The sequence below is a fragment of the Klebsiella planticola ATCC 33531 genome, from assembly GCF_000735435.1.
Classification (GTDB): Bacteria; Pseudomonadota; Gammaproteobacteria; order Enterobacterales; family Enterobacteriaceae; genus Klebsiella; species Klebsiella planticola.
The window spans coordinates 1-113,309 of sequence record NZ_JMPP01000067.1 but is presented as its reverse complement, the minus strand read 5'-3'; the positions used below and the strand labels follow the sequence as shown (position 1 = coordinate 113,309).

113 protein-coding genes, 1 tRNA gene, 1 other RNA gene, 3 pseudogenes and 1 other annotated feature (1 of these 119 running past the window's edge) are annotated in these 113,309 nt (G+C 55.3%); of the genes and pseudogenes, 69 read left to right on the top strand and 49 right to left on the bottom strand.

Translation table 11 applies throughout. The features are described 5' to 3' along the window. A protein-coding gene (gene amtB, locus GRPL_RS01675; RefSeq protein WP_032689240.1) for an ammonium transporter AmtB crosses the window boundary here: on the top strand, positions 1-325 show its 3' end. Its footprint begins 962 nt before the window's first position; only the last 325 of its 1,287 coding nucleotides appear in the window; its start codon lies beyond the left edge, outside the window; the stop codon is at positions 323-325. 97 nt (positions 326-422) lie between these two features. Here the strand turns inward: amtB and tesB are convergent, their stop codons facing one another. After that, a complete protein-coding gene (tesB, locus tag GRPL_RS01680; protein ID WP_032696530.1) occupies positions 423-1,286 on the bottom strand; it encodes an acyl-CoA thioesterase II in 864 nt (287 codons plus the stop codon). 219 nt (positions 1,287-1,505) lie between these two features. On the opposite strand from tesB, the gene GRPL_RS01685 reads away from it, so the two are divergent. Next, the gene (locus tag GRPL_RS01685; protein ID WP_032689225.1) at positions 1,506-2,018 is read left to right on the top strand and encodes a YbaY family lipoprotein; all 513 of its coding nucleotides are present in this window, start codon (positions 1,506-1,508) and stop codon (positions 2,016-2,018) included. Positions 2,019-2,055: 37 nt separating this feature from the next. On the opposite strand, the gene GRPL_RS01690 is transcribed toward GRPL_RS01685, so the two are convergent. Then, positions 2,056-2,367, bottom strand: coding sequence for an MGMT family protein (locus GRPL_RS01690; RefSeq protein ID WP_032689224.1), 312 nt, complete (start codon positions 2,365-2,367; stop codon positions 2,056-2,058). Positions 2,368-2,635: 268 nt separating this feature from the next. Here GRPL_RS01690 and ffs point away from each other — a divergent pair. The 3 genes and pseudogenes from ffs to GRPL_RS01700 all read left to right on the top strand — a co-directional run bounded on the left by ffs (position 2,636) and on the right by GRPL_RS01700 (position 3,595). Continuing rightward, an RNA gene (ffs, locus tag GRPL_RS27300) (signal recognition particle sRNA small type) lies at positions 2,636-2,732 on the top strand. Between the two features lie 394 nt (positions 2,733-3,126). After that, a complete protein-coding gene (locus GRPL_RS01695) occupies positions 3,127-3,384 on the top strand; it encodes a hypothetical protein (RefSeq protein ID WP_032696529.1) in 258 nt (85 codons plus the stop codon). After that, a pseudogene (locus GRPL_RS01700) lies at positions 3,381-3,595 on the top strand (hypothetical protein). Before GRPL_RS01695 ends, GRPL_RS01700 begins: the two are co-directional and overlap by 4 nt. Before the next feature lie 132 nt (positions 3,596-3,727). Here the strand turns inward: GRPL_RS01700 and yczR are convergent. Next, positions 3,728-5,155, bottom strand: a complete 1,428-nt coding sequence (gene yczR, locus GRPL_RS01705) for a MocR-like transcription factor YczR (protein WP_032696527.1) — start codon at positions 5,153-5,155, stop codon at positions 3,728-3,730. A gap of 87 nt (positions 5,156-5,242) precedes the next feature. Between yczR and yczE the strand changes: the two genes are divergently transcribed. After that, positions 5,243-5,857 carry a membrane protein YczE gene (gene yczE, locus GRPL_RS01710; RefSeq protein WP_032689218.1) on the top strand — a complete coding sequence of 205 codons (615 nt, stop codon included), beginning with the start codon at positions 5,243-5,245 and terminating at the stop codon, positions 5,855-5,857. A 92-nt stretch (positions 5,858-5,949) separates the two neighbouring features. Continuing rightward, positions 5,950-6,303: a DUF1428 domain-containing protein gene (locus tag GRPL_RS01715; protein ID WP_032689238.1), complete on the top strand. Its 354-nt coding sequence runs from the start codon at positions 5,950-5,952 to the stop codon at positions 6,301-6,303. Between the two features lie 47 nt (positions 6,304-6,350). On the opposite strand, the gene GRPL_RS01720 is transcribed toward GRPL_RS01715, so the two are convergent. The 3 genes from GRPL_RS01720 to GRPL_RS01730 form a co-directional block, all read right to left on the bottom strand. After that, on the bottom strand, positions 6,351-6,896 hold the full coding sequence (locus GRPL_RS01720) for a flavin reductase family protein (RefSeq protein ID WP_032689217.1): 546 nt from the start codon (positions 6,894-6,896) through the stop codon (positions 6,351-6,353). Between the two features lie 23 nt (positions 6,897-6,919). After that, the gene (locus GRPL_RS01725) at positions 6,920-8,494 is read right to left on the bottom strand and encodes an EAL domain-containing protein (RefSeq protein ID WP_032700684.1); all 1,575 of its coding nucleotides are present in this window, start codon (positions 8,492-8,494) and stop codon (positions 6,920-6,922) included. Positions 8,495-8,756: 262 nt separating this feature from the next. After that, complete coding sequence (locus GRPL_RS01730; RefSeq protein WP_032689215.1) at positions 8,757-9,866, bottom strand: ABC transporter ATP-binding protein; 1,110 nt, start codon at positions 9,864-9,866, stop codon at positions 8,757-8,759. A 354-nt stretch (positions 9,867-10,220) separates the two neighbouring features. Between GRPL_RS01730 and GRPL_RS01735 the strand changes: the two genes are divergently transcribed. The 6 genes from GRPL_RS01735 (at position 10,221) to GRPL_RS01760 (ending at position 17,423) form a co-directional block, all read left to right on the top strand. Then, positions 10,221-11,453 (top strand): maltodextrin ABC transporter substrate-binding protein, encoded by a 1,233-nt coding sequence (locus tag GRPL_RS01735; RefSeq protein ID WP_032700683.1) that lies wholly within the window; start codon positions 10,221-10,223, stop codon positions 11,451-11,453. 120 nt (positions 11,454-11,573) lie between these two features. After that, positions 11,574-12,881 (top strand): carbohydrate ABC transporter permease, encoded by a 1,308-nt coding sequence (locus GRPL_RS01740; RefSeq protein ID WP_032689213.1) that lies wholly within the window; start codon positions 11,574-11,576, stop codon positions 12,879-12,881. A 10-nt stretch (positions 12,882-12,891) separates the two neighbouring features. Beyond that, positions 12,892-13,743, top strand: coding sequence for a sugar ABC transporter permease (locus tag GRPL_RS01745; RefSeq protein WP_004858771.1), 852 nt, complete (start codon positions 12,892-12,894; stop codon positions 13,741-13,743). 4 nt (positions 13,744-13,747) lie between these two features. Beyond that, complete coding sequence (locus GRPL_RS01750; RefSeq protein WP_032696525.1) at positions 13,748-14,950, top strand: glycoside hydrolase family 53 protein; 1,203 nt, start codon at positions 13,748-13,750, stop codon at positions 14,948-14,950. A 31-nt stretch (positions 14,951-14,981) separates the two neighbouring features. Then, positions 14,982-17,039 carry a beta-galactosidase gene (locus GRPL_RS01755; protein ID WP_032700682.1) on the top strand — a complete coding sequence of 686 codons (2,058 nt, stop codon included), beginning with the start codon at positions 14,982-14,984 and terminating at the stop codon, positions 17,037-17,039. A 69-nt stretch (positions 17,040-17,108) separates the two neighbouring features. Then, positions 17,109-17,423, top strand: coding sequence for a PTS sugar transporter subunit IIB (locus GRPL_RS01760; RefSeq protein ID WP_004858774.1), 315 nt, complete (start codon positions 17,109-17,111; stop codon positions 17,421-17,423). Between the two features lie 140 nt (positions 17,424-17,563). Here GRPL_RS01760 and GRPL_RS01765 read toward each other — a convergent pair whose 3' ends face one another. After that, positions 17,564-18,835, bottom strand: coding sequence for a maltoporin (locus GRPL_RS01765; protein ID WP_032689210.1), 1,272 nt, complete (start codon positions 18,833-18,835; stop codon positions 17,564-17,566). 269 nt (positions 18,836-19,104) lie between these two features. Between GRPL_RS01765 and GRPL_RS01770 the strand changes: the two genes are divergently transcribed. The 3 genes from GRPL_RS01770 (at position 19,105) to ykgO (ending at position 20,699) form a co-directional block, all read left to right on the top strand. Next, positions 19,105-20,178, top strand: coding sequence for a LacI family DNA-binding transcriptional regulator (locus GRPL_RS01770; protein WP_032689209.1), 1,074 nt, complete (start codon positions 19,105-19,107; stop codon positions 20,176-20,178). 117 nt (positions 20,179-20,295) lie between these two features. After that, positions 20,296-20,556, top strand: coding sequence for a type B 50S ribosomal protein L31 (locus GRPL_RS01775; RefSeq protein WP_032689208.1), 261 nt, complete (start codon positions 20,296-20,298; stop codon positions 20,554-20,556). Positions 20,557-20,558: 2 nt separating this feature from the next. Then, a complete protein-coding gene (gene ykgO / locus GRPL_RS01780) occupies positions 20,559-20,699 on the top strand; it encodes a type B 50S ribosomal protein L36 (protein WP_003859006.1) in 141 nt (46 codons plus the stop codon). Here ykgO and GRPL_RS01785 read toward each other — a convergent pair. Continuing rightward, positions 20,696-21,406 (bottom strand): GNAT family N-acetyltransferase, encoded by a 711-nt coding sequence (locus GRPL_RS01785; protein WP_032700681.1) that lies wholly within the window; start codon positions 21,404-21,406, stop codon positions 20,696-20,698. The genes ykgO and GRPL_RS01785 overlap by 4 nt on opposite strands. Before the next feature lie 101 nt (positions 21,407-21,507). Between GRPL_RS01785 and pdxR the strand changes: the two genes are divergently transcribed. Next, a complete protein-coding gene (pdxR, locus tag GRPL_RS01790) occupies positions 21,508-22,959 on the top strand; it encodes a MocR-like pyridoxine biosynthesis transcription factor PdxR (RefSeq protein ID WP_032700680.1) in 1,452 nt (483 codons plus the stop codon). Here the strand turns inward: pdxR and GRPL_RS01795 are convergent. Then, the gene (locus tag GRPL_RS01795) at positions 22,934-23,404 is read right to left on the bottom strand and encodes a YlaC family protein (RefSeq protein ID WP_004858780.1); all 471 of its coding nucleotides are present in this window, start codon (positions 23,402-23,404) and stop codon (positions 22,934-22,936) included. The two genes, pdxR and GRPL_RS01795, sit on opposite strands and share 26 nt — an antisense overlap. A gap of 29 nt (positions 23,405-23,433) precedes the next feature. Between GRPL_RS01795 and GRPL_RS28620 the strand changes: the two are divergent. Further along, positions 23,434-23,532, top strand: a pseudogene (locus GRPL_RS28620) (hypothetical protein); the annotation flags it as partial. On the opposite strand, the gene maa reads toward GRPL_RS28620, so the two are convergent. The 5 genes from maa to acrA all read right to left on the bottom strand — a co-directional run bounded on the left by maa (position 23,504) and on the right by acrA (position 29,731). Next, on the bottom strand, positions 23,504-24,070 hold the full coding sequence (maa, locus tag GRPL_RS01800; RefSeq protein ID WP_032689205.1) for a maltose O-acetyltransferase: 567 nt from the start codon (positions 24,068-24,070) through the stop codon (positions 23,504-23,506). The pseudogene GRPL_RS28620 and the gene maa sit on opposite strands and share 29 nt — an antisense overlap. 151 nt (positions 24,071-24,221) lie before the next feature. Beyond that, the gene (gene hha, locus GRPL_RS01805) at positions 24,222-24,440 is read right to left on the bottom strand and encodes a hemolysin expression-modulating protein Hha (RefSeq protein ID WP_004858783.1); all 219 of its coding nucleotides are present in this window, start codon (positions 24,438-24,440) and stop codon (positions 24,222-24,224) included. Between the two features lie 26 nt (positions 24,441-24,466). Then, a complete protein-coding gene (tomB, locus tag GRPL_RS01810; RefSeq protein WP_004858785.1) occupies positions 24,467-24,841 on the bottom strand; it encodes an Hha toxicity modulator TomB in 375 nt (124 codons plus the stop codon). Between the two features lie 527 nt (positions 24,842-25,368). Beyond that, complete coding sequence (gene acrB, locus GRPL_RS01815) at positions 25,369-28,515, bottom strand: multidrug efflux RND transporter permease subunit AcrB (RefSeq protein WP_032689204.1); 3,147 nt, start codon at positions 28,513-28,515, stop codon at positions 25,369-25,371. Positions 28,516-28,537: 22 nt separating this feature from the next. After that, the gene (gene acrA / locus GRPL_RS01820) at positions 28,538-29,731 is read right to left on the bottom strand and encodes a multidrug efflux RND transporter periplasmic adaptor subunit AcrA (RefSeq protein WP_032689203.1); all 1,194 of its coding nucleotides are present in this window, start codon (positions 29,729-29,731) and stop codon (positions 28,538-28,540) included. Positions 29,732-29,873: 142 nt separating this feature from the next. Between acrA and acrR the strand changes: the two genes are divergently transcribed. Continuing rightward, complete coding sequence (gene acrR / locus GRPL_RS01825; RefSeq protein ID WP_032689202.1) at positions 29,874-30,524, top strand: multidrug efflux transporter transcriptional repressor AcrR; 651 nt, start codon at positions 29,874-29,876, stop codon at positions 30,522-30,524. A gap of 133 nt (positions 30,525-30,657) precedes the next feature. Further along, positions 30,658-34,005, top strand: a complete 3,348-nt coding sequence (mscK, locus tag GRPL_RS01830) for a mechanosensitive channel MscK (protein ID WP_032689201.1) — start codon at positions 30,658-30,660, stop codon at positions 34,003-34,005. Positions 34,006-34,055: 50 nt separating this feature from the next. Here the strand turns inward: mscK and rsmS are convergent, their stop codons facing one another. After that, complete coding sequence (rsmS, locus tag GRPL_RS27295) at positions 34,056-34,232, bottom strand: pleiotropic regulatory protein RsmS (protein WP_049264627.1); 177 nt, start codon at positions 34,230-34,232, stop codon at positions 34,056-34,058. A 12-nt stretch (positions 34,233-34,244) separates the two neighbouring features. Further along, positions 34,245-34,772 (bottom strand): primosomal replication protein N'', encoded by a 528-nt coding sequence (gene priC, locus GRPL_RS01835; RefSeq protein ID WP_032689200.1) that lies wholly within the window; start codon positions 34,770-34,772, stop codon positions 34,245-34,247. Positions 34,773-34,841: 69 nt separating this feature from the next. Here priC and GRPL_RS01840 point away from each other — a divergent pair, with 69 nt between their 5' ends. The 9 genes from GRPL_RS01840 to GRPL_RS01880 all read left to right on the top strand — a co-directional run bounded on the left by GRPL_RS01840 (position 34,842) and on the right by GRPL_RS01880 (position 44,220). After that, positions 34,842-35,219, top strand: a complete 378-nt coding sequence (locus GRPL_RS01840) for a DUF454 family protein (protein WP_032700679.1) — start codon at positions 34,842-34,844, stop codon at positions 35,217-35,219. A gap of 150 nt (positions 35,220-35,369) precedes the next feature. Continuing rightward, positions 35,370-35,921: an adenine phosphoribosyltransferase gene (apt, locus tag GRPL_RS01845; protein WP_032689198.1), complete on the top strand. Its 552-nt coding sequence runs from the start codon at positions 35,370-35,372 to the stop codon at positions 35,919-35,921. Positions 35,922-36,013: 92 nt separating this feature from the next. Further along, positions 36,014-37,927, top strand: a complete 1,914-nt coding sequence (dnaX, locus tag GRPL_RS01850; protein ID WP_032689197.1) for a DNA polymerase III subunit gamma/tau — start codon at positions 36,014-36,016, stop codon at positions 37,925-37,927. After that, positions 37,257-37,321: a sequence feature (DnaX frameshifting element), on the top strand. (Overlaps the previous gene by 65 nt.) Before the next feature lie 57 nt (positions 37,928-37,984). After that, positions 37,985-38,317, top strand: a complete 333-nt coding sequence (locus GRPL_RS01855; RefSeq protein ID WP_004858807.1) for a YbaB/EbfC family nucleoid-associated protein — start codon at positions 37,985-37,987, stop codon at positions 38,315-38,317. Beyond that, on the top strand, positions 38,317-38,922 hold the full coding sequence (gene recR, locus GRPL_RS01860; RefSeq protein ID WP_004858810.1) for a recombination mediator RecR: 606 nt from the start codon (positions 38,317-38,319) through the stop codon (positions 38,920-38,922). The genes GRPL_RS01855 and recR overlap by 1 nt, the downstream gene beginning before the upstream one ends. A gap of 111 nt (positions 38,923-39,033) precedes the next feature. Further along, complete coding sequence (gene htpG / locus GRPL_RS01865) at positions 39,034-40,908, top strand: molecular chaperone HtpG (protein WP_032700678.1); 1,875 nt, start codon at positions 39,034-39,036, stop codon at positions 40,906-40,908. Between the two features lie 209 nt (positions 40,909-41,117). Continuing rightward, positions 41,118-41,762 (top strand): adenylate kinase, encoded by a 645-nt coding sequence (adk, locus tag GRPL_RS01870; RefSeq protein ID WP_032689196.1) that lies wholly within the window; start codon positions 41,118-41,120, stop codon positions 41,760-41,762. Between the two features lie 127 nt (positions 41,763-41,889). Continuing rightward, positions 41,890-42,852: a ferrochelatase gene (hemH, locus tag GRPL_RS01875; protein WP_032696517.1), complete on the top strand. Its 963-nt coding sequence runs from the start codon at positions 41,890-41,892 to the stop codon at positions 42,850-42,852. Between the two features lie 63 nt (positions 42,853-42,915). Then, positions 42,916-44,220 carry an inosine/guanosine kinase gene (locus GRPL_RS01880; protein ID WP_032689194.1) on the top strand — a complete coding sequence of 435 codons (1,305 nt, stop codon included), beginning with the start codon at positions 42,916-42,918 and terminating at the stop codon, positions 44,218-44,220. A 99-nt stretch (positions 44,221-44,319) separates the two neighbouring features. Here the strand turns inward: GRPL_RS01880 and ybaL are convergent, their stop codons facing one another. Both ybaL and GRPL_RS01890 read right to left on the bottom strand, forming a co-directional pair. Beyond that, the gene (gene ybaL, locus GRPL_RS01885) at positions 44,320-45,996 is read right to left on the bottom strand and encodes a YbaL family putative K(+) efflux transporter (RefSeq protein WP_032696516.1); all 1,677 of its coding nucleotides are present in this window, start codon (positions 45,994-45,996) and stop codon (positions 44,320-44,322) included. Positions 45,997-46,341: 345 nt separating this feature from the next. Further along, positions 46,342-47,562 carry an MFS transporter gene (locus GRPL_RS01890; protein ID WP_032700677.1) on the bottom strand — a complete coding sequence of 407 codons (1,221 nt, stop codon included), beginning with the start codon at positions 47,560-47,562 and terminating at the stop codon, positions 46,342-46,344. A 163-nt stretch (positions 47,563-47,725) separates the two neighbouring features. On the opposite strand from GRPL_RS01890, the gene ushA reads away from it, so the two are divergent. Then, on the top strand, positions 47,726-49,378 hold the full coding sequence (ushA, locus tag GRPL_RS01895) for a bifunctional UDP-sugar hydrolase/5'-nucleotidase UshA (RefSeq protein ID WP_032700676.1): 1,653 nt from the start codon (positions 47,726-47,728) through the stop codon (positions 49,376-49,378). A 140-nt stretch (positions 49,379-49,518) separates the two neighbouring features. Here ushA and ybaK read toward each other — a convergent pair whose 3' ends face one another. The 7 genes from ybaK to GRPL_RS01930 all read right to left on the bottom strand — a co-directional run bounded on the left by ybaK (position 49,519) and on the right by GRPL_RS01930 (position 57,942). Continuing rightward, a complete protein-coding gene (gene ybaK / locus GRPL_RS01900; RefSeq protein WP_004858826.1) occupies positions 49,519-49,998 on the bottom strand; it encodes a Cys-tRNA(Pro)/Cys-tRNA(Cys) deacylase YbaK in 480 nt (159 codons plus the stop codon). A gap of 201 nt (positions 49,999-50,199) precedes the next feature. Beyond that, a complete protein-coding gene (locus GRPL_RS01905; RefSeq protein ID WP_032689189.1) occupies positions 50,200-50,994 on the bottom strand; it encodes a TraB/GumN family protein in 795 nt (264 codons plus the stop codon). A gap of 51 nt (positions 50,995-51,045) precedes the next feature. After that, positions 51,046-53,547, bottom strand: coding sequence for a copper-exporting P-type ATPase CopA (gene copA / locus GRPL_RS01910; RefSeq protein ID WP_032700675.1), 2,502 nt, complete (start codon positions 53,545-53,547; stop codon positions 51,046-51,048). A 93-nt stretch (positions 53,548-53,640) separates the two neighbouring features. Then, positions 53,641-54,354 (bottom strand): MgtC/SapB family protein, encoded by a 714-nt coding sequence (locus tag GRPL_RS01915; protein WP_032696513.1) that lies wholly within the window; start codon positions 54,352-54,354, stop codon positions 53,641-53,643. Between the two features lie 61 nt (positions 54,355-54,415). Next, positions 54,416-55,435, bottom strand: a complete 1,020-nt coding sequence (locus tag GRPL_RS01920) for a nucleoside hydrolase (RefSeq protein ID WP_032700674.1) — start codon at positions 55,433-55,435, stop codon at positions 54,416-54,418. Then, complete coding sequence (locus GRPL_RS01925; protein ID WP_032696511.1) at positions 55,410-56,441, bottom strand: LacI family DNA-binding transcriptional regulator; 1,032 nt, start codon at positions 56,439-56,441, stop codon at positions 55,410-55,412. The genes GRPL_RS01920 and GRPL_RS01925 overlap by 26 nt, the downstream gene beginning before the upstream one ends. 106 nt (positions 56,442-56,547) lie before the next feature. Then, positions 56,548-57,942 (bottom strand): MFS transporter, encoded by a 1,395-nt coding sequence (locus GRPL_RS01930; protein ID WP_032700673.1) that lies wholly within the window; start codon positions 57,940-57,942, stop codon positions 56,548-56,550. Positions 57,943-58,235: 293 nt separating this feature from the next. Here GRPL_RS01930 and cueR point away from each other — a divergent pair, with 293 nt between their 5' ends. Continuing rightward, positions 58,236-58,646 carry a Cu(I)-responsive transcriptional regulator gene (gene cueR, locus GRPL_RS01935; protein ID WP_032689183.1) on the top strand — a complete coding sequence of 137 codons (411 nt, stop codon included), beginning with the start codon at positions 58,236-58,238 and terminating at the stop codon, positions 58,644-58,646. Here cueR and GRPL_RS01940 read toward each other — a convergent pair. Together GRPL_RS01940 and GRPL_RS01945 are read right to left on the bottom strand one after the other, a co-directional pair. After that, positions 58,643-59,107 carry an NfeD family protein gene (locus GRPL_RS01940; RefSeq protein WP_032689182.1) on the bottom strand — a complete coding sequence of 155 codons (465 nt, stop codon included), beginning with the start codon at positions 59,105-59,107 and terminating at the stop codon, positions 58,643-58,645. The genes cueR and GRPL_RS01940 overlap by 4 nt on opposite strands. Continuing rightward, positions 59,104-60,021: an SPFH domain-containing protein gene (locus GRPL_RS01945; RefSeq protein ID WP_032689181.1), complete on the bottom strand. Its 918-nt coding sequence runs from the start codon at positions 60,019-60,021 to the stop codon at positions 59,104-59,106. The genes GRPL_RS01940 and GRPL_RS01945 overlap by 4 nt, the downstream gene beginning before the upstream one ends. Before the next feature lie 139 nt (positions 60,022-60,160). On the opposite strand from GRPL_RS01945, the gene fetA reads away from it, so the two are divergent. After that, the gene (fetA, locus tag GRPL_RS01950) at positions 60,161-60,838 is read left to right on the top strand and encodes an iron efflux ABC transporter ATP-binding subunit FetA (protein ID WP_032689180.1); all 678 of its coding nucleotides are present in this window, start codon (positions 60,161-60,163) and stop codon (positions 60,836-60,838) included. After that, positions 60,825-61,607, top strand: coding sequence for an iron efflux ABC transporter permease subunit FetB (fetB, locus tag GRPL_RS01955; RefSeq protein WP_032689179.1), 783 nt, complete (start codon positions 60,825-60,827; stop codon positions 61,605-61,607). Before fetA ends, fetB begins: the two co-directional genes overlap by 14 nt. 350 nt (positions 61,608-61,957) lie before the next feature. Here the strand turns inward: fetB and GRPL_RS01960 are convergent, their stop codons facing one another. From GRPL_RS01960 to tesA, 3 genes are read right to left on the bottom strand one after another with little or no spacing between them, the layout of a single operon-like run. Continuing rightward, the gene (locus tag GRPL_RS01960; protein ID WP_032689178.1) at positions 61,958-62,812 is read right to left on the bottom strand and encodes a co-chaperone YbbN; all 855 of its coding nucleotides are present in this window, start codon (positions 62,810-62,812) and stop codon (positions 61,958-61,960) included. 58 nt (positions 62,813-62,870) lie between these two features. Further along, positions 62,871-63,680 (bottom strand): SDR family oxidoreductase, encoded by an 810-nt coding sequence (locus GRPL_RS01965; protein WP_162180125.1) that lies wholly within the window; start codon positions 63,678-63,680, stop codon positions 62,871-62,873. Then, positions 63,670-64,293, bottom strand: a complete 624-nt coding sequence (gene tesA, locus GRPL_RS01970; RefSeq protein ID WP_032689237.1) for a multifunctional acyl-CoA thioesterase I/protease I/lysophospholipase L1 — start codon at positions 64,291-64,293, stop codon at positions 63,670-63,672. The genes GRPL_RS01965 and tesA overlap by 11 nt, the downstream gene beginning before the upstream one ends. Here tesA and ybbA point away from each other — a divergent pair. Together ybbA and ybbP are read left to right on the top strand one after the other, a co-directional pair. After that, positions 64,264-64,950: a putative ABC transporter ATP-binding protein YbbA gene (gene ybbA / locus GRPL_RS01975; protein WP_032689236.1), complete on the top strand. Its 687-nt coding sequence runs from the start codon at positions 64,264-64,266 to the stop codon at positions 64,948-64,950. The two genes, tesA and ybbA, sit on opposite strands and share 30 nt — an antisense overlap. Further along, positions 64,947-67,361 carry a putative ABC transporter permease subunit YbbP gene (ybbP, locus tag GRPL_RS01980; protein ID WP_032700672.1) on the top strand — a complete coding sequence of 805 codons (2,415 nt, stop codon included), beginning with the start codon at positions 64,947-64,949 and terminating at the stop codon, positions 67,359-67,361. Before ybbA ends, ybbP begins: the two co-directional genes overlap by 4 nt. Before the next feature lie 152 nt (positions 67,362-67,513). Here ybbP and GRPL_RS01985 read toward each other — a convergent pair whose 3' ends face one another. Beyond that, complete coding sequence (locus tag GRPL_RS01985) at positions 67,514-67,822, bottom strand: monooxygenase (protein WP_004858861.1); 309 nt, start codon at positions 67,820-67,822, stop codon at positions 67,514-67,516. Positions 67,823-68,031: 209 nt separating this feature from the next. Between GRPL_RS01985 and GRPL_RS01990 the strand changes: the two genes are divergently transcribed. Continuing rightward, positions 68,032-69,177 (top strand): porin, encoded by a 1,146-nt coding sequence (locus tag GRPL_RS01990; protein WP_032689174.1) that lies wholly within the window; start codon positions 68,032-68,034, stop codon positions 69,175-69,177. A 17-nt stretch (positions 69,178-69,194) separates the two neighbouring features. Further along, positions 69,195-69,323, top strand: a complete 129-nt coding sequence (locus GRPL_RS28465; RefSeq protein ID WP_265597016.1) for a hypothetical protein — start codon at positions 69,195-69,197, stop codon at positions 69,321-69,323. A gap of 9 nt (positions 69,324-69,332) precedes the next feature. On the opposite strand, the gene mnmH is transcribed toward GRPL_RS28465, so the two are convergent. Both mnmH and allS read right to left on the bottom strand, forming a co-directional pair. Then, a complete protein-coding gene (gene mnmH, locus GRPL_RS01995) occupies positions 69,333-70,412 on the bottom strand; it encodes a tRNA 2-selenouridine(34) synthase MnmH (RefSeq protein WP_032700671.1) in 1,080 nt (359 codons plus the stop codon). An 87-nt stretch (positions 70,413-70,499) separates the two neighbouring features. Then, entirely contained in the window at positions 70,500-71,423 is a 924-nt protein-coding gene (allS, locus tag GRPL_RS02000) for an HTH-type transcriptional activator AllS (protein WP_032700670.1), read from the bottom strand. Between the two features lie 211 nt (positions 71,424-71,634). On the opposite strand from allS, the gene allA reads away from it, so the two are divergent. From allA to glxK, 10 genes are all read left to right on the top strand, one after another. Then, positions 71,635-72,117 carry an ureidoglycolate lyase gene (allA, locus tag GRPL_RS02005; protein ID WP_032700669.1) on the top strand — a complete coding sequence of 161 codons (483 nt, stop codon included), beginning with the start codon at positions 71,635-71,637 and terminating at the stop codon, positions 72,115-72,117. Between the two features lie 91 nt (positions 72,118-72,208). Next, positions 72,209-73,027: an HTH-type transcriptional repressor AllR gene (allR, locus tag GRPL_RS02010; RefSeq protein WP_032700668.1), complete on the top strand. Its 819-nt coding sequence runs from the start codon at positions 72,209-72,211 to the stop codon at positions 73,025-73,027. Positions 73,028-73,115: 88 nt separating this feature from the next. Further along, on the top strand, positions 73,116-74,897 hold the full coding sequence (gene gcl, locus GRPL_RS02015) for a glyoxylate carboligase (protein WP_032700667.1): 1,782 nt from the start codon (positions 73,116-73,118) through the stop codon (positions 74,895-74,897). Between the two features lie 13 nt (positions 74,898-74,910). Next, entirely contained in the window at positions 74,911-75,687 is a 777-nt protein-coding gene (gene hyi, locus GRPL_RS02020) for a hydroxypyruvate isomerase (RefSeq protein WP_032700666.1), read from the top strand. Between the two features lie 119 nt (positions 75,688-75,806). Further along, positions 75,807-76,685: a 2-hydroxy-3-oxopropionate reductase gene (glxR, locus tag GRPL_RS02025; RefSeq protein WP_032700665.1), complete on the top strand. Its 879-nt coding sequence runs from the start codon at positions 75,807-75,809 to the stop codon at positions 76,683-76,685. A gap of 54 nt (positions 76,686-76,739) precedes the next feature. Further along, complete coding sequence (locus GRPL_RS02030; RefSeq protein ID WP_032700663.1) at positions 76,740-77,996, top strand: MFS transporter; 1,257 nt, start codon at positions 76,740-76,742, stop codon at positions 77,994-77,996. 78 nt (positions 77,997-78,074) lie between these two features. After that, on the top strand, positions 78,075-79,529 hold the full coding sequence (locus GRPL_RS02035) for an allantoin transporter (RefSeq protein ID WP_032700662.1): 1,455 nt from the start codon (positions 78,075-78,077) through the stop codon (positions 79,527-79,529). Positions 79,530-79,660: 131 nt separating this feature from the next. Continuing rightward, positions 79,661-81,022, top strand: a complete 1,362-nt coding sequence (gene allB / locus GRPL_RS02040) for an allantoinase AllB (RefSeq protein ID WP_032700661.1) — start codon at positions 79,661-79,663, stop codon at positions 81,020-81,022. A gap of 181 nt (positions 81,023-81,203) precedes the next feature. Next, a complete protein-coding gene (locus GRPL_RS02045; protein WP_032700660.1) occupies positions 81,204-82,511 on the top strand; it encodes a uracil/xanthine transporter in 1,308 nt (435 codons plus the stop codon). Positions 82,512-82,532: 21 nt separating this feature from the next. Beyond that, positions 82,533-83,678 (top strand): glycerate 3-kinase, encoded by a 1,146-nt coding sequence (gene glxK / locus GRPL_RS02050; RefSeq protein ID WP_032700659.1) that lies wholly within the window; start codon positions 82,533-82,535, stop codon positions 83,676-83,678. Positions 83,679-83,895: 217 nt separating this feature from the next. On the opposite strand, the gene allE is transcribed toward glxK, so the two are convergent. Genes allE through allD form a run of 3 tightly spaced genes read right to left on the bottom strand, consistent with a single transcriptional unit; the run spans position 83,896 to position 86,995 of the window. Then, positions 83,896-84,678 (bottom strand): (S)-ureidoglycine aminohydrolase, encoded by a 783-nt coding sequence (allE, locus tag GRPL_RS02055; RefSeq protein WP_032700658.1) that lies wholly within the window; start codon positions 84,676-84,678, stop codon positions 83,896-83,898. 10 nt (positions 84,679-84,688) lie between these two features. Further along, positions 84,689-85,924: an allantoate deiminase gene (allC, locus tag GRPL_RS02060; protein WP_032700657.1), complete on the bottom strand. Its 1,236-nt coding sequence runs from the start codon at positions 85,922-85,924 to the stop codon at positions 84,689-84,691. Between the two features lie 21 nt (positions 85,925-85,945). After that, positions 85,946-86,995, bottom strand: a complete 1,050-nt coding sequence (gene allD, locus GRPL_RS02065) for an ureidoglycolate dehydrogenase (RefSeq protein WP_032700656.1) — start codon at positions 86,993-86,995, stop codon at positions 85,946-85,948. Positions 86,996-87,310: 315 nt separating this feature from the next. Here allD and GRPL_RS02070 point away from each other — a divergent pair, with 315 nt between their 5' ends. From GRPL_RS02070 to GRPL_RS02085, 4 genes are read left to right on the top strand one after another with little or no spacing between them, the layout of a single operon-like run. Further along, entirely contained in the window at positions 87,311-88,978 is a 1,668-nt protein-coding gene (locus tag GRPL_RS02070) for an acyl-CoA synthetase FdrA (RefSeq protein WP_032700655.1), read from the top strand. A gap of 9 nt (positions 88,979-88,987) precedes the next feature. Then, a complete protein-coding gene (locus GRPL_RS02075; protein ID WP_032700654.1) occupies positions 88,988-90,247 on the top strand; it encodes a YlbE family protein in 1,260 nt (419 codons plus the stop codon). A 9-nt stretch (positions 90,248-90,256) separates the two neighbouring features. Further along, a complete protein-coding gene (locus GRPL_RS02080) occupies positions 90,257-91,060 on the top strand; it encodes an oxamate carbamoyltransferase subunit AllH family protein (protein WP_032700653.1) in 804 nt (267 codons plus the stop codon). A 9-nt stretch (positions 91,061-91,069) separates the two neighbouring features. Next, positions 91,070-91,963, top strand: coding sequence for a carbamate kinase (locus GRPL_RS02085; protein WP_032700652.1), 894 nt, complete (start codon positions 91,070-91,072; stop codon positions 91,961-91,963). Positions 91,964-92,265: 302 nt separating this feature from the next. Here GRPL_RS02085 and purK read toward each other — a convergent pair whose 3' ends face one another. From purK to ppiB, 4 genes are all read right to left on the bottom strand, one after another. Beyond that, entirely contained in the window at positions 92,266-93,333 is a 1,068-nt protein-coding gene (gene purK, locus GRPL_RS02090) for a 5-(carboxyamino)imidazole ribonucleotide synthase (protein ID WP_032700651.1), read from the bottom strand. Continuing rightward, positions 93,330-93,839 (bottom strand): 5-(carboxyamino)imidazole ribonucleotide mutase, encoded by a 510-nt coding sequence (gene purE / locus GRPL_RS02095; protein ID WP_032700650.1) that lies wholly within the window; start codon positions 93,837-93,839, stop codon positions 93,330-93,332. The genes purK and purE overlap by 4 nt, the downstream gene beginning before the upstream one ends. Positions 93,840-93,958: 119 nt before the next feature. Continuing rightward, the gene (gene lpxH / locus GRPL_RS02100; protein ID WP_032700649.1) at positions 93,959-94,681 is read right to left on the bottom strand and encodes a UDP-2,3-diacylglucosamine diphosphatase; all 723 of its coding nucleotides are present in this window, start codon (positions 94,679-94,681) and stop codon (positions 93,959-93,961) included. Positions 94,682-94,684: 3 nt separating this feature from the next. Further along, a complete protein-coding gene (ppiB, locus tag GRPL_RS02105; RefSeq protein WP_032700648.1) occupies positions 94,685-95,179 on the bottom strand; it encodes a peptidylprolyl isomerase B in 495 nt (164 codons plus the stop codon). A 173-nt stretch (positions 95,180-95,352) separates the two neighbouring features. Here ppiB and cysS point away from each other — a divergent pair, with 173 nt between their 5' ends. After that, entirely contained in the window at positions 95,353-96,738 is a 1,386-nt protein-coding gene (gene cysS / locus GRPL_RS02110; protein WP_032689155.1) for a cysteine--tRNA ligase, read from the top strand. A gap of 89 nt (positions 96,739-96,827) precedes the next feature. Here cysS and ybcJ read toward each other — a convergent pair whose 3' ends face one another. Both ybcJ and folD read right to left on the bottom strand, forming a co-directional pair. Continuing rightward, a complete protein-coding gene (ybcJ, locus tag GRPL_RS02115; RefSeq protein ID WP_004858878.1) occupies positions 96,828-97,040 on the bottom strand; it encodes a ribosome-associated protein YbcJ in 213 nt (70 codons plus the stop codon). 1 nt (position 97,041) lies between these two features. Continuing rightward, the gene (folD, locus tag GRPL_RS02120) at positions 97,042-97,908 is read right to left on the bottom strand and encodes a bifunctional methylenetetrahydrofolate dehydrogenase/methenyltetrahydrofolate cyclohydrolase FolD (RefSeq protein ID WP_004858880.1); all 867 of its coding nucleotides are present in this window, start codon (positions 97,906-97,908) and stop codon (positions 97,042-97,044) included. A 356-nt stretch (positions 97,909-98,264) separates the two neighbouring features. Here folD and GRPL_RS02125 point away from each other — a divergent pair. Beyond that, positions 98,265-98,341: transfer RNA gene (locus GRPL_RS02125), tRNA-Arg, on the top strand. A 15-nt stretch (positions 98,342-98,356) separates the two neighbouring features. Here GRPL_RS02125 and GRPL_RS27285 read toward each other — a convergent pair. Further along, positions 98,357-98,552: pseudogene (locus GRPL_RS27285) on the bottom strand (integrase); the annotation flags it as partial. Between the two features lie 42 nt (positions 98,553-98,594). Here GRPL_RS27285 and GRPL_RS02130 point away from each other — a divergent pair. The 8 genes from GRPL_RS02130 (at position 98,595) to GRPL_RS27920 (ending at position 104,745) form a co-directional block, all read left to right on the top strand. Further along, complete coding sequence (locus GRPL_RS02130; protein ID WP_032689153.1) at positions 98,595-98,780, top strand: hypothetical protein; 186 nt, start codon at positions 98,595-98,597, stop codon at positions 98,778-98,780. A gap of 326 nt (positions 98,781-99,106) precedes the next feature. Next, a complete protein-coding gene (locus GRPL_RS0126080; protein WP_032689152.1) occupies positions 99,107-99,400 on the top strand; it encodes a hypothetical protein in 294 nt (97 codons plus the stop codon). An 812-nt stretch (positions 99,401-100,212) separates the two neighbouring features. Further along, positions 100,213-101,004: an efflux RND transporter periplasmic adaptor subunit gene (locus tag GRPL_RS02135; protein ID WP_228134586.1), complete on the top strand. Its 792-nt coding sequence runs from the start codon at positions 100,213-100,215 to the stop codon at positions 101,002-101,004. Then, entirely contained in the window at positions 101,001-101,702 is a 702-nt protein-coding gene (locus GRPL_RS02140) for a heavy metal response regulator transcription factor (protein ID WP_032689151.1), read from the top strand. Before GRPL_RS02135 ends, GRPL_RS02140 begins: the two co-directional genes overlap by 4 nt. Beyond that, on the top strand, positions 101,683-103,110 hold the full coding sequence (locus GRPL_RS02145) for a heavy metal sensor histidine kinase (protein ID WP_227699615.1): 1,428 nt from the start codon (positions 101,683-101,685) through the stop codon (positions 103,108-103,110). Before GRPL_RS02140 ends, GRPL_RS02145 begins: the two co-directional genes overlap by 20 nt. A 69-nt stretch (positions 103,111-103,179) precedes the next feature. Next, on the top strand, positions 103,180-103,749 hold the full coding sequence (locus tag GRPL_RS02150; protein ID WP_046853005.1) for a class I SAM-dependent methyltransferase: 570 nt from the start codon (positions 103,180-103,182) through the stop codon (positions 103,747-103,749). Between the two features lie 43 nt (positions 103,750-103,792). Then, positions 103,793-104,593 carry a COG4705 family protein gene (locus GRPL_RS02155; protein ID WP_032689149.1) on the top strand — a complete coding sequence of 267 codons (801 nt, stop codon included), beginning with the start codon at positions 103,793-103,795 and terminating at the stop codon, positions 104,591-104,593. Next, a complete protein-coding gene (locus tag GRPL_RS27920) occupies positions 104,590-104,745 on the top strand; it encodes a hypothetical protein (protein WP_155274647.1) in 156 nt (51 codons plus the stop codon). The genes GRPL_RS02155 and GRPL_RS27920 overlap by 4 nt, the downstream gene beginning before the upstream one ends. A 48-nt stretch (positions 104,746-104,793) precedes the next feature. On the opposite strand, the gene GRPL_RS02160 is transcribed toward GRPL_RS27920, so the two are convergent. After that, complete coding sequence (locus tag GRPL_RS02160; protein WP_032700647.1) at positions 104,794-105,144, bottom strand: DUF1304 domain-containing protein; 351 nt, start codon at positions 105,142-105,144, stop codon at positions 104,794-104,796. Between the two features lie 171 nt (positions 105,145-105,315). On the opposite strand from GRPL_RS02160, the gene GRPL_RS02165 reads away from it, so the two are divergent. Next, entirely contained in the window at positions 105,316-106,602 is a 1,287-nt protein-coding gene (locus GRPL_RS02165; RefSeq protein ID WP_032689146.1) for a citrate synthase, read from the top strand. Positions 106,603-106,791: 189 nt separating this feature from the next. Here GRPL_RS02165 and GRPL_RS28520 read toward each other — a convergent pair whose 3' ends face one another. The 3 genes from GRPL_RS28520 to GRPL_RS02175 all read right to left on the bottom strand — a co-directional run bounded on the left by GRPL_RS28520 (position 106,792) and on the right by GRPL_RS02175 (position 107,625). Then, positions 106,792-106,905 carry a YnaM/YnfT family protein gene (locus GRPL_RS28520; RefSeq protein ID WP_350340430.1) on the bottom strand — a complete coding sequence of 38 codons (114 nt, stop codon included), beginning with the start codon at positions 106,903-106,905 and terminating at the stop codon, positions 106,792-106,794. A gap of 39 nt (positions 106,906-106,944) precedes the next feature. Then, positions 106,945-107,181 (bottom strand): hypothetical protein, encoded by a 237-nt coding sequence (locus tag GRPL_RS02170; protein ID WP_032689145.1) that lies wholly within the window; start codon positions 107,179-107,181, stop codon positions 106,945-106,947. Between the two features lie 210 nt (positions 107,182-107,391). After that, positions 107,392-107,625, bottom strand: coding sequence for a hypothetical protein (locus tag GRPL_RS02175; protein ID WP_032689144.1), 234 nt, complete (start codon positions 107,623-107,625; stop codon positions 107,392-107,394). Positions 107,626-108,179: 554 nt separating this feature from the next. Here GRPL_RS02175 and ymcF point away from each other — a divergent pair. The 3 genes from ymcF to GRPL_RS02185 all read left to right on the top strand — a co-directional run bounded on the left by ymcF (position 108,180) and on the right by GRPL_RS02185 (position 109,040). Next, on the top strand, positions 108,180-108,368 hold the full coding sequence (gene ymcF, locus GRPL_RS28125; protein ID WP_072010708.1) for a cold shock small protein YmcF: 189 nt from the start codon (positions 108,180-108,182) through the stop codon (positions 108,366-108,368). Positions 108,369-108,455: 87 nt separating this feature from the next. Next, positions 108,456-108,686: a hypothetical protein gene (locus GRPL_RS02180; protein WP_032689141.1), complete on the top strand. Its 231-nt coding sequence runs from the start codon at positions 108,456-108,458 to the stop codon at positions 108,684-108,686. A 141-nt stretch (positions 108,687-108,827) separates the two neighbouring features. After that, positions 108,828-109,040, top strand: coding sequence for a hypothetical protein (locus GRPL_RS02185; protein WP_004858906.1), 213 nt, complete (start codon positions 108,828-108,830; stop codon positions 109,038-109,040). A gap of 9 nt (positions 109,041-109,049) precedes the next feature. Here GRPL_RS02185 and GRPL_RS02190 read toward each other — a convergent pair whose 3' ends face one another. Continuing rightward, entirely contained in the window at positions 109,050-109,322 is a 273-nt protein-coding gene (locus GRPL_RS02190) for a hypothetical protein (RefSeq protein WP_004858909.1), read from the bottom strand. Between the two features lie 471 nt (positions 109,323-109,793). On the opposite strand from GRPL_RS02190, the gene GRPL_RS28370 reads away from it, so the two are divergent. Further along, on the top strand, positions 109,794-109,958 hold the full coding sequence (locus GRPL_RS28370) for a YnfU family zinc-binding protein (RefSeq protein ID WP_213084089.1): 165 nt from the start codon (positions 109,794-109,796) through the stop codon (positions 109,956-109,958). 111 nt (positions 109,959-110,069) lie between these two features. Here the strand turns inward: GRPL_RS28370 and GRPL_RS02195 are convergent, their stop codons facing one another. Then, on the bottom strand, positions 110,070-110,936 hold the full coding sequence (locus GRPL_RS02195; RefSeq protein ID WP_032689137.1) for a GNAT family N-acetyltransferase: 867 nt from the start codon (positions 110,934-110,936) through the stop codon (positions 110,070-110,072). A 397-nt stretch (positions 110,937-111,333) separates the two neighbouring features. On the opposite strand from GRPL_RS02195, the gene GRPL_RS02200 reads away from it, so the two are divergent. The 3 genes from GRPL_RS02200 to GRPL_RS02210 form a co-directional block, all read left to right on the top strand. Beyond that, positions 111,334-112,137, top strand: coding sequence for an alpha/beta hydrolase (locus GRPL_RS02200; RefSeq protein WP_032700646.1), 804 nt, complete (start codon positions 111,334-111,336; stop codon positions 112,135-112,137). Further along, positions 112,125-112,496, top strand: a complete 372-nt coding sequence (locus tag GRPL_RS02205) for a RidA family protein (protein ID WP_032689134.1) — start codon at positions 112,125-112,127, stop codon at positions 112,494-112,496. The genes GRPL_RS02200 and GRPL_RS02205 overlap by 13 nt, the downstream gene beginning before the upstream one ends. A gap of 55 nt (positions 112,497-112,551) precedes the next feature. Then, the coding region (locus GRPL_RS02210) for an aminotransferase class I/II-fold pyridoxal phosphate-dependent enzyme (protein WP_032700645.1) at positions 112,552-113,309 on the top strand (758 nt) is incomplete at its 3' end.

Below are 113,309 nucleotides of genomic sequence, written 5' to 3'. Positions count from 1 at the left end.
AACGGTTCTCAAACGCTGGTTGCGTGTTGATGACCCGTGCGATGTGTTCGGCGTACACGGTGTCTGCGGTATCGTGGGCTGTATCCTGACCGGTATCTTTGCCGCAACCTCTCTGGGCGGCGTTGGCTACGCGGAAGGCGTCACCATGGGCCATCAGCTGCTGGTGCAGCTGGAAAGTATCGGCATCACTATCGTCTGGTCCGGCATTGTGGCCTTCATCGGTTATAAAGTGGCGGATATGACCGTAGGTCTGCGTGTTCCGGAAGAGCAGGAGCGCGAAGGTCTGGACGTCAACAGCCACGGCGAGAACGCCTACAACGCCTGATAAATTGAGTCACTCCAGTAGCAGCAAAGCCTCCCGACGGGAGGCTTTTTTTCGTCAGGAGGGACAACATCAGATGTTACCCGTCGCGCATAACTCCTTACGCGTTACGGTTGCGCATGACCCCTTCCTGCACCGTTGACGCCACAAGCGTGCCATCCTGAGTATAAAACTCACCGCGAACGAAGCCCCGGGCGCTGGAGGCAGAAGTGCTCTCAACGCTGTACAGCAACCAGTCATTAATGTTGAACGGGCGATGGAACCACATCGAGTGGTCGATCGTCGCCACCTGCATCCCCGGTTCCAGGAACCCGACGCCGTGTGGCTGGAGCGCTACCGGCAGGAAATTGAAATCGGAAGCGTAGCCCAGCAGGTACTGATGGATGCGAATATCCTCCGGCACCGCGCCGTTGGCGCGGATCCACACCTGACGGGTCGGTTCTGCAACGTGGCCCTTCAGCGGGTTGTGAAACTCAACCGGGCGGATTTCCAGCGGTTTGTCGCTGAGGAACTTATCTCTGGCCTGCGGCGGCAGCAGGTGCGCCAGCTTGCGCGCGATGTCGGTTTCGGAAGGCAGAGCATCCGGCGCAGGGGCGGTCGGCATCGATTTCTGGTGCTCATAGCCGGGCTCTGGCGCCTGGAAGGAGGCGGTCATATAAAAAATGGGTTTCCCGTTTTGAATGGCCGCCACCCGACGGGCGCTGAAGCTGTTGCCATCGCGCAGTACTTCGACGTCATAAATAATCGGTTTCTGGCTATCGCCAGGGCGCAGGAAATAGCTGTGGAATGAATGGATCAGACGCTCGGCAGGCACGGTTTCTTTCGCCGCGTACAGCGCCTGACCGACGACCTGGCCGCCAAAAACCTGACGTAAGCCCAGATCTTCACTCTGCCCGCGGAATAACCCTTCTTCAATTTTTTCCAGATTCAATAATGCCAGCAGATTGGTTAGTGCCTGACTCATATTTACCCTCAATCAATGATAACTGCCTTGCGCAGTGCGTATTGAGGCCAAGTATAACCTGGAATCGCAAGTGGTCCGATGGGTGTAATAATCTGAATAAAGGGTCATTTGCAGGAAGAGAACTGAGATCTGTGCCACACTTATCCACGATGCCAATGTTACTGCTCGCCAGTCGGCAGGACATACTCCTGCAAGTAAAGGGATGAAAAGGAGAACATAATGAAATTTGCCTATATGTTAAGTGCTTTAGCCGTTGCAACCGCTTTGACCGCCTGCGCGAATAATCACAGCGCCACGACAGCCAATAAGGCGGCTGCCCCCGATCCATATGGCATTGCGTCACTGACTTCTTCGCAGCAGCAGCCTAATGTATCAGGGACTATCTCGATCCGGCAGAGAGTCGCCCTACCGCCGGATGCGGTACTGACAGTCACCTTATCGGATGCGTCGCTGGCCGATGCACCGGCGCATGTCCTGGCGCAGAAAACGGTTCGCACCGAAGGCCAGCAGCCGCCGTATAACTTTGTCCTGCCGTACAACCCGGCGGATATCAAACCGAATGCCCGCATTTTGCTGAGCTCGGCCATTACGGTTAACGGTCAGATGATGTTTATCACCGATACCGTGCAGACGGTGGTGAATGGGGGAGGGAACCGGGCCGACCTGATTCTGGTGCCGGTACAGCAGACGGCCGTACCGGTCGCCAGCAGCGATGCCCCTGCCGCGCAGTAACCCATCTATGCCCCTGCCGAGGGGCATTTTTTTATCTTCAGTAAATCCAGCGATAGTGCTGCAGATCGATATGGCCGCTGCCGGACACCTGGACACCTTCAGCCAGCAGCGCCTGGCGCTGGCGCTGCAAATCCGGGCCAGTAAGGGAAATGTCGCCGTGGCGATTGACCACCCGGTGCCAGGGAAGCGTGGAGCCTTCAGGCAGGCGCTTGAGGACCCCGCCAACCTGGCGCGCCGCACGGGGTGAACCCGCCAGCCGTGCTATATCGCCATAGGTGGCGACGTAACCTTGCGGAATTGAGGCCACAATTTGCCAGACCCGCCGGGGAAAAGTGTCGTGAGAATCCATCGTGCGTCCTGTAAACCGGGAAAGGCTCAGAATAAGCGCTGACCGAGTGGCTGTACAGCGTCGGGGCTATCCAGGTTTCACGACCGTGGAAGCGAGCGTCGCAAGTGGAGGCGACGCAGCGTTGCCGGTCTTGCCAGGGTTGTACAGGAAGCTTTTCGCCCGGCGCTGCACAATAAACCAGCATCCGGTTGGGGTTAGCTTGCAATTCGTCGGTCCAGTAGGGATAATGCGGCTGCGCGTTGGATAACGACGCTCTCAATGGGGGCTCTGTTGGTTCTCCCGCAACGCTACTCTGTTTACCAGGTCAGATCCGGAAGGAAGCAGCCAGAGCAGACGACGTGTGTGCCGGGATGTAGCTGGCAGGGCCCCCACCCAATTCTGGGGATCCCTGTTTCTTTCTTTGTTTTTCTCATGCTCCTGCACACAGCAAAAAAAACCGCTTTCGCATCCTGGATGTTGGACTGCTTTTCCCTGATTATTCTGCTCCCGAATCGTGCCAGCACGAAGAATAGCGGATAGTTTAAGGATCATCGTGCCTGCCAGTATCGCCTCTAAAAATACCCCCGGTTTATGCTTTAAAAATATATGTCATAAATTTGAAATAATAGTGAAATATTAATGTCATTTTCATGTCACAAATAACTGGCAGATTATCTCTGGGCATTTATTGCCTGTTCGGCAGCTGAAAATATATGTCTGGATCAGTTTGTTAACTTCGTGTATTAATTATGATAAATTTATTGCACGGGAAGCATGACGATGACTACAGTAGTTTTGAACGTAAAAATTGATGCGGAGTTAAAAGAAAAGCTGCGTCATTATGCAGAAGTAAATAACGAGAATCTGGGTACTGCAACGGAGAAACTGCTGCTTCTGGCATTTCAAATGGCAGATTCGGCAGGTGAGGCGGGGGTTTCGGAAGAGGATATCGATAGCCAGCATACCGAAGAAGAAGCTTCTCCATTAACCCCTAAAGAAATCAAAGCATTAAGAAAAATTCTGAAGAAGAAAAAATGAAACAACAACTCTCTACAGCCAGCAACTATAGCGAAGCCTGCGACTTGTTACGTTCAGGGTATGTTAAGCATGTTCGCCTCAACTGGAATATCGGTAGTGATGAGTTCTTTCGCATTGCCTCCGACTGGTGTGATACCGGGGCGAAAATAAAAAAGATGAAGATGGTTTTATTATCTCGTTAAAAAGTTTTCCCATCCCACGCCAGCATTAATGAAATTTATTCATTGATGTCATCGGGCTGACATATAGCAATGACATCATGAAGTGCAATTTATAAAAAACATCTCATATGCGTCATGGATGATGGTTTTTGACGGGCTGAATCCAGCCCGTCGATATTTTATTATATTATTTTACGCATTCGCGTATTTTCATTCTGCTGCGTAAGACCCGCCCAGACCGGCTGCAGGGTCGTAAAGGCGTTGCGCAACTCCTCATCGTCCAGGGTGAAAGGTAAACGCAAGTAGCGGTCAAAGGCGCCAGCAAGGCCGAAGCGCGTTCCGGTACCAATATGAATCCCGATACTCTCCGCTCTTGCTGAGAAGAGCGTCGCCAGCATGCCCGGTAATTCCACCCAAAATGACAGTCCGCCTTCAGGTGATGTGAAGCGCCAGTGGGGAAAGTATTCCGTCATGAGCGCGCCACACATATCACGGCGTGCGGCCAGCATTGCTCGACGCGCCGGGAGCCAGGCCCGATCATTTTCGAACAGCCAGCTGCAGGCCAGCTGTTCAAGCAGCGGAGTGCCCAGGTCGAGTGAATCCCGGGCCTGAACTAACGAGGCGATGGTGCGTGAGGAAGCGCGGATCCAGCCGATACGTAATCCCCCCCAGAAACTTTTTCCGGCCGAGCCAATTGTTATCACCGGTGCCTCGGCGTTGAAGGCCGCCAGCGGCGGCGGCGGCGGGGCGTTGTACCATAAATCCACCATTGTCTCATCGACCACCAGCGTCGTACGCGTTTGCGCTGCCATATCGGCCACTCGCTGGCGGGTCGCGCTATCCATACAACGGCCGGTAGGGTTGTGGAAATCAGGCATCAGCCAGGCCAGCCGCGGTGCGGTTTGCGCAATGGTTGCCGCCAGTCCGTCGCAGTCCCAGCCGTGCTGCGGCAGGGCGACGCCGACCGGCCGACAGGAGGCGCCCTGAATGGCGCTGATCGCCATGGGATAGGACGGCGCGTCAATCACCACGCGGTCGCCAGGCCCGGTTAGCAGGCGAAGCACCAGCGAAAATGCGCTCAACGCGCCGTTCACAATCATCACTTCCTCGCTGCGGGTTGGAAGACCTCGTTCGCAGTAGCGGCGGGCTATCGCCTCCCGCAATACCGGCAGCCCGTGCTGGTCATAACCGGTATGGGACAGATGTTGCGGCAGCATCGTCAGGGCCTGATGATAGGCCTGGTGTATCTCTGGTCCGGCGCTCAGGGCGGCGGTGGCCAGATTGACCGATGATGGACGGAAGTCCGCTGTTGTCACCGTGTCCGCTCGTTCCGGCAGCGCGATACGCGAACCGCTTCCCTGACGACTGTAAAGATAACCCTCTTCACGCAGCTGGCCGAGCGCGCTGGCGATGGTGGTGCGGCTGACGTTCAGGGCCGCGGCCAGCTCCCGTTCGCCCGGGAGCCGCGTTTCCAGCGTCAGGCGACCATCAAGAATCAGCAGACGCAGGGCGTCCGCCAGCTGGCGCCAGAGCGGCGTTCGGGTCGAGGACTCTTGCCAGTGGCCCAGCAGGCGTACCAGCGATTGCGTACCGAAGCGACGAGAAACCATAGCGATCCACTTTTAAAAAACTGGCCATTAATTATCAATCCATTTTTGCTGATGATGGCGAGGTCCGCAATCATCCAGAGGTAAAAAATGTTACGTCGATTAGTGCAGCTCTATATCGGTCTTGTTCTGTACGGCGTGTCGACCGCGTTGTTTGTTCATGCCAATCTGGGTGCCGATCCGTGGGATGTTTTTCATCTCGGCGTCGGTAAGCAGTTTGGCCTCGATTTTGGCACGGTGATTATTCTGACCGGGGCCGCGGTGCTGCTGTTGTGGATCCCGCTGCGTCAAATGCCGGGTCTGGGAACGGTCAGCAATGTGATTGTGCTGGGGCTGGCGGCAAACGCGACGCTGGCCGTCCTGCCGCCAATGGAGTCGCTGGTGCTGCGCAGCCTGATGCTGATCGGCGCCATCGTACTGAATGCTCTGGCCACGGGGATGTATATTGGCGCCGGTTTTGGCCCCGGACCGCGTGATGGACTGATGACCGGTTTGCATGCCCGTACCGGGTGGTCTTTGCGGGGGATCCGCACCGTCATTGAACTATCGGTGCTGGCGATCGGCTGGGCGCTGGGTGGTACCGTTGGCGTCGGTACCGTGCTTTATGCGCTGACGATTGGGCCGCTTATCCAGCTGTGTTTACCCTGGTTTCGCCAGCCGACGGTGCGCAAAACGGTCACCGCTACCGGTGAGGCGGTCTCCTGATTTTATCCCGTAATAAGGGATGAGGGCTAAACTTAGCCTTACAGATGCGGTCGGGTTCGCCGGTCGCGCTGTTCACTTCGGAGATCATACTCATGAAGTACGTTGATGGTTTTGTCGTTGCCGTGCCCGCGAAAAATAAGGAGGCCTATCGCGAGCTGGCAGCAAAGGCCGCGCCGCTGTTTAAAGAGTTTGGTGCGCTACGGGTGGTGGAGTGCTGGGCGGACGATGTGCCGGACGGTAAGCTCACCGATTTTCGCATGGCGGTGAAAGCCGGGAGCGACGAAGAGGTCGTGTTCAGCTGGATAGAATATCCGTCAAAAGAGGTGCGCGATGCGGCGAATGCCACCATGATGGCCGACCCAAGGATGAAAGCGTTAGGCGATAGCATGCCGTTTGATGGTAAGCGAATGATTTTCGGCGGCTTCCTGCCGTTACTGGATGAATAATCTGTCCCGCCGTCCCTTTCCTGTGGAAGGGGGCGGCAGTGGCGTGGTCAGGATACTTTGGTAAACAGGTGGCGATAATCGCGCACGTCGCCGTCGGTACGAAACAGACCGCCGCCGCTATAGTGCAGTGTCTGTGGCCACCTGGGCTGCGGTTTTACGTTTGCCGCCACCACTTCAAAAATAAAGAAGTTATAGCTGTCCACCAGCGCATCGTCGAAGAGCCGGCATTCAAAACTGGCGTGGCATTCGGCAATTGACGGCGCGGACACCTGTTCACTGGCTTCCGCGGTGAGCCGGAAGGCAGCAAACTTGTCTACCGCGTCACCGTCACAGTTCCCGATTCTGGCGACCGTCTCCGCCATGGCGGCGTCAGGCAGGTTGATAACGCACTCCCCGCTGCGGCGAATCATGTCGAAACTGATGTTGCCGGCGGAAATCATGCACCCTACCAGCGAGGGGGAAAACTCCAGCACCGTATACCAGCCAAGGGTCATGATATTATTTCGATCCTGCCAGCGGCTGCTGATTAAGACGACCGCGCCGGGTTCCAGCCAGTGGCGCACATCGTGTAAAGGCCAGGGATGTTTTTGCATCAGGGAGCTCTCCCTTCATGGATTTACCTTAAGCGTAGCGCATGCGCTTTAAGGTTATTTTCCGCCCACAGAATAAACTGCTCTTTCGGCAATGCCGGGCTGTACAGCCAGCCCTGGGCGTAGAGCACATCGTGGCGACACAGCCAGTCGCGCTGTTCTGCTGTTTCGACGCCTTCGGCAATGGTAGCCAGGTGGAGCGCTTTTGCCATTTTGATGATATGCGGCGTCAGCGGCTTATATTCGAGGGTATCGACGAAGGATTTGTCAATTTTCAGGGTATCGACATCCAGTTTTTGCAGGTAGCTGAGGCTGGAATAACCGGTCCCGAAGTCATCGATCGAAATGCTGTGTCCCGCCTGACGATAGCGGGCGATCACCGGCAGAGTGGTTTCGGGATCGACGAAACCGCGCTCCGTCAGCTCAAGCGTAATTTGCGCAGGCGCGATCTCCCACTGCTGTAGCCGATCGGCCAGAAGGGCTGGCAGAGTAGGTGAGCGCAGATCGTCGACCGACAGATTAATCGAAATGTGGAGTTCCGGATGCGTGTGCAGCCACGGGCCGAGCTCGGCGAAAATTTTCCGCACAATATCTTCAGTTAAATGGGTAATGAGCCCGGTCTCTTCGGCAAGCGGAATAAAAATATCCGGCGATAAAAAGCTGCCGTCGGGCTGCTGCCAGCGCGCCAGGGCTTCGGCGCCGACGATTTTGCCCTCCTTCAACGAGACGATGGGCTGGTAATGGACCCGGATCGCGTCGGAGTGCAGCGCATCCAGCATCCCATAGCGTGGAGAACGTAAGGTGCGCAGTAGTCGCAGTAGCAAAAATGAGGTCAGCAGACTGATAAACAGGCCGAGGGGAAGCCACAGCACCAGCTGGTGGCGGAATTTTTCCTGCAGCGGTAGCGTGGATGACCAGGTGGCGATAGCCAGCCCCAGTTCTGGAATACGATGGAGGCGATAAACCGTGTTGTCGACGGTGAGCGTCTGGCCATCCAGGTGCTTGATTTGCTCCCAGACCACCGGGTTGAGAGGCTCGCTGCTGGTAATCACCTGCTTGTCTTTGGTGCCAAACAGAATCGCATGAATATTTTCCTGGCCGGGCGAAATGATATCGATAAATGAGGCGGGATCGATCATCACGACATGATTCTTACTGCCTAGCGCCGTCATTTTGCGCTTCAGGCCGAGATCGTTGACTGAAGTTAGCCAGGCCCGATAACCGTCGGTGGTGATGTGGTCGGGGTCAGGAAAGGAGACAGGGGGACTGCGATCTTCAAGAGAAGAACATTGCGGCACCGAACCTTTGAGCCAAAGCACCTCCTGCACATAGCGGTGGGTATAGGCGATTCGGCGCATCGCGAGCAGATGCTGTGGGCTGCAGGCGGCTGCGCTGTGGGCATCGGCTTCCTGCAGCGCTTCTCGTGCCTGGTTCGCCACCTGCTGGATGCGCATCAGCACGCGGGAAGAGTAGTTATCCAGCTCGGAATAAAACAGTATTTTTGCCTGGTTGGTCGCCAGCCAGATGCTTAAGGCTATCGGCACAATGACGGCGAGTATCAATACCCCGGTTACCAGACTCACCAGATTCCTGGTCGTCATGCGCATATCCTTATGTTATTGGGGGTTTGATCAGTATATCCGATAGCGGAGAAAGGTCGCAGACGAGCGACAATTATTATTGGATTTAAAAAATGCCCGAATCACGACATGGCGCGGATATCGGGCTAACAGTGGATGATCCGCAGCGGTCGAGGCAATGAGCGGCGCGGATTAAAACGAGGGCTGGAGCTGGCATGCCGATAGCTTGCGTTATCAGCATCCAGGTTCAGTTTACAGCGTAATCATGACAGCCAGATGTTTTTTAATGAGCATCTGGCGCAGTAATATCGGCGCTGATCCGCAGATCGTTTTCATCGAAAACCATACAGAAGCGGTCGTCAAAGGCGACGTCGATTTTCTGCCACGGGCGGAAGTGCACATCGCCGGGCAGCAGAATTTTCACGTTGTCATGGCCATAGCACTGGCCGAACAGGTAGGTGTTGTTCCCCAGGCGTTCAACCACTTCACACTGAAACTCCACTACCGTACCGCTGCGAACGTCGGTCGACAGGTGTTCCGGGCGAATCCCCAGCGTCACCGCGTCACCGGGTTGCAGCGGCGAGGTGGTGATATTCAGCGTCAGGCTATGCTGCTGCGCCATCTGTACGGTGAGCTGACCCGGCTGCCAGGCGCTGACCGTGGCGGGCAGGAAGTTCATTTTCGGAGAGCCGATAAAACCGGCGACGAACCGGTTGACCGGGTTGTAGTACAGCGACATCGGCGATCCCATCTGCTCGACTTTCCCGTAGTTCATCACCACGATTTTATCGGCCAGGGTCATCGCCTCCACCTGATCGTGGGTGACATACACCATAGTGGTTTTCAGCTCATGGTGCAGTTTGGCGATGTGCAGACGCATCTCGACGCGCAGCTCCGCATCCAGGTTCGAGAGCGGCTCATCAAACATAAACACCCGCGGGTTACGTACGATGGCGCGGCCGATTGCCACACGCTGACGCTGGCCGCCGGAGAGCTGTTTCGGTTTGCGGTCCAGCAGATGGGTCAGCTGTAGCGTTTTGGCGACCATTTCGACCTGACGACGAATTTCGTCCTTCGGCACTTTATTGACCTTCAGGCCATAGCCCATATTTTCCGCCACCGTCATGTGCGGATAGAGCGCATAGGACTGGAAAACCATGGCCACGCCGCGATGGGCGGGCACCACATCATTCATCACCTCATCGCCGATCAGCACCTCGCCATCGCTGACCTCCTCAAGTCCGGCAATCATCCGCAGCAGGGTCGATTTCCCGCAGCCGGATGGCCCGACAAAGACCGCAAATTCACCGTCTTCGATATCAAGATTGACCTGGTGCAGCGTCACGGTAGTACCAAACCGTTTGGTGACATTCCTCAGTCGTATATTGGACATCAACATTCCCCGGGGTTAGTAATCGTTATTTGCCGTTGGGATTAGGGTTGCAGCGGTTTTTTGTATTACGTGTAACAACCAGGCTCAACAATGCTCAACAGCGCTGAAATCATGGAATGACTATAACTTCCCGTATTTTTGAGCCCTACATCGATGTTTCATTTCTGCAATCACGATCACACAACTGGTAGTCTGGTGTAGTTTTATACGCCTTCAAAGCGTAGCGTATAACAAATCAGGAAAAACTGGATTTAGCGTTGTAAGTCGCCATTTATCAGTTGATTCATACACAGTGATAAATGAAGTTATCAAATAAAAACCAATAAATTGTTATACCTTCACATGAGGTTGATAATGAAAAAGAACATCCTTGCTGCACTTATCCTCACGACTCTGGCTGCCGGGCAGCTTGTCAGCCTGCAGGCCCACGCCGCCGGTCAGCTGAACGTCTGGGAAGACATCAAAAAATCCGACGGGATAAAAGCGGCGATCGGCGATTTTGAAAAACAGTACGACGTTAAGGTCAACGTGCAGGAGATGCCCTATGCACAACAGCTGGAAAAGCTGCGCCTTGATGGCCCTGCCGGCATTGGCCCGGATGTGCTGGTGATCCCCAATGACCAGCTCGGGGGAGCGGTAGTGCAGGGGCTGCTGTCGCCGCTGACGCTGGATCGGGCGAAGCAGGAGGTATTCACCCCGGCGTCAATTAATGCCTTCCGGATGGATAACGTGCTGTATGGCGTGCCGAAAGCGGTGGAAACCCTGGTGCTGATTTACAACAAAGCGCTGATCGACAAACCGCTGGATAGCCTGCAGGCGTGGTTCGACTATTCGAAAGCGCAGCGGGCGGAGAACAAATATGGCCTGCTGGCCAAGTTCGATCAGATCTATTACAGCTGGGGCGCGATTGGTCCGATGGGCGGCTATATCTTCGGCAAAAACGAGAAGGGCGGTTTTAATCCGCAGGACGTCGGTTTGAATAAACCCGGCGCGGTCGAAGCCGTTACCTTCCTGAAAAAATTCTATAGCGACAAGGTCTTCCCGGCGGGGATCCTCGGAGATAACGGGCTGAATGCCATCGATTCGTTATTCACGGAGAAGAAAGCGGCGGCGGTGATCAACGGTCCATGGGCGTTCCAGCCGTACGAAGCGGCGGGGATTAACTACGGCGTCGCGCCGCTGCCGATGCTGCCAGACGGCAAACCGATGAGCTCGTTCCTTGGCGTAAAAGGTTACGTGGTGTCGACCTGGAGCAAAGACAAAGCGCTGGCGCAGCAGTTTATTGAGTTTATCAACCAGCCCCAGTACGTGAAGGCGCGCTATGTGGCAACCGGCGAGATCCCGGCGCTGAAAGCCATGATTGACGATCCGCTTATCAAGAATGACGAGAAAGCCAGCGCGGTGGCGGTGCAATCCGCTCGCGCCACGGCGATGCCGGGGATCCCGGAAATGGGCGAAGTGTGGGGGCCGGCGAACGCGGCGCTGGAGCTCAGCCTGACCGGCAAACAGCCGCCGCAGGCGGCGCTCGATAATGCAGCGAAACAGATCAAGATGCAGATCGAGGCTATGCAGGCCAGCAACCAGTAATCACGATGTCCGTCATTTTAAGGTAACAGGCGCGTTGGCCGCTGACCTGTTACCCGGATTATCAGGGCATAGATGTAAAAAAGCGGGAGGAGGACCTCCCGTTTTCAGAAGGAGTGGTGTGTGATTATCAATCCCAGCGAAAATATTGCCGAGTCGCGCGGCGCAGGTCGTCATGCGTGGTGCGGCCTGCTGCTGGCTGTCGTGCCGGGTTTTGGCCAGTTTTATCATCGCCAGTGGCTGAAGGGGCTTGTCTTCCTGGTTCTGCTGAGCAGTTTCATGGGCGTTTTTTATGACTTCCTGCAAGAAGGACTGTGGGGGCTCTACACCCTGGGTGAGGAAGTCCCGCGGGATAACTCCATTTTCCTGTTGGCGGAAGGGATCATCAGCGTGCTGATCGTCGCTTTCGGCCTGCTCATTTACTCTCTTTCGCTGCGTGATGCCTGGGTTAACGGCAAAAAGCGCGATGAAGGCGTGGCGCTGAACAGCGTGCGCAAACAGTATCAGATGCTGTTGAACCAGGGGTTTCCCTATCTGATGATCAGCCCCGGCTTTATTCTGCTGGTGTTCGTCGTCATCTTCCCGATTCTCTTTGGCTTTGCCATCGCGTTCACCAACTACAACCTCTACCACACGCCGCCGGCGAAGCTGGTGGATTGGGTGGGTTTTAAAAACTTTATCAATATTTTCACGCTCTCTATCTGGCGCTCGACCTTCTTTGACGTGCTGCAGTGGACGGTGGTGTGGACGCTGCTGGCGACGACCCTGCAATGCACCGTCGGTGTGCTGCTGGCAATCCTGGTGAACCAGAAAGATCTGCGCTTTAAACCGATGATTCGCACCATTTTTATCCTGCCGTGGGCGGTTCCGGGTTTTGTCACTATCCTGGTGTTTGCGGGGATGTTTAACGACTCGTTTGGGGTGATCAACAACGCGATTCTGTCGTTCTTCGGCATTGGCCCGAAGGCGTGGCTGACCGATCCGTTCTGGACGAAAACTGCGCTGATCATGATGCAAACCTGGCTGGGCTTCCCGTTTGTCTTCGCCATGACCACCGGCGTGCTGCAGGCGATTCCTGACGACCTTTATGAAGCCGCGACCATGGACGGAGCCAGCGCGTTTACCCGCCTGCGGACCATTACGCTGCCGCTGGTACTGTACTCGATCGCGCCGATCATTATCACCCAGTACACCTTCAACTTTAACAACTTCAACATCATTTACCTGTTCAACAACGGCGGGCCAGCGGTCGCCGGTTCGAACGCCGGCGGGACGGATATTCTGGTGTCGTGGATCTACAAACTGACGATGTCGTCTTCGCAATATGCCATTGCGGCGACCATTACTATCCTGCTGTCGATTTTTGTCGTCGGCCTGGCACTGTGGCAGTTCCGCGCCACCAAATCCTTCAAAAACGACGACATGGCGTAAGGGAAGCAACATGGCTAAATCACCCAGTATTAAACGCGAAAAGTGGATTCGCCTGTCACTCACCTGGCTGATTGTTATCCTGGTCTCGGTGGTGATTATCTATCCGCTGGTCTGGACCGTCGGCGCGTCGCTGAATGCCGGAAACAGCCTGCTCAGCACCTCGATTATTCCGGAGAACCTGTCATTCCAGCACTATGCCGACTTGTTCAACGGCAATGTGAACTACCTGACCTGGTACTGGAACTCGATGAAAATCAGCTTCATGACCATGGTGCTGACTTTAATCAGCGTCAGTTTTACCGCCTACGCCTTTTCCCGCTTTCGCTTTAAAGGGCGGCAGAACGGGCTGATGTTGTTCCTGCTGTTGCAGATGATCCCGCAGTTTTCTGCGCTGATTGCGATCTTCGTGCTCTCGCAGCTGCTGGGGCTGATCAACAGCCATCTGGCGCTGGTGCTGATCTACGTTGGCGGCATGATCCCGATGAATACCTGGCTGATGAAGGGCTATCTCGACGCGATCCCGAAAGATCTGGATGAGTCGGCAAGAATGGACGGCGCCAGCAGCTTCCGTATCTTCTTCGAGATAATCATGCCGCTGTCAAAACCGATTCTCGCGGTGGTGGCGCTGTTTTCATTTACCGGTCCGCTGGGCGATTTTATTTTGTCGAGCACCATCCTGCGTACGCCGGACAAATACACGCTGCCGATCGGCCTGTACAACCTGGTCGCGCAAAAAATGGGCGCCAGCTACACCACCTACGCGGCAGGCGCGGTGCTGATTGCCGTTCCGGTCGCGATTCTCTACCTGGCATTACAAAAATACTTTGTTTCCGGCCTGACCTCTGGCAGTACAAAAGGATAACCCCATGAAAAGATTAACACCCGCGTTGCTTGCTGTTTGTCTGGCATGCAGTTTTTCCCCTTCTGCTCTGGCTGCCGAGGCGCTGCAAACGCGCGCATTTCGCGCGATGCCTGCGGATTTTATTAAAGGCGCAGATATCTCCACGCTGCTGGATGCGGAAAAGCACGGGGCAAAGTTTTATAACCACAACAACCAGCTGCAGGATCCGATCGCCATTTTGAAAGCCGATGGCGTGAACTATGTCCGCCTGCGCCTGTGGGTTGACCCGAAAGATGCGCAGGGTCAGGGCTACGGCGGCGGTGATAACGATCTGGCGGCAACGCTGGCGCTGGCGAAGCGGGCAAAAGCGCAGGGCATGAAGCTACTGCTGGATTTCCACTACAGCGATTTCTGGACTGATCCGGGTAAACAATTCAAGCCGAAGGCCTGGGAAAAAATGGATTATCCGCAGCTGAAAACGACTATCCACGACTACACCCGTGACACCATCGCCCGCTTTAAGCAGGAAGGCGTTCTGCCGGATATGGTGCAGATTGGCAATGAGATCAACGGGGGCATGCTGTGGCCGGAAGGCAAAAGCTGGGGGCAGGGCGGCGGCGAATTTGACCGTCTGGCGGGTCTGCTGAATGCGGCCATCGACGGCCTGAAAGAGAATCTGAAGAATGGCGAACAGGTGAAAATCATGCTTCATCTGGCTGAAGGTACGAAGAACGATACCTTCCGCTGGTGGTTTGATGAAATCAGCAAGCGCAACGTACCGTACGACATCATCGGCCTGTCGATGTACACCTACTGGAACGGCCCGATCGGTGCGCTGAAAGCGAATATGGATGATATCAGCCGGCGCTATAACAAAGATGTGATAGTCGTGGAGGCCGCCTATGCCTATACCCTGGAAAATTGCGATAGCGCAGAAAACAGTTTCCAGGCCAAAGAAGAAAAAGAGGGCGGTTATCCGGCCACGGTACAGGGACAATATAATTATATTCACGATTTAATGCAGGCCGTTGCCGATGTTCCCGACCAGCGCGGGAAAGGTATTTTTTATTGGGAACCGACCTGGATTGCCGTGCCGGGAAATACCTGGGCCACGCCAGCGGGCATGAAATATATCCACGATGAATGGAAACAGGGTAATGCCCGGGAAAATCAGGCGTTGTTTGATTGCCAGGGGAAAGTATTACCTTCAGCGAAAGTCTTTAATTAATCGTTAAGTTTTACACTTCAGGATGTTTATTATGAATAAATTTGCGCCTTTGAGTCCGAAGGTCAATGCATTATTGCATGGCGCTGACTATAACCCGGAGCAGTGGGAGAATTATCCCGGTATTATCGATCAAGATATTGCCATGATGCAGCAGGCTAAATGCAATGTCATGTCGGTGGGGATTTTCAGCTGGGCCAAACTTGAACCTCAGGAAGGCGTATTTGAATTTGGCTGGCTGGACAGCATTCTGGATAAGCTGTTTGCCGCCGGTATTCACGTGTTTCTGGCTACGCCAAGCGGCGCGCGCCCGGCCTGGCTGTCGCAGGCCTATCCGCAGGTGCTGCGGGTGGGACGCGACCGGGTACCGGCGCTGCACGGCGGACGGCATAACCACTGTATGACGTCACCGGTTTATCGGGAGAAGGTTTTTAAAATCAACAGCCTGCTTGCGGAACGTTACGCACAGCATCCGGCGGTGCTCGGCTGGCATATTTCCAATGAATATGGCGGAGATTGCCATTGTGAACGCTGTCAGGCGCGGTTTCGCGACTGGCTGAGAGCGCGCTACCAGACGCTGGAAAACCTCAATCACGCCTGGTGGAGCACCTTCTGGAGCCACACCTACAGTGACTGGTCGCAGATTGAATCACCGGCACCGCAGGGGGAAGTGTCCATTCACGGGCTGAACCTCGACTGGCGTCGCTTCAACACGGCGCAGGTCACCGACTTCTGCCGCCATGAGATTGCCCCGCTGAAGGCGGCGAATGCTGACCTGCCGGTGACAACCAACTTCATGGAGTATTTCTACGATTACGACTACTGGCAGCTGGCGCAGGCGCTGGATTTCATCTCCTGGGATAGCTATCCGATGTGGCATCGCGACAAAGATGAAACCACGCTGGCCTGCTATACCGCGATGTACCATGACATGATGCGCAGCCTGAAAGGCGGCAAGCCGTTTGTGTTGATGGAATCAACGCCGAGCGCCACCAACTGGCAGCCGACCAGTAAATTGAAAAAGCCGGGGATGCATATTCTCTCCTCAATGCAGGCTGTCGCCCACGGCGCAGACTCTGTTCAGTATTTCCAGTGGCGTAAGAGCCGTGGCTCGGTGGAGAAATTCCACGGTGCGGTTATTGACCACGTCGGTCATCTGGATACCCGCGTCGGCCGCGAAGTGAGCCGGCTGGGTGAGATGCTCAGTCGCCTGCCTGGCGTGGTTGGCTGTCGTACCGATGCCAAAGTGGCAATTATCTTTGACCAGCAAAACCGCTGGGCGCTGGATGATGCGCAGGGCCCGCGTAATCTCGGTATGGAGTATGAAAATACCGTTAATGAACACTACCGGCCATTCTGGGAGCAGGGTATTGCGGTCGATATCATCGATGCCGATGGTGACCTGAGCGCCTACCAGCTGGTTATCGCCCCGATGCTGTATATGGTTCGCGACGGCTTTGCCGGGCGCGCCGAAGCGTTTGTCGCCGGCGGAGGCCATCTGGTGACTACCTACTGGACGGGAATCGTTAATGAGTCCGATCTTTGTCATCTTGGCGGTTTCCCGGGGCCTCTGCGCAACCTGCTGGGCATTTGGGCGGAGGAGATTGATTGTCTGAATGACGGCGAGCGCAATCTGGTTCAGGGGCTGGCAGGCAATGAAGGCGGGTTACAAGGGCCGTATCAGGTACGCCATCTGTGCGAGCTGATTCATGCCGAAAGCGCCCGACCGCTGGCAACCTATCGTGATGATTTCTACGCCGGCCGCCCGGCGGTTACGGTGAATCATTTTGGCAAGGGGAAGGCATGGCATGTCGCCTCACGCAACGACCTGGCTTTCCAGCGCGATCTCTTCGCGGTCATCAGCCGGGAGCTGGCCTTACCGCGGGCGATAGAGAGTGAGCTTCCGCCGGGCGTGGTCGCCACGGCACGCACCGACGGCGAAACGACCTATGTTTTCTTGCAGAACTACAGCGCGCAGCAGCACAGCGTAAACCTGCCGCAGGGTTATCAGGACAGTCTATCCGGCGCGGCCATTAGCGCGCCGTTGACCTTAACGGCGTGGGACTGCCGTATTCTCAGTCGTAAAGCCTAATCACTGCGTTATCTGAGCCTGCTCCTGCGAGCAGGCTTTTTTTTACCTTGATATTATCAGGAGTGCATGATGGTCAGTTTAAAATCCTTTCTGCATTATTTCGCCCAGCCTCGCCAACCGGTGCCGTTAAGTGATGTTGAAAAGCAACAGCTACAGGATCTCATTCAGGCGTTTGGTGGGGAGGGGAATATTGTTAATGTCGACGCCTGTATTACGCGTTTGCGGGTCACGGTTAATAATCTGGCGATTGTCGATTCTCAGGCGCTACAGCAGCAAGGGGCGCTGGGCGTAATTATTCTCGGGCAACAGGTTCACGCTATTTTCGGCAAGCAGTCTGACACCCTGCGTCAACTATTAGATGAGCATTTTACTAGCCGGAAATAAAAGTAATAAATAAAAAGGGATAACTCCATATAGAGTTATCCCGAAAACAAGACAAAGACAACAATGGCAATAATCATTACCGGAGGGTAATTACGACCTTACAGCTGGAGATAAAACACGTTCAGATAACAAAAATACTTTTACCACCAGGCTTCGACCTGAACACCGAAGTTCCACGTATTGCTGGCGGTTTGATCTTCAAACGGTTTGCCATTCTCGGAATCATTGAGATAGGAGGCAAAAATACGTAATTCCGGGCGTGACATAAAGTCCGGGCCATCGGCCAGACCCAGCGCAATGGTGTATTTCTCGCCGGCTTGTTTGTAGTCGGTATTGTTCTTATAGCTGTCTTTCTGGTAGAAACCGCCGACTTCGCCAATCAAACGGACATACTCGGTGAACTGATACTGTCCGCGTGCGACCAGAGAGAGTAAGCGCGTTTTGTTGGTATAGTCGGTGATGTCGTCGGCGGAGCCCCAGGTCAGCACATGGTTAATCGAGAATTTGTCGGTAATCGGAATCAGACCGGTGTTGATCACGCGATAGCCGGTGGCATCGTTGACATAGTTCCACATGTCGTACCAACCGCCGCCCTGGGAGACCATGTTCTGCGCCAGCCCTTTATTTGCATACTGCAGAACCAGCTTGTTGTAGCCGCCCAGCATATCCTGGCTGATTTCACCGGTCAGCATCACGCCGTTATCGGCATCGTACAGCCCACCGTAGCTATCCTGTTTTTTGGTGGTGTTAGGCATTGCGTAGTCGATACCAAATTCGGTCCAGGCGCCGGACCACGGTTTCCAGCCCGCATAGCGCAGATCGACATAGTTGATATTGACGTTGCTGTCGCCATCGACGCGGTAATCGACGTCGTTTGCATCACCGCGGATCCAGGCAAGTGAAACGGCGCCTGGGCCTAAGCTATAGTTTTCGATCCCGGCGCCGGAACCGGAGATGTTCCAGTATTTGGTATCAATGATGTGCAGATCGTGGCGCTGGTAGTAGCGCTTGCCGCCCCAAATTACCGCGTTAGGATCGCCGGGGATCAGGCCTTTAATTTGCAGGTTCAGCTGACGCAGGCCAAACTGCGCGTCGTCATTGAGGGTGGTTTCGTTATCGTTAGAACCGTCAGAGACCATGCTGACCATGCTATCGAGATAGAAGCTGACGTCATCCTTCTTATACACCTCAGAACCCAACTCCAGCTCGCCATAGGTATCGGATTCGTTACCCAGACGACCAATTTTGTTTTTTTGCCATTCGGCCAGACTGCCATCCCCGGAGACCCCAACCCCGGCACGCATATAACCATGAAAATCAATTCCAGGAACAGAGGCGGAAGCCGCGAGCACGGATGGTGAAATCAGCGCGGCGGCCAACGCAACAGAGACTGTGCGCAGCGTAGTGTTCATGTCTATCCTCTTATTGTTTTGTATTACGTTCACATTAACGATGTCATGAAATGCCTAAACGTAACTTCAGGCAATTTAATGATCGTGATAGTGTGATTAACTGCAAATAAAATGGCGCAATTTGTTACGGTTAGTGAGTCCATTCACAATTTGATGTATTGTGAGCGTAATACTTTTATTGTCATTTTTTAGCATGGTAACGTTGCAGGGCGCGTTTTTTTAAATGGCCCCTGTTACAATCCAGGGATAACAACATAAGGAACCGGACCATGAAGTCGAAAAGCGCAACCTTAGAAGATGTCGCGCGTCATGCAGGCGTCTCCTATCAGACCGTGTCCAGGGTGCTCAATAAATCTGCTAATGTATCCGAGGCCACGCGTCGTAAGGTGGAGAAATCCATTGAGCTGTTGCGGTATGTCCCTAACCGCCTGGCTCAACAGCTGGTGGGCAAGCAAAGTCGGACCGTCGGTCTGGTGACGATTTCACTGTCGTTGCACGCGCCTTCTCAGGTCGCCGCAGCGGTAAAACGCTATGCGAATGTGGAAGGTTATCAGGTGTTAATTTCTATGATTGATGAGAGCGTCAATCAAAGTATTCAGGAATCTATCAATGAGCTGAAGTCCCAGCTGGTTGATAAGGTGATCATCAACGTGCCTCTGGAGACCGAACAGGCCCAGAAAATCGCGGCTGACAACGATGATATCGTTTGTCTCTTTCTCGATGTCGATCCCTACAGCTCCGTGTTTAACGTTTCGTTTAATCCGGCTGACGGCACCCGCGCGAGCGTCAAATATCTGTATGAAATGGGCCATCGGGAGATTGCGCTGCTGGCCGGGCCGGAAAGCTCCGTCTCGGCAAAATTGCGCCTGAAGAGCTGGATAGAGACGCTGGCAGGGTACGGGCTACAGCCGGTGACGGTGATTCGCGGTAACTGGGACGCGCAGAGCGGCTATGCGGGCGCGCTGCAGATGCTGCGTGAGACGCCGAAATTTACGGCGGTGCTGGTGGGGAATGACCAGATGGCGCTGGGGGTACTGAGCGCGTTTCACCAGCATCAGGTGCCGATTCCCGGTGAGAAGTCGGTAATTGGCTACGATGATACGTATGAAAGCTCATTCTTCTACCCGGCGCTGACGACCGTGTCGCTGGATCTGGATTTACAGGGGAAAGAGGCCGTACGCCGTATTCTTGATAGCGGCGATAGCGAAACCTCGCATACCTCTTCAATCCTGCCAGCCCGGCTGGTAGTGCGTCATTCCACCGGGCCAAAAACGGAGCAGGGGAAAGACCTACAGGCCATTGCAGAACAGCTGCGTGCACTTGCTCATCAACTGAATCCTTAATCTCTCACGGGCGGTTTGCGCCGCTCGATTTTTCATCCCCGAGCTTCTCATGGTTGATCTTTGTTTTTTTGCGGCGTAACCTTATTGTTATGTTATAACATATCTATTGAGGTTATCATGAAAGACAATATCCATCCGCATTATCGTACCGTTGTGTTCCATGACACCAGCGTGAATGAATATTTTAAAGTGGGCTCGACAATCAAGACCGAGCGCGTGATTGAACTGGATGGGGTGACCTATCCTTATGTCACCCTCGATGTGTCGTCCAAATCGCACCCGTATTACACAGGTAAGCAGAAAGCCCTCAACAGCGAAGGCAGCACTGCACGTTTCCGCCAGCGCTTCGGCGGCTTTATTGATGCTAAAAGGAACTAAGAATGCAGGTACTCAACTCGTTGCGCAGTGCGAAACAGCGCCACCCTGACTGTCAGATTGTGAAACGCAAAGGGCGGCTGTACGTTATCTGCAAAAGCAATCCTCGCTTTAAAGCCGTGCAGGGACGCAAGAAGAGACGCTAAACTGCCGATGCGCGGAAGCTCTCCAGCGTGGCACGCTGCTGACCATCGGGGCTAAAGTTCCCGGTGGCCAGCCATCGCTGCATCGCCTTATCAATCAGCGGCCACTCGCTGTCGATTATCGAAAACCAGTCGGTATCGCGGTTGTGGCCCTTTATTACTAACGCCTGACGAAACCGCCCCTCAAAGTGAAATCCCAATCGTTGCGCCGCCCGGCGCGAAGGTTCGTTCAGACTATTACATTTCCACTCATAGCGGCGATAGCCGAGCGTGTCGAAGACATAGCGCATGAGAAGCCACTGGGCTTCCGTCGCCATTGCGGTCCGACTGAGCAGCGGCGAGAAGTGCACGTGTCCGACTTCGATCACGCCATTTTGGGCATCGATACGCATCAGCGCCAGGGAGCCGACGGGCTGTTGGGTCCGTTCATCCACTACGGCGAAATGGAGAGGATCGCTGAGCTTTTCCACGCTGGCTATCCAGGTGCTGAACGTCTCCACGCAGCTGTCCGGTTCGCGCAATAACCACGTCCAGCTCCGGGTATCCGGGGCCAGCTGATGTGCGGCAAAGAGCGCGCTGGCGTGAGCGGAAGTCAGTGGCTCCAGGCGGCAGTCACGTCCCTGTAGAATTTGACGTTGCGGAAACGGGCGCGGCTGCCAGTCGGGCAGCGCCTGGCCAACGGGTTGTCCGAACGAATTATGTTGATGCATGGAGGCTCCTTATCTGGGGGGAATGCAGTGAGACTAAAGTTTTACTGGTTCCATAAAAAGAGCCATCAGGGTATGTTTTGATGGTGCCACGAGGAGCCGCGATGAATATTCCTGATGATGCCTTCTTCACACTACTGGACCACACCTTGTCCCGGCGAGGTCATGAAACCCTTCAGCGCACGCTGTATCGCGCGCTGCGCGAGGCGATTTTGCAAGGGGCGCTGGCAGGCGGTAGCCGGCTGCCGGGTTCACGAGCTATCGCCACGCGGCTCAATCTGTCGCGTAATACGATCAACGGGGCGCTAGAGCAGCTGGCCATGGAAGGCTACCTGCAGCGCAGTCGTCAGGGAACGCATGTGGCGACGCTGATCGCCTCCGGTGAGCGAGAGGGGCTACCGCTGACCATTGCGCTGCCGGAGCGGCTGCTCGCACTACCTCCCGGCACCCGTCGCGATTCGCCGACGCTGGCATTCACTCCCGGCACGCCGGCGATTAACTATTTTCCTTTACCGCTCTGGCGGCGGCTGCTCGACAAGGTGCTGCGTGATGAGGGCAGCGCGCTGCTGGGTTACGGAGAGGCGGCGGGAGAACTCGCGCTGCGGGAAGCGATTGTCCGCCATCTGGCGTTATCTCGCGGGATCCGCTGCGACGCCCGGCAAATCGTGATCACCGAAGGCGCGCTCGAAGGGGTCAACCTGTGTACCCATCTGCTGAGCGTGGCGGGTGACACCGTATGGGTTGAAGAGCCAGGATATCCCGGCGCGAAGAGCGTATTTATGAAAGCCGGGTTACAGATAAAAGGGATGCCGGTTGACGGTGAAGGGATGCGTCCGGACTTGGACAATAACCCGCCGCCACGGCTGATTTTTACCTCTCCTTCGCATCAGTATCCCTGTGGCGCGGTGATGAGCGCAGGCAGGCGTCTGGCGCTGCTGGAATATGCCCGCCAGCATGATGCATGGATCGTTGAAGATGATTACGACAGCGAGTTTCGCTACAGCGGTGAACCTGTTCCGGCCATGTCAGGGATGATGAAGCAGGCGCCGGTGGTCTATATCGGCACCTTCAGCAAGACGCTGTTTCCGGCGCTGCGCATTGGTTTCGTGGTGATGCCTCCCGCCCTGGCGCAAGCCGCTCAGGGATTCGTGGGATCGCTGCTGCGCGGGGGGCACCGGGCTGAGCAGCGAGCGCTGGCGTTGTTTATCGAAGAGGGGCATTATGCGCGTCATCTGGCGGCGATGCGGCGCTTGTATTGCCGGCGGCAGCAGCAGCTCCACGAGGTGCTGGCGGCGGAGCTGACGCAACCTTTTGCTATTCTCGGTGGCGAGGGCGGACTGCACCTGACGGTGGCCATTGACGGGATAGACGATGGGGCGGTGGTGGAGCAGGCGCGACAGTATCAACAAGCACCGGCGGCATTAAGCCGCTTTTACCTTGATACTCGACGCTCGCGAAGCGGGCTGGTGCTGGGATATGGCAATACGTCCGCTTCGCATTTTGGCCCTGCGGTGCGGACGTTGAATCGTCTTATTGAGCGGTATCGACGCGGGTGAGGCTGAAGATATCGTAGAACGAGAGTTCACCTTTGGTCGCCACCATTTTTTGTAGCTGGGTTTTCTGCTCGCCGGCCACGCGGGGGGACTGCATAATGCGCTCGATCAGCTGCTGAGGGACGTATCGCGTGTTGTACCACTCCCCGTTGTAGCAAACGCGAAAATCCAGGACATCGATATCTTCGTAGCGGTAGCGCGGGTAGACGTCAAAAAAGAAGAAGCCGTTTAACAGGGCGAACAGAACCACCAGTAGCCAAACCGAATCGGCCAGCGTTTCCGATGTCAGCATGACCACGAACGTCGCCAGGAACGCGGCGTACATTGCTACGAACAGCCACGGATGATTGCGAATAAAACTGATACTAAAGCGCGGACGGTTGTCGCGCTTCTCTTTCACATTGAGCTCATCAATCGTGTTGGTCAGCAGTTGCTGTATTTCTGTCATCTTGGTCCCCGAATTCTGCTAAGGCTTAGCCTGAAGGCTATTTTATGTTGCGGGAATCTCTCGGGAAAGTAACAGATCAGTTGCAGAAAAGCATAACAGTTACGCTTTTTCCGCTGTCAGCATCTTAATGATTTGTGCCGGGTTGCCACCGACCACAGCATTGGCCGGAACATCTTTCACGACTACGGCACCGGATGCAATGACGGCATTATCGCCGATCGTCAGCCCGGGATTAATGACCGCCCGACCGCCAATCCACACATTGTGGCCGATAGTAACGGGTTTACCGTATTCTTTGCCGCTGTTGCGTTCGGCGGCATCTAATGGATGTGTGGCGGTATAGATATGGACGCCGGGCGCCAGCATGCAATTATCACCGATGTGAATCGGACAGACATCAAGCATCACGCAATCAAAGTTTGCGTAGAAATTGGTGCCGAGGAAAATATTGTAACCATAATCACAGCGGAAAGTGGGTTCAATATAAGCATCGCTTGCCCGGCCAAACAGTTCCGTCAGACATATTTTCCGCCATTCGCGCTCGTCCGGAGCCGAATGGTTATAGCGATGCAGCAATTGCCTGGCGCGCAGGCGGTCTGCCCGTAGCGTGGCATCACCGGCCTGATACAGTTCACCGGCGATCATTTTACGTTTCTCTTCACTCATGATGCTTTCCTGATTAAGGTAGGTAGGCGTCACAGTATAAAAAAGAAACCGGTTTCACGAGCGCACTTTGGTGACTTATGCGAGTAATATCACAATTATACCCAAGGCAGGGGAGGACCCGGTTAACCGTCTGACTGACAGGTGAAATGAATTAGCGAATGAACTTCCACACCGATGTCGGGATTTTGTCGTAGAGTTTATTCATGGTCAATTCAGCAAGACGGTGATCGGCCGCTGAGTAAAATACAGCCAGTTCGTTATCTGAAAGTTCATATTTGTTTTTTTCAATTACGCGTTCCAGCGTATCAATTGTCTGACAGCGACGTAAGCGCATCAAATAGTCTGTTTTGGTTAATGGTTCACCAGACATAACTTCACCTTTTGATTGTAATAATACTAACAAGAAAGACTTGCCGGATTTTCCCGGCTGGCGTTGACAAAACATCGGAATAACCGATTTCCCGATTTGCGCCATTTCTGTAGATCGGCCGTGTTAATGCCATAACTGCTGAACAACATAAAAGTGTCATCCAGGTATTCGTCCAGCTGAGCGATCAGTTTATTATCCTCAGCATACTTAATTTTATAATTAAGCGCGAACGTGGCTATGTGTTCGATCAATTCATTAAGTTGAAGATTGATAGCCGACGTCGGGTCATTCACCCACCCGTGGTTACTCTCTTCCAGGTTTGCAAGGCAGTCATGATACAGGGTTTCGCAAAGAAATCGAAGCTGCGCGATATCATGTCTTTTTGGCGAGTATTCGTCCATAACGCATCCCCTTTTTAGTGGTTTAAACGACGACTAACAAGCACCGTTGTGGGATGAACACGACTAACAGACCTGACACATACATTGTAATCCTGTTGTTTTAACTATAATCCACTCTCAAAAAGATTTCACCGTGCTATTACGAAAAATTACAATTATCGCCGTTAATTTATCTTAAAAATATCTGAACTTATTATGCCAGGGCAATCAATGTGGTGACTCTACGAAAGCAAAGCTTATGGATCATTGATTTAGCATGCTCTTTTCTATGGCACCAGATCTCAAACCCGGATAACACCAGGGTTAAGAATATTCTTAGTTAAGATAAGGGTAAACCGGGAAAAGAATAATCTGATAAAAACAAAGTAAAAGCTTATCGCCAGAAATTGTATATCAGGATGCAAAGTAAACCGTAGCAATGCGTGCGTTTCAATATACGCTATCCGGAAAATTTCCTCAACGAATCCTGAAGCGGGCAGGGGCGCAGACGAAAAAAAGGGCCGCTAACGCGGCCCTCAGTGGAGAGATTAATGATGCTCAGTCGGATGGCTGTGCTCAATGTCTTCCGATTTCTTGCCGAAGCGGCGGCGAACCACCACAAAGAAGACCGGAACAAAGAAGATAGCCAGAACCGTTGCCGTCACCATCCCGCCCATGACGCCGGTACCTACGGCGTTCTGCGCGCCGGAACCTGCGCCGGAACTAATGACCAGCGGCATAACCCCGAGGATAAACGCCAGTGAGGTCATCAGGATTGGACGCAGACGCATACGTACCGCTTCCAGGGTCGCTTCAATCAGACCCTTGCCTTCTTTATCCATCAGGTCTTTGGCGAATTCTACGATAAGTATCGCGTTCTTCGCCGACAGGCCGATGGTGGTCAGCAGGCCGACCTGGAAGTAAACGTCGTTCGTCAGACCACGGAACGTTGCCGCCAGCAGTGCGCCGATAACCCCCAGTGGGACAACCAGCATAACGGAGAACGGTATCGACCAACTTTCATACAGCGCCGCCAGACACAGGAATACCACGATCAGCGAGATGGCATACAGCGCTGGCGCCTGGTTACCGGACAGACGTTCCTGATAGGACATACCGGTCCAGTCATAGCCAATCCCCGTAGGCAGTTTTTTGGCCAGCTCTTCCATCATCGTCATCGCTTCACCGGTACTTCTGCCCGGAGCCGCCTGACCGAGGATCTCCATCGACGGCAGACCGTTATAGCGTTCCAGACGCGGCGAACCATACTCCCAGTGTGAGGTGGAGAAGGCTGAGAACGGCACCATCTGTCCATCGCTACCGCGAACATACCAGTTGCCAATATCTTCCGGCAGCATACGGTATTTCGCTTCGGACATGACGTAGACTTTCTTCACGCGACCGCGGTCGATGAAGTCATTGACGTAGCTACCGCCCCAGGCTGCGCCCAGAGTGGTATTGATGTCGCTGATAGAAACGCCTAACGCCTGCGCTTTCTCCTGGTCGATATCCACCTTGAACTGCGGCGTATCTTCCAGGCCGTTCGGACGAACGCCGACCAGCAGGTCAGGGTGCTTCGCCACTTCACCAAACAGCTGGTTACGTGCCTGCGTCAGTTTTTCATGACCCAGACCGCCCTGGTCGATCAGCTGGAAGTCAAAGCCGGTTGCGGTACCCAGTTCAACGATAGCCGGCAGGTTAAAGGCGAAGACCATCGCATCTTTAATCTGCGAGAAACGGGCCATCGCACGACCGGTAATCGCTTCAACCTTGTTCTCGCTGCCCGGACGTTCGCTCCAGTCTTTCAGAGAAACGAATGCAATACCGGTGTTCTGACCACGACCCGCGAAGCCAAAGCCGTTAACGGCGAACACGGATTCGACGTTGGCTTTCTCTTTGGTGAGGTAGTAGTCCGTCATCTCATCCAGCACTTTCTGCGTACGTTCCTGGGTAGCACCGGCAGGAAGCTGCGCCATGCTCAGGAATACGCCCTGATCTTCATCGGGCAGGAACGAGCTCGGCAGACGGACAAACAGCCAGGCCATTCCGACGACGATGATCAGATACAGCACCAGGTAACGACCAGTACTACGCAGAATGTTACCTACGCTATCGGTGTAATGGTGCGTGCTCTTATCGAACATGCGGTTAAACCAGCCAAAGAAGCCTTTGTGCTCGCCATGACCGCCTTTAGCGATAGGTTTCAGCATCGTGGCGCACAGCGCCGGGGTCAGGATTAATGCAACCAGCACCGACAGCGCCATCGCCGAAACGATGGTGATGGAGAACTGACGATAAATCGCACCCGTTGAACCCCCGAAGAAGGCCATCGGGATAAATACCGCAGAAAGCACCATCGCGATACCGACCAGTGCGCCCTGAATCTGGCCCATGGATTTACGGGTCGCTTCCTTCGGCGGCAGACCTTCTTCCGCCATGACACGCTCGACGTTTTCCACCACCACGATGGCGTCATCGACGAGCAGGCCTATCGCCAGCACCATACCAAACATGGTCAGGGTGTTTATCGAGAAGCCAAAAATGGCAAGGATGGCGAATGTACCCAGCAAGACTACCGGTACCGCGATGGTTGGAATCAACGTGGCGCGGAAGTTCTGCAGGAACAGGTACATCACCAGGAAGACCAGGATGATCGCTTCGACCAGCGTTTTAACCACTTCATGAATCGAGATTTTCACGAACGGCGTGGTGTCATACGGGTAAACAATCTTCAGGCCTGACGGGAAGTACGGCTCCATTTTCGCCAGCTCGGCGCGAATGGCGTTAGCCGTATCCAGGGCGTTGGCGCCGGTTGCCAGTTTGATACCCAGACCGGAAGCCGGCTGGTTATTAAACTTCGCGACGATGTCATAGTTTTCACCGCCAAGCTCAACTTTCGCCACGTCACGCAGACGAACCTGCGAACCGTCCTGGTTCACTTTCAGCAGAATATTGCTGAATTCGTCAGCGGATTTCAGACGGGTCTGCGCGATGATAGAGGCGTTCAGCTGCTGGCCTTTCACCGGCGGCGTACCGCCTAACTGACCGGCTGCTACCTGGGCGTTCTGGGCTTTAATCGCGCTGATCACATCGACCGGCGTCAGTTGGTAGTTGTTCAGTTTGTTCGGATCCATCCAGATACGCATCGCGTACTGGGAACCAAACAGCTGAACGTCACCCACACCGGACGTACGGCTGATCGCATCTTTCATGTTGGCGCCAACGTAGTCGGAGATATCCTCCTGCGTCATGGTGCCGTTGGTGTTGATAACGCCGACAACCATCAGGAAGCTGCTGGAGGATTTCTCCACGCTCACGCCCTGTTGCTGTACTTCCTGCGGTAGCAGCGGCATGGCGAGCTGCAGTTTGTTCTGCACCTGTACCTGCGCGATGTCCGCATCCGTACCAGACTGGAAGGTCAGGGTAATCTGTACCGTACCGGTTGAGTCACTGTTGGAGGACATGTACATCAGGTTATCGATACCGTTCATGTTCTGTTCGATAACCTGCGTCACGGTATCCTGCACCGTTTTTGCATCAGCGCCAGGGTAGGTTGCGGTGATCGAGACCGCCGGTGGCGCAATCGTTGGATATTGCGCGACAGGCAGCTTCAGGATCGACAATCCCCCGGCAAGCATGATGATTATGGCGATCACCCATGCGAATATGGGGCGATCGATAAAGAAATTAGGCATGTCTTAACGGCTCCTGTTTAAGTTAAGACTTGGTTTGTTCTGACTGAGCGTTGCTGGCAACTTGCTGTTGATCGTCAGAGGCTACTTCCTGCGCTTTAACCTGCACGCCTGGTTTGACTTTTTGTAGTCCGGAGACAATTACGCGATCGCCGGATTTCACTCCGCTGGTGACCAGCCACTTATCACCAATCGCCTGCGTTGCCGTGACCTGACGAACTTCGACCTTATCGCCTTCACCGACAACCATCACGCTGGCATCACCACGCGGCGTGCGGGTTACGCCCTGCTGTGGAACCAGCAGTGCATCCGGGTTAGTCCCTTCCTGCAGACGCGCGCGGACGAACATCCCAGGTAACAGGGTGTGATCCGGGTTCGGGAAGATGGCGCGTAAAGTGATAGAGCCGGTGGTCTGGTCAACGGTGACATCAGAGAATTCCAGCGTACCGCCCTGCGGATACTTCAGCCCATCGTTGGTAACCAGTTCGACTTTGGCTTTGCCGTTTTCTTGTTTCAGCGTTCCGTTTGCCAGCTCTTGTTTCAGACGCAGGAAATCGTTACTCGACTGGGTCACATCAACATAGATAGGGTCCAGCTGCTGAACGGTTGCCAGCGCAGTAGCCTGACCATTCTGCACCAGTGCACCTTCGGTCACGGCGGATTTACCAATTCGCCCGCTGATAGGTGAAGTCACTTTGGTATAAGCCAGGTTAATACGCGCCGTTTCCACAGCGGCTTTCGCGGCCACAACCGCAGCGTTGCTCTGCTGCGCGTCGGCGACGGCAGTATCATAATCCTGTTGACTGATGTATTTGGTGCCGAGCAGTTTCTGATAACGTTTAACCGTCAGCTGCGCGATATTAGCCGCCGCCTGTGCTTTGGCTAAGTCGCCTTTTGCGCTTTCATAGCTGGCCTGGTAAGTTGCCGGATCGATCTGATAAAGGGACACGCCAGCCTGGATGTCACTACCTTCCGTAAAGTTACGTTTCAGAATAATGCCACTTACCTGAGGACGGACTTCTGCAACACGGTAGGCGCTGGTGCGGCCCGGTAGCTCAGTGGTGATTTGCAGAGGTGCGGATTTGAGCGTCACAATACCGACTTCCGGCATATGCTGGGCTCCTTGCTGAGCCGGTTTGTCGTCACATCCTGTTAGCGCTAAGCTGCCTGAGAGCATCAGAACGACCGCCAGAGGCGTTAACCCTCTGTTTTTGTTCATATGTAAACCTCGAGTGTCCAATTTCAAATTGTTCAGTGGCTCAAACGACCACAAACCCACTACTGTGTTTCTATTATGGTCATGCTATGGTACATACATTCATAAATGTATGTAAACGCAACCTCTATAAACTCATCGACCTATGGCACGAAAAACCAAACAACAGGCACTTGAAACCCGGCAACACATTCTGGATGTTGCTCTGCGTTTGTTTTCGCAGCAAGGCGTATCATCTACCTCGTTGGCAGCAATTGCAAAAGCTGCCGGGGTAACGAGGGGGGCTATCTACTGGCATTTCAAGAATAAATCAGATTTATTTAATGAAATATGGGTGTTGTCGGACGCAAGTATTAGCGATCTTGAAGTTGAGTATCGGGCAAAATTCCCCAACGATCCACTGTCAGTTGTCAGGGAGATCTTAGTTCATATTCTTGAAGCCACGGTGACAGAAGAGCGGCGGCGGCTAATGATGGAAATTATCTTCCATAAATGTGAGTTTGTCGGTGAGATGGCGGTGGTTCAGAAAGCGCAGCGCAGCTTGTGTCTTGAGAGCTACGAACGTATTGAACACACGCTAAAGGAGTGCATTGCGGCCAACATGCTGCCGGCCAATTTGTTAACCCGCCGGGCGGCGGTTTTAATGCGCAGCTATCTCTCCGGTCTGATGGAAAACTGGCTCTTTGCGCCGGATTCATTCGATCTTGAAAAAGAAGCGCGCGACTATGTTGCCATTCTTCTCGAAATGTATCAGTTTTGCCCTACGCTCCGGGCGCCCTCAGAGGTCAGGAATTAACGCTCCCGGCAAAATAAAAAAGGTGAGTGTTTGCTGATAGTCGCCGCTATTCGTGCGATGGCAGAAGTGCTATTCTGCGGTCTGCGACGACCCCCGGTATTCTCCGGCTATTGCAACCACTCATGTTAACACTATGCTGCATACTATCCGTTGGCGAAATGCCACTTCCGCTTTTGTAATTGTACTGTTGTTATTTATCGGCTGTCTCAGCGTGAATCAAGCTCTGGCTGCCGATGTCCCTGACCGATCTGATATTCAGAATCAACTTAATACGCTAAATAAGCAAAAGGAACTGACGCCACAGGACAAGCTGGTTCAGCAAGACCTGGTGCAGACCCTTGAAGCACTCGATAAAATCGAGCGGATTAAGTCGGAAACGACTCAGCTGCGGCAACAGGTTGAGCAGGCGCCAGCCAAGATGCGTCAGGCGGTCGATAGCCTGAACGCGTTAAGCGAGGTGTCTGATGATGAGGTGACGCGGAAAACGCTCAGCACGCTCTCTTTGCGGCAGCTGGAATCTCGTCTCTCCCAGACGCTGGACGATCTGCAAACCGCGCAAAACGATCTGGCGACCTACAACAGCCAACTGGTCTCCCTGCAAACCCAGCCGGAACGCGTGCAAAATGCGATGTATGCGGCTTCCCAGCAGCTACAGCAGATACGCAACCGCCTGAACGGCACCACCACCACGGGTGACGAAGCCCTGCGTCCGAGCCAGCAGAGCCTGCTGCTGGCGCAGCAGGCTCTGCTTAACGCGCAAATTGAGCAGCAGCGCAAGAGCCTCGAAGGCAACACCGTGTTGCAGGATACGCTGCAAAAGCAACGTGATTACGTCAGCGCCAACAGCAATCGTCTCGAACATCAGCTGCAGCTGCTGCAGGAAGCGGTTAACAGCAAGCGCCTGACGCTAACCGAAAAAACCGCTCAGGAAGCGGTCACGCCGGATGAGACGGCGCGTATCCAGTCCAACCCGCTGGTCAAACAAGAGCTGGATATTAACCATCAGCTGAGTCAGAAGCTCATTGCGGCGACCGAGAACGGCAATCAGCTGGTGCAGCGCAACATCAAAGTGAAAAACTGGCTCGATCGGGCGCTGCAATCTGAACGTGATATCAAAGAGCAGATTTCAGTCCTCAAAGGGAGCCTGTTACTGTCACGCATCCTTTACCAGCAGCAGCAGACGCTACCGTCGGCGGACGAGCTGGAGGATATGACCAACCGTATTGCCGATCTGCGTCTTGAACAGTTTGAGGTCAACCAGCAACGTGATGCGCTGTTCCAGAGCGATGCGTTTGTCGCCAAACTGGAAGAAGGTCACAGTAATGAAGTGACCCCTGACGTCCATAATGCCCTGCTGGACGTCGTGGATATGCGCCGCGAACTGCTCGACCAGTTTAACAAGCAGCTCGGCAATCAGCTGATGATGGCGATTAACCTGCAGATCAACCAGCAGCAGTTAATGAGCGTCTCAAGCAACCTGAAAGCCATTCTGACCCAGCAGATTTTCTGGGTGAATAGCAACAAACCGATGGACTGGGACTGGATTAAATCCTTCCCGGAAGCGTTGAAAGGGCAGTTTAAGGCGATGAAAATCACCGTAAACTGGGAGAAAGCGTGGCCGGCGGTGTTTGTTGCCTTCCTTGCCGGTCTGCCGCTGCTGCTGATTGCGGGCCTGATTCGCTGGCGCCTGCAGTGGTTACGTAATTACCAGGCCCGGCTGGCTTCGCAGGTCGGCCAGTTGCGTAACGACACGCAGCTCCATACGCCCAAAGCGATTCTGATTGACCTGATCCGCGCACTGCCCGTCGTGCTGCTGATTCTGGCGGTAGGGCTGATTCTGCTGACGATGCAGCTGAACATCAGCGAACTGCTGTGGGCATACAGTAAAAAACTGGCGCTGTTCTGGCTGGTGTTTGGTCTGTGCTGGAAGGTGCTGGAAAAAGACGGTGTGGCGGTAAGCCACTTTAATATGCCACCGCAGCTGACCAGCCACTGGCGTCGGCAAATTGTGCGCGTCAGCCTGGCGCTGCTGCCGCTGAATTTCTGGTCGGTGGTCTCTGAACTGTCGCCGCTGAATCTGATGGATGACGTGCTGGGGCAGTTCGTTATCTTCCTCAATCTGCTGCTGATCGCGGTACTGGTGTGGCCGATGTGTCGCGAGAGCTGGCGTGATAAAGAGTCGCACAGCCTGCGTCTTCTCACCGTCACCGTTCTCTCGATTGTGCCTGTCGCGCTGATGGTACTGACGGCCACCGGCTACTTCTATACCACCCTGCGTCTGGCCGGTCGCTGGATTGAAACCGTCTACCTGGTGATGCTGTGGAATCTGCTGTACCAGACCGTTTTGCGCGGCCTGAGCGTTGCCGCACGACGTATCGCCTGGCGGCGTGCGCTGGCCCGTCGCCAGCATATGGTCAAAGAGGGGGCTGAAGGGGCTGAACCGCAGGAAGAGCCGACAATTGCGCTGGAGCAGGTCAACCAACAAACGTTGCGTATTACCATGCTGGTGATGGTCGCCTTGTTTGGCGTTGTGTTCTGGGCGATTTGGTCCGATCTCATCACCGTATTCGCCTATCTCGACAGTATTACCTTGTGGCACTACAACGGCACCGAAGCAGGAGCCAGCGTGGTGAGAAGCGTGACGATGGGAAGCCTGCTGTTTGCGATCGTCGCGTCCATGGTCGCCTGGGCGTTGATCCGCAACCTACCGGGTCTGCTGGAAGTGCTGATCCTCTCTCGGCTCAACATGCGCCAGGGGACATCCTACGCGATTACCTCGATCCTCAACTACGCGATTATCGCCATCGGTGCGATGACGGTATTTGGCGCGCTGGGCGTCTCGTGGGACAAGCTGCAGTGGCTGGCGGCCGCGTTGTCGGTTGGTCTGGGCTTTGGTTTACAGGAGATTTTCGGTAACTTCGTTTCCGGCCTGATTATCCTCTTCGAACGCCCGGTGCGCATCGGCGATACGGTGACGATCGGCACCTTCTCCGGTACCGTCAGCAAGATCCGCATTCGCGCCACGACCATTACCGACTTTGACCGTAAAGAGGTGATCATCCCGAACAAAGCGTTTGTGACCGAGCGTTTGATCAACTGGTCGCTGTCCGATACCGTAACCCGTGTGGTGATCCGCATCGGCGTGGCGTACGGCTCCGATCTGGATAAGGTCAAGGAAGTTCTGCTGCAGGCGGCACATGAGCATCCGAAAGTGATGCAGGAGCCTGCGCCATCGGTCTTCTTTACCACCTTCGGTGCCAGCACGTTGGATCATGAGCTGCGTTTATATGTGCGCGAACTGCGCGATCGCAGCTATACCGTCGATGAACTGAACCGCGCGATCGACCGCCTGTGCCGTGAAAACGACATCAACATCGCCTTCAACCAGTTGGAAGTCCATCTGCGTAACGAAAAAGGGGATGAAGTGACGGAGCTCAAGCGTGAGGTCAAAGGAGACGATCCGTCTCCGGCTATCGGGTAAGACTCAGCGGGGGCGGCCAGTGCGCCGCCCCGTTTCTGACGCGCCGTCGGTTAGCGTTTATCCGCTTCACCTGACGTCTGCCCGGTGCGATTGAGTTTGTTTTCATAGTCACGTTTAATGATCTCCAGCGCCCCCAGCACGGTTTGCGCTGACACCTGGTTCTCTTCCAGCAGCATAATCAAATCAACGGCCAGCTTGACCTCATCCGGGGCGTTTTCCAGCGACATAGTGACTCCTTCTTAGCGTGTTAAGCGTGCCAGCACGCCTTCTATTTTTTCCAGCGCATCGCGACAGCGTGCTAAACGCGCGGCGCAGGCATCGACCTCTTTCGCCAACCGCTGCTGCTCCTCAAGCGTCGTCGCCTGCGCCAGCTGACGCTGGCGATCGTTGCGCATCGCCAGCAGTCGTCGTTCGTACTCCTGATGTTGAAGCCGCCGCCGCTGCCAGCGGTTTATTCCGGGCGAGGCGCTGTCCCAGCTACGCAGTGGCCAGGTTGCCGCCTCCCGGCTGAGGGCGGCAACTTGCGCCACCAGCCGCTCCGCCAGCCAGGCGACCTGCGGAAGCTGCTGCTGCTCAACGGCCTGCCGCAGTTCAGTAAAGTGCTGCTGCGCCTCCTCGAGACAGTCCTGCATCAGCGTGCTGCGAGTACGGAACAGCTGGCGATCGAAGCGGGCGCTGAGCGTAGCATGATGCGCCAGCGGCGCAACCTGCGCGGCCAGTTGGGCCAACTGATTTTCCAGCGTGTGTAAAAGCCGGGCTGTTTTCAAATAACTCCTCCCTACGCTGATAGACAACTGTGCTACAGTAGCCATATCTGCTTGATAACGATTCGCATTATGCCACGTATCATTTTAATCATCATAGGCTGGCTGGCGGTAGCGCTGGGGACGCTGGGCGTCTTTTTGCCTTTATTGCCGACCACCCCGTTTATTTTGCTGGCGGCCTGGTGTTTTGCCCGCTCTTCACCGCGTTTTCACCACTGGCTGCTGCATCGTTCCTGGTTCGGCGGTTATCTTCGTCACTGGCAGCAATATCGTGCGATGCCGCCTGGTGCCAAGCCGCGGGCGATTGTGATGATTGTGCTGACCTTCGCCGTGTCGCTGTGGCTGGTTAAGCTTACGTGGGTTCGCATCATGCTGCTGGTGATTCTGGCCTGCCTGTTGATATTTATGTGGCGTATTCCGGTTGTTGACGCGACGCAACAAAAGCACTGATGCACCATAATGAGTGTTGCAATTGTCGCTTACAGACAGTAAATTCGAGCGTTTTCGAGCGCGGGCACGCCTGGTCAAAGGTTAATCAAATGTTTCTTTGACCCGTTTGGCCTGCCCGTGAGTAACACCGTTTTTATCAGGCATAAACTTATGACCGCAACTGCACAGCAGCTTGAATATCTAAAGAACAGCATCCAAAGCATTCAGGACTATCCGAAACCGGGTATTCTTTTCCGCGATGTCACCAGCATGCTCGAAGACCCGAAAGCCTATGCGTTGTGCATTGAGCTGCTGGCCGAGCGTTATAAAAACGCCGGCATAACTAAAGTGGTGGGCACTGAGGCGCGTGGTTTCCTGTTTGGCGCTCCGGTGGCGCTGGCGCTGGGCGTGGGTTTTGTGCCGGTACGTAAACCGCGCAAGCTGCCGCGTGAAACCATTGCGGAGAGCTACGAGCTGGAATACGGTACCGATCAGCTGGAAATTCACGTCGATGCGATCACCGCAGGCGATAAAGTTCTCGTCGTTGACGATCTGCTGGCGACCGGCGGCACCATCGATGCAACCGTGAAGCTGATTCGCCGTCTGGGCGGCGAAGTGCACGACGCCGCCTTTGTGATCAATCTGTTTGATCTGGGCGGCGAGCAGCGCCTGGAAAAACTGGGAATCAACTGCTATAGCCTGGTCCCGTTCCCGGGTCACTAAGCAAATCCCGCCACATAGCCTCGCTGATTGAGCGGGGCTGTGATAGCATGACCCCCTCGTGATTTCACCTTCCAGCGTTTCAGAGCCAGCCCATGAGTTATCAGGTCTTAGCCCGTAAATGGCGCCCACAAACCTTTGCTGACGTCGTCGGCCAGGAACATGTGCTGACCGCACTGGCGAACGGCTTATCGTTAGGGCGCATTCATCACGCTTATCTCTTTTCCGGCACCCGCGGCGTGGGGAAAACCTCCATCGCGCGTTTGCTCGCAAAAGGGTTGAACTGTGAAACCGGTATTACCGCCACGCCGTGCGGCGTGTGTGATAACTGCCGCGAAATAGAGCAGGGGCGCTTTGTCGATCTGATTGAGATTGATGCCGCTTCCCGTACCAAAGTCGAAGACACCCGCGACCTGCTGGACAACGTCCAGTATGCGCCGGCCCGTGGCCGCTTTAAGGTCTATCTGATCGATGAAGTCCACATGCTGTCGCGCCACAGCTTCAACGCGTTGTTAAAAACGCTGGAGGAGCCGCCTGCGCACGTCAAATTCCTGCTGGCGACCACCGATCCGCAGAAGCTGCCGGTGACGATCCTGTCGCGCTGTCTGCAGTTCCATCTTAAGGCGCTGGATGTCGAACAGATCCGCCATCAGCTTGAGCATATTCTCGGCGAAGAGCAGATTACCTTTGAGTCCCGCGCGCTGCAGCTGCTGTCGCGCGCGGCGGACGGCAGCCTGCGCGATGCCTTAAGCCTGACCGATCAGGCGATTGCCAGCGGCGATGGTCGTCTGACGGCGGAGTCGGTCAGTACCATGCTCGGCACGCTCGACGACGATCAGGCGCTGTCATTGATTGAGGCGCTGGTGGCGGCCGATGGCGAACGCGTCATGGCGGGCGTTAACGAAGCGGCCTCCCGCGGCGTTGAGTGGGAAGCGCTGCTGGTTGAAATGCAGAGTCTGCTGCACCGGATTGCGATGGTCCAGCTCTCTCCTTCGGCGCTGGGCGCCGATATGGCCGCGGTGGAGCTGCGTATGCGTGAACTCGCGCGCACCGTGCCGCCCACCGATATACAATTGTACTATCAGACGCTCCTGATTGGCCGCAAAGAGCTGCCGTATGCGCCGGATCGGCGCATGGGTGTGGAAATGACGCTGTTGCGTGCGCTGGCATTCCATCCGCAAGCGCCGCTGCCGGAACCGGAGGTGAAGCCGCTACCGGCAACGCTGGCCGCGCCTGTGCAGGCGGCGCCGGTATCTGCTCCGCCGGTACAGCCGCCGCCGCAGAATCTACCGCAAACCACCAGTCAGGTTCTGGCGGCACGCAGCCAGCTGCAGCGTAGCCAGGGAGCACCCACCCCAAAAAAGAGTGAACCGGCAGCCGCATCCCGCGCGCGGCCGGTGAATAACGCTGCGCTGGAGCGACTGAGTTCAATAACCGAGCGCGTGCAGGCTCGTCCGGCCGTTGCTGCGGTGCAGGAAAAGGCTCCGGCCAAAAAAGAAGCCTATCGCTGGAAAGCGACGACAATTGTCGAAACGGTGAAAGAAGAGGTCGCGACGCCGAAGGCGCTGAAGAAAGCGCTGGAGCATGAAAAAACGCCGGAGCTGGCGGCAAAACTGGCGCTGGAAGCGGTCGAACGCGACGGCTGGGCGGCAGAGGTTAATCAGCTGGCGGTGCCGAAGCTGGTCGAGCAGGTGGCGCTGAATGCGTGGAAAGAGCAGGACGGTAATCGTATCTGTCTGCATCTGCGTCCGAGCCAGCGGCATCTCAATTCCGCCGGCGCGCAGCAAAAGTTGGCCGAAGCGCTCGGCGTGTTGTACGGTTCACCGGTTGAATTGACCATCGTGGAAGACGATAATCCTGCGATGCGCACGCCGCTGGAGTGGCGGCAGGCAATTTATGAAGAGAAGCTCGCGCAAGCGCGCGAAGCGATTATTGCGGATAACAACATTCAGACGCTGCGCCGGTTCTTCGATGCGGATCTGGATGAAGAGAGTATTCGCCCCATTTGATTGCAAGTTTGACTTGCGGTCAGCATCCTTAACGATGACTTACTGAGAGAGAAGCCTATGTTTGGTGGAAAAGGCGGCCTGGGTAACCTGATGAAGCAGGCCCAGCAGATGCAAGACAAAATGCAGAAAATGCAGGAAGAGATCGCGCAGCTGGAAGTGACCGGTGAATCCGGCGCAGGTCTGGTGAAAGTGACCATCAACGGTGCGCATAACTGCCGTCGCGTGGAGATTGATCCGAGCCTTCTGGAAGACGACAAAGATATGCTGGAAGATCTCGTCGCTGCGGCGTTCAACGATGCGGCGCGCCGTATTGAAGAGACCCAGAAAGAGAAGATGGCTTCCGTCTCCTCCGGCATGCAGCTGCCGCCTGGCTTTAAGATGCCATTCTGATGCAAACCAGCCCGCTGTTAACTCAGCTTATGGAAGCATTGCGCTGTCTGCCGGGCGTTGGCCCGAAGTCAGCGCAGCGCATGGCGTTTACGCTACTTCAGCGCGATCGTAGCGGCGGGATGCGTCTGGCGCAGTCATTGACGCGCGCGATGTCGGAAATCGGCCACTGTGCCGATTGCCGCACCTTCACCGAGCAGGAGGTGTGCAATATTTGCAGCAATCCGCGCCGCCGTGAAAATGGCCAGATCTGCGTGGTGGAAAGCCCCGCAGACATCTACGCCATTGAGCAGACCGGGCAGTTTTCCGGGCGCTACTTTGTCCTGATGGGCCATCTGTCGCCGCTTGATGGCATCGGACCGGATGATATCGGGCTCGATCGTCTGGAGCAGCGTCTGCGCGACGAATCAATGCAGGAAGTGATCCTCGCCACCAACCCGACGGTGGAAGGAGAGGCGACCGCTAACTACATAGCCGAACTCTGCGCGCAGTATGGCGTAGAAGCCAGCCGTATCGCCCACGGCGTACCGGTAGGCGGCGAGCTGGAGATGGTTGACGGCACCACGCTGTCGCACTCCCTTGCCGGTCGGCACAAGATTCGTTTTTAACCAAACGGAGGCGCTTTTTGGGGCCTCCGCTTGAAAATTTCCCCTTCAGTCCCCATCTCCCCTTCAACGGTTTTTTTACCATTAACAATGGCATTGTTGAGGTTGATTTAGATGAAAGGACAAGAAACTCGTGGTTTTCAGTCAGAGGTTAAACAGCTTCTGCACCTGATGATCCATTCTCTTTATTCCAATAAAGAAATTTTCCTGCGTGAACTGATTTCCAACGCCTCCGATGCGGCCGACAAGCTGCGTTTCCGCGCGCTGTCCCAGCCGGACCTGTATGAAGGCGATGGCGAGCTGCGCGTGCGCGTCTCTTTTGACAAAGACAACCGCACGCTGACCATCGCCGATAATGGTATCGGGATGAACCGTGAGGAAGTGATCGACCATCTCGGAACGATTGCCAAATCCGGGACAAAATCTTTCCTCGAATCAATGGGCTCCGATCAGGCAAAAGACAGCCAGCTGATTGGTCAGTTTGGTGTCGGCTTCTACTCAGCGTTTATCGTGGCTGATAAAGTCACCGTGCGTACCCGCGCGGCGGGTGATAGCGCGGAAAACGGCGTGTTCTGGGAATCTGCCGGCGAAGGCGACTACACCGTTGCTGATATCACCAAAGCCGACCGCGGCACTGAAATTACCCTGCACCTGCGCGAAGGTGAAGATGATTTCCTCAACGACTGGCGCGTGCGTTCGATCATCAGCAAATATTCCGATCATATCGCGTTGCCGGTAGAGATTGAAAAGCGCGAAGAGGTTGACGGCGAAACGGTGATCTCCTGGGAGAAAATCAACAAGGCCCAGGCGCTGTGGACCCGTAATAAGTCGGAAATCAAAGACGACGAATATAACGAATTCTATAAACACATTGCCCACGACTACAGCGACCCGCTGACCTGGAGCCACAACCGCGTGGAAGGCAAGCAGGAGTACACCAGCCTGCTGTACATCCCGTCGCAGGCGCCGTGGGATATGTGGAACCGCGATCACAAGCATGGCCTGAAGCTGTACGTGCAGCGGGTCTTCATCATGGATGAAGCCGAGCAGTTCATGCCGAACTACCTGCGCTTTGTCCGCGGCCTCGTCGACTCCAACGATCTGCCGCTGAACGTGTCGCGTGAAATTCTGCAGGACAGCAGCGTGACCCGCAACCTGCGCACCGCGCTGAGCAAACGCGCGCTGCAGATGCTGGAAAAACTGGCCAAAGACGACGCGGAAAAATATCAGACCTTCTGGCAACAGTTTGGCCTGGTGCTGAAAGAAGGCCCGGCGGAGGACAGCGCGAATCAGCAGACGATTGCTAAGCTGCTGCGTTTCGCTTCTACCCATACCGATTCCGCCGCGCAGACCGTGTCGCTGGAAGAGTATGTCTCCCGCATGAAAGAAGGGCAGGAGAAGATCTACTACATCACCGCGGACAGCTACGCCGCGGCGAAGAGCAGCCCGCACCTCGAGCTGCTGCGTAAGAAAGGCATCGAAGTTCTGCTGCTCTCTGACCGCATCGACGAGTGGATGATGAGCTACCTGACCGAGTTTGACGGCAAGGCGTTCCAGTCGGTGGCGAAAGCCGACGAATCGCTGGATAAGCTGGCGGATGACGTCGATGAAAGCACCAAAGAGGCCGAAAAGGCGCTGGAACCGTTCGTTGAGCGCGTGAAAACGCTGCTGGGCGAGCGGGTGAAAGAGGTTCGTCTGACGCACCGTCTGACCGATACGCCGGCTATCGTCACCACCGACGCGGACGAAATGAGCACCCAGATGGCGAAGCTGTTTGCCGCTGCGGGCCAGTCTGCACCGGAAGTGAAGTACATTTTCGAACTGAACCCGGCTCACCCACTGGTGAAACGCACGGCGGATACGCAGGATGAGGCCCGGTTTGGCGAATGGGTTGAGCTGCTGCTCGATCAGGCCCTGCTGGCCGAACGCGGTACCCTGGAAGATCCTAACCAGTTTATTCGCCGCATGAACCAGCTGCTGGCTTCCTGATCGCTTCGTTGTTTGTCCACCCCGGCCCGCGCTTACGGTGCGCGGGCCGGGGTGGACGCCTCCTCTGATGGCGTAAAATCCGCCTTTCAAGCAAAATAAACCCTCCATTAACCGTTTCAGCCGCTCCGCCTTCCTTGAGCCATCTGCGTTCTGGTGGTATGGTTTAGCGTTTTTGAAAAATTGAATCGACTTTTGAGGGGATTTTCGTAATGCGTATTATTCTGCTTGGCGCTCCGGGCGCGGGTAAAGGAACTCAGGCTCAGTTCATCATGGAGAAATACGGAATTCCGCAAATCTCTACCGGTGACATGCTGCGCGCTGCGGTGAAATCTGGCTCCGAGCTGGGCAAACAGGCAAAAGACATTATGGACGCCGGCAAGCTGGTGACCGACGAACTGGTGATTGCGCTGGTTAAAGAGCGTATCACCCAGGAAGATTGCCGTAACGGTTTCCTGCTCGACGGCTTCCCGCGCACCATTCCGCAAGCTGACGCCATGAAAGAAGCGGGCATCGCCGTTGATTACGTTCTGGAATTTGCTGTACCGGACGAACTGATCGTTGACCGTATCATTGGCCGTCGCGTACACGCGGCTTCCGGTCGCGTTTACCACATCAAATTCAACCCGCCGAAGGTTGAAGGCAAAGACGACGTGACCGGTGAAGAGCTGACCACCCGTAAAGATGACCAGGAAGAGACCGTACGTAAGCGTCTGGTGGAATACCATCAGATGACGGCGCCGCTGATCGGTTACTATCAGAAAGAAGCTGAAGCGGGCAACACCCGGTACGCGAAGGTTGACGGTACGAAAGCCGTTTCCGACGTGCGCGTTGAGCTGGAAAAAATCCTCGGTTAATCCCGTTGGTTCTCATCCTGCCGCGGCGGGATGAGAACATCTCTCATTCTACCTTTTTCTCTGATTGGTTCCGTTTAGCGCCATTTCAGCTACAATTGTCAGCGATTCAAATGGTTAAGAGGCGGTAATGCATCAGACGAAAACAGGTATCTTGTTAGCCAACTTAGGCACTCCCGATGCGCCCACGCCCGATGCGGTGAAGCGCTATCTGCGACAATTTCTCAGCGACAAGCGGGTGGTTGATACGCCCCGTCTGCTGTGGTGGCCGCTTCTGCGCGGCGTGATACTGCCCCTGCGCGCGCCGCGGGTCGCGAAACTTTATCAGTCCGTGTGGATGGACGAGGGCTCGCCGCTGATGGTTTACAGCCGTCGACAGCAGCAGGCTCTGGCCGCGCGCCTCCCTGATACGCCGGTTGCTTTAGGCATGAGCTACGGCTCGCCTGCGCTGGAAAGCGCGGTGGATGAACTGCTGGCCCAGGATGTTGGCCACATCGTCGTGTTGCCGCTGTATCCGCAATACTCCTGCTCCACCGTGGCGGCAGTATGGGATGAGCTGGCGAGAATTCTGGCGAAAAAGCGGGCCATCCCCGGTATCTCCTTTATTCGTGATTATGCCGATGATGCCAGCTATATCGATGCGCTGGCTGCCAGCGTTCGCGCATCGTTTGCCGTGCACGGCGAACCGGATGTGCTGCTGCTTTCTTATCACGGCATACCGCAGCGCTTTGCCCAGGAAGGCGATGATTACCCGCAGCGCTGCCGCGATACCACCCGCGAGCTGGTCTCCGCGCTGGGACTTTCGCCGGATCGTGCGATGATGACCTTCCAGTCGCGCTTTGGCCGTGAGCCGTGGCTGACTCCCTACACCGACGAGACATTGAAAATGTTGGGCGAGAAGGGGGTGAAGCATATTCAGGTGATCTGCCCGGGCTTTGCTGCGGATTGTCTGGAAACGCTGGAGGAGATTGCGGTGCAGAACCGGGAAGTCTTCCTCGAGGCCGGCGGGCAGAAATATGAATATATCCCGGCGCTAAATGCGGACAGTGCGCATATCGAAATGATGGTGAACCTGACGGCGCCGTATCGCTAATCGCGTGCGGCAGGGGGAATATGCTATTATTCCCCGCTTGTTCACTGCCATTAAATCGCCACTATGAAATTTCCCGGTAAACGCAAATCCAAACACTACTTTCCCGTTAATGCCCGCGATCCGCTGTTGCAACAAACGCAGCCGGAAAATGAATCCAACGTCGCGTGGGTGGTCGGCATCGATCAAACGTTGGTTGATATCGAAGCCAAAGTAGATGAAGCGTTTATCGTGCGCTACGGCCTCAGCGCCGGCCATTCTCTGGTCATCGAAGATGATGTCGCTGAAACGCTCTACCAGGAGCTGGTACGGAATAATTTAATTACCCACCAGTTTGCCGGCGGAACGATTGGCAATACCATGCACAATTATTCGGTGTTGGCCGATGACCGCTCGGTATTGCTGGGGGTCATGTGCAGCAATATCGAAATCGGCGGCTACGCCTATCGCTATCTGTGCAACACCTCCAGCCGTACTGACCTGAACTATCTGCAAGGGGTGGACGGGGCCATTGGCCGCTGTTTTACCCTGATTAGCGACGCGGGCGAACGAACCTTTGCCATCAGTCCGGGCCACATGAATAAGCTGCGTCCGGAAAGCATTCCGGAAGAGGTGATTGCCGGTGCCTCTGCGCTGGTGCTGACTTCGTATCTGGTGCGCTGCAAGCCTGGCGAGCCGATGCCGGATGCGACGATGAAAGCCATCGAGTATGCCAAAAAGCATGATGTACCGGTGGTGCTGACGCTGGGAACGAAGTACGTCATTGCCGATAACCCGGAATGGTGGCAGCAGTTCCTCAAGGAGAACGTCTCTATTCTGGCGATGAATGAAGAAGAAGCCGAAGCGCTGACCGGACTGTCCGATCCGCTGCTGGCTTCGGATAAGGCGCTGGAGTGGGTGGACCTGGTACTGTGTACCGCCGGGCCAGCGGGGCTGTATATGGCCAGCTTTACGGAAGAGGAAGCCAAACGTAAAACTCAGCATCCGCTGCTGCCGGGGGCGATTGCCGAATTCAACCAGTATGAGTTCAGCCGGGCGATGCGTCACCAGGATTGCGTTAACCCGCTACGGATTTACTCGCATATCGCGCCGTACATGGGTGGGCCTGAGAAAATCATGAATACCAACGGCGCCGGTGACGGGGCGCTGGCGGCGTTGCTGCACGATATCACCGCCAATAACTACCACCGGAATAACGTGCCGAACTCCAGTAAACACAAGTGCAAGTGGCTGACCTACTCGTCACTGGCGCAGGTGTGCAAATATGCGAACCGCGTCAGCTATCAGGTGCTGAACCAGCATTCGCCGCGTTTAACCCGTGGCCTGCCGGAGCGAGAAGATAGTCTGGAAGAGGCATACTGGGAGCGTTAAGCCCGTTTCCCCTCTTGCGCCGCGTGAGGGGGGAGAGCGCAACAGTTGCAAGGCCTGGCTGAGCGCCTCTCGCTATCCGAGAGGCGCCATGGTAGGGGATTATCCGGTAACCACTTCACCCGCCGGCGGCGTCTCCAGTAGCAGCAACATCGCGCGGGCGATTTCTCGCTCGCCCATCACCACCTGGTTTGCGCCGCGTTCGGTAATGTAATCCACTTCATCATCATAATGCGCCCGGGCGATAATCTCGATATTCGGGCATTTCTCGCGGGCGGCAGCGACGATTTCCCCGGCCTCATAGCCGTTAGGAATGGTCAGCAGCAGCCAGCGGGCGCAGTCCAGATGCGCCAGATTCATGATCTCTTCATTCGCCGCATTGCCCAGCACCGCACGAATACCGCGCGCGCGCAGCTCATCGACGCGGGTGCGCGACGTTTCGATAACCACCAGCGGAATACCCTGGGCCATCAGTTTTTCGCCCAGCAGGCTTCCGACGCGGCCAAAGCCCACCAGCAGCGCGTGGTTGCAAATATCGACCGGAATTTGCTTCTCTTCTTCGAGCACTTCTTCGAAGGTCTGCTCATCCAGCGTTTCGGTTTTATCGAGGTATTTTTCCAGCAGCGCGAAGAGCACCGGGTTAAGCATGATAGAGATAATCGCCCCGGCCAGTACCAGATTTTGTCCGGCCTGCGGCAGCAGGTTCAGCGCCATGCCAAGCCCGGCGAGAATAAAGGCGAACTCACCGATTTGCGCGAGGCTGGCGGCGATGGTCAGCGCGGTGCGCGGCGAGTGGCCGAACATCCGTACGAGGAAAAAGGCGACCACCGACTTGCCGAAGATAATGATCGCCAGCGTCGCCAGCACCGCCAGCGGTTGCTCCAGCAGGATCATCGGATCAAACAGCATTCCCACGGAGACAAAGAACAACACGGCGAACGCATCGCGCAGCGGCAGCGTGTCGTGCGCGGCGCGGTGGCTGAGTTCGGATTCGTTCAGGACCATACCGGCGAAAAATGCGCCAAGCGCAAAGGAGACGTCGAACAGCTCAACCGCACCGAAGGCGATCCCGAGAGCGAGGGCCAGAACCGACAGGGTAAACAGTTCGCGGGAGCCGGTGGCGGCGCTGCGGGACATAATCCACGGTACCAGACGACGACCTACCAGCATCATAATGGCGATAAAGGCAATCACTTTCCCGATGGTGATCCCCATATCGACGGCCAGCGACGCCAGGCCAACATCGCCTTTCTCCGCCATACCGGCGACGGCCGGCAGCAGAACCAGCGTCAGAACCATTACTAAATCTTCGACGATGAGCCAGCCGATGGCGATCTGCCCTCGTTGGCTATCAATAAGCTGCCGTTCTTCCAACGCGCGCAGCAGCACCACGGTACTGGCGGTAGAGAGACACAGGCCAAATACGATGCCGGTCATCAGCGACCAGCCCAACACGGCAGAAAGCGCCATACCCAGCAGCGTTGCCACGGCTATCTGGGCAATCGCGCCGGGAATGGCGATCGACTTTACCGCCATCAAATCCTTCAGGGAGAAGTGCAGCCCGACGCCAAACATCAGCAATATGACGCCGAGTTCAGCCAGCTCCGGCGCCAGTTTGGTATCGGCAACGAAGCCTGGTGTAAAGGGGCCGGATAACACGCCTGCTAACAGGTAGCCCACCAGTGGCGAAATGCGCAGCTTATTGGCAATCATGCCGAAGATAAAAGCGAGTACGAGCCCACCGACAATGGTGGTGATAAGCGGTGTTGCGTGGTGCATTCCGTCTCCTTGTATGTGGTGAGCCAATCCATTTTCAGTATTAAACACGCCATCCTTCAGGCTGCCTCTGCGTTAGCTTCGCGCATTCACCGAATCATCCCTGTGCCAGAGATTCACGCGCGCTACCTTGCGGCAACCCGGAGGTAGGTGTCTAAACCTAAAAAACCGAGTAATAGTTTATGACAGTTTTAGCCGTTTTGTTTATGAATAATTGTTGAATTATGCAGAAAAATGGAATTAACCTGCAAAAAGGCACAGATCGGAAAACTACGGCAGCTAATGAGCGGGAGTGCTGACAGGATAAGGGATTACGGCGGCCAAAGTTTCACTTTAGCCGCCGTATAATCAGGATTTTTGGCGGTTGTCAGGAAGGAATATCGTCAATATGCCGAGAAGTGGCAGGAAAGCACAGATTTTATAAACCAGCTCGATACTGGTGTGGTCTGCTAACAGCCCCAGAACGGCGGCTCCGAGGCCACCCATACCAAATGCGAAACCGAAAAACAGACCAGAAACCATGCCGATACGTCCCGGTAACAGCTCCTGGGCGTAGACCAGGATTGCCGAAAATGCCGATGCGAGGATAAATCCAATGATCATGGTCAAAATCCCCGTCCACTCCAGCGTGGCGTAGGGTAAAACAAGGGTAAAGGGAGCTACACCGAGGATCGAGCCCCAAATTACATATTTACGCCCAATTTTATCGCCTACTGGCCCGCCAATCACCGTTCCTGCGGCAACGGCAAACAGGAAAATAAACAGATGAACCTGCGCATTCTGGATCGATAATCCGAATTTATGCATCAAATAAAAGGTGTAATAGCTGCTGATGCTCGCCATATAGAAATATTTCGAGAAAATCAGCATCAGCAGGATGCCGACGGCAAGAATCACTTTGTTTTTCGGCAGCGGACTGGCGACGACGATCTTCGGTTTACCTTTATTCATCCGATGCTGTGCGGCATACCAACGGCTGATTTGCGACAGCACGACGATGGCCAACAGCGCGGCCAGGACGAACCACGCGACGTTACCTTTGCCGTAAGGGGCGATAATCACCGCCGCCAGCAGCGGACCCAGAGAACTGCCAAAGTTACCGCCGACCTGGAATAGCGACTGAGCCAGTCCATGACGGCCGCCGGAGGCCATCCGCGCCACGCGCGACGATTCCGGATGGAATACCGAAGAACCGGTACCCACCAGCGCGGCGGCAAGCAGCACCATGCCAAAACTTCCGGCCAGCGCCAGCAGCACCAGGCCGCTGAGGGTGAAGCACATGCCGATCGGCAGCGACCATGGCATCGGGTATTTGTCGGTCCAGTAGCCGACCACCGGCTGAAGCAGCGAAGAGGCCAGCTGGAAGGTCAGGGTAATCATCCCGATTTGCACGAAGGTCAGGGAGAACTCCGACTGAAGCAGCGGGTAAATCGCCAGAATCAGCGACTGGATCATATCGTTCAGTAAATGGGAAAGGCTGATGGCGCCCAGAATACCAAACGAGGTGCGTGCTTTTTGCGGCGCAGCAGCGGGGCCGGATAAGGGTTGAACGGTCTGATTCGTCGCCATAGGTTCACTTTGAGAGCGTTATTGTGGATGCAGGTAGAATTATTATCTGACTAACATACCTGCCCCTAAGGTTTGAAGGAAGTCTCAATTCGGAAAACATATTTGTCTGTCGACGTAACTCGCTATACTTTCGGCACTTGTTTATTAAGTCAGGGAGAGAAATATGCATTTTTTAAAACGGGCGCTAGCGCTGGGGCTATTTACCGCGCTGTCTTTGGGAAGCTTATCCGCACAGGCTTATGAGCAGGATAAAACCTATAAAATCACTATCCTGCATACCAACGATCACCACGGGCATTTCTGGCGTAATGATTACGGTGAATATGGTCTGGCGGCGCAAAAGACGCTGGTCGACGGGATCCGCAAAGAGGTCGCCGCTGAGGGCGGAAGCGTTCTGCTGTTGTCCGGCGGCGATATAAATACCGGTGTGCCGGAGTCGGATTTGCAGGACGCAGAGCCAGATTTTCGCGGCATGAACCTGATTGGTTATGATGCGATGGCAGTGGGCAACCATGAGTTTGATAATCCGCTCAGCGTACTGCGCCAGCAGGAGAAGTGGTCTAAGTTTCCGTTCCTCTCCGCCAATATCTACCAAAAAAGCACCGGCGAGCGCCTGTTTAAACCCTGGGCGCTGTTTAAACGCGGGGGGTTAAAAATCGCGGTTATTGGCCTGACCACCGATGACACGGCCAGGATAGGTAACCCGGAATATTTCACCGACATTGAATTTCGCAAACCGGCGGACGAGGCCAAACTGGTTATCCAGGAGCTGCAGCTGAATGAAAAACCGGATGTGATTCTGGCGACCACCCATATGGGCCATTACGACAACGGAAATCATGGTTCTAACGCCCCGGGTGATGTCGAAATGGCGCGCAGTCTGCCGGCAGGATCGCTGGCGATGATCGTCGGCGGTCATTCGCAGGATCCGGTCTGTATGGCCTCGGAGAATAAAAAACAGATCGATTATGTACCGGGCACGCCGTGCGCGCCGGACAGACAGAATGGGATCTGGATCGTTCAGGCGCACGAGTGGGGGAAATATGTCGGTCGTGCGGATTTTGAGTTCCGCAACGGCGAGATGAAGCTGGTGCACTATCAGCTGATCCCGGTCAATCTGAAGAAGAAGGTGACCTATGATAACGGCCAGAGCGAACGCGTGCTCTATACGCCGCAAATCCCGGAAAACCCGCAGATGCTGTCGCTGCTGACGCCATTCCAGAATAAAGGCAAAGCGCAGCTTCAGGTCAAAATTGGCAGCGTGAATGGGCATCTTGAAGGCGATCGCAGCAAGGTACGTTTCGTGCAGACCAATATGGGACGTCTGCTGCTGGCGGCGCAAATGGCGCGTAGCAATGCCGATTTTGCCGTGATGAGCGGCGGCGGTATTCGTGACTCCATCGAAGCCGGGGATATTACCTATAAAGATGTCATGAAGGTGCAGCCGTTCGGTAACGTGCTGGTGTATGTCGATATGAGCGGCAAGGAAGTGACGGAATATCTGACCGCCGTGGCGCAGATGAAACCTGACTCCGGCGCCTATCCGCAGTTCGCCAACGTCAGCTTCGTGGCGAAAGACGGCAAGCTGAATGATCTGAAAATCAAAGGCGAACCGGTCGATCCGACGAAGACCTACCGGATGGCAACGTTGAGCTTTAACGGGACCGGCGGTGACGGCTATCCGCATATCGACACCAAACCGGGTTATGTGAATACCGGTTTTATCGATGCCGAAGTGCTGAAAGAGTATATCCAGAAAAACTCACCGCTGGACGCGGCCGCCTATGAGCCGAAAGGCGAGGTGAGCTGGCAGTAACGCGTGAGGATATCCCCGGTGGCGCTGCGCTGACCGGGCTACGGATTCGCCACGATCTGGGGGATGAGTAGCCTGGTCAGGCGCGCCGCGCCGCCTTCGGGATCGCCCCGTTTTACAGGTCCCTGTACGCTGAGGCGCGATTAATCGCGGCGGGCGATATCGGCGAATTTGGCGTCGAGAATCTTCGCTAAATCGCTGGCCGCCAGCTCAATGTCCAGCCCGCGCTTGCCGCCAGAAATATAAATGGCGTTAAACGCCTGGGCCGGGGCATCAATCAGCGTCGGTAGCCGTTTCTTCTGTCCGAGCGGGCTGATGCCGCCGACCAGATAGCCGGTCGTACGCTGGGCGACCATGGGATCCGCCATGTCCACCTTCTTCGCGCCCAGCGCTTTGGCCACTTTTTTCAAATCCAGCTGCCCGGCCACCGGCGTCACCGCCACGGCCAGATGTTTCATATCCCCGTTGACCGCGACCAGCAGCGTCTTATAAACCTGGTCTGCGTTCAGCCCCAGCTTGCGTACCACTTCATCGCCGAAGTTGGTTTCATTGGGGTCGTGATCGTAGCTGTGGATCTTAAAAGCAATTTTGTTTTTTTCGAGTAACTTAACGGCGGGAGTCATACTTATCCTTCTTACCAACCGATCTCAGGTGCTGTCAGCATACGCCCGTTGAATGTGTAAAAAATAGTACCATCTTGCGCAATAGTATTGGCAGTGATGGTCACTTTGAGCGACAATCGAACGATCCGGAATGCAAATTCCGGGATAATAATAATGATGAAATTCCTCTTTGACGGGCCAATAGAAATATTGGCCATTTTTTTACGTCAGCATATCAGGCAGATTCCCTTCACCGTATAAATGCAGCGCCCCGACGGCGACAACATAGCGCCCCGGCGGCAGCGCCAGCAGCGTCTCGCGCCATGCCTGATTGCGCTGATGCATGAGCACATCGTACAGCGACTGGCTAAAGGTTGTCGGCAACGTGGTGACGCCTTTGTCGGGCGGCTGCTCCAGCCACCAGCCGATCATCACCTGCAAAAGACGGGCGTTGGTGCGCCAGTGGGTCAACGTATCCTCCAGCAGCGCCAGTCCGCCGTCCGGGAGGTCGCGCAGCAGCGCTATCTGGCTGTCGGTGCCTTCAAGCTCCATCACCCGCACCTTGCTCTCACGCGCGGCCATCAGCAGCTGGTAGTCAATGCCGTAATCCGCACGCAGCCCCAGCTTCTGAGCCTGCGTTGCCTGTAACACCATCGCCACCTGCCAGAGCGGCTGGCTGTCAAACGGCGCCGTCGACAGCCCGAGTTCCGCGGCCCGACTCTCCAGCTCGACGAGCTGCTGCGGGGTTAAACGCTCGGCCAGCGGCGGGCAGGCGGGGAGGTCAGCAAAGGGCGTTTCGTTGCCGGTGATATCCGCCTCCACGATGAGGGCGTCGGCCTGACGAATTTTTTTCAGTAGCCTGGCGGGAGGAGGGGACATGTCGCGTGTGCCCATATGAATACTGCCGACCAGATGCAAATAGCGCTCTCCGGGAAGGGTAATATCCAGTGCGGGCCAGGAATAAGACGCGCCGACGGCGGCACGCCACAGCATTTTTATTCGGTTTAACAGGCCCATACGCGCTCCGTAGTGTGAAGTCTTCATGCTAGCGCGTATGGGTCATAACATCTAGTCTTTCGGTTTAAAGCGCAGCAGCCGGTTGGCGTTGCTGACCACGGTAATGGAAGAGAGCGCCATAGCGGCACCGGCTACCACCGGGTTAAGCAGAGTTCCGGTCAGCGGCCATAAGATTCCGGCGGCGATGGGGATCCCCAGCGAGTTGTACACAAAGGCGCCCAGCAGGTTCTGCTTCATGTTGCGCAGCGTGGCTTTGGAAATCGCCAGCGCATCCGCGACGCCGTTCAGACTATGGCGCATCAGGGTGATGGCCGCCGTCTCAATGGCAACATCGCTCCCGCCGCCCATCGCAATCCCGACGTCGGCCTGGGCCAGCGCCGGCGCGTCGTTGATGCCGTCACCGACCATCGCCACCTGATGTCCCTGGCTTTGCAGGCGCTTGATAGCGTCAGCTTTGCCGTCCGGCAGCACGCCGGCGATCACTTCGTCGATGCCTGCCTCTTTGGCAATCGCGTTAGCGGTCGTGGGGTTATCCCCGGTCAGCATCACCAGACGATAACCCTGGCGGTGCAGGCGAGCCAGCGCAGCGACGCTATCGCTACGCAGCGGATCGCGAATAGCGAACAGTGCGGCGACCTGGCCATCGATCGCCAGCAGCACCGGCGTTGTCCCTTGTGATGCCTGGGCGGCAATCTCGCTTTCTACGGCGGCGGTGGCAATCTTTTGCTCATTAAGCAGCGCCTGGTTACCGAGCAGCAGGGTACGGCCTTCTGCCTCGCCGCTGACGCCGAGTCCGCGCAGAGTGCGGAAGTTGTTGACGACCGGCAACTGACTATCGGCGGCTTTCTCGATGATCGCCCGCGCCAGCGGGTGGCTGGAGCCTTGCTCCAGTGCCGCTGCAAGACGTAGCGCGGTGGGCTCATCAACCTCGGCAAAGGTTTTTACCGCCACCACCTGCGGTTTACCTTCGGTCAGGGTGCCCGTTTTATCAAAAACGATGGTATCGAGCTGGCTGGCGCGCTGCAGCGCATCGGCATCGCGAACCAGCACGCCATATTCCGCCGCGCGACCCACGCCGGAGATAATCGACATCGGCGTCGCCAGGCCCAGCGCACAAGGGCAGGCGATAATCAGCACCGTAGTGGCGATCACCAGGGTATAGACAATTTGCGGTGCCGGCCCGAAGAAGTACCAGATTGCCGCACTGAACAGGGCGATAACCACCACGGCCGGCACGAATACGGCGGAGATTTTATCCGCCAGCTGGCCGATTTCCGGTTTGCTGCTTTGCGCCTGGCGCACCATGCGGATGATACGGGCAAGCGTCGTCTGGCTGCCGACGGCGCTGGCGGTAAACAGAACGCTGCCGTCCTGGACCACGGTACCGGCATGCAGCGTGTCGCCATCCGTTTTTTGTTGTGGAATCGGTTCGCCGGTCAGCATCGCCTCATCCAGCCAGGCTTCGCCCTGGCTTATCACTCCGTCAACCGGAACCCGGTCGCCGGTGGTCAGACGCAGGGTCATCCCCGGCTGAACGTCGGCCAGCGGCACGCTTTTTTCACCCTCTTCGCTGACAACCCGCGCCGACGGTGGCGTCAGGTCGAGCAGTTTTTCCAGCGCTTTTGAGGAGCGCTGACGGGCGCGGGCTTCCAGCATATGACCGAGATTAATTAAGCCGATAATCATTGCGCTGGCTTCATAGTAGAGATGGCGAGCCTCCATCGGGAACCACTGCGGCCACAGGTTGACGCTCATGGAATAGAGCCAAGCTACGCCGGTTCCCAGCGCCACCAGCGTATCCATAGTGGCCGTCGCGTTTTTCAGGCTTTTCCATGCGCTGCGATAGAAATGGCCGCCGGCGAAGACCATCACCGCCAGGGTGACAAGCCCGATAACCAGCCACAGGGAACGGTTATCATCGCTGACCATCATATTGTCACCGATCATTCCCCAGACCATGACCGGCACCCCCACCAGCAGGGCAACAATCGCCTGCCAACGGAAGCGTTTCATGGTGGCGATAGCGGTTTCCTGCTGGCGTTCGCGGCGTTGCTGGTCATCTTCGATCGCTTCGGCGCCGTAGCCTGCCTTCTCCACCGCCTGGACTAATTCTGCGGCGGACGCGCTGCCCATAACCAGCGCAGTGCGTTCCGCGAGGTTTACCCGTGCCTGCGTGACGCCCGGTACGCTTTGCAGCGCGTTTTGTACCCGGGAAACACAGCTGGCGCAGCTCATGCCGCTTAACAGCAGCTGTTGGCTTTCATCATCAGCCGTCGCTGCCGGAAGCTCAGAAGAGACCGCTGTCAGCGCTTCCGACGGGATTGATGACTCCGCCAGCGGTTTAGCCTTTGGGTGGCTTAACTCTGCGCCGTAACCGGCTTGCTTGATGGTTTCGATAAGCGCTTCTGCACTGGCGCTACCGGTCACGTGCGCTTCGGTGACGGTGACTTCCGCCAGCTCAACGTCCGGGCGCTGTTCGAGACTTTCTTTTACGCGTTTGACGCAGTGACCGCAGGACAAACCGTCCAGGGCCAGGTCGATGGTTTGAGACATAACACACTCCTTTATGACAGGGATGACTGACTGTGATAAAGGTTAAACCTTCCAGCAAGGGGAAGGTCAAGGTGTTTATTTGCCGCGGCGTTTTTAGTGTTCCAGCGCAATCGCGCAGACATGTTCCAGAGAAGAAAGGCTGCTGTACAGTTCGGGTAAGGTCATTTTTTTCCTCACCACCATCTTGAGGTTGACCTCTATTTTTCCCTTTTTTAAATCACGGATCGTGATGGTTTCGATAATATTTTTTTGCTGCGTAATACCCGTTATTAGCGTTTCTAAGCCGGATTTTTCATCAAGGATAATGCGGATTTTTACTTTGCCGGGTGACTGATTTTTAGTTTGTAAAAAAATGACGAAATAACTGAGCTTGATCGCCAGCAGGAATAATCCGGTGGCGAGAAGAGCATGGAGATAAAAACCGGCGCCGCTGGTAATGCCTACCCCTGCGGAAGCCCATACTATTGCCGCTGTCGTCAGCCCGGAAATCGCATCATCATGGCGGTGGAGGATCACCCCCGCGCCGAGAAATCCGACGCCGCTGATGATCTGCGCCGCCAGGCGCATCGGATCGCTGCGGATGTTGGCGGAGATCTCAGCGTAATACTCCGCCGACTGGATCGAGACAATCGTCAGGACGCAGCTGGCTACGGAAATAATCACGCAGGTTTTAAAGCCAACCGGCTTACCTTTTGATTCTCTCTCCAGGCCGATGATTCCGCCGAGAATAAAAGCCACGCCAATTTTGCATAGCGTAATGAAAGCAGATTCTCCCTCGCCAGATAAGATGAGCGCCAACGTATTCATTTTTCCTCCGCAAAACCCTGCCCGCGCAGCGCGTGCTGTTCCTCTTGCCTGTGCAGGAATGCTAGGCGCGGTAACGGTGAATATAGTGTTCGAGCAGCGCCAGAAGATGGTTATTATCGATACTTTCGAGGATGCGTACTGTCGCGCCTTGCGGCTCGGGAATCCCCACCTCCAGGCGCAGGCCGTCACGCCCGTAGCGGCAGGTCATACCGCGAGTGATGCCTTCCAGGGAGACGTCGAGGTAATCTTCTGTGGTCGTCGCCATTGTCGGATCAAGTAACCAGGCAACGGTTAACACATCATGGATCCAACATCCGGGCAGGTTGCGGGTCTGCATTGAGTAGGCGATCCACGGGCGAACAGTCTGGGCCAGATAACGACTAAGCCCGTTATTTACCGAAGTCAGACGATCCAGATCGCGATGAAGCATTTGCGTTTTCGTGGTGACATCCATCGGCACCAGCGTGACAGGCGCGCCGCTGGTGAGTACGGCGTGTGCCGCTTCAGGATCCAAACCAAAATTGGTGTCCTTTATATAGCCCGCAACGTTGAACACCCCGCCCATGATCACGATGTTTTTAACCGTACCAACGATATCGGGATAGAGCTGTAGCGCTATCGCCACATTGGTGAGTGGTCCGGTGGCAATCAGCGTTATCTCGCCGGGATGGTTGCAGATCAGCTCGCCGATGGCCTGTGGTGCCAGAGGCTGCACGGCCTGGCAGGTTGGCGGGGCAGGGACGTCCGACCATAGCTGGCGTAAGCCAGCGCGATCGACGCCATGATCAAGTTTTTCGCGCCACGGCAGCGGGTCTTCTCTGAGGGCGCGGGCGGCGCCGCGGTAGACCGAAACAGGGATATCTAGCTGTCGGACGAGCTCTTTGGCGACGGCATAGCCGGTTTCTACCGGCGTATTGCCTGCCACGGTGGTGATCATTTCCAGGGTGATTTGCGGTGCGGCAATCGCCAGCGCCAACGCCAGGCCATCATCGATATTGGCACCCGGAATGCCGTTCCCCGGGTCGCAGTCGATAATCACGCGCATGGATTCATTTTCATCTTGTCTCAGGTTGTACTTCATGTCCCTGGCAGCCACACGACTCTCCCACTCGTAAATAAAACTCAAATTCAACGCGGCGAACCTTACCGTCCCAGTTTTTCAGCATGTCGATCGCCGCCCGGGCCATTTTGTCGACGGGCTGGCGGACGGCCGTTAAGGAAGGGACGTTGTAAGCCGATTCTTGTGTGGCGTTAAAGCAGACCAGCGCCACATCCTGGGGCACACGCAGCCCGTGCTCTGCCAGCGCGCGTAAGCAGCCGATCGCCTGTTGTTCATTGGTGGCGAACAGCGCGCGCGGAGGCTTACCCTGCAGCATACGTTTTGTCGCCTCATAGCCTCCTGCCCGCGTATAGTTGGTCGAAAAAATCCAGCCAGGAGTGACCGCCAGCGACGCTTCTTCCAGCGCTAACTGCCATCCCCGAATACGATCCTGGGTGTTGAGCATTTCACGCGGGCCACAGATAATGCCGATATCGCGGTAGCCGTGATCGATAAGATGTTTCGTCACCTGCCAGGCCGCCAGCTGTTCATCCACCTGAATAACGCTGACGTTTAATCCGGCATCGACGCGATCCAACATCACGCAGGGCGTGCCGCTCTCTTCAATCAACTCAATATACGGGTGCCGGTCAACGCTGGTATAAATCAGGCCGTCAACCTGGCGATTGAGCATGTTGTTGATCAATTCACGCTCCCGTCCGCTGTTATCACCCGCATCCCCCAGCAGGAGGACCTTGCCGTCAGCGAACGCTTCGCGCTGCAGGGCGTGCGCCATGGAGGCAATAAACGGGTTTGAGATATCCGGGGCCACAAGCCCGTAAGTTTGCGTACTCCCCGAGGCCAGAGCGCGGGCGATACCATTGGGCCGGTAACCGGTTTTCTTGATCGCCTGCAACACGCGCTGCCGGGTCGCCTCGGCAACGGGACGTGGACCGTTATTAATAACGTAACTCACGACAGCGACAGATGTTCCCGCCTCCTTTGCGACATCGGAACGTGTTACGCGTTGTGAATGTGATTGGGTCACGAGGCACCTACCTGGTTGAGTTCAGAGCATTCTCTTTTCCGCACAGCATAAGGTGTTGTCCCCCAAAAATCTTGGGTAAAGAACGCGCATCCAGCGTTCTCCGTGCTCAAATTGCGTCCTCAGGTAAATTGAGATCGCGTCCGCGCGTCTCCGGAGCGAAAAAGGTGGTCACCAGACCGATGGCAGCCATCAGCGAGAAATAGACTGCGATAGGCCACCAGTGCCCGTAAAACGAGAGCAGCGCCGAGGCCACCAGCGGCGCGGTACCGCCCGACATAATTGAGCCCAGCTCTTTGGCGAAGGCCATTTTGGTATAGCGATTAGTCACGCCAAAAAGCTCAACGCCCCAGGCCGCCTGGACACCGAAAATACCCAGCGAAGCGAGCCCCATACCGGTAATGATGGTGGGGATAACAATCCACGGCTCACGGGAGTCGAGCAGCATAAAGGCCGGGAAGGCGTAGAGGATCAGTAACAGACAGAACCAACGATAGATGATGCGCCGACCGAAGCGATCGGAAAGCCAGCCCGCCAGCGGAATAATGGCGAATCCCAGAATCGACGCGATAAACACGGCCACCGTCGGGACCGATTTATCGACCATCAGAACCCTGGCGACATAGCCAATGATAAAACCCTGGGCGAGGTAGGATGGGCCATTTTCGCCGATGCGTAAGCCGACCATTGTCCAGAACGCACGGGTGCGTCGCCAGAAGCCACGGGTGTCCTGCTGTTTCATGGCCTGGCCGCGGCGCAGCGATTTTTCACGTTCGGCCTTGAGCAGCGCTTTTTGTCGTTCAAAGACCGGAGTTTCACGGATATGGCGACGAATGAACAGCGCCGTCGCGGCGATGAGAATGCTGCTGAGGAAAGGGATGCGCCATCCCCAACTGAGCAACGCATCTTTGTCCATTTGTAAGACAACGAGCCAGACCAGAGAGGCGAGTAAAGTGCCGCTGTTGGAGCCGAGAGCGATAATGGAAGAGACCAGCCCGCGGCGCTTCACGGGGGCGTATTCACCGAGCATCACGGTGCCGCCTGAGAGTTCTGCTCCGGCCCCCAGCCCTTGAGTAAATCGCAGAATAACCAGGCACACCGGCGCCCATACGCCAATCTGGGCGTAGCCGGGAATTAAGCCGATTAGCATGGTTGAGAATCCCATCAGGCCGATGGTGATCACCATGACAATTTTGCGTCCGTGCCGGTCGCCTATCCAGCCAAACAGCAGCGCGCCGATGGGCCGGGCAATAAAACCAACGGAATAGGCGGCAAAGCTGGAGAGAAGCGCCATGACTGGGGTGGCCTGTGGAAAAAAGACATCGCCAAAGATAATACCGGCGGCGAGTCCGTAGAGCGCAAAATCGGCATATTCCATCGTGGTGCCTAACCAGCAGGAAAACGTCGCTCGCCAGAATTCGCGGCGCCCTTCGGGGGTTTCCATGCGCTCCTGGGCAGCCTGCTGGCCGTCAGTCAGGGGAACAGAGGATGAATGCGTGTTCATAAGAACTCCTTGAAGTGAGCTGTCGACAAAAGCCGCAGGTTTTAACTCTTCATGTTCTACTCGCGTAGATATTATATTTCTTCGGCAGATTAATAGATCTACCCGCGTAGAATTGAAAGATGAAAGAGTCAGGATTGCGAAAGCGATCACTTATAACAGGCAATTGTTACAGAAAATGATGCCCCGGACGCGCTACTCTGAAAGGAAGAAGGCTTCCTGAGGCGTCGCCCGGTAGGCGATGGCGGGAAGTGAGTTATAATGATGCTCTGTAGGCGCCAATCGACGGAGGACACGTGAATATCAGCGATGTGGCAAAAAAAACCGGCTTAACCAGTAAAGCGATTCGCTTTTATGAAGAGAAGGGACTGGTCACGCCGCCGCTGCGCAGTGAAAACGGCTATCGCAGCTACAGTCAACGGCACCTGGATGAACTGACCTTACTGCGCCAGGCGCGGCAGGTCGGGTTTAATCTTGAGGAGTGCCGCGAACTGATCTTTCTGTTTAACGATCCGTCGCGGCACAGTGCGGACGTTAAGCGCAGAACGCTGGATAAAGTTGCGGATATTGAGCGCCATATCAGCGAGTTGCAAAATATGCGCAGGCATCTGCTGGCGCTGGCGGAAGCCTGTCCCGGCGATGACGGCGCCGATTGTCCAATTATCGACAACCTTTCCGGCTGCTGCCACCGCAAGGCGCAGGCTTAGCGGCGTGGCGCGGTGGCCCGCACGCGCAGCGTAATACCTTCGACGGCCAGTACCTCTACGTGGCTGCCTGCGGCAAGGTCCTCATCGGCCACCACCGGCCACGAGCTGTCGCCAACCCGTACGTGACCATGGCCGTTGATCAGCGGGCTTTCCAGCATGAAGACGCGGCCGACCAGCTGCTTGCCGCGCTGGTTGAGCTGCGCGTCGGCCGGTTTCTGGCGCGCGACCTGCCTGCGCAGCCAGTGTGACCACAGCCAGGCGGCCAGCAAGGTCATCGCGGCGAACAGCGTGCCCTGCCACTCCCAGCCGAAGGGCAGCCCCCAGGAGAGGAGTCCGGTGACTACGCCGGCGATGCCGCTCCACAGCAGATAGCCGTTGCCGCCCAGCATTTCAGCGGCCAGCAGGAGTCCGCCGAGGCTCAGCCAGAAAATATGCGGATGGGCGAGAATGAGCGCGATCATGATTTTTTCCGTTCGCCAGAACCTTCTTTGATAAGCTCGCTGATACCGGCGATAGAGCCCATCAGGCTGCTGGCATCGAGCGGCATCATCACCACTTTGCTGTTATTGGCGGAACCAATTTTCTGCAGCGCATCGGTGTATTTCTGGGCCACAAAGTAGTTAATCGCCTGAATATCGCCGGAGGCGATAGCGGACGAGACCATCTGCGTCGCGCGGGCTTCCGCTTCCGCAGAACGTTCGCGGGCCTCGGCCTGCAAGAATGCCGACTGGCGTTCCCCTTCCGCTTTCAGGATCTGCGACTGCTTTTCCCCTTCGGCTTTGAGAATTTCGGCCTGGCGTATCCCTTCGGCTTCAAGAATATAGGCGCGTTTGGTTCGTTCGGCTTTCATCTGGGCGTTCATCGAGGCAATCAGTTCAGCCGGCGGGCGCACGTCGCGAATTTCGACGCGGGTAATTTTGACGCCCCACGGGTTCGTCGCTTCGTCGACAATATGCAGCAGGCGGGTGTTAATGCTGTCGCGCTGGGAGAGCATTTCGTCAAGTTCCATCGAGCCAAGAACGGTACGAATGTTGGTCATCGTCAGGTTGACGATCGCCTGCTGTAAATTGCTGACCTCATAAGCCGCTTTTGGCGCATCAATGACCTGAATAAAGCACACGGCATCAATAGTAACGTTGGCGTTATCGCGTGAAATAACCTCCTGGGAGGGAATATCAAGCACCTGTTCCATCATATTAATCTTACGGCCAATCCGATCCATAAATGGCACCACCAGGCTTAAACCCGGTTGCAGCGTCATGGTGTAGCGGCCGAAACGCTCAACGGTCCACTGGAAGCCCTGGGGGACAATTTTAACGCCCGCCATGACGATAACCAGCGCGACGAAAATGAGTACGGGGATAAAGATCAGCATCAAAAAACCTCCTGTTTTATTGCCTGATGAGGCGCCAGAAAAAATGACGCAGGTTTAAATTGAGTATATCTTTCTCCTCACCCAGGCGAAAGGAAACTGGAGTAAACTAGCAGGGTTGTGGGAAAAAAGTGGAACAATAATGAAGGAAAATAACGCTATTTTGCGTCTTGCGAATGTTGGCTTTCAGGTCGACGAGACGGTCATTCTTAATAATATAAATCTCCAGCTGCGGGCCGGAGAATTTAAGCTGATTACCGGGCCTTCCGGCTGTGGAAAAAGCACCTTGCTGAAAATTATCGCCTCGCTGCTGAGTCCTACCTCCGGGCAGATTTTTTTTGCCGATCGGGATATTACGGCGCTCTCGCCGGAAACCTACCGCCAGCAGGTCTCCTACTGCGCGCAGACCCCGGCGCTGTTTGGTGACTCGGTTTATGACAATCTGATTTTTCCCTGGCAGATTCGCCATCAGCAGCCGGATCCTGCGGCGCTGGTCGCTGATTTACAACGCTTTGGTCTTGCGGAAAATACGCTGGAAAAATCAATCAATGAGCTTTCTGGGGGAGAAAAGCAGCGGGTTTCGCTGATCCGTAATTTGCAATTTTTGCCCCAGGTATTGTTGCTTGATGAAATTACCAGCGCGCTGGATGAAAGTAATAAACACAACGTCAACGATATTATTCATCGTTATGTGACGGAAAAAAATATTGCGGTGCTGTGGGTCACCCACGATCGCAATGAAATTGCCCATGCTGATGAGGTGATCACGTTGCAGCCCGCCGGCGGCAGCGCTCAGGAGGTGTCTCATGAACGGGCATAATATTACCAACGAATCGCTGGCGCTTTCGATGGTGCTGGTGCTGGTGGCGATTATTGTGAGCTACCGGGAAAAACTGGCGCTGGAAAAAGATATCGTCTGGAGTATCTGTCGGGCGGTGGTGCAGCTGATTATTGTCGGCTACGTCCTGAAATATATCTTCAACGTCAATCACGCGCTGCTGACGCTGCTGATGGTGCTGTTTATTTGCTTTAACGCGGCATGGAACGCGCAAAAGCGCAGCAAATATATTGATAAGGCCTTCCTGTCGTCATTTATTGCCATTACGACCGGCGCCGGACTGACGCTGGCGGTGCTGGTCTTCTCCGGCTCCATTGCTTTTGTGCCGATGCAGGTGATTCCGATCGCCGGGATGGTGGCCGGGAACGCGATGGTGGCGGTCGGGCTGTGCTACAACAATATGGGACAGCGCTTCAACAGCGAGCAGCAGCAAATTCAGGAGAAGCTCAGCCTGGGCGCCACGCCGAAAATGGCGGCTGCCGGGTTAATTCGCGACAGTATTCGCGCATCGCTGATCCCGACTATCGATTCGGCTAAAACGGTGGGGCTGGTGAGTTTGCCCGGCATGATGTCAGGGCTGATTTTTGCCGGCATTGATCCGGTGAAGGCCATTAAATATCAGATTATGGTGACGTTTATGCTGCTCTCTACCGCCAGTCTGTCGACGATCATCGCCGGCTATCTGACCTACCGCAAGTTCTTTAACGCCCGCCATCAGCTGGTGGTGACGCAGTTGAAAAAGCACTCATAAACGTAACGGCTCCCCGGATGGCGGCACGACAGTGCCGCCCGTAGCCCCGGTAAGCGCAGCGCGACCGGGGGCGTTTTGGAGAACAGGTGCGGCGTTTCCGCCCCGTAGCCCCGGTAAGCGCAGCGCGGACCGGGGGCGTTTCGGAGAACAGGATGCGGCGTTTTCGCCCCCGTAGCCCCGGTAAGCGTAGCGCGACCGGGGGCGTTTTGGAGAACAGGTGCGGCGTTTTCGCCCCGTAGCCCCGGTAAGCGCAGCGCGACCGGGGGCGTTTCGGAGAACAGGTGCGGCGTTTCCGCCCCGTAGCCCCGGTAAGCGTAGCGCGACCGGGGGGATTGACGTGGATAAGGGGATTAGTACAGCAGCGAATAGAGCTGACGGCGGTACTTCGCCGCCAGGGCATCGCCGGTACCCAGTGCGGCAAGGATCTCCTGCAACATCTTGCGTACCTGGCCGTCTCCGGCGCCTAAATCCTTCTGCAAATGACTGAACAGCAGCGCCAGCGCTTCTTCATTGCGGCCAACCTGATGCAGCTGCAGCGCGAGCTGAGCGGCCAGCGCGGCATCTTCAGGATGCTGTTCAACCTGCTGCTGCAGCTGTTGAATTTCCGGCGTATCGGCCGCCTGTTTCAGCAGCTCAATCTGCGCGACCAGCCCCTGATAGCGGGTATCCTGATCCTGCATAGGAACGGTTTTCAGCACCGCTTCGGCTTCGTCGGAACGCTGCAGCGCGATCAGCGTCTCCGCCAGCAGCAGGCCAATCTGGCTGTCCTGGTTCGACATCTGCCACGCGTCTTTCAGCAGCGGCAGAGCCTCAAGATATTTTTCTTCCTGCATCAGCGCCAGCGCCTGCTGAGCTTTGAGCTCCTCTTCGCGGGGCAGCACTTTATCCAGCAGCGCACGGATGGCTGATTCCGGCTGCGGGCCTTCGAAGCCGTCTACCGGCTGGCCGTTCTGGAACAGATAAACCGTCGGGATTGAGCGCAGGCCAAACTGTGAGGCAAGCATCTGCTCAGCATCGCAGTCCACTTTCGCCAGCGTAAACTGCCCGTTGTATTGCGCAGCCAGTCCTTCCAGAACCGGCGTCAGCTGCTCGCAGTGCTGGCTGCGCGCTGACCAGAAATAAAACAGCACCGGCGCAGTAACGGATTGCTCCAGCGTCTGGTGCAGGTTAGCTTCGGTAATATTGATAACATTCTGTACTGACATGAGCGCATCTCTTTAGTCGATTTTGGGTATACATGGGGGCGACAGCCGGAGCTTCAACTCAGCCCTGGATAATTTTGTCCATCAGTCGCGTCGGCAGCAGGCGTTTGAGCAGCGCCACGGCGTGGGTGACAAGCGTCACCGGATAGCGTAATTGCGGTTTGTCGCTGGTAAAAGCATGGCGCACTTTTTCCACCACCGCTTCCGGGCCGAGGGTAAAGCGTGCGGCGATACCCGGATTCTCCACCGGCTTATCGCGCTGGGTTTGGTTGACGTTGGTGGTAAAACGGGTGTTGATGGGACCGGGCTCAATCAGGCTGACCTTAATGCCGCTATAGCGCAGCTCCATACGCAGCGCATCGGACCAGGCTTCCAGCGCATATTTGCTGGCCGCGTAGGCGCCGCGACCGGGGCTGGAGATGATCCCCATGACCGAGGAGGTCATGACGATACGCCCTTCGCCGTGCGGCTCCATTGCCGGCAGAAGTAACATCGTCAGCTGGTGTGCGCCAAAAAAGTTGGCGGAAAACTGCGCCTCCATCTGTTGACGGCTAATGGTGGCGAGCGGGCCATAGACGCCGTATCCGGCGTTATTAAACAGCCCGTACAGGCGATTATTGGTCAGGGCGATGACCTCCGCAGCGGCGCGTTCAACGCTTTGCGGATCGTCGAGGTCCAGCAAAATACCGGTCAGCCCGAGCTCCTGCATCCGCGCCACGTCGTCCGCTTTACGGCAGGCGGCCAGGACGTTAAAGCCCTGGCGTTTTAAATCGAGGGCGCTTTCAAGACCAATACCGCTGGAACAGCCTGTAACTAAAACCGATTTTTGCATAACTTTACCTGCAAGCGACGCCTGAAGATCAGGAGTCATGATTAACTAAGGGAGCCAGCCGGGTTGCCATCCAGTCGGCAATAAAAGGCTGGGCATCGCGATTGGGGTGGATGCCATCATCCTGCATCCACTGGGGTTTCAGATAGACCTCTTCCATAAAAAAGGGCAGCAGAGGAATATCAAACTCTTTGGCCAGGGCCGGATACAGGGCGCTAAAGGCTTCATTATAACGACGGCCATAGTTGGCGGGCAGGCGAATTTGCATCAGCAACGGCTGAGCGTTGGCGGCTTTGATATCCTGAATCACCGTCCGCAGAGTTTGTTCGGTTTGCTGGGGCGGGAAGCCGCGTAGCCCGTCGTTGCCTCCCAGTTCGACCAGCACCCAGCGCGGCTGATGCTGCTTGAGCAGCGCCGGGAGTCTTGCCAGCCCTTGCTGAGAGGTGTCGCCGCTGATGCTGGCGTTGATGACCGGCGTGGTGGTCTGCCACTTATCGTTGAGTAGCGCAGGCCAGGCGGCGCTGGCGGCCATGCGATAACCGGCGCTCAGGCTATCGCCAAGAACTAATAGCTTGTCTGCGGCCATGGCGCGGCAGGCAAAAAAAATCAGAAACAGGAAAGGCAAATGCCAGCGGAAAACATACTTGAAGTTCATCATCTTAAGAAGTCCGTCGGTCAGGGAGAGCATCAGCTTTCCATCCTTACCGGAGTTGAGCTGGTTGTCAAACCGGCGCAGACCATCGCCCTGATTGGCGAGTCGGGGTCGGGGAAATCGACCCTGCTGGCGATACTTGCCGGGCTGGATGACGGCAGCAGCGGTGAGGTCTCCTTACTCGGCCAGCCGCTGCATACGATGGATGAAGAGGCAAGGGCGCGGCTGCGGGCCAAACATGTCGGCTTTGTCTTTCAGTCATTTATGCTGATTCCAACGCTTAATGCTCTGGAAAACGTCGAGCTTCCGGCGCTGCTTCGCGGTGAGACCGATAACCAAAGCCGTGGCAGCGCCCGGGCATTGCTGGAGCAACTGGGTCTGGGTAAACGTCTTCATCATCTGCCGGCGCAGCTTTCCGGCGGTGAGCAGCAGCGGGTGGCGCTCGCCCGCGCGTTTAACGGTCGGCCTGAGCTGCTGTTTGCCGATGAGCCTACCGGCAATCTTGACCGCCATACCGGCGACAAAATTGCCGATCTGCTGTTTTCCCTTAATCGAGAGCATGGTACCACCCTGATCCTGGTGACCCACGATCCGCTGCTGGCGGCGCGCTGCGATCGGCGGCTGCGCCTGGTGGACGGCCTGCTGCGGGAGGAAGCATGATTGCCCGCTGGTTCTGGCGCGAATGGCGCTCGCCCTCGCTGTTGATAGTCTGGCTGGCGCTGAGCCTGGCGGTGGCCTGCGTGCTGGCGCTGGGGTCGATCGGCGATCGGATGGAAAAGGGGCTCAGCCAACAGAGTCGCGAATTTATGGCCGGGGACCGGACGCTGCGCAGCTCGCGTGAGGTGCCTGCCGAGTGGATTGACGAGGCGCGCAGGCTCGGACTCACCGTCGGAGAGCAGCTGAGCTTCGCCACCATGACCTTTGCCGGCGATACGCCGCAGCTGGCGGATGTGAAGGCGGTGGATGATACCTATCCGCTTTACGGTAAGCTGGAGACGCAGCCGCCGGGCCTGAAACCGCAGGCCGGAAGCGTGCTGCTGGCCCCGCGCCTGATGGCGCTGCTGAACTTAAAAATCGGCGATACTCTTGATGTCGGCGATGCCACGCTGCGTATTGCTGGCGAGGTGCTACAAGAGCCGGATGCCGGCTTCAACCCTTTCCAGATGGCGCCGCGGCTGATGATGAACACCGCCGATGTGGCGAAAACCGGCGCGGTACAGCCCGGCAGCCGTGTCTCCTGGCGCTATAAGTACGCCGGAACCCCGCAGCAGCTGGCGGACTATGAAAAGTGGCTCCTGCCGAAGCTGGGGCCTGAACATCGCTGGATCGGCCTGGAGCAGGACGACAGCGCCTTAGGCAAATCACTGGAACGCTCGCAGCAGTTTTTACTGCTGTCTGCGCTGCTGACTCTGTTGCTGGCGGTGGCCGCGGTGGCGGTGGCGATGAGCCATTACTGCCGCAGCCGCTACGATCTGGTGGCGATCCTGAAAACTCTTGGCGCCGGACGCGCGCAGCTGCGTAAGCTTATTGTCGGCCAGTGGCTGATGCTGCTGGCGCTGGCGGCGGTGGCCGGCGGCGCGATGGGGGCGGGGCTCGAGCAGATTCTGCTGCTGATGCTAAAACCGGTGCTACCGGTGGCTTTACCGCCGGCCAGCGGCTGGCCGTGGCTGTGGGCGATCGGCGCGATGGTGGTGATTTCGCTGCTGGTGGGGTTACGACCTTATCGCCTGCTGCTGGCAACGCTGCCGCTGCGGGTACTGCGTCAGGATGTCGTTGCCAACGTCTGGCCGCTGAAATTGTATATTCCGCTGGTGTGTGCGGTGGTGGTGATTCTGCTGGCCTGGCTGATGGGCGGAAGCCCGCTGCTATGGGCGGTACTGGCCGGTGCCGTGGTACTGGCGCTGCTGTGCGGCGTGTTGGGCTGGGGGCTGCTGTGGATGTTGAAACGGTTGACCTTGAAAGCGCTGCCGTTGCGTCTGGCGGTGAACCGTCTGCTGCGCCAGCCGTGGTCAACCCTGAGTCAGCTGGCGGCATTTTCGCTGTCGTTTATGTTGCTGGCGCTGCTGCTGGTGCTGCGCGGCGATCTGCTGGATCGCTGGCAGCAGCAACTGCCGCCGGAAAGCCCCAATTACTTCTTAATCAACATTGCCCCGGAGCAGGTCGCTGCGGTGAAAACGTTCCTCGCCGGGCATCATGTTACGGCGACCGAGTTTTATCCGATTGTGCGCGCCCGCCTGACGCAGATTAACGGTCAGGCGGCGGAGAACAATAAAGACGAAGCGTTGAACCGTGAGCTGAATCTGACCTGGCGCAGCGAGCGGCCGGATCATAATCCGCTGGTGGCCGGAAGCTGGCCGCCGAAAGCCGGGGAGGTCTCGATTGAAGAGGGGCTGGCGCAGCGGTTGGGCGTCAAGCCTGGCGATAGCGTGACGTTTACCGGGGATACTCAGGACTTTAGCGCGAAAGTGTCCAGCGTGCGTAAAGTTGACTGGGAGAGCCTGCGGCCAAACTTCTTCTTTATCTTCCCGCCGGGGGCGCTCGACGGGCAGCCGCAAAGCTGGCTGACCAGCTTCCGCTGGGATAACGGCAATACGCTGTTGACGCAGCTTAATCGCGAATTCCCCACCGTCAGCCTGCTGGATATTGGTGCGATTCTCCGTCAGGTGGGCCAGGTATTGACACAGGTCAGTCGGGCGCTGGAGGTGATGGTGGTGCTGGTGACCGCGTGCGGCATTTTACTGCTGCTGGCGCAGGTTCAGGTCGGTATGCGCCAGCGCTATCAGGAGCTGGTGGTCTGGCGCACGCTGGGGGCCGGAAAGTCGCTGTTGCGTACCACGCTGTGGGCGGAGTTTGCGTTGCTGGGCGTGGTCTCCGGCGTAGTGGCGGCCATCGGCGCGGAGGTGGCGCTGGCGATGCTGCAAACCAAAGTCTTTGATTTTCCGTGGACGCCGGACTGGCGACTGTGGGTGATGTTGCCGCTGTGTGGTGCGCTCCTGCTGTCGTTATGCGGTGGCTGGCTAGGGTTGCGTTTGTTAAAAGGCAAAGCCTTGTTTCGCCAGTTCAGTCAGTGACTGGATGGAGACGTCATCGGACAAGCGTCTGGTGACGCTGCGCTTGCCCGGACCTACGGGAAAACGCAGCCTGCTGATATACAGGAACACAGGCCGGGTAAGGCGTCAGGCCGCCACCCGGCAAAAATACGAGCTCCGTCGCGAAATGAACGCTACTGCAGATGACCGTGGTTCAGTGCGGTGAGCGGTTCATTGACGTCGAAAACTTTGCCGATAACCTCATCAACGCCGAGCGATTTCAGGCGCGCGGTATGCTTATTGAGGTAAGCGAGGGCGGTCTCTTCATCCTCGAAAAGATAGATCCCGCCCGCCTCGTGGTTCTTTTCGCTTTCCGTCCAGACCTTCCAGATAAACCCCGGCTCCTGATTGATCGACTCGGCCAGCTCCACGAGTTGGCGGGACATCTCGCTGCCGAAGGGGCCGTTAAAGGCAAAGTGCAGCTGCAGTAGTTTTTTCGACATAATTCCTCCATGGATAATGTTTGAGCGTCAGTACTTCATTTTAATGACAGAACGATGAAATGATAATCGCTGATTTTTTAAGCGCACAAAATGATAACCAACTGATTTTTAAGAGCACTAAACATTAAAAACCCAACAACACGTCATGCCAAATCACGGTTAATATTCAGCTGGAAACTATAAGGTTGCTTATTACTCAAGGAAAAAGCATGGCACATAAAATAAAAACGCTGGCGATGACGATCGGCGCAGCACTGGCGTTAACCTCTTTCGCATCCCAGGCTGAGATTACGTTACTGAAACAGGACCCGCAGGCCGGAGATCCGCTGAGCCGCCTGAACTTTACCGTCGGCGGGAGTATTCGTCCGCAGTTCAACATGATGTCCGGCGACGGCGATAAAGGGTCTTATAAACGTAATGGTTTTGATGGCGGGACCCGTTTCCGCTTCGCCGCTGATTATTATCTGTTTGATGATATCAGCTGGATCAGCTATTACGAGCTGGGGGTCAATATTCCGGCATTGTTTGACTGGGATAACCACTATGCGGAAGGCGCCAATAATACGACCCGCCGTATGTTGTACACCGGGCTGAAGAGCGACACCTGGGGGACATTAACCTACGGTCAGCAAAACAGTATTTACTACGATGTGGTTGGGGCGAAAACCGATATCTGGGATTACGACATGATCGCCCAGGCGCCGGGTAACGGCATCAACGGCGACTACGATGGTTCGTACCGTTCCCGTAATATGCTGAAATATAAGAAAACGGCGGGTGACGTTGACCTCTATGCCTCTTATTTGTTTGAAGATAATGAATATCTGCCGGGCAATGGCCTGCGCTATAAGCGTAAAGGCGGCGGTTCCGTGGGCGTGGATTATCACATCACCAGGGATCTGACCTGGGGGACCGCGTGGAACTACACCCGTGCCGAGATGCGCGACCCGTCAACAGCAGACAACAAAACCTATGATCAGAATATCCTCGGTACGGCGCTGAGCTGGAAGCCGGATAACTGGACCTTCTCCTTCGGTGGCGGTTGGTATCAGAACTTTATGACCACCAAAAAAACCGATGTTTACGACTATTTCGCCGGGGATGCCTGGGGGATTGAGTACTTCGCCGGTTATACCTTCCCGATTGGTCAGTACGCGGTGAAAACGATTCAGCCATACTTTATGGGCGACCGCCTGGAGTACGTCAACGGCCGTAACTATCAGCGAATTGATAACGGACTGGGGATCAGCTTCCAGCTGGATTACGGTTTCCGCGTTGATTATGAGCACGTCTTTACGTCCAGCACCGACAACCTGGGAGATATGAACCTGGTGCGTCTGCGCTACGACTTCTAAGCGGCTGCGGCTCCCCGATGGCGCTGCGCTTACCGGGGCTACAGGCATATTCCCCGGTGGTGCTGCGCTTACCGGGGCTGCAGGCTTACCGCCATCGGCGGACCTTTAGCCCGGCTAAGGCGTTTTCGCCGCAAGCCGGGCAGTAGGGCGTTTGATTACTTCGCCAGCCAGGAGGCGACGTCATTCCAGCTGCCGCGAAAGATAATTTTTTCCGCTTTTTTACTCAGCTGATAGCGATACATCGGGTCGTAGTACTCTTTCAGCAGCGGCACCAGCCAGGTAAAATGGGCATCGGTCGTGGCGCCTCGCTGCTGCGAAGCCAGCGCCTCATCAAGCAGGGTAGTGAGCTGGGCAAAACGCTGTAGCCCCAGGCGACGGCGAATGGCAAACAGACCGTGATGCAGATACTCGCTGTACTCCTGCCAGCCTTTCTCTTCACCGAAAGCATCAATAAAATCACGGTGCATACGGTCAAAATACTCTTCCCGCAGGCGCTCCAGGCGGATCTCAAACGGGTCTTCCACTACCGCCAGCGGCGACTGCGCCATGCGCTCACGCATGCATGCCGGCAGGTGGTTTGCGCCGATCATATGTCCTTCATCTTCCAGCACCCAGCGGCGATGCTGCCCGGCTGTTTTCAACATCGCCACCGCCAGATGGTTTTCAAATGTTGCCTGGGCGTGCTGTTCATGCAGCGTGCGGCCGAACGATGAGCCGCGATGGTGGGCGAGCCCCTCCAGATCGATACCGTCGGGTCGGGAGCAGACCAACTGGGTCTTGCCGTTGCCGGTACAGCCGCCGATCAGCACGATAGGGCGCTGCACCAGCTCTTCGGTGAGCCGGATGGCGGCCTGGCGCAGCGCCTTATAGCCGCCGACGATCAGGGGGTAATCCACGCCCGCTTCCTTCAGCCACTGCTGGACGATATGCGAACGCTGACCGCCGCGGGCGCAGCACAGATAGCCCTGCGGATAACGTAAGCAGGCGTCGCGCCATGCGGCGAGACGCTTTTCCCGCACCTCGCCGCTGACTAACTGATGGCCCAGCGCTAAGGCCGCGTCTGCGCCGTGGCGTTTATAGCAGGTGCCGACGGCGGCGCGCTCGGCGTCGTCCATCAGCGGCAGGTTCAGTGCCGCGGGAAGTGCGCTTTGGCGGAATTCGATCGGGGCGCGGACGTCAATCAGCGGCGTATTGCTGGCGAGAATCTGCCGAATATTCTGTGGTACTAATTCCATCATTTAAACCGTTAAGCCATTCAGACGCGTCGCTCGACGCGATAATCCTCCTATTGTACGCGGTGAGCGGCAGGCTGGATTGATTTTTCACGGTGTATCGCTGAATAGCGTCAGGAATCCCTGGATTTCCGGGGCGGAGTGACCGAATAGCGAGACGATATCCTGCACCGCTTTACCATGATGATCTTTACGCCAGGCGAGGCTCAGAGGAGAGGGGGGACGCATGGTCGGTATCTGCCGGGACACCAGTTCGCCGCGAGCGATAAGCGGCTGGCACAGCGGTTCGGGTAAAAAGCCGATGCCGACGCCGGCGATATGGGCGGCGACTTTGGTTTCGATATCGGGAACCACGATCTCTTTTTGTCCCGGCAGGCGCCAGGCGACGCGCTTTGTCAATCGCCGCGCGCTGTCTTCAATATTGACCGCAGGATAGCGGCGCAGCTGGGCCTCTGACAGCGGGTCGGTTTGCTGGCTTAGTGGATGATGCGGCGACATCACGAATAGCCAGGTCACTTCGCCCAGCGAGTTGACGGCAATATTTTCCGCTAACGGTTCGGTGCCAGTGACACCGATGGCCAGCGAAAAGTCATCGTGCAGGAGCGTATCCCAGACGCCCATATAAATTTGTCGTGAAAAATGAAATTGCGTAAAAGGGTAACGCTGGGTGAGCCAGGCCAACAGCCGCGCAATGGCCTGAGGGTCATACATCAGGTTATTCACCACAACATTGACCTGGCGCTCCACGCCGTCGTTAATCTGCTGTAGCTCGCCGGGCATGCTGTCAATCCAGCCCAGCCACTCTCTGGCCTGCGCCAGAAGATGCATTCCTGCAGGGGTCAGCAGGACGCTGCGCGTGGTGCGCGAAAAGAGCGCGACGCCAATGTTATCTTCCAGCAGTTTGATGCGATAGCTAATTGTGGCGGTGGTTTTATAGAGTTTTTCGGCTGCTCTGGAGAAGCTACCGGTCTCCGCGACGCTGACAAAGGTGCGTAGTGTTTCGGGGTCTAGCATCGCCTTATTCCTCGTAATTTAATAATTCACCCATGATTTTTAAGTATCTTTTCACAATAACCTTTTCAATTATGTGGCTTAAATCAGGTTTTGGAAAATTATTCCAACTTATAGTTAATACCACTTTGAGATGGCCATGAATTGACCGGTACATCTATCACCCTCAAGGTATGAGGAGGGCGACGGTTTTTAATGACTAAGGAATATTGCAATGAAGCTAGAAGTATTGCCGCTGACGCGCGAAGCATTCCGCCCCTATGGGGACGTTATCGAAACGGAAGGGCAGGATTTTTTTCATATTAATGATGGCAAAGTGCAGCGTTTTCACGATCTGGCCATGGTGGAGACCCTGCAGCAGGATCGCACGCTAATCAGTATTAATCGGGCCCAGCCGGCGGTATTGCCGATTGTCGTCACCGAGCTGGAACGTCATCCGCTGGGCACCCAGGCGTTTGTGCCGATGAACGGCGAAGCCTTTGTCGTGGTGGTCGCGGCAGGAGGCGATGAGCCGGACATGACCACGCTGCGTGCGTTTATCTCCAATGGCCGTCAGGGAGTAAATTATCATCGTAATGTCTGGCATCACCCGCTGTTTGCCTGGCAGAGCGAAACCGATTTTTTAACTGTCGATCGCGGCGGAAAAGATAACTGCGATGTCGTGGAGATCCCGGCTGTGGAGTTGAGCTTTGCGTGATGTTGCACGTGACGCTGTCGATTATCTTGCATAACATGTGGGTGCTTACACACTATTTATGCTCAGGTTTTGAGCCGGAGATAATCGAGGTATGACAGAAGTGAGAAGGCGGGGAAGGCCGGGCCAACAGGAGCCTTCCGCGCAAAAAGGCGCACAGGCGCTGGAGAGAGGGATTGCGATACTGCAATACCTTGAAAAGAGCGGCGGCAGCTCATCGGTCAGCGATATTTCCCTGAATCTGGACTTACCGTTATCAACCACTTTTCGCCTGCTAAAAGTGCTGGAGGGCGCCGATTTTGTCTATCAGGACGCGCAGTTAGGCTGGTGGCACATCGGGCTTGGCGCATTCAATATCGGCTCGGCTTACATCCACAACCGGGATGTTTTATCCGTTGGCGGACCCTTTATGCGGCGGCTGATGTTGATGTCGGGGGAAACGGTAAACGTGGCGATTCGCAACGGCAACGAAGCGGTGTTGATTGGCCAGCAGGAGTGCAAATCGATGGTAAGGATGTGCGCGCCGCTCGGCAGCCGGCTACCGCTGCATGCTTCAGGGGCCGGAAAGGCGCTGCTGTATCCGCTGTCCCCGGATGAGTTGGTTGATGTGATTGTAAAGACCGGACTGCAGCGCTTTACGCCGACGACGATCGTGGATTTACCGGTCCTGCAGCGAAATCTGGATGAGGCGCGCGCTCGCGGCTACAGCATTGACCAGGAAGAGCACGTGACAGGATTAAACTGTATTGCTTCAGCGGTTTATGATGATGTGGGATCCGTGGTGGCGGCGATTTCGATTTCCGGACCGGCGTCCCGTTTAACCCCGGACCGTTTTGTCAGCCAGGGAGAGCTGGTAAGGGAGACGGCAAGGAATATCAGCACCGCGCTGGGACTAAAACCTCAGGCAGAGTGATCGCCGAACCGACCCGCTCTGAGGAGCGGGAATTTTTGGGCTTTATTCAAGTTTGGAAAAACTTTCCAATATAGTGAGGTAGTAAAAAATGGCAAAAATGAGAGCCGTCGACGCGGCAATGTATGTACTCGAAAAAGAAGGGATTACCACCGCATTCGGCGTACCTGGCGCGGCGATTAACCCCTTCTACTCTGCGATGCGTAAGCACGGCGGGATCCGCCATATCCTGGCTCGCCACGTGGAAGGCGCGTCCCATATGGCAGAAGGCTATACGCGTGCCACTGCCGGTAATATCGGCGTATGTCTGGGAACATCGGGCCCGGCGGGAACGGATATGATCACCGCGCTGTACTCTGCCTCTGCGGACTCCATTCCTATTTTGTGCATTACCGGCCAGGCGCCGCGCGCGCGTCTACATAAAGAAGATTTCCAGGCGGTCGATATTGAATCCATCGCTAAGCCCGTGACCAAAATGGCGGTTACCGTACGCGAAGCGGCGCTGGTACCGGGCGTGCTGCAGCAGGCTTTCCATCTGATGCGTTCCGGCAGACCGGGACCGGTGTTGATCGACTTGCCTTATGATGTTCAGGTGGCGGAAATCGAGTTTGACCCCGAGCTGTATGCACCGCTCCCGGCTTATAAACCCGTGGCAACTCGTCCGCAGATCGAACGCGCGCTGGCGATGCTGCTGATGGCGGAACGTCCGGTGATTGTCGCCGGCGGCGGGGTGATTAATGCCGATGCCGCAGCGTTGCTACAGCAATTTGCTGAAATTACGCATGTTCCGGTGATCCCGACGCTGATGGGCTGGGGCTGTATCCCGGATGACCACGAATTGATGGCCGGGATGGTCGGCTTACAAACCGCGCATCGCTACGGCAACGCCACGCTGCTGGCCTCCGACCTGGTGTTCGGTATCGGTAACCGCTTTGCCAACCGTCATACCGGTTCGGTTGAGAAGTACACCGAAGGTCGCAAAATCATCCATATCGATATCGAACCGACGCAGATTGGCCGCGTGCTGTGCCCGGATTTAGGCATCGTGTCCGATGCTAAAGCGGCGTTGGCTCAGCTGGTGGATATCGCGCAGCAGATGCAAAAAGAGGGCCGCCTGCCGCGCCGCGAGCGCTGGGTTGCCGAGTGTCAGGAGCGCAAGCGTACGCTGCTGCGTAAAACCCACTTCGATAACGTGCCGGTCAAACCGCAGCGCGTCTATGAAGAGATGAACAAAGCCTTTGGTCGCGACGTGTGCTACGTCACCACCATCGGCCTGTCGCAAATCGCCGCCGCACAGATGCTGCACGTATTTAAAGATCGCCACTGGATCAACTGCGGCCAGGCCGGGCCACTGGGCTGGACACTTCCTGCCGCGCTGGGTGTTTGCGCCGCCGACCCGGAGCGTAACGTGGTGGCCATCTCCGGCGACTTCGACTTCCAGTTCCTGATTGAAGAGCTGGCGGTGGGCGCGCAGTTCAATATTCCTTACGTCCACGTGCTGGTGAACAACGCCTATCTGGGCCTGATTCGTCAGTCGCAGCGCGCGTTCGATATGGATTACTGCGTCCAGCTGGCGTTCGAAAATATCAACTCCAGCGAAGTGAACGGCTACGGCGTCGATCACGTCAAGGTTGCTGAAGGTCTCGGCTGCAAAGCGATTCGCGTCTTCAAGCCGGAGGATATTGCGCCCGCCTTTGCGCAGGCGAAAGCCTGGATGAAAGAGTATCGCGTGCCGGTTGTCGTGGAAGTGATCCTTGAACGCGTCACCAATATCTCGATGGGTAGCGAGCTGGATAACGTGATGGAGTTTGAAGATGTTGCCGATAGCGCCATCGATGCGCCAACCGAAACCTGCTTTATGAAATATGAATAAATGAGGTGAACCTATGTTGCGCTTTTCTGCCAACCTTTCGATGTTATTTCTGGAATATGATTTTCTGGATCGCTTTGAGAAAGCGGCGGCCTGCGGTTTTCGCGCCGTTGAGTTTATGTTCCCGTATGACTATGCGCCCGAGGTATTAAAGCAAAAGCTGAGCGACAACCGGCTGGAGCATACCTTGCATAACTTACCCGCCGGTGACTGGGCGGCGGGGGAGCGCGGCATAGCCTGTATTCCCGGGCGCGAAGCGGAGTTCCGCGAAGGCGTTGACGCCGCAGTTCGCTATGCCAAAGCGCTGGGCAATCGCAAAATCAACTGCCTGGTCGGTAAAACCCCGCCTGGCTATCGCGAGGATCATATCCGTTCCACACTGGTGGCGAATTTACGTTTTGCCGCCGCCGCGCTGGCGCAGGAAGGTATTCTGCTGCTGATCGAACCAATTAATTACTTCGATATGCCGGGCTTTTATCTGAATACCACTCATCAGGCATTGGCGCTTATTGATGAGGTCGGCAGCGATAATCTGAAAATCCAGTACGATATTTACCATATGCAGCGGATGGAGGGGGAATTAACCCATACGATGCAAACTTATGCTAATCGTATTGGGCATTTACAGATTGCTGATAATCCGAATCGCGGTGAGCCGGGAACCGGTGAAATTAATTACGATTATCTTTTTAAATTTATTGATAGATCAAGCTATGACGGCTGGGTGGGCTGCGAATATAAACCGCTGACCACCACCGAGGCGGGCCTGGCATGGTTTAATCACTACCGCTAATTATTAATTTATCTTTGGGTAGTATTTATTATTCCAGACTCAGGGGTTTTATTTCCTGACAACAGGAAGGGATAGCTATTGCCCTGGTAAATCGAAACAGAAATTCTGAGAGGATAATTATGAAACTGGGATTTATTGGTCTGGGCATTATGGGTACCCCGATGGCGCTCCGTCTTGCCAGGGCAGGCCACGCTCTGCACGTTACCACCATCGGCCCGGTTGCTGATGACCTGCTCAAGCAAGGCGCACAGCATCTGGCTACCGCCGAGCAGGTTGCGGCGCAGTCGGAGATTATTTTTATCATGGTTCCGGATACCCCTCAGGTTGCCGACGTTCTGTTTGGCGAGCACGGCTGTGCCACAGCGGCGCTTAAGGGGAAAACCATCGTGGATATGAGCTCTATTTCGCCGATTGAAACCAAACGGTTTGCGCAGCAGGTGCGTGAACTGGGGGCGGATTATCTGGATGCTCCGGTATCCGGCGGCGAAATCGGCGCGCGTGAAGGCACGCTCTCGATTATGGTCGGCGGCGATGAAAACGTCTTTGCCCGCGTGAAACCGCTGTTTGATATTCTGGGTAAGAACATCACCCACGTAGGCGGTAACGGCGACGGTCAGACCTGCAAAGTTGCTAATCAGATTATCGTCGCGCTGAATATTGAAGCGGTGTCCGAAGCGCTGGTTTTCGCGTCTAAAGCCGGAGCCGATCCTGCTCGCGTGCGTCAGGCACTGATGGGCGGCTTCGCCTCCTCGCGTATTCTGGAAGTGCATGGCGAAAGAATGTTGAACCGGACGTTTAATCCCGGCTTTAAAATTTCTCTGCACCAGAAGGATCTTAATCTGGCATTGCAGAGCGCGAAAGCGCTGGCGCTTAATTTACCGAATACGGCAACCTGTCAGGAGCTATTTAATACCTGCGCTGCCAATGGCGGTAGCGAATTAGACCACTCGTCTTTAGTGCAGGCGCTGGAATTAATGGCAAATCATAAAATATCGTAATGAGAAAATGCTGCCGGTTCCGGCAGCGTTTTTTTAAACCTCACGGGTGAATTTATGGATACTATCAATAAAACGGGTATCGATTATTGGAAGAAAATAGTCGTCGTAATGAGTCTGGGCTGGGTGGCAATATGGATTTATCGTACCGTATTAACACCTATTTATCCGGAAATTCAGGCGTCCTTAGGCAACGTCAGTAATGCTGAAATCGGCGCGATTGCCAGCTTCTATTTTCTGGCCTATTGCGGAATGCAGATTCCCTGCGGAATTCTGGTCGATAAGCTGGGTCAGAAAATTATGTTGATGTGCGGTTTCTCGCTGTTCATTATTGGTACATTGAGTATTGCTAATGCGGGAAATCTGACGCTGATTTATATCGGCTCGCTGTTGGCCGGTGCCGGCTGTGCTTCCTTTTTTAGTTCTGCCTATTCGCTTTCCTCGGCCAACGTGCCGCAGGAGCGCCGGGCGCTGGCGAACGCCATCATTAACAGCGGCTCCGCCATCGGCATGGGGATTGGCCTGATTGGCTCAAGCATTCTGGTCAAAAGTATGCATATGGCGTGGCAAAACGTATTGTTTATCGTCGCCGCGATCCTGGTAGTGATGCTCTGCGTGTTTACCCTGGTGATTCGCCGCAAGCTAAAAGAGCCTGCCGTAGCGGAGAATAAGGATAGCGCAGCGGCTGCCGCTCCGGTCGCTGAAAAGAAATCGGCGCCGCTGTTTTCGCCGCTGCTGTGTAGCGTCTACTTTCTCTATTTTTGCACCTGCTACGGCTACTACCTGATCGTCACCTGGCTGCCTTCTTATCTCCAGACCGAACGCGGCTTTGACGGCGGCGCCATTGGTTTTGCTTCCGCGCTGGTGGCAGTGGTCGGGGTGCCGGGGGCGCTGTTCTTTAGCCATCTCTCGGATAAGTTCCGTGACAGTAAAGTCAAAGTTATTCTCGGGCTTGAGATTGTCGCCGCGGCCATGCTGATGTTTACCGTTCTGTCGCCGAATACCACCATGCTGATGATTAGCCTGGTGCTGTACGGACTGCTGGGCAAAATGGCCGTTGACCCGATTCTTATCTCTTTCGTTTCCGAGCAGGCGTCAGCGAAAACATTAGGCCGCGCCTTTAGCTTGTTTAATTTCTTTGGCATGAGTTCAGCGGTGGTCGCACCGACGCTCACCGGTTTTATTTCCGACCTGACCGGGTCAAAAGAAATGAGTTTTGTGATGTCTGCCGGGTTAGTTATTACCGGAACGATACTGTTTGCGCTAATTGCCTTGCGTAAGAACAAAATACAGTCAAAGACAATCCCAGTATAATAAAAATAAATAATTAAAATTTGTTGTTCCACATAGCTAAACCTACAAACGTAATCCGATGCGTATTAAGAGGGAATTATGGAACAAACTCAAGACCTGTACAAAGCCAGGGGTTATAGCGACGATCTACTGCCAAAAGTAGCCTCGCAGCGTAACTGGAAAACATTTAACTATTTTACTTTATGGATGGGATCCGTACACAATGTACCTAATTATGTGATGGTTGGTGGCTTTTTTATTCTCGGACTATCAACATTTAGCATAATGATGGCAATAATATTGAGTGCTTTTATTATTGCCCTGGTTATGGTGTGTAATGGTGCTGCCGGAAGTAAATACGGCGTACCCTTCGCAATGATATTAAGAGCCTCCTATGGTGTACGTGGGGCATTATTGCCCGGCCTGCTCAGAGGCGGCATCGCGGCAATTATGTGGTTTGGTTTGCAATGCTATGCCGGCTCGCTGGCATTCCTGATCTTATTAGGTAAACTGTGGCCCGAATTTCTGACGCTCGGCGGCGATTTTAAGCTGTTGGGACTGTCGTTGCCGGGGCTGATCGCCTTTCTGGTTTTCTGGCTGATTAACGTAGGTATTGGTTTCGGCGGCGGAAAAGTGCTCAATAAATTTACCGCAATCCTGAACCCCTGTATCTACATTGTCTTCGGCGGCATGGCTATATGGGCTATCTCGCTGGTCGGGATCGGCCCAATCCTCGACTATCTGCCGACCGGGGTGGCGAAAGCGGAACATACCGGCTTCTTGTTCCTGGTCGTTATCAATGCGGTGGTTGCCGTCTGGGCTGCGCCGGCGGTGAGCGCCTCGGACTTTACCCAGAACGCGCGTTCGTTTCGCGAGCAGGCCGTTGGGCAAACCCTTGGCTTAGTGGTGGCCTATATTCTGTTCGCGGTGGCCGGAGTGTGCATTATCGCCGGCGCCAGTATCCATTACGGTATGGATACCTGGAACGTACTGGATATTGTGCAGAAATGGGATAGCCTGTTTGCCTCGTTCTTTGCGGTGCTGGTGATATTAATGACCACGATCTCCACCAACGCGACCGGTAATATTATTCCGGCGGGCTATCAAATCGCGGCAATTGCCCCCACGAAACTGACGTATAAAAACGGCGTGCTGATCGCCAGTATTATTAGCCTGCTGATCTGCCCATGGAAATTAATGGAGAATCAGGACAGTATTTATCTTTTCCTCGATGTTATCGGTGGCATGCTGGGCCCGGTTATTGGCGTAATGATGGCGCACTACTTTATCGTCATGCGTGGGCAAATTAATCTTGATGAACTTTATACTGCACCGGGGGATTATAAATATTTCGATAATGGATTTAACGTTACCGCATTCCTGGTAACCATTGTGGCGGTTATTTTATCGCTCGGCGGAAAATTTATTCCACTACTTGAACCGTTCTCCCGCGTGTCGTGGTTTGTTGGCGTGATTGTCGCTTTTGTCGCATACGCCTTGCTGAAAAAGCGGGCCCAGCCGAATAACCTGGCGCGTCCCAATGCTGTGAATTGATTTTATTACAACCAGGAAAGTTTATTTCATGGATGAAGCTTCAAGAGCCAAAGCCATTGGTATTGCGGTGTACGTGGCTGCAAACAGAAGTATGGCGGCTTAATCGTCTGTACACATACAAGGAGTTTTATATGTCTTTTGATTTAATCATTAAAAACGGCACCGTCATTCTGGAAAACGAATCCCGGGTGGTCGATATCGCGGTTGCTGACGGCAAAATCGCCGCTATCGGTGAAAACCTGGGTGAGGCGAAGCAGATCATGGATGCCACGGGTCTGATCGTTTCGCCAGGGATGGTCGATGCGCATACGCATATTTCTGAGCCGGGCCGTACCCACTGGGAAGGATACGAAACGGGCACCCGTGCGGCGGCAAAAGGTGGCATTACTACGATGATCGAAATGCCGCTGAACCAGCTGCCGGCCACCGTCGATCGAGAGACCATTGAGCTGAAATTCGACGCCGCGAAAGGCAAGTTGACCATTGATGCCGCACAGCTTGGCGGCCTGGTCTCCTATAGCCTGGACCGGCTGCACGAGCTGGATGAAGTGGGCGTGGTGGGCTTCAAATGCTTCGTCGCGACCTGCGGCGATCGCGGGATTGACAATGACTTCCGCGACGTTAACGACTGGCAGTTCTTCAAAGGCGTACAAAAGCTGGCCGAGATGAAGCAGACGGTACTGGTGCACTGCGAAAACGCGCTGATCTGCGATGAGCTTGGCGAAGAGGCGAAAAGAGAAGGGCGCGTGACCGCCCATGATTATGTCGCCTCCCGTCCGGTATTCACCGAAGTTGAGGCGATCCGCCGCGTTCTGTATCTGGCGAAGGTCGCCGGTTGCCGTCTGCACGTGTGCCACGTCAGCAGCCCGGAAGGGGTCGCCGAAGTGACGCGCGCCCGTCAGGAAGGCCAGGATGTCACCTGCGAATCCTGCCCGCACTACTTTGTGCTGGACACCGAACAGTTTGAAAAGATTGGCACCCTGGCGAAGTGCTCTCCGCCGATCCGCGACGCGGAAAATCAGAAAGGGCTGTGGGAAAAGCTATTCAACGGTGAGATCGACTGTCTGGTATCCGACCACTCTCCGTGCCCGCCGGAAATGAAGGCTGGCAATATCATGCAGGCCTGGGGCGGGATTGCCGGTCTGCAAAACTGTATGGACGTCATGTTCGATGAAGCGGTGCAGAAGCGTGGTATGCCTTTGCCGCAGTTTGCTCGTCTGATGGCGACCAACGCCGCGGATATTTTCGGCCTGAAGCATAAGGGCCGCATCGCGCCGGGCAAAGACGCCGACCTGGTGTTTATTCAGCCGAACAGCAGCTACGTCCTGCAGACGGAAGACCTCGAATATCGTCATAAAGTCAGCCCTTACGTCGGCCGTACGATTGGCGCGCGGATCGCCAGAACCCTCCTGCGCGGCGATGTGATCTATGACATCGAGCAGGGCTTCCCGCACGCGCCGAAGGGGAAATTTATCCTTAAGCATCAGCAATAACGGGGAACCGTTGAATTCCCGGACTACGGCGTAAATGCCTTATCCGCGCTACGGGCCTGATGCCGCACGCGGGTTTTGTAGGCCGGACAGGCGCATCGCGCCGCGCCGCCTCCGGGAAATCCCTCGGTCAATTCCATGCTTAGCGCCTGTTTAACGGCAGGCGCTTTTTCAGGATTTCATCATGGTGGTATTTCCGCTAAATAAACGAAACACCCTGGCGGGATTTCAATGGTTCTTCTTTATTTTCTGCAACACCGTCGTGGTACCGCCGACACTACAGTCTGCTTTTCAGTTGCCTGCCAGCGCGCTGATTACGCTGACTCAGTACGGTTTTATCACCACCGGGCTGGCCTGCCTGGCGCAGGCGCTGCTGGGCCATCGTCGGGCGATTATGGAAGGGCCTACGGGACTATGGTGGAGCACTATCCTGACCGTCACCGTCGGTGAAGCCGCGCGCGGCACCCCGTTTGCCAGCATTGCGTCAAGCCTGGCGGTTGGCATCTTTCTGTCGGCGATATTCACCATCATCATCGGCGTGAGCGGCATCGGTCATCGCCTGGCGAAGCTCTTCAGCCCGACGGTCATGGTCTTTTTTATGCTGCTGCTCGGCGCACAGCTCACCACTATCTTTTTTAAAGGTATGCTCGGGCTGCCTTTTAGTTCGACTCAGGCCAACGTGGGCATTCAGTTGGCGCCGTTTAGCCTGGCGCTGGCGGTGATGATGCTGGTGCTGGGGATGATTATTTTTCTTCCGGACGGCATCGCTCGCTATGCCCTGCTGTTTGGCACCCTCGTAGGCTGGGCTGGCTGGTACCTGCTGTTTCGCACTCCGCCCGCCACGATGGCATCCGGCCCGATTCACTGGCAGTGGTTTCCACTTGGCTACGGCGGGGAACTACGTCCCGGCATTATTTTGACGGCGCTGCTGGCGGGGCTGGTGAATATTACGAATACCTACGGCGCTATTCGCGGTACCGACGTTTTTTATCCCGAACAGGGCGCCAGCAATACTCGCTACCGACGAAGTTTTATTATATCAGGCCTGATGACCCTAATAACGGTTCCGCTCAGCGTGGTGCCGTTTTCGCCTTTTGTTTCATCGATAGGTTTATTAACTCAAACCGGAGAGACCTCGCGCCAGCCGTTTATTATCGGCTGCCTGTGCTGTCTGCTGGTGGGGCTATTTACGCCGCTGACCCACTTTTTTACCACGTTGCCCTTGCCGATTAGCAGCGCGGTCATGCTGGTCTCCTATCTTCCGTTGTTATATTCCAGCTTATCTTTCAGTAAACAAATTACCTTCACCGCGCGAAATATCTACCGGCTGGCGCTGCCGTTATTTATCGGCATCTTTTTAATCGGCCTGCCGCCGGTCTATCTCCAGACGCTGCCCCTGACAATTCGACCACTATTAGGTAACGGCTTATTAATCGGCGTACTGCTGGCGGTGGTGATGGAAAATCTCATTCCCTGGGATCGTATTAAGTAATGACATTAAAAAGGATGAACCATGAAAATTATTATTGCACCAGACTCTTTCAAAGAAAGCGTAAGCGCCAGCCGCTGCGCCCAAGCGATTAAGGCGGGCTTTATCTCTATTTTCCCGCAGGCGGAGTGCATCTGTCTGCCGATCGCCGACGGCGGTGAAGGGACGGTGGAGGCAATGGTTGAGGCCACCGAGGGTAAAATGGTGATGCTGCCGGTCATGGGGCCGATGGGCGATTTTGTCGGCGCCTTCTATGGCCTGAGCGGCGATGGACAAACCGCGTTTATTGAGATGGCGGCGGCCAGCGGGCTGATGCTGGTTCCTCCCGGGGAACGCAACCCCCTGCTGGCTACCAGTTACGGTACCGGCGAGCTGATTCGCCACGCGCTGGACACCGGCGTTCGTCACATTATTCTCGGCATTGGCGGCAGCGCCACGGTGGATGGAGGAATGGGAATGGCTCAGGCGCTGGGAGCACGCTTTGTTGATGAGCGCGGCGAGAGCGTTGGCCTCGGCGGCGGAGCGTTAGAACGGCTGGTCAACGTTGATTTACGCGATCTCGACCCGCGACTTCGCGAGTGCCGGATTGACGTAGCCTGCGATGTGGATAATCCGCTGCTCGGCGAACGCGGCGCGGCGGCGGTCTTTGGCCCGCAAAAAGGGGCCTGCGCAGGAATGGTCGCCGCCCTGGATCGCGGTTTAGAAAACTACGCTCAGGTGCTGCTGGCGGCAACCGGTCAGGATGTGACGGCGATGGTCGGCGGCGGCGCGGCAGGTGGGATGGGCGCGGCGGCTCGCGTATTCCTTAACGCCACGCTGAAATCGGGCATCGATATTGTGCTGGAAGCGGTTCATCTGGAGGAGGCGCTGCGCGATGCGGACCTGGTGATCACCGGCGAAGGGCGAATGGATTCGCAAACCGTCGGCGGTAAAGCGCCGGTTGGCGTGGCGCGGCTCGCCAAAAAGCACGGCATCCCGGTTATCGCCATCGCCGGCGTGCTGGGTGACGGCGTTGAAGCGGTGCATCAGCATGGTATTGATGCAGTCTTTAGCATTCTTCCCGCGCTGGCGCCGCTGGCCGAGGTGTTGGATCGCGGCGAGCAGAATCTTTACGCCTGCGCGCGCAATATCGCCTGCGCTATCAAGCTTGGCCAGACGCTGCCTGCCTGAATAAAAAATGCCACGGTTTTCACCGTGGCAAAATCCAACATAGCTAAACAAAAATGTGAATTCTATGAGGTTGATAACCAACCTGTTTTGAACACTGTGTCCGCGTTTTGACGGCTGGCGCCTTACCCGGCCTACGAAATTGACGATAACAAAAGGTTGTACTTAATCCGTAGGCCCGCGCCAGCGGGCGATACCAACGTTTGCAGCTTGTCAGCCATCAGATCTCAACGTCGCGGTTGCAGTCTTTCGAATAGATGTAGCTGAACGCTTCCCGTCCGACGCCGTATCCCGCCTGCAGGGAGTAAGCGCCCATAAAGATATAGTCTCCTTGCTTGACCGGAACCCAGCTGTTGTCGAGGTTATACACTCCCTGGCCGGAGAGAATATAGGCGCCGTGCTCCTGGACGTGGGTTTCAATGTAGCCGTGGCTGGCCCCCGGTTCGAAAGAGAGAATATGCATGTTCATATCGAAGCCCAGCTCTTTCGGCAGAAAATCGATCAGGATAACGTCTTCCATCCCTTCATAATGAATACGCTCCAGCTGGCTGACGTTGCCGGTGACCAGATAAGGCGCATGGCCCTCTGTCGGAATATAGCGACGCTTATAGAGAAATAGCTGGCTATCGGCTGAATGGCTATTACTGAAAGTCATCCGCTCACCCGGCGGGCAGTAAAGATAACCGCCTTTGGTCAGCGCGAAGGTTTTTCCCTGCGCCCCGGCGGTGATTTCCCCCTTAATCACATACAGGAAGGTCTCGATGCCTTCGCCGCCAAAACCGCTTTGATTGCCGCCGTTTTCATGCAGCGTGACCAGATAATCAACAAAGGTGGCGCCTAATTTCGGCGTTGACAAAATAGTCACATCGCAATGTTCAAAACCCGGAATAACGTTCTTGACCAGACCGTCCGGCGTCAGCAGCGCATAATTACCGTGGCGCACGATGGAACGGCTGGCCAGTAAATCATCGCGATAGCCAACAACATTATTTAAATAACCCATGATCGTTTCCTTATTCAGTCCAGGCCAGTTGATGCAACATTAAGGCGAGCGTTTTTACGCCTTCCGCCAGATCCTCGATATGCGTGCTTTCCGCCGGGTTATGGCTGATGCCTTTGATGCTTGGCATAAAGATCATGCAGGTCGGGAAGCAGGGAGCGAAAATCTGCGCGTCGTGTCCCGCTCCGCTGTGCATCACGCGGAAATTCACCTTCTCTTTTTCACAAAGTGCGGTGAGCTGGGCTACCAGCTTCGTATCCATGGGAACCGGAGCCTCATCCATCCACAGGTCGATCTCAATGCCGATATCCATCTCCTGACAGATCCGCCGCATATCGGCCTCAATGACCTCAGTAAATGCCGTTAACTCAAGCGCATCGGTGTGGCGGCAGTCCATCGTGAAGACGGTTTTGCCCGGCACCACGTTGACGGTATTCGGCTGTGGGGCGACTTTACCGAAGGTGAGCACCAGCGGGTCGCCGTGGGCTTTTGCTTTGGCGATAGATTCGCAGCAGATACGGCTAAAGGCGTGGACGGTGTCGCGACGGTAGCCCATTGGGGTCGTGCCGGCATGGTTAGACTCGCCGTTAAGGGTGATGGTGTAGCGACGCTGTCCGACAATGGCGTTGACCACGCCGATAGACTGCTTGTTGGTTTCCAGCACGCGACCCTGCTCAATATGCAGTTCTACGAAGGCTTTAATATCCCGGCGCGGCTTCTGCGGGGCGGCGGGCAGGCTGAAACCGCACTGCTTCATGGCATCGACAAACGCCACGCCTTTGGCGTCTTTAATCTCACGCACGTCCGCTGGATTAGCGATGCCGACGATATTTTTGCTGCCCCAGAAGACGTAAGGGAAGCGGCTACCTTCTTCTTCCGCTAACGCCAGCACTTCCACGGTACGCAGCGGCGCCCCGTAGGTCTCTTTTAACCAGCGAACCGCCAGCCAGGCCGCCAGCGCGCCGAACTGGCCGTCAAGATTGCCGCCGTTAACGACGCTATCAATATGCGAACCGCTGAGGATAACCTCATCGGGAAAGCGCGTGCCGGGCAGGCGACCATAGAGGTTGCCCACTTCATCAAAGCGTGTTTCCAGCCCGCTTTCGCTCATTCTTTGTTTGAACGCCTGCTGCGCCTGCAGCCATTCTGGCGAATAGAGCAGGCGGGTTATGCCCCCGGTCGGGTCGGCGCCGAAAGAGGAAAGCCAGGGCAATGTCTCTTCTATTGCCTGTCGAAAATAATGAGCCATACGCAACTCCTGTATTTTAATTTATTGAGCAAACGGGGAATTGGTTTCATAAGAGCGGTTATATAAAGCGTCCGAAACCAGATAGTCATAAATCTCATCCACGATCTCGATACCGTTGACGGCGCTGTTTTTTTCATTGATATCCAGGTTCTGCCCCGGGTAATAAACCTGGTTAAATCCGGGCGCTGGCGTAATGGCGTTTAATTCACGCATGGTGTCGCTGATATGCTGGCGGAATAGCGCGCTGGAGGAGAAAAACGCCGGGTTGATGACGATATGCAACTGGCCCAGCTCGCGCCCCTGGCTCAGGTTGTCGTACATAGAGCTGACCTGGCGGCCGAAGGGGAGGTTAAGCAAAATACCGGAGAGGACGTCGATCATCATCATCAGGCCGTAGCCTTTCGGACCGGCTGCCGGAAGCAGGGCGTGAACGGCAAAAGGATCGCTGGTTGGTGCGCCGTTTTTATCCACCGCCCAGCTGTCGGGAATGGTTTCATGGCGCGAGCGGGCATCGAGAATTTTCCCCCAGGCCTGCACCGTGGTGGCCATGTCGAAGGTGATAATATCGTCGCCCTCGCCGGGCGCGGCAAAGGCCAGCGGGTTGGTTCCGTAATAGATTTCCGCCCCGCCAAAAGGCACGACCATCGGGTCCGACTGGCACAGAGAAAGCCCGATAAGCCCGGCGCGAGCGGCCTGCCGGGCGAAGTAAGAGATGGCCCCGCTGTGGCCCATGCGCCGGATGCCGACCACGGCCACGCCGTTTTCCTGGGCTAATTCTATCGCGTGCTCCATGCCCATTTTGGCGGCCACCTGACCGGCGGCGTTATCGGCATGCAAAATACCGCTGCAGGGGCCGTTCTTTTCAAAGGTGAAGGTGGGATGCCGATTGGTTCCGCCTTTTGAAATACGCTCCGCATAATATTCAACGCGAACCGCGCCGTGCGAATGAATTCCCCTAGCATCGGCATAAACCAGCACATCGGCAATGATATCCGCGTGATTGCGAGTAAGCCCTGCTGTGTTCAGCTTATTGGCAATAAGCTGATGAAGTGTTTCCCGACTGACTTTCATCTGTCTTCCTTTTAACGACGGTGTAGAGCCTGACTGCCAAATAAAATACGGGGAAAATAAACTTAAATTGTGATCTGGATTGGTAAAAATAGTTAGTTAGATTTTATTTAATAATCACCGAGGGTTTATCAGAAGAGACCCCGTTAATCTATTCATTAAAAAACTCTGGTTAATGTTCAGGGCTTTATTTGAAAGCGTTGTGTAATAGTTTCCATGTGACTTGAGTCACGTCGACGATAATTTTATATCGCTAGCCTGATTGCAGATTAACCATGCTCATTCAATTGCAATGGGTGCAATTATTGGGGAGTTATTATGATTCATGCCTTTATTAAAAAGGGCTGTTTTCAGGATTCGGTCAGCTTAATGATTATTTCACGCAAGCTAAGCGAGTCGGAAAATGTCGATGATGTTTCAGTCATGATGGGCACACCGGCAAATAAATCGCTGTTGGAAACGACCGGCTTCTGGCACGACGATTTTGCCAGCGCGACGCCAAATGACATTTGTGTGGCGATCCGCACCGATTGCGCAGATGCGTCGGTAACGGAAATGATTGTCGCCCGTCTTGATGAGGCCCTCACCGCCCTGGCGCAGGGGAGCGGGCAAAGTCAGAGCCTGAGCGTGGTTCGCCGCTGGCAAAGCGCGACGCAGAAACTATCGCAGGCCAATATGGCCTTAATTTCCGTTGCCGGGGAGTACGCTGCGGAGCTTGCCCATCAGGCGCTCAGCAGCGAGAAAAACGTCATGATCTTCTCCGACAACGTCACGCTGGAAGATGAAATCGCGCTCAAAACCCGCGCCCGCGACAAAGGGCTGCTGGTGATGGGGCCGGACTGCGGAACCGCCATGATTGCCGGCACGCCGCTGGCTTTCGCCAACGTTACGCCGGAAGGCAATATCGGCGTCATTGGCGCGTCCGGCACCGGTATTCAGGAGCTGGTCTCGCAGATTGTCCTCGGCGGTGAAGGGATCAGCCATGCGATTGGTCTTGGCGGCCGCGATCTGAGCGCCGAAGTGGGCGGCATCAGCGCACAAACGGCGCTGGAAATGCTGACCCAGGACGAGCAGAGCCAGGTGCTGGCCTTTGTTTCTAAGCCTCCCGCCGAGGCGGTGCGTCTGAAGATCATCGGCGCCATGAAGCGCAGTGCGAAACCGGTGGTGGCGCTATTCCTCGGCTATATGCCGCCGACCGCACGCGATGAAAACGTCTGGTTCGCCCGTACGCTTGACGAGGCCGGGCGTCTGGCCTGTCTGCTGGCACGAGTGGTGCGGCGTCAGGAAAGCCTTCCCGCGGTGGCAGGCAAGCAGATTCGCGGTTTATACACCGGCGGTACGCTGGCTGCTGAATCGGCAGGACTGCTGGCAGAACGGCTGCAGATTACCCCCGATGCGCATCACCCTCAGGGCATGATGCTCAACGCGCAGGGTCATCGGGTCGTCGATCTTGGCGATGATTTTTACACCGTCGGCCGTCCGCATCCGATGATCGATCCCTCCCTGCGCAACCAGCTGATTGCTGAACTGGGCGCGGACACTCAGGTTGGCGTACTGCTGCTGGACGTGGTGATTGGCTACGGTGCCACCGCCGATCCGGCCGGCTCGCTGGTCGAAGCATGCCAGCGGGCGTGGGCGACCAGGGCTGACGATAGTCCGCTGCACGTTATCGCGACGGTGACCGGGACCGAAAGCGATCCGCAGTGCCGCTCCCGTCAGATTTCAGCCCTTGAAGATGTGGGGATTGCCGTGATCGATAGCCTGCCTGAAGCCACCCTACTTGCCGCCGCGCTGATTAGCCCGCCGCGGAAAGCAGCTCCGGCCCCGCGCGCCGGTCTGCTGGAGGGTGTGTCGGTGATTAATGCTGGCCTGCGCAGCTTTGCGCTCGATTTACAGACCGCCGGAACGCCGGTTGTTCACTATCAATGGGCGCCGATTGCCGGTGGGAATAAGAAACTGGCTCGTTTATTAGAACGTTTGCAATAAGAGGTCTCTATGTTTACATCAGTGGCGCAGGCCAATGACGCAGTAATAGAACGAATTCGTAATGCACGTCCGCACTGGCTGGATGTGAAGCCGGCGGGTTCTTTAATCGGGGCGCTGAATCAAAACAAAACGCTGCTCCACGCCGGGCCGCCGATGCGCTGGCAGGAGATGACCGGTCCGATGAAAGGGGCCTGCATTGGCGCCTGCCTGTTCGAAGGCTGGGCGCAGGGTGAGAAAACGGCCCACGCGATGCTGGAAAACGGCGAGATTACCTTTATTCCCTGCCACCACGTTAATGCCGTAGGGCCGATGGGCGGTATTACTTCGCCGAATATGCCGATGCTGGTCGTGGAGAACATCGCCGAAGGTAACCGCGCGTATTGCAACCTGAACGAAGGCATTGGCAAGGTGATGCGTTTCGGCGCCTACGGCGAAGACGTGCAGCAGCGCCTGCGCTGGATGCGCGATGTGCTGATGCCCGTCCTCAGTGCGGCGCTGAAACAGATGGTGGGCGGCATTGACCTCACCGCGATGATGGCGCAGGGCATCACCATGGGCGATGAGTTCCACCAGCGCAATATTGCCACCTCCGCGCTGCTGATGCGCACGCTGGCACCGCATCTGGCGCGCCTCAACCACGACAAACGACAGGTTGCCGAAGTGATGGATTTTCTCGCCATCACCGATCAGTTCTTCCTCAACCTGGCGATGGCCTACTGTAAATCGGCGATGGATGCCGGGGCGCAGATCCGCGCCGGCAGTATTGTCACCGCGATGACTCGCAACGGCGATATGTTCGGTATTCGCGTTAGCGGACTGGGCGACCGCTGGTTTACCGCGCCGGTGAATACGCCGCAGGGGCTGTTCTTTACCGGTTTCTCTCAGGAACAGGCCAACCCGGATATGGGCGACAGCGCCATTACCGAAACCTTCGGCATCGGCGGCGCGGCGATGATCGCGGCCCCGGGGGTGACCCGTTTTGTCGGCGCCGGCGGAATGGAGGCGGCGAAATCCGTTTCTGAGGAGATGGCGGAAATCTTCCTTGAGCGCAATATGCAGCTGCAGATTCCAGGCTGGGATTTCCAGGGCGCCTGTCTGGGACTGGATATTCGCCGGGTAGTTGAAACCGGCATTACTCCGCTCATTAACACCGGGATCGCCCATAAAGAAGCGGGGATCGGCCAGATTGGCGCCGGGACCGTCAGAGCGCCGCTGGCCTGTTTCGAGCAGGCGCTGGAAGCGCTGGCGGAAGAGCTGGGCGTAAGCTGAGGAAGCGCGATGGAGAGGATTCGTCCGCTGATAGGCAGCGTTGATGCGCCGGACCATCGCCAGCCGTGGCGAACCGGCGGCCTCTGGCGGCGCACGATTAACCTCTATGTTGAAGGCGGCGCGCTGCTGACGCTGCATCATCGGGGGCAGGGAGTGAGCCCCGGCGGATGGGTCGTTCGCCATCGCGATTTTATCCGGCTACACACGGCGCTGCGGACGGGGGCGTCGCCGATAGCGCGGGATGACGGTATTCAGGTCGGCGATTTTTTGCTGTTGCCGCCGCGCAGGCGCTGCTCCCTGCGGCTCCGCTGTCAGTCCGCTGGCGCTTACCTGCCGGCAGCGCTGATGAGTCGACCGGAGGAGACCGGGCTGTTCGGGCCGCTGTCGCAGGCTATCGATCCGCCGCAGCATCCTGAGCTGCGGCAGCTTCGCCACTGTTTTGCCTCCGCGCTGGCCGGTAACGCCGTCGACTGGCGGCTGTGGCTGGGCAAGGGGCCGGGCCTGACGCCGAGCCTGGACGACATGCTGATCGGCATGATGCTGGCGGCGTGGCGCTCGGGGCGAATGTCACCCTGCGGCGGAAGGGCATTTTTTCGCGCCTCCGGCGATCTGCACACGGCCACCACCCAGGTGAGCGTCAACTATTTACGCTACGCCAGCGAGGGGCGCTTCGCTTCGCCGCTGATGCATTTTGCCTACGCCCTGCAACGTGGACGACGTCTCGAGCCCGCCGTCGAAGCTCTGCTGGCGATGGGGCATACCTCCGGCGCCGACACGCTTCTGGGATTCTGGCTGGCGCAACATCTTATCTAAGGACTTTGTATGAAAACGCTGGTTATTGCCCTTGGCGGCAACGCTTTATTACAGCGCGGGGAAGCGCTGACCGTAGAAAATCAGTACCGCAATATCGATAGCGCGGTTCCCGCGCTGGCGCGTCTGGCGCAGAAGTATCGGCTGGCCATTGTGCACGGCAACGGGCCGCAGGTGGGGCTGCTGGCGCTGCAAAATCTGGCCTACGGCGACGTTGAACCCTATCCGCTGGACGTACTGGTCGCGGAGAGCCAGGGTATGATTGGCTATATGCTGGCCCAGCGCCTGGCGCAGGAATCACAAATGCCGCCGGTGTCGACGGTGATGACCCGCATTGCGGTGGCGTCAAGCGATCCGGCCTTTTCGGCGCCGGAGAAGTTCATTGGTCCGGTTTACGATCCGGAGCTGCAAAAACAGCTGGAAGGCGAGTATGGCTGGAGGATGAAGCGCGACGGTAAATATGTGCGTCGGGTGGTTCCTTCGCCGACGCCGGTGAGGATTGAGGAGTGCGAGTCGATTGAGCGTCTGCTGGACGAGGGGCACACGGTGATATGCTGCGGCGGCGGCGGGATTCCAGTGCTTGAGAATGGGCAGGGCGCAGAAGCGGTTATTGATAAAGACCTCGCCGCCGCGCTGCTGGCGGAGCAGATTGATGCCGATGGCCTGGTGATCCTGACCGACGCGGATGCGGTATATGAACATTGGGGCACCCCCATGCAGCGACCGATCCGCGAAGCGACGCCGGAAGAGCTGGCGCCTTTTGCCCGCGACGACGGCGCGATGGGGCCAAAAATTGCGGCGGTAAGCGGCTACGTGCGCCGCCGGGGCAAGCGGGCATGGATTGGCGCGCTGTCGCGCATCGATGACACCCTCGCCGGACTGGCGGGAACCTGCATTAAGCCCTGATGCGTTGGCGAAAATCCCCTGGTGGCTATCGTGCGCGCTTTCCCCGGGAGGCGCTGTCGCGCCTTACCCGGCTACGGGTCCATGCGATTTGCTGATTTGGTTAAATGGTGACGGGGCCTAATGATTGTTGGTTTTGTTGTGGTCGTGGATTGGCGCGCGGCTACGGGGTCATGCCAGAGGGTAGCCCGGACAGGTGTACAGTACCGCCTCCGGGAGATGCCGCGAAGAGTCAGAGCAACAGGAAAAGTTAGTAGCCCGGCTAAGGCGCAGCGCGCCGCAAGCCGGGATAAAGGAGTGCGGGATTACGCCAGCTGGGATTGCGCCCAGAAGATACCGCTGGCGTACTCCGGCGGCAGGATAGGTTTTAACGCTTCCAGCGTGGCGCTCAGGCGGTCGGTATCGCTGTCGGTCAGGTTAAGGTGACCCACTTTGCGCCCCGGACGCACCTCTTTGTCGTACCAGTGCAGATGTACCAGCGGCAGCTTCAGCCAGTCGTAGTTCAGATCGGTACCGATCAGGTTGATCATCACCGAAGGGCTGTTCACGACCGGCGGCGGCAGCGGCAGGCCGGTAATCGCCCGCAGATGCAGTTCGAACTGGCTGATCGAGGCACCGTTCTGGGTCCAGTGACCGCTGTTGTGCACGCGTGGCGCCAGCTCGTTAATCAGCAGGCCGTCCGCGGTGACAAAACACTCCATCGCCATCACGCCCACGTAGTTCAGCGCGTTCATAATGGCGGTAAGCATGCTTTCCGCCTGGTCCTGTTGGCGGGCATTGGCCTGCGGGAAGGCGACGCTGGTACGCAGAATGCCCTCCTGATGCAGGTTGCGGGTCAGCGGGTAGAACACCGTGCTGCCATCCTGCGAGCGGGCGCCAACCAGCGACACTTCGGCGGAAAAGTTGATGCCTTGCTCAACAATGCATTGGCCATAGTTTTCATCCGGCAGCTGCGCAATGTCGTTTTCGCGCAGTCGCCATTGGCCGCGACCGTCGTAACCGCCCACGCGACGCTTAACGATAGCCAGTTCGCCCAGACGTGCGAATACCGCCGGCCACTCGCTTTTATCTGCCAGCAGCTGCCACGGCGCGGTGGCGAGCTCCAGCTTATCAAACAGCTGTTTTTGCGTCAGACGGTCGGCAATGATCGGGAACACATCGCGGTTAACAAACGCCGGGTGGCTCGCCAGTTCACGCGTGAGCGCCGTTTCCGGCCAACGTTCGATTTCGGCAGTGATCACGCTTTGCTGAAACGGCACCGCTTCAGGATCGGCTTCCAGACCGACTGGCCAGACGGCGATACCCAGCGGTTCACCGGCCTGGCGCAACATCCGGCCTAGCTGGCCGTTGCCAAGGATGCAAACCTGCTTCATGCCGCACCCCGCGGATCCGGATTCTCCAGCACCTCATCGGTCTGGGCCTGACGCCAGGCGCTCAGGCGCTGATGCAGTTCAGCGTCGTGCAGCGCCAGAATCTGCGCCGCCAGCAGAGCCGCGTTGGCGGCACCGGCTTTGCCGATGGCCAGCGTACCGACCGGAATTCCGCGCGGCATCTGAACAATAGAGTAGAGACTGTCTACGCCGCTTAACGCCGCGCTTTGGACCGGCACACCGAGCACCGGCATCAGGGTTTTCGCCGCAATCATGCCCGGCAGATGCGCCGCGCCGCCCGCACCGGCAATAATCACCTGATAATCGTTGCTTTCCGCGCCTTCGGCAAAGCTAAACAGCTTATCGGGCGTCCGGTGTGCGGAGACCACTTCAACATGGTACGGAACGTTCAGGGCATCAAGGATTTCTGCGGTAAACTGCATGGTAGCCCAGTCGCTTTTGGACCCCATCACGATGGCGATACGCGCCGTATTATTGCGGGAAGACATGCGTCTTAAAACTCCTGTGGGTGTGCTTCACACTGCTTTAGAGGCCACAGAGAATAACATGATCTTTCGGTAAGGAAAACGGTTGCGTCACCGGTGATGGGGTGAAAATGGGCTGGAAATTAAAACGGGAATGAGATCAGTTCAACGTCGTCTTTGCTGACTTTGACCATCGACCCTTCGCTGTGCCAGGCGCCGAGGACCACGCGAAACGCCGGTTTGCCGTTGGCCTCTAGCGGGTGGACGGCAGGACGATGCGTGTGACCGTGAATCAGCCACTGTACCTGATGCCTCTCCAGCGCTTCGACCACCGCCTGCGGATTGACATCCATTATTTCCAGCGACTTGCTGCTGTTGGCCGCTTTACTGTCGGCGCGCATTCTGGCGGCGATGCGGCGGCGAATAAACAGCGGCAGGGCAAGGAACAGACGCTGAATCCACGGCGTATGGACTTTGGCACGAAAAGCCAGATAGCCCGGATCGTCGGTGCAGAGCGTATCGCCGTGCATAATCAGGACCCGACGGCCGTACAGGTCGAGCACTTTTTCTTCCGCCAGCAGCGTCATCCCGCAGGCGCGTGCGAAGCGCTGGCCAACGAGAAAGTCGCGGTTGCCGTGAACAAAATAGCAGGGCACGCCTGATTGAGTTAATGCGTTGATTGCCGAGGCGATTTGCTGATGCAGCGGGTTCGGATCGTCATCGCCAATCCAGGCTTCAAACAGATCGCCAAGGATATACAGCGCGTCCGCCTCACGGGCTTCGCCGGCTAAAAAGCGTAGAAAACCGGCGGTGATCGCCGGTTCTTCTGTTTGCAGATGCAAATCCGCAATAAAAAGTGTCGCCACGAATTACTCGCTGATGGTGACGCTTTTGATCACAACATCTTCTTTCGGCACATCCTGATGCATGCCGCTGCGGCCGGTAGCGACCGCTTTGATTTTGTCGACCACGTCCATGCCTTCAACCACTTCGGCAAATACGCAGTAGCCCCAACCCTGCAGGTTTTCACCAGAGAAGTTCAGGAAGTCGTTATCGACAACGTTAATGAAGAACTGCGCGGTGGCGGAGTGAGGTGCCTGAGTACGGGCCATGGCCAGAGTACCGCGGGTGTTTTTCAGGCCGTTGTTGGCTTCGTTCTGGATTGGGGATTTGGTGGTTTTCTGCTCCATGCCTGGCTCAAAGCCGCCGCCCTGGATCATGAAACCGTTGATAACACGGTGGAAAATGGTGTTGTTGTAGAAACCTTCGCGGCAGTAATCCAGGAAGTTTTTAACTGTTTCCGGCGCTTTGTCGTCAAAGGTTTTGATGACGATATCGCCATGATTAGTGTGGAAAGTAACCATTTTTGCATCCTGTTCCGATGATTGTGGTGCTTAAACCCAAAGTTGGGCGTGACATAGGGGGCTGTTATAGCATAACCGCCGGGTTCGATCACCTTGCATTGTGTGCTGCTTCGGGGTTGAATTAAGGTTAGAATACGCGACTTATATCCACACACGTCTACACGGAATCTTCGATGTTAAAAATTTTTAATACACTGACGCGCCAAAAAGAAGAGTTTAAACCTATCCATGCCGGGGAAGTGGGCATGTACGTGTGTGGAATTACCGTTTACGATCTCTGTCATATCGGCCATGGCCGAACTTTCGTCTCTTTTGACGTGGTTGCCCGCTACCTGCGTTTTCTCGGCTATAAGCTGAAGTACGTGCGCAACATTACCGATATCGACGATAAAATCATTAAGCGTGCTAATGAGAATGGCGAAAGCTTTGTCGCGCTGGTCGATCGCATGATTGCCGAAATGCACAATGATTTCGATGCGCTGAATATTCTGCGTCCGGATATGGAGCCTCGCGCCACCCATCATATTCCCGAGATCATTGAAATCACCGAACAACTGATCGCACGTGGCCATGCGTACGTGGCGGACAACGGTGATGTGATGTTCTCGGTACCGACCGATCCGAATTACGGGCAGCTGTCGCGCCAGGATCTGGATCAGCTGCAGGCTGGCGCGCGCGTTGATGTCGTTGACGTCAAGCGTAACCCGATGGACTTCGTGCTGTGGAAAATGTCGAAAGAGGGCGAGCCGAGCTGGCCGTCGCCGTGGGGCAACGGTCGTCCTGGCTGGCACATTGAATGTTCGGCGATGAACTGCAAACAGCTGGGCAACCATTTTGATATTCACGGCGGCGGTTCGGATCTGATGTTCCCGCATCATGAAAACGAAATTGCCCAGTCCACCTGTGCCCACGACGGGGAATACGTTAACTACTGGATGCACTCCGGGATGGTGATGGTTGACCGCGAGAAAATGTCAAAATCGCTGGGCAATTTCTTTACCGTGCGCGACGTGCTGAAGTACTACGATGCGGAGACCATTCGCTACTTCCTGATGTCCGGCCACTATCGTAGCCAGCTGAACTACAGCGAAGAAAACCTCAAGCAGGCGCGTTCTGCGCTGGAGCGTCTGTATACCGCGCTGCGCGGAACCGACAAATCGGCAGAGCCGGCCGGCGGCGACGCCTTCGAAGCGCGCTTTATTGAAGCGATGGATGACGATTTCAACACCCCGGAAGCCTATTCCGTGCTGTTCGATATGGCGCGTGAAGTGAACCGCCTGAAGACGGAAGATGTCGCCGCGGCTAACGCCATGGCCGCCCATATGCGCAAGCTCTCCGGAGTGCTGGGGCTGCTGGAGCAGGAGCCGGATGTCTTCCTGCAAAGCGGCGCGCAGGCTGACGACGGTGAAGTTGCGGAAATCGAGCAGCTGATTCAGCAGCGTCTGGATGCGCGTAAAGCGAAAGACTGGGCCGCTGCGGATGCGGCGCGTGATCGTCTCAATGAGATGGGGATCGTGCTGGAGGACGGCCCGCAGGGTACTACCTGGCGCCGGAAGTAAGCGATAAAAAAACGCCCGGCTTGCCGGGCGTTTTATTATCAGTCTTAACCCACCTCCTGTTGGAGGTGGCGATCATTCATTTAGCAGGATCAGGCAGTAACGGTGACGCTCTGGCCTTCAAAACTCACCGTCTGACCGGCGACGATTTTGCAGCGTTTGCGGGTTTCTACCGCGCCGTCAACCTTCACCAGGCCATCAGCAATCGCGATTTTTGCCTGCGCGCCGCTCTCACTCCAGCCTTCCAGCTTCAGTAGATCGCACAGTTCAACGTGTGGGTGTTTGCCCAGAGAAAAATTCGCCATCTCAGGCCTCCTGAATGTCGTGATATTCTTCGCACGCCTGTAGCGTGTTTTGAATCAGTGTAGCAACGGTCATCGGGCCAACGCCGCCCGGGACTGGCGTAATGTATGACGCGCGTTCCGCGGCATCTTCGAAGACCACGTCTCCGACCACTTTGCCGCTTTCCAGACGGTTAATACCGACATCCACAACGATGGCGCCTTCTTTGATCCACTCGCCCGGGATAAAGCCCGGTTTACCGACCGCAACAATCAGCAGGTCGGCATTTTCGACATGCTGACGCAGATTCCGCGTAAAGCGGTGGGTTACGGTAGTGGTGCAGCCCGCCAGCAGCAGCTCCATGCTCATCGGACGGCCCACGATGTTCGATGCACCGATAACCACGGCATTCAGGCCGTAGGTGTCGATATTGTAACGCTCGAGCAGAGTGACGATTCCGCGCGGCGTACACGGGCGCAGTCGCGGGGCGCGCTGGCACAGACGGCCGACGTTGTAAGGGTGGAAACCGTCAACATCTTTGTCCGGGGCGATACGCTCCAGCACTTTCACGTTATCAATTCCGGCAGGCAGCGGCAGCTGTACCAGAATACCGTCGATAGTGGTATCGGCATTCAGCGTATCAATAAGCTCCAGTAATTCCGCTTCGCTGGTGGTTTCCGGGAGATCGTATGAGCGGGAGACAAATCCCACCTCTTCACACGCTTTGCGCTTGCTGCCGACATAAATCTGCGACGCCGGGTTGCTGCCGACCAGTACGACGGCTAGCCCTGGGGCGCGTTTTCCGGCCGCAGTGCGGGCCTTCACTTTTTCCGCAACCTCAGAGCGTACCTGCTGCGCAATCGTTTTACCGTCAATAATTTTTGCTGCCATCAGAGAGAGGATTCCATCTGTATCGTAACGAAAGGGGGATGCGGATATTTTGTCAGAAGCCAGCCTCGCTGTCAGTCCTCGTTTGAGTTTTTATCCCTCTTTGACAAAACTTGTGGCTAAAGACACTGCGGTTTAAAGGGATATTGGGGGCATTTATGGGGAATTGGGACGCGTTATTGTCGTCGATGATGGATAAGTGCTGAAAACAGGTGTCGGGCGATCTTTGCGCAACCTTTGTCGCATATGTAGGCAAGTTAGTTATGCCGCAGCAGTTTCATGGCAAAATGCATTGACTCACTGAGCGTTGACCGTATAATTCCAGGCGGTTTCACCCCATGAAGCATCCGCATTTCAGTGCGCCCTTAGCTCAGCTGGATAGAGCAACGGCCTTCTAAGCCGTAGGTCACAGGTTCGAACCCTGTAGGGCGTACCATTCAAAATCAGTTAGTTACACTAATTTTAATCCAGCCTGATTTTCTCCATGTGTCGTATTTGTGTCGTTATTGCCAAAAATCGAGCCAATTTGTCGCGCATACTCAGTTAAATGGTTAGCTGCAAAGTGGGCATATCTGCGTACCATCTTTATGCACTCCCATTTCCCGCACAACAGAAAGCGGAACGCCGGACTGAATTAACCAACAGGCGGCCACCCGCTCGACCCGACAATCTGGTTAGAGGAAAGTGAATTGATAAAGGACTACCTGATTGTGGCCTACCTGACGGCAATTGCTGGCTGGCCAGTCACGCTGACATTAACTGGACTCTCTGCAGGAGTGGCACTCTATACGAGACGCAGGGTGCTGGGCGTTGTTCTCATCGTTTTGTGCATGCTGGTGGCCATCGCAGCGTGGCAGTTTGAACGTTACATGTAGAATCATCCCCCACTGATAAAATGCCCATATCTTATTTACAGGCAGAAACGGCGTGTTCTGGCTATGTATGTCAGGAGTGGCGTGTTATCGTTTTTAGTCCTGAGTGAAACTGGCAAAGAGACGACGATAGCCCGAGGTGAGGCATTAGGCCTGGCACAGGCTTTTAATGCGCGGGCAGGTCAATAACGCCTGTTGTGAGTGTTGAGGTAAAGCTCGTAGTTGACCTACCATTTTTAATGGAACATTACAGGCAATTGCGAAAGATCAATATTGACTAACATTTCAGTGAATATCCTGGAGGTTCCTCTAACGCTCGAGAGAGCTAAATGAATATAAAATCAGTCACGACTGTCGTACTCGCTGCCGTCTTCGTTTTTGTATCAGAGATGGCCATCGCCAAATCTAACCAGCTAACTGATGACCAGGTTAAGCAAAGAATTATCGACGACTCTATCGCATCCTATCCCGGCACCTGCGCCTGTCCATTTAATACGGCACGCAACGGAAGCTCATGCGGCCGCCGCAGCGCCTGGAGCAAAGCCGGTGGGGCTTCACCCATCTGCTACAAGAAAGAGATCTCGAAGGCGATGATCAAAGAATGGCATCAGCAGAATCTGTAAGCCTCGACAGCTTAACGGTGAGATTTTGCTTTTGAAACATCGCGTATGTTGGTTCAACATCAGGCGGTGTTGGTTCGATTTTTTGCTAAATATTTAAATAAAATAACGGATTTTACGTTTTGAGGAAACTGAATCAACATATTTTGTCTGTATATAGAAAATTCTCCCGTACGTAAATTTGAGTGCAATTTGGGGCCAATGAAAGTTACCGGTATATGAGACCCCTCCAGAATAAAAATTGCATGATAAAGAGTCAGGGTCAGGCCATAGAAAAATATATGGGGAGGCATTGGGGGAGAGGTATAATTTTATTAATTTATGAGTCGATTTCAGTAAGCGAACGCAGAATGGTCGTTATTAAAAATGGCGACCGCGGTCGCCATGATGATTAATAACAGGTACCGCCAGCATGATGTGAACCTGTTCCGCCATGCGGATGGGTACCTTTCGGACAGGCGATTGCAGAAACCGACATGACGCCAAACGCGGCAACCAGAATTATTACTATGATTTTTTTCATTTTTTAAACCTTGCCTGAAACGGTAATGCGATGGTTATTGCAGGTTCGCTCTGCGGCGATTAAATATTATATCCGGCCTGAATCCGTTCTGATGCGGGGATTAATATTAACTTTTTAATGCGTCTATTGCATTCATCAAATAGGTATAAAAACCGCTCACGTTATCCATTTTTGCTCACCATCAGGGGCTGCGTTTCGCCACGCAGATGACAAAATTGTCATTCGGCTGGCGCCTTTTTGTCGGGCGGCGGTGAGTAGACTGGTATGACTGTTTTTCTGACGGCATAGAGCCATGAACGTATTATGCATCAGACCCTTTCCGGTCATCCTTCTGCTGGCAGGCCCCCTTGCGCTGTATCTGTTTTTTTTCCGCCAGAATGCCGTATCAGCCTCCCCGAAAAACGCGCCGCCGCCGTTAGTGAGTTTGTCTTCGGCGCAGCTCACCTCGCTGCCGCTGAGTCTGACGACGCAAGGGGATGTGATCTCGCTTAATCAGGTTGATATCCAATCGCAAATTACCGGAACGGTTAAGCGCGTGGCGTTTCAGGAAGGGGCATTTGTCCGGCAGGGACAGCTGCTGTTTACTCTCGAGGATTCCACGCAACAGGCAACTCTGCATCGGGACCAGGCGTCCCGGGCGCAGGCGCAATCGCAGCGGGATCTGGCGCGTGGCCGTGCGTTGAAGGCGCAGAACGACATTTCAGCCTCCGACTGGGACACTTTGCTCAGTATCCGCCAACAATATGTGGCCCAGGCGCAGGCGGCGCAGGAAGATATTCTTAGTGCCGAAGCGCAGCTGGGCTATACGCGGATTTATGCTCCGGTGAGCGGCAAAACAGGCGCGCTCAATGTACATCCCGGTAGTCTGGTGCAGCCGGGCAGCAGTCTACTGCTGGTTACCGTTCATCAATTTGACCCGGTGGGGATCTCGTTAACGCTTGCGGAAAACGATCTCAATGCCGTGGTGGGCGGGCTGGTGTTTTCGCAATTTATTACCCTGTTTATTACCCCGGTGCTGTATCTTCTCTTTGAGAAAACTGGGCGGAAAAGTGCGGCCCTGGCGCCGCAGACGGAGGCACAATGAGACTACTGCTGGTTGAAGATCAAACGATGGCGGCGGACTATATCGCCAGGGGGCTGCGGGAGAACGACTTTGTGGTCGATGTCGCGCACGATGGCGTGGACGGTTTACACTTTTTGCTGACTAACGACTACGATCTGGCGATTCTCGACGTGATGCTGCCGGGGATGAATGGCTGGAAAATCCTGGAGCTGGCCCGACAGGCAGGAAAGCTGACGCCGGTGATGTTTCTCACCGCCCGTGATGACGTTGAAGACCGGGTATGTGGCCTGGAGCTGGGGGCGGAAGATTACCTGATTAAGCCTTTCTCTTTCAGCGAACTGCTGGCGAGAGTACGGGTAATTATGCGCCGTGGCGCACCTCATGCCGCCAGCAGCGAGGAGGCTGTGCTGCAGATAAGCGATCTGCAACTCGATTTTCTCAAGCACCGGGCGTCGCGTAATGGTAAACGTATTGAGTTGACGCAAAAGGAGTTTCTGCTGCTGAGTTTGCTGATGCGCCGCCGTGGCGAAGTGCTGTCGCGTACCGTGCTGGCCGAACAGGTGTGGGATATGAATTTTGACCCGGAGACCAACGTGATTGATGTTGCAGTCCGCCGCCTGCGTAGCAAAATCGACGACGGGTATGAGGTGAAGCTGCTGCATACCATCCGTGGCGCGGGATACGTACTGGAAGAGAGGAATGATGCTGATTCCGCGTAATTTTCCGATAACGCTGCGACTGACGCTCTACTTCTCCCTTGCCATGGGGCTGGTATTGTACAGCGTGACCGGCCTGCTGTACTCGACGATGCGTAACCAGCTCGGGCAGAAGGATATCGACGAGCTACGCAGTACGCTGCGTTTTCAACAGGAGATAGCAACCACCATCAGCGAGCGCCAGGGGCCGAAGGATCTCTGGCAGCAGGAGCTATTCGAGTTCATCGCTCGTCAGGAACGGCTGTCGCTACGTATTATCAGCCCGGACGGTAAGGTCTGGGCGCAGTCGAAAAATATGCACGTACCGCAGCAGGATTTTCCGGCCCCGTCCAGTGAGTTCCACTACAGCGAGTGGAAATATTCCCGCCACGACGTCAGTGAAAAATATCTGATCGTCTCAACGGAATTTATCCTCAAAGATAATCAACCGTGGCGAGTCCAGGCGGCGCTGAATGTATCAAAAAACAATGAGATCATTGAAGACTACTGGCAACGAATGCAGATTGTCGCGGCGCTGGCGGTGGTTCTCTTTTCTGCTCTTGGCTACTGGCTGGCGCGAAGGGGGTTACTGCCGCTGCGCACCATGAGCCGGGAGATTGAGCATATCCACGCCGGGGAGTTACACACTCGCCTGTCGACCCAGCGCTGGCCGTCGGAACTGAATGTGCTGTCGGCATCCTTCGACGGCATGATGACCCGTCTTGAAGCCTCTTTTACGCAGTTGACCCGTTTTTCATCGGATATAGCCCATGAGCTGCGTGGTCCCATCAACAATCTGATTTCCGCCGCCAGCGTAACGCAAAGCAAAGCTCGCAGCGCGGAAGAGTACCGGGACACGCTGGCGGCCATTGTGGAAGAGGGCGAGCGCCTGTCGCGAATGATTTCATCGATGCTGTTCCTCGCCCGGGCCGATAACAGCCGTGAGCCGCTGCATCTTGAACACCTCACCAGTGCGACGGAGTTTGCGCGTCAGATAAACCTCTATGATGTGCTGGCGGAGGAGAAGAACATCACCCTGATCAGCGAAGGAGAAGTGGATTTTTACGCTGACCCGATTCATCTGCAGCGTGCGCTGTCGAACCTGTTGTCCAATGCGCTACGCCACACGCCCTCCGGCGGTAAAATTGTGCTGCGCGCCGGGCGGGAAAATGGTCAGATTGTGCTCAGCGTCGAAGATAATGGCGAAGGCATCAGCCCCGAACATTTGCCGCATATTTTCGACCGTTTTTACCGACTGGATGACGCCCGTAGCAACGCTGAGAACACCGGTCTGGGGTTGGCGCTGGTCAAAACCATTGCGGAGCTGCACGGCGGCAGGATAGTCGTGACGAGCACACCGCACAGGGGCAGCTGTTTTTCATTGCTCCTGCCTGAGCGCAACGAAAGCCCCCTCAAGCGAACAAAATTGTAATCCGGGCGTTGAGCCAGAGTCATCCACGGTAGCGGATAATCCATTATCCGCTACCGTCAGGTGATAATCATGCATAACAATCCATTTTCTCATTCTGCCGGAGCCGCGTTGACGCGCGGTTCTTCTTACCTGCGCCAGTTTATTGCCGACCCGAGGACGACCGGGGCGCTGCTGCCTTCATCGGCCGCGCTCTGTCGCGCGATGATGAACCAGGTTGACTGGGGCGTCAGCCTGTCGATTGCCGAGCTGGGCGCGGCTAACGGTGTGTTAACAAAAGGGATCCTGTCGCGGATGCGCCGCGATGCGATGCTCGATGCCTATGAAATTAATCCGGGATTCGTCGGCCAGCTACAGGCCATTGACGATCGCCGTCTTAACGTGGTGGCCGCATCGGCGGAAAGGCTGATCAATCCCTACGATATCGTCTTTTCCTGCCTGCCGCTGCTCTCGCTTCCGCTGCGTATCAGCATGCGCATTCTGAATCAGATCCGCCAACAGATGTCGGCGCACGGACTGTTTATCCAGTTTCAGTACAGCCCATTGTCTGAAACGTTGCTTTCCCGCTATTTCCGCTGGCAGCGCATTGTGGTGATGCGCAATCTGCCGCCCGCATTGGTGTATGTCTGCACGCTACGTTAACGCTGGTCTGTGCCAGTAGAAGATAGGTAATAAGAGGGGATATATGAATACGTCGACAATATCGCCGCCGTGGCTGAATAAAGTGCCTGAGGTCACGCTGGTCTTCTGGTTAATTAAAATGATGTCGACCACGGTCGGGGAAACCGCTGCCGATTATCTCAATATGGATTTGGGATTTGGTCTGCTGAATACTTCGTGGGTGGTCGGCGGGCTGTTGCTCGTCACTCTGGTTTTTCAACTGCGGGAAACTCGCTATCAGCCGGTGATCTATTGGCTGACGGTAGTGTTTATCAGCATTTTCGGGACCCTGGTGACCGACAATTTAAGCGATGCTTTACATGTACCGCTAGCCTATAGCTCGCTCTTTTTCGCCCTGGCGCTGCTGGTGACTTTTGTTCTGTGGTACGCGCGCGAAAAGACCCTGTCCATTCACCATATCGATAACCGGGTCAGAGAGCGGTTCTACTGGTTGGCTATTTTGTTTACTTTTGCGCTGGGGACAGCCGTAGGGGATGGTCTGGCTGAAGGGCTGAACATGGGCTATTACAGCGCAGCGGCCTTCTTTGGCGGCTGGATTTTAATCATTGCGACGGCACGCTTTGTTTTCCGTGCCAATGCGGTGTTCTGCTTCTGGGCGGCATATATCCTGACCCGTCCCTTCGGTGCCGCCTGCGGTGATCTGTTGTCACAGCCGGTAGAAAACGGCGGTTTTGGCTTTGGCGCCAACGTCGTCAGCCTGATCTTCGGGGCCGTTATTGTTGTACTGGTAGGCTGCCTGTCGATTATTGAACGACACAAGCCGGCGCCAGATTCCGTGCGCAGCGATGAGGAGTCGCCGAGATGAAGAGAAAAGGAGTCTATCTGTTGTGGCTTATGGCTTCGCTGCTGAGTATCGGGCCCGCGATGTCCGATGCGCGGGTCCATAAAGTGGCCAGCATATGGGTGCTTTCGCCAATGGCCTGGGAGGCATCCCGGCACTTACCGCCCGGAGAGTGACTCACGTCCCGCCGTCAAAGTCGACGGCGGTCTTCTCCGATGCCTGCATTAGCTGACGTACAGCGCTATCAGCGCCACCGTTGCCGGAAGTGCCTGCACATACAGTATTTTTCGGCTGGCGGTTACGGCGCCGAACAGCCCGGCGATCACCACGCAGATCAGAAAGAACGCTTTAAACTCAAATCCGCTCTCTGGACTCCAGAGTCCCCACAGCAAACCCGCGGCCAAAAAACCGTTATACAGGCCCTGATTGGCTGCCATCACCCGGGTCTCGCGGGCAAAACTGGCGCTAAGGCCGAATGCTTTGCGCCCGGTCGGGCTCTCCCACAAAAACATCTCCAGGATCAGAATGTAGATATGGATGGCGGCGACGACAAAAATAAGCGTATTGGCTAACACGGTAGTCCTTATTCAGGTTAGAGCACAGGAAGCCCGGGTAAAACCCGCTTTTATCGCGTGTTTAACCGTTTATATCAAAGAATAGCCGCATCACCCTGGCTATGTTGGAAATTCGGCCTGAAGAATGTCTTCAGGGTGATCATGCGTTGGCTGTTGAGGGGAATTTACAGGATGGGAACGAAACCGTTAATACTTTCTTTGGATGGACAAGAGGCCATCCCTCTGAATACGGTGTCCGGGACGCTGGGTCACCTCGGTATTGATCTCCGCGCGCTCGCGAATTCAGGAATATGCAGTTTTGACCCTGGCTTCAGCAATACCGCCGGCTGTGAGTCGGCCATTTCCTATATCGATACTGAAAATAGCGTCCTGCTGCACCGTGGCTACCCGGTAGACCAGCTGGCCAGGCAGTGTGAATTCCTGGAGGTGGCGTACATTATGCTGCACGGCGAGGCGCCCGATGAGGAGAGTTATCAGGTCTTCCGGGAAAAAATTACCCGTCACACCCTGGTGCACGAACAGATGGCGAAAATGTGCAGCGGATTTCGTCGCGACTCCCATCCGATGGCGCTGATGTGTGCCATGGTGGGCGCACTGGCCGCGTTCTATCACGATGTGCTGGATGTCGAAAACCCCGAGCATCGTGCGCTGGCCGCCACCCGCTTGCTTTCCAAAATGCCCACCCTCGCGGCGATGAGCTATAAGTTTTCTATCGAGCAACCTGCGGTCTACCCAAGAAACGATCTCTCTTATGCCGGGAATTTCCTGCATATGCTGTTTGCGATTCCAGCGGAAAAGTACCAGGTGAATCCGGTTATTGAGCAAGCCTTGAACCAGATTATGGTGCTCCATGCCGATCACGGGCAGTGTGCATCGACCACGACGGTTCGTGCGGCCGGCTCCTCCGGGGCTAATCTCTTCGCCTGCGTGGCGGCCGGTCTGGCGTCGATGTGGGGGCCGATGCACGGCGGCGCCAACGAGGCCAGCATGCAAATGCTGGGGGATATTGAGAGCGTCGAACAGGTCCCGGCCTTTATCAGTAAGGTGAAAAGGGATCCTCTGGCTTTCCGCCGACTGGGCTTTGGCAACTCGCGCTACAAATATCTCGATCCCCGGGCGGCCATTCTGCGCGAAACCTGCCATAAGGTGCTGGCGGAGCTGGGAATGTCGGACCGACTGCTTCAGGTGGCAATGGCTCTGGAAGAGGTGGCGCTCAACGATTCCTACTTTGTTGAGAATGGACTTTCGCCGAGCGTCGATTTCTATACCGCCGTGATCCTGAAAGCGATGGGGCTACCTTCGTCGATGTTTGTCGTCATGACCGCGGTGGGGCGTACGCTGGGTTGGGTCGCACACTGGAACGAAATGCATGAGTCGCCGCTGAATATTTACCGTCCACGCCAGATTTACACCGGAGAAGCCGCGCGGGATTACGTTTCACGTCGCGGGATAAAATAAACGCATGCCCGGTCCGGTGATGAAAGGCATTGCCGGACTTTCCACATGCGGGGCAGGACAGGGAGCGGTTGGCCAGAGATGCGTCGTTATGCTATCTGCAATGCAGCCGGTAGCGATGCAACAGGATGTCTGAGGAAGAGATAGCGTCGAGGTGCTGGCCTTTAGCGGAAGATTAAATTGCGATGAAGTTTATATATCCGTGTTATCGGGGTTATTTGAAACGGCAATCCATAACAGCGACAGGGAAAATAAAGCCAGCGCGGCGACGGAACCGATAATTCCGAGATAAATAAATAGTGTCATAAACATAGTGTGACCTTCGGTGTAGTTAATCAGTGTTGGTTATATTTTTTTAAAATCAATCGATAAGCTCTCTTCCAGAGCATCAATCGCAATCTGCAAGAGGGGGCCTTCATCGGACCAGTTCTTTCTGGCTCCCGGGCTTTTCAGCAGCGCCAGCAGTCCGGCTGCACCCACAGGCGCACCGCTGCTGATAATTTCAAGCACAGCGTCCCCGATAATCGCTCTGACCGTCGGTAGCTGGGATGGATGGCAAAAAAAAGTGTTTGCCGCTTTCATGTTGAAACCTCGAAGGACGCGTTCGGCGCGAGTTGCTAACTCTGACGTTGGCTCAGGCAAATGACTCTGCATATCATTGTGGGCCAACTACGACGATGCACCTTTTTACAGGTGAAAGATACAAATTAATTCTCTTCAGAGAACATTTAAAAAAAACTTAAGTTATTGAAAGGGATAGCGAGCCAGATAGCGGTGCAGCCGCCGTGGCCATTATAATTTTCCGTTTACGCGTTGATTATCCGACAAAACGTCGATTGCGGTTTGCAGGGCAATTTTATCATCGCGGCTCTTTTGCGTGCGCTGAAGCACCTGCAGATACTCACGTAGCGTTCTGGCGTTGATCGGGCGGCCAAGCTTTCCGACTTCAAGCACGGCATTGCCCAGAATGATTTTAACGGGCGGGAGCTGGGCTGGGTACCAGTCAAGGGTGTCTTCCGATCTCATAGCAAAAATCTCCGGGAGAGACAGAATACCACAAAATAAGTGTAACATGGGGCGCCAGCAGGAATAAGCTACTGATAAAGTTGTCAGTTATAGTCAGTATTTGCATAGTTTTACGGGCAAAAAAATACTGTTAAAAAGCTGTAAAAAATAATGCTTGCCAATTGCTGATTTACATGCGTTAATGGTTTCAACGGTTTGAGTCTTAAAAATTATCTGCAACAGTTCCTGGAATTTTCTCATCGCATTTATCATCTGATATCTCCTTTTGGGTATTTTTCTCTTCGATAAGTTTTTTTGCAGACCAGATATGCCCAAGGGCAAATTAAAAAAACGAACAACATATCTTAGACAATCACTAAAATAAGTCATGATTAAGCTGGTGAAAAACCTCAGATTAATCATACAGAGAACGGTCGCAAAGAAAGCGTATTCTTGGCCTGCTGTTCAGCACGGTGATTTCTGCACTATCCTTGAAAACCACAGATGAGTTTTCACCAGAGTATAACCTCTAGTCCCTGCGGTAGTGAATGTTGTCACACATCAAGGTTAACATTATGACTGAATACATTCATTTCAGATGCCCATGTTGTCATGGGTCACAATACAGAACATCGAATTACGATGTGACGGAAAAAAATCCCTTTGGCGCAAAATGTATCTTTTGTAAAACATCAATGATTACATTTGATAATATTGCTCCTTACATTTCCAGCGGCACGGCGACAATGGCGTGTCGGAAATAACGAAAGGGCCCCGGACGGGGCCTTTTCTTTTTCATCACACAATGCATGGCATAGTCATCATTATGCTTTCAGCCAGGTGGTAGACTCATGAAGAAAGTTATTGTTTTTTTCAATGCATTACCGGCAGTTGTCGCGAAAATAGTGCCGGGGGTAACAACAATATTACGTGAGTATCCTAACGGTGAACAAAAACAGCTGCAGATCATGTCTGCTGAATTTCCTTCCTTGACCGGCGATCATCGCATTGTGCATGTTGCCTCCGATCGCGATTTAACATCGGCCGAGATTCAAAACGCGGCGGTAAAACTGTTGTCATAGCGCAGCGATGAGCGGTCGGCTGCGGCAGGATGAGTCAACCTCTATGCCGCGCCGACAGGGGCGACAGCATCATTTAATGGGTGAATGTCCGGTGAGCACCTATAATTTAAAGGCGTGTGTTGCTATTTGAGGTAAAGATGTATGATTACGCACCCGGAAGTTCGGCGCTGGGCATCGGTGATGCTGACCTCCGCTTTACGCGGAGAGATGTCCCAGGAAGAAATATTGAAACAGGTTCATATGATTTGTGAGAATCATGGTTCAGCGTGCCTGGAAGATGTTATTGATGAAATTTTAATTGAAGCGGGCCGTATTGGCTCAGGGCATAGCGACGGCACGTTTTATCGACATTGAACCTGAACACTAAAAGGCTATCGTGAAAGATCCTTTTTCATCGGAGATGGTCAGCTCTTTTCTTTCCGCCGCCCATACCATCTCCTGATTCTTAGAGCTAAAATAAGACCCGCGCATAATTTTTTCTTCGCCAAAATCAAATGTGATCTCAACAGGATGAACGGTGATGTCAATCATATAAAGATGGCCATCGACGTAACCTTTTACGCTGGCCGTGACCTGTTTCCCAATCCCGATATCGGTACGACAATTTTGAGCGTGAATTGTTGAGTTTTCAGTCATTTCTTATCTCTTGTTTATCTGTAATCATTCGATATGAATGAACATTACCATATCTCATTCATCATATAAGAGGTAATTTAAGACTTATACTATTTATCTTATTTTTATCGGGATTTCTGCATTTAATAGGGCGATCGTGCTGTTTTTAGTGAAAACACCTGAAGCTGCGCATCATGATACCTCATACCGAGTCTGCCGCAAGCGGGACGCCTTCCGGAAAATAAGTAAAACCTCCTTTATATTGATGCAGTTAATAATATCTGACGATCGAGTAACACCATCGCGAGGGATGAACAGAAAATCGGCAATGAGGCATCCTGATTTAAGCGCGACGCGATGTCATCACGTAAATAGCGGATTAAACCGCGATAAATTCCTCCCCCTGGTCATTTCCCCGCGCGCCCTGATGTTGTGTGTTTTTTAATCAGTTAGTGGTATGATAGACCACATTCATTCAGCGGGTAAAGGTCTATGTCATTCTTCGACAACGCAGTGAAGCGCTTGAGTTCCACCTCTGATACCACGGTAACCTGCCCGCAATGCGGGCATAAATCACGGCAGCCGGTGAACAAAATTAAAAAAGGGGTGACATTATTGTGTCCGCGCTGCAAGTCTCTGTTTATCGTCACTAAATAATGTTTTCACCTCTTCCGCCACGCCCCGGTGGGATCATCGCGGGAGAGGTGGTTGCCGCCTGGGCTTCAGCCTCGGTACGGGCTTGCGCCAGTCGCAATATGGCCGGGGGACTCAGGCATGCGAGAGCGTCGGGAACATCAGCTTACGCTCCTTAAAGATATTTTCTTTTGCCGTATAGATGAAAAGAAAATCATCAATTTCAATTTTTTCATATTCACCTGCCCGGTCTTCCCTGGGAGTAAAGCCTAAAATAACCTGCCGGGTATGTTGCGCCGCAAGTTCATTCACGATGCTGGTCATCGAACTCGCGCTGTCACAGAAAATATCAAAACAGAGCAATGCATGATCGTTTTGCATGGCGATCGCCACGGCATTATTTTTCTCCGAGTAATAGACGAAGTGCTTCATAAACGCCGAGCAGTAGAACATCAACAGACCGAAGTTATTGTGTGCCGAAAGGCGGGAGAACGGGTTGGCTTTCTGATAATAGTATTTGAGGATATTCACATCGCTCTCTTTATCCATATCCAGCTTGCGAAAATCCCCGGCAACGGGCGTAACCGGCAGGGCGTACTGGTATTCGTCGGTTTGTTCAAAGCCGAATTTAGGATAGAAATCAACGGTTGTGGAGTTAGCGAAGAGAAAAATACCGTCGGCCTGCTCCTGCCAGTCAGTCAGAATATGGTTAATCAGCTGGCTGGCCAGGCCCTTTTCACGATGATCGGTGGCGGTCATCACGGTCCCAATCTGGATATAGCGCCTGGGTTCTCCCTGCCACATGAGATCGATAATGTTAGCCGACGCATTGGCAATCACTTTATTATGATCAACAAACGCATAAGGAATATAGGACTCGGTCCAGTAGCCTTTCTTGTACCACTCTTTAAAAGAGAGATCGAAGGTCTTAATTGCCAAATTAATGAAGCTGTTTCTTAACACATCATCATGGACAACCTGCTTGACTAATTTGTATTTCATTGGTCTGTATTCCTTTTTATAAGTTCTGAGACCTGACACGGCGACGACCAGTTTAATATCAAAAATATTGGCTCACTTATAGCGTTGAGTATGAACTTTTCCCGATGTTTGTACAGTTTGTCCCTTCAGTGGTTTCTCAGGACGTTGGCTCGGTCACAGTACGCTGGGCAGGAAGGGGGAAGAAGCCGACGAATGCGTGGACAGGTGAGCGCCGATCCTTGACCGTCATCATTTTCGCAGGCGCATTTCCCGATAAAAGTTTCACTGGTAAAACTTATTAGCTCTGAGATTTAATTTCTATTAACTCTCACGCATTCCACTTTGTGCAAGCTTGACAACATATTTTCTCATTGCTAATAGTTAAGCCACATCTTAAATAATAAACAAAGTTTAATATATGAAACTCAGCGTCGGGAGTTATGATAACAGCACAACCGTAGATAATGAGGCGGAAATACTGGCTGACTTTCAGCGACGAAGTCAGCAAGCGTACCAGTGCGGCGAAAATATGATGACTTTTTCTTATGGTGAACATCCACGGGAAGGTATTGACTGGTTTATTTCTGCCGCCAGAAAAATGGGCACGATAATATTTATTCATGGCGGGTACTGGCAATCCTGTAATAAAGAGGATTTTGCCTTTATTACTGTCGGGCCGCTGGCCCGTGGGTTTGATGTGATGTTGCTGGAATATACGTTAGCGCCGCAGGCGACGTTAACGACGATCCACCGCCAGATTGGGGCGGCGCTGGACGCCATTGGTCGCCAGCCGGGTCTGTGTAGCCCGGTTTATCTGTGTGGGCACTCCGCAGGCGGCCATCTGGCGGCCTGCTGGCAGGCGCATCCGCGTGTCGATGCGGTACTGGCAATCAGCGGGATTTATGAGCTTGAGCCTTTGCTGAATACAGCGGTCAACCGGTCACTGCAGCTGACGCCCCAGGAGGTGAATGACCTCAGCCCGCTGCGTCATTTAGCGACGAAGATCCCCCCTCTGACGCTGTTTTACGGCACCGCCGAGCGAGCCGAGCTCATCGCGCAAAGTGAAAACTACGCTCAGCGGTTGCGACAGCGGGGGAGGCCGGTTGACGCAATAGCCCTGCCGGGGGCTAACCACTACACCATTCTTGACGCGCTGTTTGCCACCGATGGCGCACTTTTCAGCCAGCTTTATCACTACGAGAATCCTTTATGCGAGACGTAATTCATACCGGCCTTCCGGATATCGGTCAGCCGTTCTCCTGGGCGACACGCGGCGGCGGGATGCTCTTTACCGCACATGGACCGGTTCGGGCTGATGGCACTATTGAAACCGGCCCGGCGGAACAGCAGATCGCCCTGACTTTCGATAATCTCACCCAGGCGCTACAGGCGGCAGGGAGCCACAGCGATAATGTTCTCCAGGTTATTATTTATCTGACTGACGTCAACGATGTTGCACGCCTTGATGATATTTACCGGCGCTACTTCAATGCCCCTTATCCAAATCGTTCGACGGTGATCGTTGATAAATTAGTCGTGCCGGGAATGAAAATAGAAATTACCGTCAGCGCTACGGCCTGAAAATAAAAAATAAATGTTCACCTGCCAGTCATATTTATTATGGCTAAGGATACCTATGTTCGCAGAAATTAAACCGTCGACTCCCGACCCTATTATGTCATTAATGGAAGCCTATTTGCAGGACCGCAATCCGCGGAAGGTGAATTTAGGCATCGGCTTATATTATGACGAGCGAGGAAAAGTTCCGCTGATGCGGGCCGTCGAGCAGGCAGAGCGGCGCCTGCTGGCGCAGCAGCAGCCGCACGGCTATCCGCCGATTGAAGGCAGCGCAAGCTTTGCCAGCCAGATACAGACCTTGCTGCTGGGGCCTGCCGCCCCGGAATCTGTGCTGGCGACGGTACAAACCGTTGGCGGTTCAGGGGCGTTGAAGCTGGCGGCAGATTTTCTCGTTCACTTTTTACAGCGTAAAGAGATTTGGGTCTCTGATCCAACCTGGGCCAACCATCAGGCGATTTTTTCCGGCGCAGGGCTGCAGGTGAACAGCTATCCCTATTTTGACAATCTCCGCGGCGAATTGCGCTTTGCCGACATGCTGACGGTCCTGCAGACGCTACCCGCCGGCACGGCGGTGCTGCTGCATCCATGCTGCCATAACCCGACCGGCACCGATCTGAGCCAGAGCCAGTGGCAGACGCTTCTGGGCGTGGTTCAGGCGCAGGGTCTGCTGCCATTTTTCGATATCGCCTATCAGGGGTTTGGCGCCGGGCTGGAGGAGGACTGCTATGCGCTGAGGCTGGCGCTGGCAAGCGATCTGGATTTTATCGTCGCCAACTCTTTTTCGAAAAATATCGCCTTGTACGGCCAGCGGGTAGG

Coding starts and splice junctions, on each gene's coding strand:
- GRPL_RS02205 (WP_032689134.1), top strand. CDS start 112,125: ATGCGAGACGTAATTCATACCGGCCTTCCGGATATCGGTCAGCCGTTC.
- ybbP (WP_032700672.1), top strand. CDS start 64,947: ATGATTGCCCGCTGGTTCTGGCGCGAATGGCGCTCGCCCTCGCTGTTG.
- ybcJ (WP_004858878.1), bottom strand. CDS start 97,040: ATGGCGAATTTTTCTCTGGGCAAACACCCACACGTTGAACTGTGCGAT.
- GRPL_RS01695 (WP_032696529.1), top strand. CDS start 3,127: ATGACTACAGTAGTTTTGAACGTAAAAATTGATGCGGAGTTAAAAGAA.
- GRPL_RS01990 (WP_032689174.1), top strand. CDS start 68,032: ATGGCACATAAAATAAAAACGCTGGCGATGACGATCGGCGCAGCACTG.
- GRPL_RS01795 (WP_004858780.1), bottom strand. CDS start 23,404: ATGACAGAAATACAGCAACTGCTGACCAACACGATTGATGAGCTCAAT.
- ymcF (WP_072010708.1), top strand. CDS start 108,180: ATGACTGAATACATTCATTTCAGATGCCCATGTTGTCATGGGTCACAA.
- ykgO (WP_003859006.1), top strand. CDS start 20,559: ATGCAGGTACTCAACTCGTTGCGCAGTGCGAAACAGCGCCACCCTGAC.
- GRPL_RS02030 (WP_032700663.1), top strand. CDS start 76,740: ATGGATACTATCAATAAAACGGGTATCGATTATTGGAAGAAAATAGTC.
- GRPL_RS01775 (WP_032689208.1), top strand. CDS start 20,296: ATGAAAGACAATATCCATCCGCATTATCGTACCGTTGTGTTCCATGAC.
- GRPL_RS01750 (WP_032696525.1), top strand. CDS start 13,748: ATGAAAAGATTAACACCCGCGTTGCTTGCTGTTTGTCTGGCATGCAGT.
- glxR (WP_032700665.1), top strand. CDS start 75,807: ATGAAACTGGGATTTATTGGTCTGGGCATTATGGGTACCCCGATGGCG.
- GRPL_RS01915 (WP_032696513.1), bottom strand. CDS start 54,354: ATGAATACGTTGGCGCTCATCTTATCTGGCGAGGGAGAATCTGCTTTC.
- folD (WP_004858880.1), bottom strand. CDS start 97,908: ATGGCAGCAAAAATTATTGACGGTAAAACGATTGCGCAGCAGGTACGC.
- rsmS (WP_049264627.1), bottom strand. CDS start 34,232: ATGTCGCTGGAAAACGCCCCGGATGAGGTCAAGCTGGCCGTTGATTTG.
- GRPL_RS02175 (WP_032689144.1), bottom strand. CDS start 107,625: ATGAGATCGGAAGACACCCTTGACTGGTACCCAGCCCAGCTCCCGCCC.
- maa (WP_032689205.1), bottom strand. CDS start 24,070: ATGAGTGAAGAGAAACGTAAAATGATCGCCGGTGAACTGTATCAGGCC.
- GRPL_RS02180 (WP_032689141.1), top strand. CDS start 108,456: ATGAAGAAAGTTATTGTTTTTTTCAATGCATTACCGGCAGTTGTCGCG.
- GRPL_RS28465 (WP_265597016.1), top strand. CDS start 69,195: ATGGCGCTGCGCTTACCGGGGCTACAGGCATATTCCCCGGTGGTGCTG.
- ybaL (WP_032696516.1), bottom strand. CDS start 45,996: ATGCACCACGCAACACCGCTTATCACCACCATTGTCGGTGGGCTCGTA.
- hha (WP_004858783.1), bottom strand. CDS start 24,440: ATGTCTGGTGAACCATTAACCAAAACAGACTATTTGATGCGCTTACGT.
- allC (WP_032700657.1), bottom strand. CDS start 85,924: ATGGCTCATTATTTTCGACAGGCAATAGAAGAGACATTGCCCTGGCTT.
- GRPL_RS02070 (WP_032700655.1), top strand. CDS start 87,311: ATGATTCATGCCTTTATTAAAAAGGGCTGTTTTCAGGATTCGGTCAGC.
- GRPL_RS02185 (WP_004858906.1), top strand. CDS start 108,828: ATGATTACGCACCCGGAAGTTCGGCGCTGGGCATCGGTGATGCTGACC.
- GRPL_RS02155 (WP_032689149.1), top strand. CDS start 103,793: ATGAATACGTCGACAATATCGCCGCCGTGGCTGAATAAAGTGCCTGAG.
- GRPL_RS01880 (WP_032689194.1), top strand. CDS start 42,916: ATGAAATTTCCCGGTAAACGCAAATCCAAACACTACTTTCCCGTTAAT.
- GRPL_RS01785 (WP_032700681.1), bottom strand. CDS start 21,406: ATGCATCAACATAATTCGTTCGGACAACCCGTTGGCCAGGCGCTGCCC.
- tomB (WP_004858785.1), bottom strand. CDS start 24,841: ATGGACGAATACTCGCCAAAAAGACATGATATCGCGCAGCTTCGATTT.
- GRPL_RS01745 (WP_004858771.1), top strand. CDS start 12,892: ATGGCTAAATCACCCAGTATTAAACGCGAAAAGTGGATTCGCCTGTCA.
- GRPL_RS01965 (WP_162180125.1), bottom strand. CDS start 63,680: ATGACTCCTGATCTTCAGGCGTCGCTTGCAGGTAAAGTTATGCAAAAA.
- ybbA (WP_032689236.1), top strand. CDS start 64,264: ATGCCAGCGGAAAACATACTTGAAGTTCATCATCTTAAGAAGTCCGTC.
- GRPL_RS01945 (WP_032689181.1), bottom strand. CDS start 60,021: ATGCTGATCTTTATCCCCGTACTCATTTTCGTCGCGCTGGTTATCGTC.
- GRPL_RS27920 (WP_155274647.1), top strand. CDS start 104,590: ATGAAGAGAAAAGGAGTCTATCTGTTGTGGCTTATGGCTTCGCTGCTG.
- GRPL_RS01985 (WP_004858861.1), bottom strand. CDS start 67,822: ATGTCGAAAAAACTACTGCAGCTGCACTTTGCCTTTAACGGCCCCTTC.
- GRPL_RS02045 (WP_032700660.1), top strand. CDS start 81,204: ATGGTGGTATTTCCGCTAAATAAACGAAACACCCTGGCGGGATTTCAA.
- GRPL_RS02140 (WP_032689151.1), top strand. CDS start 101,001: ATGAGACTACTGCTGGTTGAAGATCAAACGATGGCGGCGGACTATATC.
- fetA (WP_032689180.1), top strand. CDS start 60,161: ATGAAGGAAAATAACGCTATTTTGCGTCTTGCGAATGTTGGCTTTCAG.
- GRPL_RS01940 (WP_032689182.1), bottom strand. CDS start 59,107: ATGATCGCGCTCATTCTCGCCCATCCGCATATTTTCTGGCTGAGCCTC.
- GRPL_RS01730 (WP_032689215.1), bottom strand. CDS start 9,866: ATGTCCAATATACGACTGAGGAATGTCACCAAACGGTTTGGTACTACC.
- yczR (WP_032696527.1), bottom strand. CDS start 5,155: ATGGTTTCTCGTCGCTTCGGTACGCAATCGCTGGTACGCCTGCTGGGC.
- mscK (WP_032689201.1), top strand. CDS start 30,658: ATGCTGCATACTATCCGTTGGCGAAATGCCACTTCCGCTTTTGTAATT.
- purK (WP_032700651.1), bottom strand. CDS start 93,333: ATGAAGCAGGTTTGCATCCTTGGCAACGGCCAGCTAGGCCGGATGTTG.
- GRPL_RS28370 (WP_213084089.1), top strand. CDS start 109,794: ATGTCATTCTTCGACAACGCAGTGAAGCGCTTGAGTTCCACCTCTGAT.
- allE (WP_032700658.1), bottom strand. CDS start 84,678: ATGGGTTATTTAAATAATGTTGTTGGCTATCGCGATGATTTACTGGCC.
- ushA (WP_032700676.1), top strand. CDS start 47,726: ATGCATTTTTTAAAACGGGCGCTAGCGCTGGGGCTATTTACCGCGCTG.
- GRPL_RS02165 (WP_032689146.1), top strand. CDS start 105,316: ATGGGAACGAAACCGTTAATACTTTCTTTGGATGGACAAGAGGCCATC.
- GRPL_RS01715 (WP_032689238.1), top strand. CDS start 5,950: ATGAAGTACGTTGATGGTTTTGTCGTTGCCGTGCCCGCGAAAAATAAG.
- GRPL_RS01720 (WP_032689217.1), bottom strand. CDS start 6,896: ATGCAAAAACATCCCTGGCCTTTACACGATGTGCGCCACTGGCTGGAA.
- ybaK (WP_004858826.1), bottom strand. CDS start 49,998: ATGACTCCCGCCGTTAAGTTACTCGAAAAAAACAAAATTGCTTTTAAG.
- ppiB (WP_032700648.1), bottom strand. CDS start 95,179: ATGGTTACTTTCCACACTAATCATGGCGATATCGTCATCAAAACCTTT.
- fetB (WP_032689179.1), top strand. CDS start 60,825: ATGAACGGGCATAATATTACCAACGAATCGCTGGCGCTTTCGATGGTG.
- allA (WP_032700669.1), top strand. CDS start 71,635: ATGAAGCTAGAAGTATTGCCGCTGACGCGCGAAGCATTCCGCCCCTAT.
- GRPL_RS02085 (WP_032700652.1), top strand. CDS start 91,070: ATGAAAACGCTGGTTATTGCCCTTGGCGGCAACGCTTTATTACAGCGC.
- GRPL_RS02145 (WP_227699615.1), top strand. CDS start 101,683: ATGATGCTGATTCCGCGTAATTTTCCGATAACGCTGCGACTGACGCTC.
- allR (WP_032700668.1), top strand. CDS start 72,209: ATGACAGAAGTGAGAAGGCGGGGAAGGCCGGGCCAACAGGAGCCTTCC.
- GRPL_RS01905 (WP_032689189.1), bottom strand. CDS start 50,994: ATGGGCCTGTTAAACCGAATAAAAATGCTGTGGCGTGCCGCCGTCGGC.
- yczE (WP_032689218.1), top strand. CDS start 5,243: ATGTTACGTCGATTAGTGCAGCTCTATATCGGTCTTGTTCTGTACGGC.
- cysS (WP_032689155.1), top strand. CDS start 95,353: ATGTTAAAAATTTTTAATACACTGACGCGCCAAAAAGAAGAGTTTAAA.
- copA (WP_032700675.1), bottom strand. CDS start 53,547: ATGTCTCAAACCATCGACCTGGCCCTGGACGGTTTGTCCTGCGGTCAC.
- GRPL_RS01890 (WP_032700677.1), bottom strand. CDS start 47,562: ATGGCGACGAATCAGACCGTTCAACCCTTATCCGGCCCCGCTGCTGCG.
- GRPL_RS02190 (WP_004858909.1), bottom strand. CDS start 109,322: ATGACTGAAAACTCAACAATTCACGCTCAAAATTGTCGTACCGATATC.
- GRPL_RS02150 (WP_046853005.1), top strand. CDS start 103,180: ATGCATAACAATCCATTTTCTCATTCTGCCGGAGCCGCGTTGACGCGC.
- allS (WP_032700670.1), bottom strand. CDS start 71,423: ATGCTAGACCCCGAAACACTACGCACCTTTGTCAGCGTCGCGGAGACC.
- GRPL_RS01930 (WP_032700673.1), bottom strand. CDS start 57,942: ATGAACACGCATTCATCCTCTGTTCCCCTGACTGACGGCCAGCAGGCT.
- GRPL_RS02035 (WP_032700662.1), top strand. CDS start 78,075: ATGGAACAAACTCAAGACCTGTACAAAGCCAGGGGTTATAGCGACGAT.
- GRPL_RS01760 (WP_004858774.1), top strand. CDS start 17,109: ATGGTCAGTTTAAAATCCTTTCTGCATTATTTCGCCCAGCCTCGCCAA.
- recR (WP_004858810.1), top strand. CDS start 38,317: ATGCAAACCAGCCCGCTGTTAACTCAGCTTATGGAAGCATTGCGCTGT.
- dnaX (WP_032689197.1), top strand. CDS start 36,014: ATGAGTTATCAGGTCTTAGCCCGTAAATGGCGCCCACAAACCTTTGCT.
- GRPL_RS01725 (WP_032700684.1), bottom strand. CDS start 8,494: ATGACGACCAGGAATCTGGTGAGTCTGGTAACCGGGGTATTGATACTC.
- hyi (WP_032700666.1), top strand. CDS start 74,911: ATGTTGCGCTTTTCTGCCAACCTTTCGATGTTATTTCTGGAATATGAT.
- GRPL_RS01690 (WP_032689224.1), bottom strand. CDS start 2,367: ATGGATTCTCACGACACTTTTCCCCGGCGGGTCTGGCAAATTGTGGCC.
- GRPL_RS02195 (WP_032689137.1), bottom strand. CDS start 110,936: ATGAAATACAAATTAGTCAAGCAGGTTGTCCATGATGATGTGTTAAGA.
- tesB (WP_032696530.1), bottom strand. CDS start 1,286: ATGAGTCAGGCACTAACCAATCTGCTGGCATTATTGAATCTGGAAAAA.
- pdxR (WP_032700680.1), top strand. CDS start 21,508: ATGAATATTCCTGATGATGCCTTCTTCACACTACTGGACCACACCTTG.
- acrA (WP_032689203.1), bottom strand. CDS start 29,731: ATGAACAAAAACAGAGGGTTAACGCCTCTGGCGGTCGTTCTGATGCTC.
- adk (WP_032689196.1), top strand. CDS start 41,118: ATGCGTATTATTCTGCTTGGCGCTCCGGGCGCGGGTAAAGGAACTCAG.
- acrR (WP_032689202.1), top strand. CDS start 29,874: ATGGCACGAAAAACCAAACAACAGGCACTTGAAACCCGGCAACACATT.
- hemH (WP_032696517.1), top strand. CDS start 41,890: ATGCATCAGACGAAAACAGGTATCTTGTTAGCCAACTTAGGCACTCCC.
- GRPL_RS02170 (WP_032689145.1), bottom strand. CDS start 107,181: ATGAAAGCGGCAAACACTTTTTTTTGCCATCCATCCCAGCTACCGACG.
- GRPL_RS01840 (WP_032700679.1), top strand. CDS start 34,842: ATGCCACGTATCATTTTAATCATCATAGGCTGGCTGGCGGTAGCGCTG.
- GRPL_RS02135 (WP_228134586.1), top strand. CDS start 100,213: ATGAACGTATTATGCATCAGACCCTTTCCGGTCATCCTTCTGCTGGCA.
- GRPL_RS01855 (WP_004858807.1), top strand. CDS start 37,985: ATGTTTGGTGGAAAAGGCGGCCTGGGTAACCTGATGAAGCAGGCCCAG.
- glxK (WP_032700659.1), top strand. CDS start 82,533: ATGAAAATTATTATTGCACCAGACTCTTTCAAAGAAAGCGTAAGCGCC.
- purE (WP_032700650.1), bottom strand. CDS start 93,839: ATGTCTTCCCGCAATAATACGGCGCGTATCGCCATCGTGATGGGGTCC.
- GRPL_RS0126080 (WP_032689152.1), top strand. CDS start 99,107: ATGAATATAAAATCAGTCACGACTGTCGTACTCGCTGCCGTCTTCGTT.
- GRPL_RS02075 (WP_032700654.1), top strand. CDS start 88,988: ATGTTTACATCAGTGGCGCAGGCCAATGACGCAGTAATAGAACGAATT.
- GRPL_RS01755 (WP_032700682.1), top strand. CDS start 14,982: ATGAATAAATTTGCGCCTTTGAGTCCGAAGGTCAATGCATTATTGCAT.
- GRPL_RS02200 (WP_032700646.1), top strand. CDS start 111,334: ATGAAACTCAGCGTCGGGAGTTATGATAACAGCACAACCGTAGATAAT.
- apt (WP_032689198.1), top strand. CDS start 35,370: ATGACCGCAACTGCACAGCAGCTTGAATATCTAAAGAACAGCATCCAA.
- GRPL_RS01685 (WP_032689225.1), top strand. CDS start 1,506: ATGAAATTTGCCTATATGTTAAGTGCTTTAGCCGTTGCAACCGCTTTG.
- GRPL_RS02080 (WP_032700653.1), top strand. CDS start 90,257: ATGGAGAGGATTCGTCCGCTGATAGGCAGCGTTGATGCGCCGGACCAT.
- GRPL_RS01920 (WP_032700674.1), bottom strand. CDS start 55,435: ATGAAGTACAACCTGAGACAAGATGAAAATGAATCCATGCGCGTGATT.
- acrB (WP_032689204.1), bottom strand. CDS start 28,515: ATGCCTAATTTCTTTATCGATCGCCCCATATTCGCATGGGTGATCGCC.
- GRPL_RS01960 (WP_032689178.1), bottom strand. CDS start 62,812: ATGTCAGTACAGAATGTTATCAATATTACCGAAGCTAACCTGCACCAG.
- htpG (WP_032700678.1), top strand. CDS start 39,034: ATGAAAGGACAAGAAACTCGTGGTTTTCAGTCAGAGGTTAAACAGCTT.
- GRPL_RS01765 (WP_032689210.1), bottom strand. CDS start 18,835: ATGAACACTACGCTGCGCACAGTCTCTGTTGCGTTGGCCGCCGCGCTG.
- GRPL_RS01770 (WP_032689209.1), top strand. CDS start 19,105: ATGAAGTCGAAAAGCGCAACCTTAGAAGATGTCGCGCGTCATGCAGGC.
- tesA (WP_032689237.1), bottom strand. CDS start 64,293: ATGAACTTCAAGTATGTTTTCCGCTGGCATTTGCCTTTCCTGTTTCTG.
- GRPL_RS01735 (WP_032700683.1), top strand. CDS start 10,221: ATGAAAAAGAACATCCTTGCTGCACTTATCCTCACGACTCTGGCTGCC.
- mnmH (WP_032700671.1), bottom strand. CDS start 70,412: ATGGAATTAGTACCACAGAATATTCGGCAGATTCTCGCCAGCAATACG.
- allD (WP_032700656.1), bottom strand. CDS start 86,995: ATGAAAGTCAGTCGGGAAACACTTCATCAGCTTATTGCCAATAAGCTG.
- allB (WP_032700661.1), top strand. CDS start 79,661: ATGTCTTTTGATTTAATCATTAAAAACGGCACCGTCATTCTGGAAAAC.
- gcl (WP_032700667.1), top strand. CDS start 73,116: ATGGCAAAAATGAGAGCCGTCGACGCGGCAATGTATGTACTCGAAAAA.
- GRPL_RS28520 (WP_350340430.1), bottom strand. CDS start 106,905: ATGACACTATTTATTTATCTCGGAATTATCGGTTCCGTCGCCGCGCTG.